Source organism: Candidatus Poriferisodalis sp. (assembly GCF_965204195.1).
GTDB lineage: Bacteria > Actinomycetota > Acidimicrobiia > Acidimicrobiales > Poriferisodalaceae > Poriferisodalis.
Genome location: NZ_OZ241975.1, coordinates 1,684,674 through 1,800,016, shown reverse-complemented (window position 1 = coordinate 1,800,016; position 115,343 = coordinate 1,684,674). Strand labels below are relative to the sequence as shown.

General features: G+C 67.7%; 92 protein-coding genes and 1 pseudogene (2 of these 93 cut by a window edge). 50 read left to right on the top strand and 43 right to left on the bottom strand.

Going from position 1 to position 115,343, the window contains the following annotated elements:
- Both ung and ACOGI8_RS07915 read right to left on the bottom strand, forming a co-directional pair.
- Positions 1-233: the 5' end (the start) of a uracil-DNA glycosylase gene (gene ung / locus ACOGI8_RS07920; protein ID WP_419856326.1), read on the bottom strand. 433 nt of this gene lie to the left of the window's left edge; only the first 233 of its 666 coding nucleotides appear in the window; its start codon is at positions 231-233; the stop codon falls past the left edge of the window.
- Between the two features lie 6 nt (positions 234-239).
- Positions 240-1,310 carry a phosphotransferase family protein gene (locus ACOGI8_RS07915; RefSeq protein WP_419856325.1) on the bottom strand — a complete coding sequence of 357 codons (1,071 nt, stop codon included), beginning with the start codon at positions 1,308-1,310 and terminating at the stop codon, positions 240-242.
- Positions 1,311-1,396: 86 nt separating this feature from the next.
- Here ACOGI8_RS07915 and ACOGI8_RS07910 point away from each other — a divergent pair, with 86 nt between their 5' ends.
- A complete protein-coding gene (locus ACOGI8_RS07910) occupies positions 1,397-2,869 on the top strand; it encodes a pyridoxal-dependent decarboxylase (protein ID WP_419856324.1) in 1,473 nt (490 codons plus the stop codon).
- 26 nt (positions 2,870-2,895) lie between these two features.
- On the opposite strand, the gene hisC is transcribed toward ACOGI8_RS07910, so the two are convergent.
- Together hisC and ACOGI8_RS07900 are read right to left on the bottom strand one after the other, a co-directional pair.
- Positions 2,896-3,987: a histidinol-phosphate transaminase gene (gene hisC, locus ACOGI8_RS07905; protein WP_419856323.1), complete on the bottom strand. Its 1,092-nt coding sequence runs from the start codon at positions 3,985-3,987 to the stop codon at positions 2,896-2,898.
- A 154-nt stretch (positions 3,988-4,141) separates the two neighbouring features.
- A complete protein-coding gene (locus tag ACOGI8_RS07900; RefSeq protein WP_419856322.1) occupies positions 4,142-5,029 on the bottom strand; it encodes a polysaccharide deacetylase family protein in 888 nt (295 codons plus the stop codon).
- Between the two features lie 101 nt (positions 5,030-5,130).
- On the opposite strand from ACOGI8_RS07900, the gene ACOGI8_RS07895 reads away from it, so the two are divergent.
- From ACOGI8_RS07895 to ACOGI8_RS07880, 4 genes are all read left to right on the top strand, one after another.
- Positions 5,131-7,506 (top strand): CoA transferase, encoded by a 2,376-nt coding sequence (locus tag ACOGI8_RS07895; protein WP_419856321.1) that lies wholly within the window; start codon positions 5,131-5,133, stop codon positions 7,504-7,506.
- Positions 7,507-7,567: 61 nt separating this feature from the next.
- Positions 7,568-8,698: an epoxide hydrolase family protein gene (locus ACOGI8_RS07890; RefSeq protein WP_419856320.1), complete on the top strand. Its 1,131-nt coding sequence runs from the start codon at positions 7,568-7,570 to the stop codon at positions 8,696-8,698.
- 37 nt (positions 8,699-8,735) lie between these two features.
- A complete protein-coding gene (locus ACOGI8_RS07885) occupies positions 8,736-10,409 on the top strand; it encodes a long-chain fatty acid--CoA ligase (protein ID WP_419856319.1) in 1,674 nt (557 codons plus the stop codon).
- A 71-nt stretch (positions 10,410-10,480) separates the two neighbouring features.
- Positions 10,481-10,783, top strand: coding sequence for a hypothetical protein (locus ACOGI8_RS07880; protein WP_323672729.1), 303 nt, complete (start codon positions 10,481-10,483; stop codon positions 10,781-10,783).
- Between the two features lie 3 nt (positions 10,784-10,786).
- On the opposite strand, the gene ACOGI8_RS07875 is transcribed toward ACOGI8_RS07880, so the two are convergent.
- Both ACOGI8_RS07875 and ACOGI8_RS07870 read right to left on the bottom strand, forming a co-directional pair.
- On the bottom strand, positions 10,787-11,401 hold the full coding sequence (locus tag ACOGI8_RS07875) for a class I SAM-dependent methyltransferase (RefSeq protein WP_419856381.1): 615 nt from the start codon (positions 11,399-11,401) through the stop codon (positions 10,787-10,789).
- A complete protein-coding gene (locus ACOGI8_RS07870; protein ID WP_419856318.1) occupies positions 11,398-12,180 on the bottom strand; it encodes a crotonase/enoyl-CoA hydratase family protein in 783 nt (260 codons plus the stop codon). Before ACOGI8_RS07870 ends, ACOGI8_RS07875 begins: the two co-directional genes overlap by 4 nt.
- 137 nt (positions 12,181-12,317) lie before the next feature.
- On the opposite strand from ACOGI8_RS07870, the gene ACOGI8_RS07865 reads away from it, so the two are divergent.
- Positions 12,318-13,874 (top strand): alpha/beta hydrolase, encoded by a 1,557-nt coding sequence (locus ACOGI8_RS07865; protein ID WP_419856317.1) that lies wholly within the window; start codon positions 12,318-12,320, stop codon positions 13,872-13,874.
- Positions 13,875-13,978: 104 nt separating this feature from the next.
- Here ACOGI8_RS07865 and ACOGI8_RS07860 read toward each other — a convergent pair whose 3' ends face one another.
- Positions 13,979-15,475, bottom strand: coding sequence for a benzoate-CoA ligase family protein (locus ACOGI8_RS07860; protein WP_419856316.1), 1,497 nt, complete (start codon positions 15,473-15,475; stop codon positions 13,979-13,981).
- 61 nt (positions 15,476-15,536) lie between these two features.
- Between ACOGI8_RS07860 and ACOGI8_RS07855 the strand changes: the two genes are divergently transcribed.
- Genes ACOGI8_RS07855 through ACOGI8_RS07845 form a run of 3 tightly spaced genes read left to right on the top strand, consistent with a single transcriptional unit; the run spans position 15,537 to position 19,573 of the window.
- A complete protein-coding gene (locus ACOGI8_RS07855) occupies positions 15,537-17,264 on the top strand; it encodes an enoyl-CoA hydratase-related protein (RefSeq protein WP_419856315.1) in 1,728 nt (575 codons plus the stop codon).
- A 33-nt stretch (positions 17,265-17,297) separates the two neighbouring features.
- On the top strand, positions 17,298-18,713 hold the full coding sequence (gene boxB, locus ACOGI8_RS07850) for a benzoyl-CoA 2,3-epoxidase subunit BoxB (protein WP_419856314.1): 1,416 nt from the start codon (positions 17,298-17,300) through the stop codon (positions 18,711-18,713).
- 5 nt (positions 18,714-18,718) lie between these two features.
- Positions 18,719-19,573, top strand: coding sequence for an alpha/beta fold hydrolase (locus ACOGI8_RS07845; RefSeq protein ID WP_419856313.1), 855 nt, complete (start codon positions 18,719-18,721; stop codon positions 19,571-19,573).
- Here ACOGI8_RS07845 and ACOGI8_RS07840 read toward each other — a convergent pair.
- Entirely contained in the window at positions 19,528-20,427 is a 900-nt protein-coding gene (locus ACOGI8_RS07840; RefSeq protein ID WP_419856312.1) for an alpha/beta fold hydrolase, read from the bottom strand. The genes ACOGI8_RS07845 and ACOGI8_RS07840 overlap by 46 nt on opposite strands.
- Before the next feature lie 32 nt (positions 20,428-20,459).
- Between ACOGI8_RS07840 and ACOGI8_RS07835 the strand changes: the two genes are divergently transcribed.
- Positions 20,460-21,212, top strand: a complete 753-nt coding sequence (locus tag ACOGI8_RS07835; RefSeq protein ID WP_419856311.1) for a hypothetical protein — start codon at positions 20,460-20,462, stop codon at positions 21,210-21,212.
- Positions 21,213-21,220: 8 nt separating this feature from the next.
- Here ACOGI8_RS07835 and ACOGI8_RS07830 read toward each other — a convergent pair whose 3' ends face one another.
- Together ACOGI8_RS07830 and ACOGI8_RS07825 are read right to left on the bottom strand one after the other, a co-directional pair.
- On the bottom strand, positions 21,221-24,097 hold the full coding sequence (locus ACOGI8_RS07830) for a molybdopterin-dependent oxidoreductase (protein ID WP_419856310.1): 2,877 nt from the start codon (positions 24,095-24,097) through the stop codon (positions 21,221-21,223).
- Entirely contained in the window at positions 24,094-25,398 is a 1,305-nt protein-coding gene (locus ACOGI8_RS07825) for a 4Fe-4S dicluster domain-containing protein (protein ID WP_419856309.1), read from the bottom strand. Before ACOGI8_RS07825 ends, ACOGI8_RS07830 begins: the two co-directional genes overlap by 4 nt.
- Before the next feature lie 143 nt (positions 25,399-25,541).
- Between ACOGI8_RS07825 and ACOGI8_RS07820 the strand changes: the two genes are divergently transcribed.
- The 3 genes from ACOGI8_RS07820 (at position 25,542) to ACOGI8_RS07810 (ending at position 30,837) form a co-directional block, all read left to right on the top strand.
- Positions 25,542-26,798, top strand: a complete 1,257-nt coding sequence (locus tag ACOGI8_RS07820; RefSeq protein ID WP_419856308.1) for a quaternary amine ABC transporter ATP-binding protein — start codon at positions 25,542-25,544, stop codon at positions 26,796-26,798.
- Complete coding sequence (locus ACOGI8_RS07815) at positions 26,795-29,437, top strand: ABC transporter permease (RefSeq protein ID WP_419856307.1); 2,643 nt, start codon at positions 26,795-26,797, stop codon at positions 29,435-29,437. The genes ACOGI8_RS07820 and ACOGI8_RS07815 overlap by 4 nt, the downstream gene beginning before the upstream one ends.
- A gap of 191 nt (positions 29,438-29,628) precedes the next feature.
- Positions 29,629-30,837 carry a glycine betaine ABC transporter substrate-binding protein gene (locus ACOGI8_RS07810; RefSeq protein ID WP_419856306.1) on the top strand — a complete coding sequence of 403 codons (1,209 nt, stop codon included), beginning with the start codon at positions 29,629-29,631 and terminating at the stop codon, positions 30,835-30,837.
- A gap of 100 nt (positions 30,838-30,937) precedes the next feature.
- Here ACOGI8_RS07810 and ACOGI8_RS07805 read toward each other — a convergent pair whose 3' ends face one another.
- Entirely contained in the window at positions 30,938-31,765 is an 828-nt protein-coding gene (locus tag ACOGI8_RS07805) for an SDR family NAD(P)-dependent oxidoreductase (protein WP_419856305.1), read from the bottom strand.
- A 428-nt stretch (positions 31,766-32,193) separates the two neighbouring features.
- The gene (locus ACOGI8_RS07800; protein WP_419856304.1) at positions 32,194-32,916 is read right to left on the bottom strand and encodes an alpha/beta fold hydrolase; all 723 of its coding nucleotides are present in this window, start codon (positions 32,914-32,916) and stop codon (positions 32,194-32,196) included.
- Positions 32,917-32,946: 30 nt separating this feature from the next.
- On the opposite strand from ACOGI8_RS07800, the gene ACOGI8_RS07795 reads away from it, so the two are divergent.
- On the top strand, positions 32,947-33,798 hold the full coding sequence (locus ACOGI8_RS07795; protein WP_419856303.1) for an alpha/beta fold hydrolase: 852 nt from the start codon (positions 32,947-32,949) through the stop codon (positions 33,796-33,798).
- A 75-nt stretch (positions 33,799-33,873) separates the two neighbouring features.
- On the opposite strand, the gene ACOGI8_RS07790 is transcribed toward ACOGI8_RS07795, so the two are convergent.
- The gene (locus ACOGI8_RS07790; protein WP_419856302.1) at positions 33,874-35,016 is read right to left on the bottom strand and encodes an amidohydrolase family protein; all 1,143 of its coding nucleotides are present in this window, start codon (positions 35,014-35,016) and stop codon (positions 33,874-33,876) included.
- Positions 35,017-35,189: 173 nt separating this feature from the next.
- Between ACOGI8_RS07790 and ACOGI8_RS07785 the strand changes: the two genes are divergently transcribed.
- Positions 35,190-36,179, top strand: a complete 990-nt coding sequence (locus ACOGI8_RS07785) for an NADPH:quinone oxidoreductase family protein (RefSeq protein ID WP_419856301.1) — start codon at positions 35,190-35,192, stop codon at positions 36,177-36,179.
- Here ACOGI8_RS07785 and ribH read toward each other — a convergent pair.
- Positions 36,176-36,661 (bottom strand): 6,7-dimethyl-8-ribityllumazine synthase, encoded by a 486-nt coding sequence (ribH, locus tag ACOGI8_RS07780; RefSeq protein ID WP_419856300.1) that lies wholly within the window; start codon positions 36,659-36,661, stop codon positions 36,176-36,178. The two genes, ACOGI8_RS07785 and ribH, sit on opposite strands and share 4 nt — an antisense overlap.
- A gap of 52 nt (positions 36,662-36,713) precedes the next feature.
- Here ribH and ACOGI8_RS07775 point away from each other — a divergent pair, with 52 nt between their 5' ends.
- The 4 genes from ACOGI8_RS07775 to ACOGI8_RS07760 all read left to right on the top strand — a co-directional run bounded on the left by ACOGI8_RS07775 (position 36,714) and on the right by ACOGI8_RS07760 (position 42,510).
- Positions 36,714-40,556 carry a hydantoinase B/oxoprolinase family protein gene (locus ACOGI8_RS07775; RefSeq protein WP_419856299.1) on the top strand — a complete coding sequence of 1,281 codons (3,843 nt, stop codon included), beginning with the start codon at positions 36,714-36,716 and terminating at the stop codon, positions 40,554-40,556.
- A gap of 62 nt (positions 40,557-40,618) precedes the next feature.
- Positions 40,619-41,221 (top strand): MOSC domain-containing protein, encoded by a 603-nt coding sequence (locus ACOGI8_RS07770; protein ID WP_419856298.1) that lies wholly within the window; start codon positions 40,619-40,621, stop codon positions 41,219-41,221.
- A 660-nt stretch (positions 41,222-41,881) separates the two neighbouring features.
- Positions 41,882-42,124: a type II toxin-antitoxin system Phd/YefM family antitoxin gene (locus ACOGI8_RS07765; RefSeq protein ID WP_419856297.1), complete on the top strand. Its 243-nt coding sequence runs from the start codon at positions 41,882-41,884 to the stop codon at positions 42,122-42,124.
- Positions 42,121-42,510: a type II toxin-antitoxin system VapC family toxin gene (locus ACOGI8_RS07760; protein WP_419856296.1), complete on the top strand. Its 390-nt coding sequence runs from the start codon at positions 42,121-42,123 to the stop codon at positions 42,508-42,510. The genes ACOGI8_RS07765 and ACOGI8_RS07760 overlap by 4 nt, the downstream gene beginning before the upstream one ends.
- Positions 42,511-42,542: 32 nt before the next feature.
- Here ACOGI8_RS07760 and ACOGI8_RS07755 read toward each other — a convergent pair whose 3' ends face one another.
- Positions 42,543-43,136: an HD domain-containing protein gene (locus ACOGI8_RS07755; protein ID WP_419856295.1), complete on the bottom strand. Its 594-nt coding sequence runs from the start codon at positions 43,134-43,136 to the stop codon at positions 42,543-42,545.
- Between the two features lie 14 nt (positions 43,137-43,150).
- Positions 43,151-44,176: a branched-chain amino acid aminotransferase gene (locus tag ACOGI8_RS07750; protein WP_419856294.1), complete on the bottom strand. Its 1,026-nt coding sequence runs from the start codon at positions 44,174-44,176 to the stop codon at positions 43,151-43,153.
- Between the two features lie 156 nt (positions 44,177-44,332).
- On the opposite strand from ACOGI8_RS07750, the gene ACOGI8_RS07745 reads away from it, so the two are divergent.
- On the top strand, positions 44,333-46,447 hold the full coding sequence (locus tag ACOGI8_RS07745) for a 3-hydroxyacyl-CoA dehydrogenase NAD-binding domain-containing protein (protein WP_419856293.1): 2,115 nt from the start codon (positions 44,333-44,335) through the stop codon (positions 46,445-46,447).
- A gap of 70 nt (positions 46,448-46,517) precedes the next feature.
- Positions 46,518-47,375, top strand: coding sequence for a TauD/TfdA dioxygenase family protein (locus ACOGI8_RS07740; RefSeq protein WP_419856292.1), 858 nt, complete (start codon positions 46,518-46,520; stop codon positions 47,373-47,375).
- 72 nt (positions 47,376-47,447) lie between these two features.
- On the opposite strand, the gene ACOGI8_RS07735 is transcribed toward ACOGI8_RS07740, so the two are convergent.
- The 3 genes from ACOGI8_RS07735 to ACOGI8_RS07725 all read right to left on the bottom strand — a co-directional run bounded on the left by ACOGI8_RS07735 (position 47,448) and on the right by ACOGI8_RS07725 (position 49,202).
- On the bottom strand, positions 47,448-47,735 hold the full coding sequence (locus tag ACOGI8_RS07735) for a ribbon-helix-helix protein, CopG family (RefSeq protein WP_419856291.1): 288 nt from the start codon (positions 47,733-47,735) through the stop codon (positions 47,448-47,450).
- Complete coding sequence (locus ACOGI8_RS07730; RefSeq protein WP_419856290.1) at positions 47,732-47,983, bottom strand: hypothetical protein; 252 nt, start codon at positions 47,981-47,983, stop codon at positions 47,732-47,734. The genes ACOGI8_RS07735 and ACOGI8_RS07730 overlap by 4 nt, the downstream gene beginning before the upstream one ends.
- A 76-nt stretch (positions 47,984-48,059) precedes the next feature.
- Positions 48,060-49,202 carry an Ldh family oxidoreductase gene (locus ACOGI8_RS07725; protein WP_419856289.1) on the bottom strand — a complete coding sequence of 381 codons (1,143 nt, stop codon included), beginning with the start codon at positions 49,200-49,202 and terminating at the stop codon, positions 48,060-48,062.
- 151 nt (positions 49,203-49,353) lie between these two features.
- On the opposite strand from ACOGI8_RS07725, the gene tcuA reads away from it, so the two are divergent.
- Together tcuA and ACOGI8_RS07715 are read left to right on the top strand one after the other, a co-directional pair.
- Complete coding sequence (gene tcuA / locus ACOGI8_RS07720) at positions 49,354-50,871, top strand: FAD-dependent tricarballylate dehydrogenase TcuA (RefSeq protein WP_419856288.1); 1,518 nt, start codon at positions 49,354-49,356, stop codon at positions 50,869-50,871.
- A gap of 55 nt (positions 50,872-50,926) precedes the next feature.
- Positions 50,927-53,188, top strand: coding sequence for an NADP-dependent isocitrate dehydrogenase (locus ACOGI8_RS07715; RefSeq protein WP_419856287.1), 2,262 nt, complete (start codon positions 50,927-50,929; stop codon positions 53,186-53,188).
- Here the strand turns inward: ACOGI8_RS07715 and argG are convergent.
- Positions 53,185-54,552 carry an argininosuccinate synthase gene (gene argG, locus ACOGI8_RS07710; RefSeq protein WP_419856286.1) on the bottom strand — a complete coding sequence of 456 codons (1,368 nt, stop codon included), beginning with the start codon at positions 54,550-54,552 and terminating at the stop codon, positions 53,185-53,187. The genes ACOGI8_RS07715 and argG overlap by 4 nt on opposite strands.
- Positions 54,553-54,671: 119 nt before the next feature.
- Between argG and ACOGI8_RS07705 the strand changes: the two genes are divergently transcribed.
- Both ACOGI8_RS07705 and ACOGI8_RS07700 read left to right on the top strand, forming a co-directional pair.
- On the top strand, positions 54,672-55,856 hold the full coding sequence (locus ACOGI8_RS07705; protein ID WP_419856285.1) for a M20 family metallopeptidase: 1,185 nt from the start codon (positions 54,672-54,674) through the stop codon (positions 55,854-55,856).
- A 119-nt stretch (positions 55,857-55,975) separates the two neighbouring features.
- The gene (locus tag ACOGI8_RS07700; protein WP_419856284.1) at positions 55,976-56,311 is read left to right on the top strand and encodes a hypothetical protein; all 336 of its coding nucleotides are present in this window, start codon (positions 55,976-55,978) and stop codon (positions 56,309-56,311) included.
- A gap of 171 nt (positions 56,312-56,482) precedes the next feature.
- Here the strand turns inward: ACOGI8_RS07700 and ACOGI8_RS07695 are convergent, their stop codons facing one another.
- Positions 56,483-56,662 (bottom strand): hypothetical protein, encoded by a 180-nt coding sequence (locus ACOGI8_RS07695; protein ID WP_419856283.1) that lies wholly within the window; start codon positions 56,660-56,662, stop codon positions 56,483-56,485.
- A 177-nt stretch (positions 56,663-56,839) separates the two neighbouring features.
- Between ACOGI8_RS07695 and ACOGI8_RS07690 the strand changes: the two genes are divergently transcribed.
- The 4 genes from ACOGI8_RS07690 to ACOGI8_RS07675 all read left to right on the top strand — a co-directional run bounded on the left by ACOGI8_RS07690 (position 56,840) and on the right by ACOGI8_RS07675 (position 59,611).
- Positions 56,840-57,841 carry an IS1595 family transposase gene (locus ACOGI8_RS07690; protein WP_419856282.1) on the top strand — a complete coding sequence of 334 codons (1,002 nt, stop codon included), beginning with the start codon at positions 56,840-56,842 and terminating at the stop codon, positions 57,839-57,841.
- Positions 57,842-57,866: 25 nt separating this feature from the next.
- Entirely contained in the window at positions 57,867-58,019 is a 153-nt protein-coding gene (locus tag ACOGI8_RS07685) for a hypothetical protein (RefSeq protein ID WP_419856281.1), read from the top strand.
- 75 nt (positions 58,020-58,094) lie between these two features.
- On the top strand, positions 58,095-59,240 hold the full coding sequence (locus ACOGI8_RS07680) for a DNA methyltransferase (protein WP_419856280.1): 1,146 nt from the start codon (positions 58,095-58,097) through the stop codon (positions 59,238-59,240).
- Between the two features lie 143 nt (positions 59,241-59,383).
- Entirely contained in the window at positions 59,384-59,611 is a 228-nt protein-coding gene (locus ACOGI8_RS07675; RefSeq protein ID WP_419856279.1) for a hypothetical protein, read from the top strand.
- Positions 59,612-60,327: 716 nt separating this feature from the next.
- On the opposite strand, the gene ACOGI8_RS07670 is transcribed toward ACOGI8_RS07675, so the two are convergent.
- Together ACOGI8_RS07670 and ACOGI8_RS07665 are read right to left on the bottom strand one after the other, a co-directional pair.
- Complete coding sequence (locus ACOGI8_RS07670; RefSeq protein ID WP_419856278.1) at positions 60,328-61,065, bottom strand: hypothetical protein; 738 nt, start codon at positions 61,063-61,065, stop codon at positions 60,328-60,330.
- Positions 61,066-61,484: 419 nt separating this feature from the next.
- Positions 61,485-61,940, bottom strand: coding sequence for a nitroreductase family deazaflavin-dependent oxidoreductase (locus tag ACOGI8_RS07665; protein ID WP_419856277.1), 456 nt, complete (start codon positions 61,938-61,940; stop codon positions 61,485-61,487).
- Between the two features lie 96 nt (positions 61,941-62,036).
- Here ACOGI8_RS07665 and ACOGI8_RS07660 point away from each other — a divergent pair, with 96 nt between their 5' ends.
- From ACOGI8_RS07660 to ACOGI8_RS07625, 8 genes are all read left to right on the top strand, one after another.
- A complete protein-coding gene (locus tag ACOGI8_RS07660; protein ID WP_419856276.1) occupies positions 62,037-62,483 on the top strand; it encodes a hypothetical protein in 447 nt (148 codons plus the stop codon).
- Between the two features lie 15 nt (positions 62,484-62,498).
- Positions 62,499-63,671: an FIST signal transduction protein gene (locus ACOGI8_RS07655; protein ID WP_419856275.1), complete on the top strand. Its 1,173-nt coding sequence runs from the start codon at positions 62,499-62,501 to the stop codon at positions 63,669-63,671.
- 13 nt (positions 63,672-63,684) lie between these two features.
- A complete protein-coding gene (gene tkt, locus ACOGI8_RS07650; protein WP_419856274.1) occupies positions 63,685-65,634 on the top strand; it encodes a transketolase in 1,950 nt (649 codons plus the stop codon).
- A 114-nt stretch (positions 65,635-65,748) separates the two neighbouring features.
- Complete coding sequence (tal, locus tag ACOGI8_RS07645; RefSeq protein ID WP_419856273.1) at positions 65,749-66,882, top strand: transaldolase; 1,134 nt, start codon at positions 65,749-65,751, stop codon at positions 66,880-66,882.
- A 57-nt stretch (positions 66,883-66,939) separates the two neighbouring features.
- Positions 66,940-67,494 (top strand): winged helix-turn-helix transcriptional regulator, encoded by a 555-nt coding sequence (locus ACOGI8_RS07640; RefSeq protein ID WP_419856272.1) that lies wholly within the window; start codon positions 66,940-66,942, stop codon positions 67,492-67,494.
- Positions 67,491-70,013, top strand: coding sequence for a 5-amino-6-(D-ribitylamino)uracil--L-tyrosine 4-hydroxyphenyl transferase CofH (cofH, locus tag ACOGI8_RS07635; RefSeq protein WP_419856271.1), 2,523 nt, complete (start codon positions 67,491-67,493; stop codon positions 70,011-70,013). The genes ACOGI8_RS07640 and cofH overlap by 4 nt, the downstream gene beginning before the upstream one ends.
- 68 nt (positions 70,014-70,081) lie before the next feature.
- On the top strand, positions 70,082-70,813 hold the full coding sequence (locus ACOGI8_RS07630) for a redoxin domain-containing protein (RefSeq protein WP_419856270.1): 732 nt from the start codon (positions 70,082-70,084) through the stop codon (positions 70,811-70,813).
- A gap of 19 nt (positions 70,814-70,832) precedes the next feature.
- Entirely contained in the window at positions 70,833-71,444 is a 612-nt protein-coding gene (locus ACOGI8_RS07625; RefSeq protein ID WP_419856269.1) for a hypothetical protein, read from the top strand.
- Between the two features lie 34 nt (positions 71,445-71,478).
- Here ACOGI8_RS07625 and ACOGI8_RS07620 read toward each other — a convergent pair whose 3' ends face one another.
- From ACOGI8_RS07620 to ACOGI8_RS07605, 4 genes are read right to left on the bottom strand one after another with little or no spacing between them, the layout of a single operon-like run.
- Positions 71,479-71,700, bottom strand: coding sequence for a hypothetical protein (locus ACOGI8_RS07620; protein WP_419856268.1), 222 nt, complete (start codon positions 71,698-71,700; stop codon positions 71,479-71,481).
- Entirely contained in the window at positions 71,697-73,019 is a 1,323-nt protein-coding gene (locus ACOGI8_RS07615; RefSeq protein ID WP_419856267.1) for a (Fe-S)-binding protein, read from the bottom strand. Before ACOGI8_RS07615 ends, ACOGI8_RS07620 begins: the two co-directional genes overlap by 4 nt.
- A 35-nt stretch (positions 73,020-73,054) precedes the next feature.
- The gene (locus tag ACOGI8_RS07610; RefSeq protein WP_419856266.1) at positions 73,055-74,044 is read right to left on the bottom strand and encodes an FAD-binding oxidoreductase; all 990 of its coding nucleotides are present in this window, start codon (positions 74,042-74,044) and stop codon (positions 73,055-73,057) included.
- Positions 74,041-75,486 (bottom strand): FAD-binding oxidoreductase, encoded by a 1,446-nt coding sequence (locus tag ACOGI8_RS07605; protein ID WP_419856265.1) that lies wholly within the window; start codon positions 75,484-75,486, stop codon positions 74,041-74,043. Before ACOGI8_RS07605 ends, ACOGI8_RS07610 begins: the two co-directional genes overlap by 4 nt.
- A gap of 29 nt (positions 75,487-75,515) precedes the next feature.
- Here ACOGI8_RS07605 and ACOGI8_RS07600 point away from each other — a divergent pair, with 29 nt between their 5' ends.
- Positions 75,516-76,280, top strand: a complete 765-nt coding sequence (locus ACOGI8_RS07600; protein ID WP_419856264.1) for a hypothetical protein — start codon at positions 75,516-75,518, stop codon at positions 76,278-76,280.
- Here the strand turns inward: ACOGI8_RS07600 and ACOGI8_RS07595 are convergent, their stop codons facing one another.
- The 4 genes from ACOGI8_RS07595 to ACOGI8_RS07580 all read right to left on the bottom strand — a co-directional run bounded on the left by ACOGI8_RS07595 (position 76,281) and on the right by ACOGI8_RS07580 (position 79,040).
- A complete protein-coding gene (locus ACOGI8_RS07595) occupies positions 76,281-76,553 on the bottom strand; it encodes a hypothetical protein (protein WP_419856263.1) in 273 nt (90 codons plus the stop codon). It lies immediately after the preceding gene.
- Between the two features lie 146 nt (positions 76,554-76,699).
- A complete protein-coding gene (locus tag ACOGI8_RS07590; RefSeq protein ID WP_419856262.1) occupies positions 76,700-77,995 on the bottom strand; it encodes a ribonuclease D in 1,296 nt (431 codons plus the stop codon).
- A 5-nt stretch (positions 77,996-78,000) separates the two neighbouring features.
- Positions 78,001-78,579 carry a molybdenum cofactor guanylyltransferase gene (gene mobA / locus ACOGI8_RS07585; RefSeq protein ID WP_419856261.1) on the bottom strand — a complete coding sequence of 193 codons (579 nt, stop codon included), beginning with the start codon at positions 78,577-78,579 and terminating at the stop codon, positions 78,001-78,003.
- Entirely contained in the window at positions 78,576-79,040 is a 465-nt protein-coding gene (locus tag ACOGI8_RS07580; protein WP_419856260.1) for a DUF3151 family protein, read from the bottom strand. The genes mobA and ACOGI8_RS07580 overlap by 4 nt, the downstream gene beginning before the upstream one ends.
- A gap of 113 nt (positions 79,041-79,153) precedes the next feature.
- Between ACOGI8_RS07580 and ACOGI8_RS07575 the strand changes: the two genes are divergently transcribed.
- Entirely contained in the window at positions 79,154-79,465 is a 312-nt protein-coding gene (locus ACOGI8_RS07575; protein ID WP_419856259.1) for a hypothetical protein, read from the top strand.
- Positions 79,466-79,481: 16 nt separating this feature from the next.
- Here the strand turns inward: ACOGI8_RS07575 and pyk are convergent, their stop codons facing one another.
- Entirely contained in the window at positions 79,482-80,915 is a 1,434-nt protein-coding gene (gene pyk / locus ACOGI8_RS07570) for a pyruvate kinase (RefSeq protein ID WP_419856258.1), read from the bottom strand.
- Between the two features lie 79 nt (positions 80,916-80,994).
- Here pyk and ACOGI8_RS07565 point away from each other — a divergent pair, with 79 nt between their 5' ends.
- A complete protein-coding gene (locus tag ACOGI8_RS07565; protein WP_419856257.1) occupies positions 80,995-81,612 on the top strand; it encodes a histidine phosphatase family protein in 618 nt (205 codons plus the stop codon).
- Between the two features lie 96 nt (positions 81,613-81,708).
- Here the strand turns inward: ACOGI8_RS07565 and ACOGI8_RS07560 are convergent, their stop codons facing one another.
- The gene (locus ACOGI8_RS07560) at positions 81,709-92,565 is read right to left on the bottom strand and encodes a fibronectin type III domain-containing protein (protein ID WP_419856256.1); all 10,857 of its coding nucleotides are present in this window, start codon (positions 92,563-92,565) and stop codon (positions 81,709-81,711) included.
- Between the two features lie 210 nt (positions 92,566-92,775).
- On the opposite strand from ACOGI8_RS07560, the pseudogene ACOGI8_RS07555 reads away from it, so the two are divergent.
- Positions 92,776-93,027, top strand: a pseudogene (locus ACOGI8_RS07555) (transposase); the annotation flags it as partial.
- A 188-nt stretch (positions 93,028-93,215) separates the two neighbouring features.
- Positions 93,216-94,196, top strand: a complete 981-nt coding sequence (locus tag ACOGI8_RS07550; protein ID WP_419856255.1) for a nucleotidyltransferase domain-containing protein — start codon at positions 93,216-93,218, stop codon at positions 94,194-94,196.
- Positions 94,197-94,225: 29 nt separating this feature from the next.
- On the opposite strand, the gene ACOGI8_RS07545 is transcribed toward ACOGI8_RS07550, so the two are convergent.
- A complete protein-coding gene (locus ACOGI8_RS07545) occupies positions 94,226-94,492 on the bottom strand; it encodes an antitoxin HicB (RefSeq protein ID WP_419856254.1) in 267 nt (88 codons plus the stop codon).
- A 144-nt stretch (positions 94,493-94,636) separates the two neighbouring features.
- Between ACOGI8_RS07545 and ACOGI8_RS07540 the strand changes: the two genes are divergently transcribed.
- Both ACOGI8_RS07540 and ACOGI8_RS07535 read left to right on the top strand, forming a co-directional pair.
- Positions 94,637-97,432 (top strand): class I SAM-dependent DNA methyltransferase, encoded by a 2,796-nt coding sequence (locus ACOGI8_RS07540; protein WP_419856253.1) that lies wholly within the window; start codon positions 94,637-94,639, stop codon positions 97,430-97,432.
- Positions 97,433-97,820: 388 nt separating this feature from the next.
- On the top strand, positions 97,821-98,618 hold the full coding sequence (locus ACOGI8_RS07535; RefSeq protein WP_419856252.1) for a hypothetical protein: 798 nt from the start codon (positions 97,821-97,823) through the stop codon (positions 98,616-98,618).
- Positions 98,619-98,797: 179 nt separating this feature from the next.
- Here ACOGI8_RS07535 and ACOGI8_RS07530 read toward each other — a convergent pair whose 3' ends face one another.
- From ACOGI8_RS07530 to ACOGI8_RS07515, 4 genes are all read right to left on the bottom strand, one after another.
- Positions 98,798-99,949, bottom strand: a complete 1,152-nt coding sequence (locus ACOGI8_RS07530) for a PP_RS20740 family protein (RefSeq protein ID WP_419856251.1) — start codon at positions 99,947-99,949, stop codon at positions 98,798-98,800.
- Complete coding sequence (locus ACOGI8_RS07525; protein WP_419856250.1) at positions 99,949-101,904, bottom strand: ATP-binding protein; 1,956 nt, start codon at positions 101,902-101,904, stop codon at positions 99,949-99,951. The genes ACOGI8_RS07530 and ACOGI8_RS07525 overlap by 1 nt, the downstream gene beginning before the upstream one ends.
- Positions 101,901-103,406, bottom strand: coding sequence for a DNA (cytosine-5-)-methyltransferase (dcm, locus tag ACOGI8_RS07520; RefSeq protein WP_419856249.1), 1,506 nt, complete (start codon positions 103,404-103,406; stop codon positions 101,901-101,903). Before dcm ends, ACOGI8_RS07525 begins: the two co-directional genes overlap by 4 nt.
- Before the next feature lie 263 nt (positions 103,407-103,669).
- Positions 103,670-104,488 carry a transglutaminase family protein gene (locus ACOGI8_RS07515; protein WP_419856248.1) on the bottom strand — a complete coding sequence of 273 codons (819 nt, stop codon included), beginning with the start codon at positions 104,486-104,488 and terminating at the stop codon, positions 103,670-103,672.
- A gap of 96 nt (positions 104,489-104,584) precedes the next feature.
- Here ACOGI8_RS07515 and ACOGI8_RS07510 point away from each other — a divergent pair, with 96 nt between their 5' ends.
- From ACOGI8_RS07510 to ACOGI8_RS07500, 3 genes are read left to right on the top strand one after another with little or no spacing between them, the layout of a single operon-like run.
- Positions 104,585-105,415: a glycerophosphodiester phosphodiesterase gene (locus tag ACOGI8_RS07510; protein ID WP_419856247.1), complete on the top strand. Its 831-nt coding sequence runs from the start codon at positions 104,585-104,587 to the stop codon at positions 105,413-105,415.
- Positions 105,412-106,845, top strand: coding sequence for an FAD-binding oxidoreductase (locus ACOGI8_RS07505; protein WP_419856246.1), 1,434 nt, complete (start codon positions 105,412-105,414; stop codon positions 106,843-106,845). Before ACOGI8_RS07510 ends, ACOGI8_RS07505 begins: the two co-directional genes overlap by 4 nt.
- A gap of 35 nt (positions 106,846-106,880) precedes the next feature.
- Positions 106,881-108,479, top strand: a complete 1,599-nt coding sequence (locus ACOGI8_RS07500; protein ID WP_419856245.1) for a gamma-glutamyltransferase family protein — start codon at positions 106,881-106,883, stop codon at positions 108,477-108,479.
- Here ACOGI8_RS07500 and ACOGI8_RS07495 read toward each other — a convergent pair.
- Positions 108,473-108,994, bottom strand: coding sequence for a GGDEF domain-containing protein (locus ACOGI8_RS07495; RefSeq protein ID WP_419856244.1), 522 nt, complete (start codon positions 108,992-108,994; stop codon positions 108,473-108,475). The genes ACOGI8_RS07500 and ACOGI8_RS07495 overlap by 7 nt on opposite strands.
- 134 nt (positions 108,995-109,128) lie before the next feature.
- On the opposite strand from ACOGI8_RS07495, the gene ACOGI8_RS07490 reads away from it, so the two are divergent.
- Both ACOGI8_RS07490 and ACOGI8_RS07485 read left to right on the top strand, forming a co-directional pair.
- Positions 109,129-109,977, top strand: coding sequence for a fumarylacetoacetate hydrolase family protein (locus ACOGI8_RS07490; RefSeq protein ID WP_419856243.1), 849 nt, complete (start codon positions 109,129-109,131; stop codon positions 109,975-109,977).
- Positions 109,978-109,988: 11 nt separating this feature from the next.
- The gene (locus ACOGI8_RS07485) at positions 109,989-110,936 is read left to right on the top strand and encodes a DNA-3-methyladenine glycosylase family protein (protein ID WP_419856242.1); all 948 of its coding nucleotides are present in this window, start codon (positions 109,989-109,991) and stop codon (positions 110,934-110,936) included.
- 13 nt (positions 110,937-110,949) lie between these two features.
- Here the strand turns inward: ACOGI8_RS07485 and ACOGI8_RS07480 are convergent, their stop codons facing one another.
- Complete coding sequence (locus ACOGI8_RS07480) at positions 110,950-112,725, bottom strand: acyclic terpene utilization AtuA family protein (RefSeq protein WP_419856241.1); 1,776 nt, start codon at positions 112,723-112,725, stop codon at positions 110,950-110,952.
- Positions 112,726-112,819: 94 nt separating this feature from the next.
- Here ACOGI8_RS07480 and ACOGI8_RS07475 point away from each other — a divergent pair, with 94 nt between their 5' ends.
- Entirely contained in the window at positions 112,820-113,509 is a 690-nt protein-coding gene (locus ACOGI8_RS07475) for an alpha/beta fold hydrolase (RefSeq protein WP_419856240.1), read from the top strand.
- Here the strand turns inward: ACOGI8_RS07475 and ACOGI8_RS07470 are convergent.
- The 3 genes in view from ACOGI8_RS07470 to ACOGI8_RS07460 are tightly spaced (each overlapping or abutting the next) and all read right to left on the bottom strand, a layout consistent with a single transcriptional unit that may run on beyond the window.
- Complete coding sequence (locus ACOGI8_RS07470) at positions 113,472-113,747, bottom strand: DUF4031 domain-containing protein (RefSeq protein WP_419856239.1); 276 nt, start codon at positions 113,745-113,747, stop codon at positions 113,472-113,474. The two genes, ACOGI8_RS07475 and ACOGI8_RS07470, sit on opposite strands and share 38 nt — an antisense overlap.
- On the bottom strand, positions 113,731-114,924 hold the full coding sequence (locus ACOGI8_RS07465; protein WP_419856238.1) for an AI-2E family transporter: 1,194 nt from the start codon (positions 114,922-114,924) through the stop codon (positions 113,731-113,733). The genes ACOGI8_RS07470 and ACOGI8_RS07465 overlap by 17 nt, the downstream gene beginning before the upstream one ends.
- A protein-coding gene (locus ACOGI8_RS07460; RefSeq protein WP_419856237.1) for an inositol monophosphatase family protein crosses the window boundary here: on the bottom strand, positions 114,914-115,343 show its 3' portion. It continues 392 nt past the right edge of the window; only the last 430 of its 822 coding nucleotides appear in the window; its start codon lies off the right edge, out of view; the stop codon is at positions 114,914-114,916. The genes ACOGI8_RS07465 and ACOGI8_RS07460 overlap by 11 nt, the downstream gene beginning before the upstream one ends.

The following is a 115,343-nucleotide window of genomic DNA, read 5'->3' as shown; positions in this document are numbered from 1 at the left end:
GGCACCGAGAAGCACAGCCCGTGCGCCTGGCGGGGGCCGTGGTAGGGGTCCTGGCCGAGGATCAGCACCTTCACATCGGCGTAGGGCGTCAAGTGCAGCGCGGCGAAGACTTGGTCGTGCGGCGGGTACACCGCGCCTTGGGCACGCTCGTCGGCCACGAACTGCTGCAGGATCGGCCAGTACGGCTTGTCGAATTCCCCCCGGAGGATCGGGTTCCAGTCGGTGCGCGGCATGCCCCGCTAGGAGATCGTCTCGGCGGCGGCGGCCGACAGCTCGATGCCCCGCCCGATGCGTGCCCGGTACAGGTCCAAGTCGACATCGTCGGCAGGCTTCTGGCCGCGCATGTAGCGGGCATACACGCCGTGGATGATGCAGGCCGACTTCCAGTGATTGAAGCTGACGTAGTACGCCAGGTCTGACAAGTCGGCGCCGGTTTGCTGCTCGTAGCGCTCGATGAGGTCGGCGCGGCCGACGAAGCCGTCAACCAGCGTCGGAGGGTCGGAGCCTTCCAGGATGTCGTCGCTCGGCTCGGTCCAGCTGTTCAGCGCATAGGCGAAGTCGGCAAGCGGATCGCCGAGGGTGGAGATCTCCCAGTCGAGCACCGCCTGCAGCTCGCCGGCGGGATTGAACAGGCAGTTGTGCAGTCCGTAGTCGCCGTGCACCACCCGGGCGGGGCCCTGGATGGGCTTGCGCTCCTGCAGGAAATCGTGCAGTTCGTGCACGACCGGCGTGTCGTAGGAGGCCGACTCGGCCGAGGCGGTCCACGAGCGGTACCACGTGCGGATCTGCCGCCCGACGTAGTCCTCCTTCTTGCCCAGCTCGCCCAGCCCGACGTCGTCGGGATCCACCGAGTGCAGCGCCGCCAGCACGTCCATGAACGACATGCCCACATGGGCCCGGCCCTCGGCAGTCAGGTGCTCGCGGGCATCGGCAGACTCGAAGAGCGGCTTGCCCTCGACGTAGCTCATGACGTAGAAGTGCGCCCCGGTCACGTCGGGGCTCTCGCAGTAGCCGTACGCGATGGCCACCGGCACATCCGTGGGCCCCAGACCGCTGATGATCGTGAACTCCCGCCCCATGTCGTGCGCCTTGGGCAGCAGCTCGCCCATGGGCGGGCGGCGCACCACCGCCGTGATGCCGTCGGCGGCGGTCAGCTTGTAGGTGAGGTTGCTGTGGCCGCCTTCGAGCTGCGTCCAGTCGAACGGCGGCTCGAGACCGTCGACGTTCTCGCTGATCCACGCTTCGACGGCGGGAACGTCGTACCCGACGACACCCGAAGTCGCAGCTGCGCCTGCCGCCCCGTCGGTCATCGCGCCCCTCCTTCTCGCTCAGCCCGCACACACTACGGCAACGACCGGCGGCGGCTCAGAGATGGGCCACAAGTAGCGTCGGCACCATGGACGCGACCGAGCCCAATGGGTCCGCGGGGCCGACCTCGCCTCCGCCGCACATGACGCCGGAGGAGTTCCGTGAGCACGGACGGGCGGTCATCGACTGGATCGCCGACTACTGGGAGCGCATCGAGTCGCTGCCGGTGGCCTCGAGCGTGCAGCCGGGTGACATCAGGGAGCTGCTGCCCCAGTCCGCGCCCGAAGAACCCGAGCCGTTCGACGACCTGCTTGCCGATCTGGATCGGGTGGTCGTGCCAGGTGTCACCCACTGGCAGCACCCAGGCTGGTTCGCCTACTTCCCCGCCAACAACTCGCCGCCCTCGGTGCTGGCAGACACGGTGTCGGCCGGTCTCGGGCTGATCGGTCTGCTGTGGGCGGCCTCGCCGGCGCTGACCGAGGTCGAGAGCCACATGCTGGATTGGCTCGTCGACCTGCTCGACTTGCCTGAGCACTGGAAGACGACGGCCAGCGGCGGCGGCGTGCTGCAGGGCAGCGCGTCGGACGCCACCCACGTCGCGCTGGTGGCGGCCCGCCACCGCGCTGCCGAGCGCAGCGGCCAGCCCGCGACGCAGATGGTGGCCTACACCTCGGCGCAAGCGCACAGCTCTGTGGAGAAGGGCGCCAACGTGGCCGGCTTCGGCACCGTGCGCCTCATCGACACCGACGAGAGCCTGGCGATGCGCCCCGATGCCCTGGCGTCAGCGATCGAAGCCGACCTCGCCGCGGGGCTAGTGCCGGCCTTCGTTGGCTCGACGATCGGCACCACCGGCACCACCGCGGTCGACCCCGTGCAAGCCATCGCTGACGTCGCGATCAAGCACAGCCTGTGGCACCACGTCGACGCGGCGTACGCGGGCACAGCGATGATCTGTCCCGAGTTCCGCCATCATCAGGACGGCGTCGAGCTCGTCGACAGCTACGTGTTCAACCCGCACAAGTGGATGATGGTGAACTTCGACTGCTCGGCCTTCTTCGTCGCCGACAAGGCGGCGCTGACTGACGCTCTGTCGATCGACCCGCCCTACCTGCGCAACACCCAGAGCGATGCCGGCAACGTGATCGACTACCGCAACTGGCAAGTGCCGCTGGGCCGGCGCTTCCGGGCCCTCAAGCTGTGGTGGGTGCTGCGCAGCTACGGCGCAACGGGGATCCGCCAGATGGTGCGCCATCACGTGACCATGGCCCAGGAGTTTGCGCAGCGGCTTCGCGAAGACGACCGGTTCGAGATCGTGGCCCCGCACCCGTTCTCGCTGGTGTGCTTCCGCTGCCGCGCTGCGGCCGACGGCGATGCGGCGGCCGAGGCTGCCGACCGCGCCACCGACGCCGTCGCGGCAGCGGTGAACGACAGCAGCGTGGCCTACCTGACCCCGTCGAAGCTCGACGGGCGCAGCATCATCCGGGTGGCAGTTGGCCAGTCGCGCACCGACCGCACCCAGATGGACCTGCTGTGGAAGGCGATCAGCGAGGCCGCCGTCTAGCCGCGGCCTGACTCGACCGGCGCGGCTCAGCTGGTCCGGTCGAACGGTCCGAGCGCTGCCAGCAGCCGGTCGTTCTGGGCCGGAGTGCCCAGGCTGATGCGCACGCCCTCGCCCTCGAAGGGGCGAGTCACCAAACCCTGCTTCTCCAGCCGGACGAACAGTTCCATCGCCCCATCGCCGACCGGCAGGTACACGAAGTTGGCTTGGCTGGGCACCACCGGCCAGCCCAGATCGGACATCGCAGCGCTGACGCGGTCGCGCTCGGCCAGGATGCCGGCGACACGCTCCTCCAGCTCGGTGCCGGCCTGCGGCTCAAGCGAGGCCAGCGCCGCTACCTGAGCGATACCGCTCACGATGAACGGCAGCGCCACCTTGTCGAGCGCACCGATGACATCGGGGTGCCCGACGCCGTAGCCGACGCGCAGGTTGGCCAAGCCGTACGCCTTGGAGAACGTGCGCAGCACCAAGGCGTTGGGGTGGTCCGGCAGCACCGTCTGGATCGGGTCGGCCACGGCGAGATCGGTGACGAATTCCCGGTAGGCCTCGTCGATCACCACGATCACATCGGGCGGCACCGCTGCCAGCAGGCGCTGCAGCTCCGCGGTGCTGCAAACCGTGCCGGTGGGGTTGTTCGGCGTGGAGAGCACAACGAGCTTGGTGCGGTCGGTCACCGCGGCAGCGACGCCGTCAAGATCGAACGCGTGGTCGACCAGCGGCACCGTCATCGCCTGAGCGCCCGAGATGGCGCAGAACACCGGGTGCACCTCGAAGGAACGCCACGGATACACCACCTCGTCACCGGGATCGATGTAGGCGGCGAACAGCTGCTGCAGCACCCCCACCGAGCCGGAGCCCACCGTGACCTCATCCAGCCCGACGCCGTGCCGGTCGGCCAGCGCCTCGCGCACCTCCATGCAGCGATGGTCGGGATAGCGATTCATGCCCAAGGCGGCCTCGGACACTGCCTTGGCCACCGACGGGAGCGGATCGTTGGCGTTCTCGTTGGATGCCAGCTTGATCGCCTCAACCAGGTTGTGCTCGGCTTCGGCCTGCGCCGCGGAGCGGCCGGGCTTGTACTGCGGAAGGCCCTCCACCGCCGCTCTCGGTCGTCCGATCATGCGCTCGCCTTCCCGCTCCCGTGATGCGCCAGCATCAGCATTGCCTCGTGATGCGCCAGCATCAGCATTCCCCCATGCGCCAGCCGCACCAGCATGTCGCCGTGTCGGCGGCAAGCTACCCGCTGGCTGCTGGCTGTGGTCCGCAGACCGCCGGCTACAGGCGACGACCGGCGCGGTCCCCCGGCGTGGCAGCAGCCCGGAAGTCGTCGGCGACCTGGGCCATGGTGGCGAACGTCACGCCCGGCTGCGCCGCCATGTGATCGATGAGCCGCTCGAGCATCAGCATCCGGCTGCCCCGCCCGATGCACTGAGGGTGCATGGTGAGCACGAACACCCCGCTGCCGACCCGGTCGTTCAGGTAGTCGAACTCGGCCGACCACACGTCATAGACGTGATCGGGCGTGCGCAGCCCCTGCACGGTCGGCCCGTCGTAGCTGAAGTACGGCCAGTCGTCGAGGATCCAGTCGAACGGCAGCTGCACCAAGTCGACCTCGTCGCCGAACTGGTGCGGGCCGTCGGTGGTGGGCACGTCGCCCAGCCGGCACCACGTGGCCGCGTAGTCGTTGCGGGCCATGGAGGAGTCATAGGAGAAGCCGTGCTCGATGAGCAGGCTGATCCAGCGGTCGCCGCAGTTGCCGCCTGGCACCCGGTGCCCGACCGGCGGCCCGCCAGCGAGCCGTTCCAGGCAGTCCATCGACCGGGTCAGGATGGCCCGCTCGTCGGCTTCGTCCCGCTTCGACGAGGGCGCTTCGTGGCAGTAGCCGTGGTAGCCCACCTCGTGCCCGTCGGAGGCCACCCGGGCGCACACGTCGCCGAAGGTGTCGATGGTGTGGCCGGGGATGAACCAGGTGGACGGGAGGCTGCGTTCGTCGAGCAGGTCGAGCAGACGGTGCGCGCCAATGGTGGCGAACTCGCCGCGGGCGGTCAGGTTGGGCGATCGTGACCCTCGGGGGCCGGTCCAGATCGAGACCGCATCGAAGTCGAAGCTCAGACAGACAGTGACGCCGTTGTGCTGACCGTTGGACGGTTGTTCGGAGCTCATCTTCGGACCCTACTGAACCCCCGTCTGAGCCCGCCACAGCAAGCACGGCAGCCCCGATGTCGGCCCGGTGTGCCGGGGCCGCCGGGCGGTACCGTGATCCGATGCCTGCCCCGGCCGATGGAGCCGCCGAGACTGTGCCGCCGCCGCTCGCGGGGATGCGTGTGCTGGAGCTGGCCACCGGCATCGCAGGGCCGTATGCCGGACGGCTGCTGGCGGGTGCGGGGGCCACCGTGGTCAAGGTGGAGCCGCCGGGCGGGGACCTTGCACGGAGTCAACCGGTTGACGATGTCCCGCTGGGGCCCGATGAGATCAGCCCGCTGTATGTGCATCTGAATGCGGCGAAGCTGAACTGCGCCGCCGACAGCGTGGAGGGGTCGTGGCCGGACGTGGTGATCGCCAACGACACGCTGGCCGGGCTTGCCGGCGGGCCGTGGGATCCCGAGCGTTTGGCGGCCCGTGCGGCAGAGGGCGAACGCGTGCCCAAGCTCGTGACAGTCACGGCCTGGGGTGCTGATGCCGACGACCCTGGCGTCATCGCCGACGAGCTGCTGGTGCAGACCGCCACCGGTTTCCTGGGCTTCAACGGCGACGAGGGTGCCGAACCGCTGCGCCTTCCAGGCTGGCAGGCCCAGTACTGCGCAGGCGGTCTTGCCGCCTGGGCCGCGCACCTCATCCGGCGACGGCCCGAGACGCACATGGACGTGTCGTGGCTGGGGGCGCTGCTGACCGCCGTCGAGCTCTGCTATTGCGATTCGCTGCACTGCCAACGGCGCCGGCCGCTGGTGGGGCCGCACCCGCCCACGGCGTATCCGTCGGGTGCAATCCGCTGCGCCGACGGCTACGTGTGCCCGGGCTCGATCCGGCGGGACGACTGGGAGATGCAGTGCCTGCATCTCGGCATGCCCGAGTGGATCGACGATCCCGAGTTGAGCCACCGCCACCGCCGGGCCCGCCACATCGACAAGATTCGCGAAGTCATCGAGCCCTGGTATGCCGCCCGCACCAAGCGGGAGCTGTTCCAGTTCGCGCTCGAGACGCCCTGGGCAGTCGGCATGGTGATGACGCCGCTCGACGCGCTGGCAGACGAACATCTCGCCGACCGCGGCTTCCTCGGCGAAGTCGAGACACCAGCAGCAACCGCCTTGGCGCCCATCCAGCCCTTCGCCGCACCAGGCCTGCCCGTGCCGATGCAACGAGTGAGCGATCGGGGTGCCGACGCATGCCCGGCTGCCGATACGCCCACGGCGGCACTGCGACCCGCGCGTGCGCTGCGGGTGATCGAGATGACCATTGCGTGGGCCGGGCCGTACATCGGCAACCTGCTCACACCGCTCGGCATCGACGTCATCAAGATCGAGGCGCAGAACCCCTTCGACGGCTTCCGCACCCAGCGGCCCTACGACCACGGCATGGCGCCCGGCCTCGAGCATCTCGTCCACGACAATCGCTTCTACGAGGCAGGCGGGCATTTCAACGCCGTCAACAAGGGCAAGCGCGACTGCGTCGTCACGCTCGCCACGCCCGAGGGCCGCGCCGCCTTCATGGAGCTGGTGCGCAACTGCGACGCTCTGGTCGCCAACTTCTCGGCCCACGTGCTGCCCCAGCTCGGGCTCGACTTCGAGACGCTGGCCGAGGTCAACCCACGCATCGTGCTGGTGCGCATGCCCGCGTTCGGCGTCGACGGCCCCTATGCGGGCGCTGTGGGATTCGGCTCGATCATCGAGGCCATGGGCGGGATGGGTCACCGGCAGGGCTACGAGCACGAAGGCGCCCGCATCTCCAACATCTACTTCCCCGACCCGATCGCCGGCATCACCGCCGGTTTCGCCCTGCTGAGCGGACTGCACCACGCCGAGCACACCGGTCGAGGCATAGAAATCGACGTCTCCCAGCAAGAAGGAACCTGGCAGCACAGCGGCGAAGCACTCGTACTCGCCTCCACAACCGGCCGAGACATCGGCCGCATGGGAAACCGGGAACCCAACACCGCCTGGAGCGGCTTCATAAGAGGCACCGACGGATACCTAGCCGTAATCGCCGACGGATCGGCCGACGATCCTGCCCGTGGCCACAACGCCGTCAACGTGATCGAGGGCCTGCTCGAAGAGATCAAGAACAACGGCGGCCAACCGGCCCGGACCCGCGCTGACCTGCAAACGGCGCTGCACGCCGCCAGCGCCCGCACCGAGTTCTGCTGGGACCCATGGACCGCACCCGACCACCAACCAGTCGCCAACCGCATAGAGCTAGTCGATCACCCAGTAACAGGCCCCATGCGCCACATCGCGTCACCGTTCACTCTGGATGGAGTCCGCCCGAACCAAGCGGGCCCTTCCCCCCGCTTCGATCAACACACAGACGAGGTCTTCGCCGAGGTAGCCCGCTTTTCCCCCGCCGAGATCAAGAGCCTCCGGGCCGACGGCCACATAGGAGGCGAGCTCCCCGCGCCCGCCGAACTCGGCTTCATCTACGACTGACAGCTGCGCCTGCCCTGGCACACCCCGGGAGCCGACGACACCAGCCGACTACCGTGCTCGGATGCAGATCGAACCGTTCCAGATCAACGTCCCAGACGAGCAGCTGGCAGACCTCAAAGACCGCCTGGCAAGAACCCGCTGGCCAGACGCCGAACCGGTGGAGGACTGGTCCCAAGGCATCCCCCTCGCCTACGTCCAGGAAGTCTGCGACTACTGGGCCAACACCTACGACTGGCGAGCCAGCGAAGCCGCGCTCAACCGGTTCGACCAGTACATGGCCGACGTCGACGGCATGGACGTGCACTTCATCCACGTCCGCTCCCCCGAGCCCGACGCGATGCCGATCGTCATCACTCACGGCTGGCCCGGCTCGGTGGTGGAGTTCCACAAGGTCATCGAGCCGCTCGCCGATCCGGTCGCACACGGCGGCAATGCGTCCGATGCCTTCCATGTGATCTGCCCATCGCTGCCCGGGTACGGCTTCAGCGCCAAGCCGACCGAGCCCGGCTGGGGCATCGAGAAGATCGCCGACTGCTGGGCCGAGCTCATGACCGGCTTGGGCTACGACCGCTTCGGCGCGCAAGGCGGCGACTGGGGATCAGCGGTCACCAGCGCGCTCGGCAGCCGTCACCCCGACCGCTGCATCGGCATCCACCTGAACATGGTGATGCGCGGCAGCCGCCCCAAGGATCGTGAGCCCAACGACGAGGAGATTGCGGCCCTCACCAAGGCCAAGCACTACAACGATTGGGACTCCGGCTATTCGAAGCAGCAGTCCACCCGCCCCCAGACGCTGGGCTACGGCCTCACCGATTCGCCTGCCGGGCAGGCAGCGTGGATCCTGGAGAAGTTCTGGGCCTGGACCGACTGCGACGGGCATCCAGAGAACACGCTGGGCCGCGACGAGATGCTCGACAACATCATGCTGTACTGGCTGAACGCCAACGCAGCCTCGTCGGGCCGCCTGTACTGGGAGAGCTTCCGGCAGCTCCCCCGCATGACAGTGGACGTTCCGACCGGCGTTGCCAAGTTCCCGGCCGAGATCATCCCCCCGGTGCGCTCATGGTCTGAGCCGATCTACTCCGACATCCGTCACTGGACCGACATGCCCGCGGGCGGCCACTTCGCAGCCTTCGAGCAGCCCGAGCTGTTCGTCGACGACGTGCGCGCCTTCTTCAGCCTGCTCCGATGAGCGGAGGCCCACGGCGGCTGGCATCGAGTCGTCGCCGATGACGACAGGGCCCGCCGAGCCCATGCTGCTCGGCGACACCATGGATCGGCCGCTGCTGGTCTCGAGCCTCATTTCCTATGCGGCCCGCAGCCATGCCGGCACCGATGTGGTGTCTGTGGACTCGGCGGGGGTCACCACGCGCAGTACTTGGCGGGAGGTGGCCGAGCGGGCCCGGCTGGTGTCCGGAGCGCTGGTCGCCGACGGCATCGGGCCAGGCGAACGCGTCGCGACCATTGCGTGCAACGACCACCGCCACCTGGAGGCCTACTACGGCATCACCGGCATCGGCGCCGTGCTGCACACCGTCAACCCCCGGCTGCATGACGACCAACTCGCCTTCATCCTCAATGACGCCGCCGACAGCGTGGTGCTGGTCGACCAGTCGTTTGTCGAGATCGCTGTGCGCCTCGCCCCGCGCACGCCGACGGTTCGCCGCTGGGTGGTGCTCGGCCGGCTCGATGCGCCTGCGGGCCTTCCCGGCGAGATCGCGTACGAGGACTGGATCGCAGCCGCACCGGGCCCTGCGGCGTGGCCCGACTTCGACGAGCGTGCGGCCGCAACGCTCTGCTACACGTCGGGCACCACCGGCAACCCCAAGGGCGTGCTGCAGAGCCACCGGTCGATCGTGCTGCAGACCTGGGCCACCTGCACCGGTGACGGCCACGACGTCCACTCGGGCCACGCCGTGCTCGGCACCGTGCCGATGTTCCACGTCAACGGCTGGGCACTGCCGTTCGCCACCGCGATGAGCGGCGCAAAGCTCGTGCTGCCAGGCCCCGACCTCAGCCCCGAGGCCCTCGTGAATCTCATCGAAGCCGAGGACATCACGTTCTCGGCGGGAGTGCCCACGATCTGGCTCGGCGTCGTGCAGTACCTGCAGGACACGGGTCGAAGCGTGCCCTCCTTGCAGAAAGTGGCTGTCGGAGGTTCAGCCGCGCCACGGGTGCTCATCGACACGCTCGAGGACGATTACGGCGTCACGGTCAGCCACGTCTGGGGAATGACCGAGATGACCCAGGGCACGTCGGGTCGGTTCACGCACCGGGTCGAGCGCAGCGATCGTGACGCCCAGCGCGACCGCCAAGCCAAAGCCGGCCGCGAGCTGTATGGCATCGAGCTGCGCGTGGTCGACGCCCAAGGCAACGTCTTGCCCCATGACGGTCGCAGCGTCGGCGAGATACAGGCACGGGGTCCGTGGATGTGCGGCGCGTACTACCTCGGCGAACTCGCCGACCCCGGCGCGTTCGCCGACTCGCACCTGTCGCCCGCCGAGGGCGGGTGGCTGCGCACGGGCGACGTGGGTGCTCTCGACGCCGAGGGCTACCTGACCCTGACCGACCGATCGAAGGATGTCATCAAGAGCGGCGGCGAGTGGATCAGCTCGATCGAGCTGGAGAACGCTGCGCTCATTGCGCCCGGTGTGGCGGCCGCTGCGGTCATCGGCCTGCCGCACGAGCGCTGGGGCGAACGACCGCTGCTCATCGTCGAGCTCGCCGCCGGTGCCACCCTCGATGCCGGCGCCGTGCTCGACGCGATCAGGCCCCGGGTGGCGTCGTGGTGGCTTCCCGACGACATCGTCGTCGCAGACGAGATCCCGCTGACGGGCACAGGAAAGATCGACAAGAAACTCCTGCGCACCCACTATGCCGACCACGCCTGGCCCTCCGGCTGACCTCTCGCCTGCATTCGGATTGGGGCAGGTCGCCAGTAGCATGGTCCGCTGGACAGACGCGAGGTATTGACATGGCTGCCGGTCGCACAACGTTCGAGAAACTGCAGAGGGACCGGGCCAAGAAGGCGAAGGCCGAGGCCAAGCGCGCCAAGCGCATGGGCAAGATTCCCCAGAGCGGTCCGCTGGTCAACGAGACGCCCGAGCCCGAGGGCACGGGCGCAGTGCTCGACGGCAACCTCGACGAGGAGCTGTCTGCGGCAGATCTGATCCGCCTTGTCGAAGAGGTGCAGACCCAATTCGACAACGACGAGATCAGCTTCGACGAGTACGAGGAGCGCAAGATCGAGCTCCTCGCCCGCCTGCCTACCGACTGAGCGTCAGCCTGTGAGGCGGTGGACCGACACCGCGTAGTCGCCGCCGTCGAACGGGGCGCCTTCCCACGTTGAGTAGCGGGCCTCAAGCTCCAACCCATTGCGTTCGGCAAGTGCGTCGTACACGTGCAGCGCCAGGTAGCCGTCGCTGAGCTGGAAGCCCGCCACGAGCACACCCCCGGGTCGCAGGTGCGAAGCGATGTTGGTCACCACCGCGGCCTCGGTGCCGCGTTCGAGGAAGATCATCACGTTGCCCGCGGCCACCGCAGCGTCGAACAGCCGCCGCTCGCCGGTGTCGCCCGAAATGCCGGAATCCCTCGATATGACGGTGCTGGCCAGGTCGCCCTGGATCCACGCAAGTTCGGGCGCCTTGTTGCGTGCGAGGTCGAGCATGGCGGGGTCCAAGTCGACGCCAACGACGTGGTGGCCGCGCCGGGCCAGCTCGATGGCGACCCGGCCGGTGCCGCACCCTGCATCAAGCACGCTGCCGCCTCGCGGCAGCAGCGAATCGACCAAGTCGGCTTCGCCGTGAATCGATTCGCCACGCGCCGCCTTGCGGGCCCAGCGGTCGTCGTAGTCGGCGCCGCGGGGTATGTCGCCTCGTTCAGCCCAACGGCTCAGCGGTCCTCCCAGTTCGGGTCGCGCCGCTCGGCAAAGGCGGTCGCGCCCTCGATGGCATCCGACGACGCAAAGACATCCTCGAGTGCGGGCTGCTGGAATGCCCAGAAGTCGTCTTCGGACACGCCCAGCACATTGCGGATCAGCGCCTTGGAGGCACGCACGCCCTTCGGCGCATTGCGGGCGATGCGCTCGCCGAGCTCGACAGCCACGTTCACTGCCTCGCCCTTCGGGCACACCCGGTTCACCATGCCGTGCTGCTGCGCCACTTCGGCGGTGATCGGCTCGGCGGTCAGCGCCATCTCCATGGCCAGGCTGTAGGGAAGCTGGCGCGGCAGGCGCAGCAGCGCGCCGGCACCTGCGAACAGCCCGACACCTACCTCGGGAATGCCGAGCATGGTGCCTTCCGACGCCACGATCAGATCGCACGACAGCGCCACTTCCAGCCCTCCCGCCAGGGCGAAGCGCTCTACCGCGGCAATGAGCGGCTTGGCCGCGCTGCGTTCGGCGATGCCCCCGAAGCCGCGGCCGGCCGGGTTCGGCATCGCATCGATCCCGCCGCCGCTGACGAATGCCTTGAGATCCATGCCTGCGCTGAATCCCCGCCCGGCGCCGGTGATCACGCCGACACGCACATCGGGATTGGCATCGAGCTCGTCAAGTGCCTCGCCGAGCGCTTCTGAGAGCGCCATGTTGAAAGCGTTCATCGCATCCGGGCGGTTCAGCGTGAGGATCTGCACGTAGCCGCGCTGTTCGACCAAAACCAGGGGTTCTTCGCTCACCGGGATTCCTCTGTCTCAGGCGGGTACACCGGAGTGCACCCGCGTATGGCGCCGGTGCCGGCGGCCCCGGCAGCGGTTCAGGCGCCGACAGTAGCCTCGCAGCGCGATCAGGCACGATACGGAACTCGGAGCGCGGAATGAACAGCAGCGGCGACGAAGTGGGCGACCTGCTGGCCCGCATCGAGATGGCCGAGCCAGCCGAGGTGCCCATGCTCGTGCAGCTCCTGGCCCGCACACCGGAACTGCAGCAGGCCCAAGGAGCGAATGCCCTTCGAGCTGCCCGGGCGCTGAGCGTCCACGGCGGCCCGCAGATGTTCTCCATCGCCGGTGAGCTGGCTGCCCGCGCCCACCGCGACGGCGTGCCGGGCGCCGGCGCCGTCTTCGCCGAATGCGCCGACAAGATGAGCCTGCTGAGCGGCAGGCCCCAGCAATTCGGGACCGTGGTCACGACCCACCTGGGCGACTTGGTGCTGGCACCGGTCGACGGCAGCGTCGACGACGACTCCCGAGAGCGGATGGGGCTGCCCACCCTCGACCAACGGCGTACCGAGATCGACCGGCGCAACCGGGAGCTCGCCCGCGAACGTGCCGCTGACGGCGGCCTGCCGCCGGGTCAGCGCATGTGCCGTGTGTGGCGCGACCCCTCTCCCGAATTCCTGACTGCACAGCTCGCCGCCCACCCCGAAGGCTGCTGGGCCGACGGCGACGAGCTGACCTTCGCATGCCGCAGTGACGATGTCGGCCTGCTGCCCGGTCCCGTTATCGAATTGCCCATGTGGCGAGTCGGTGCCGGAGACGGCAATGGCAGCAGCAACGCTGGCGTCGGCGACGGCGATCTGTGGGCGCTCAGCGTGCGCATCGAGCGGCTCAGCGAGGCCGTCATCGGCTACGGCTTCTGGCCGCTCGACGCCGGCGGAGGCCTGCTGGGCGGCCAGCGAGGCCCGGTCCCGCACCGTTTCCGGGGCCCGGATGCGCCTGCCGAGCTCCCGTCTCACCCCGACGACGAGCTGCGCGGTGTTACCCAGGCGCACACGCTCGACAGCACCTCGCTGCGCACCAAGCGCACGATCACCGTGTACCTGCCGCCCAATCACTCCCCCGCCGAGCGATTGCCGGTGCTGTATGCCACCGACGGCGGCATGATCGGCCCTTACATCCGGCGACTCGACGCCGGTATCACCAACGAGACGGTTCCCCGCTTCGTGCTGGTCGCAGCCCACTCCGCGCCGATGGGCGGCTACGGGAACGAGCGGGCCATGGAATACCTGCCGGGCTTCGACAACGATCGCTTCGACCGTCACCAGCGTTTCTTCGTGGAAGAGCTGTCGGCCTGGGCTGAGCAGTCATTCGGTGTCTCCGACGACCGCAGCCAGCGGGGCGTGTTCGGCGCATCCGACGGCGGCGGCCACGCCTTGGCGGTCGGACACATGCACCGCGACAAGTACGGGCACGCCATGGCGTACTCCACCGGCATGCCGCCGAACGAGCAGATGAACTGGAATGCCGCCGAGGCGCCGTTCGTGCATCTCTGTGCTGGCACGCTCGAGGGCGGCTTCCATCAGGCCACCGAGGCGTGGGCGGCGTGGCTGCACTTCGCCAAATCGCCGCACGACTGGACCGAGCGTGTCTGCGGCCACGACCTCATCCAGTGGATCGAAGAACTCCCCCGCGCTGTCACACGCGCTTGGGGCTGAACGGATGCCCTAGCCGCGGAGGCGGCAGGGGACTCTGCCACGTTGCAACCTGCTGGATCGCTGGTCGCAGAGGGTCCTGCCGCCTTCGCAGCGGGCGCACCTAGCTAGTCGCGGAGCAGGTAGCGCTTGACCTTGCCGGTGGCGGTCAGCGGCAGCTCCTCCACCACATCCACCCACCGCGGGTACTTGTACGCCGCAAGCCGCTCCCGCACGTGGGCTTGCACGCGCTCGGGCAGCGTGTCGCGATCCGCGCCCTCGGTGGGAACCACGAACGCGTGCGGCTTGGTCAGCCCGGCGTCATCAACGCCGCCGACCACAGCAGCGAGCACCACATCATCCAGCTCCAGAATGCAGCCTTCGACCTCGATCGGCGACACCCAGATGCCTCCCACCTTCAGCATGTCGTCGGAACGCCCCATGTAGGTATAGGTGCCGTCGGGGTTGCGCATGTAGGTGTCGCCGGTGGCCAGGAAGCGTCCTTGCAGCGCCGCGCGGGTGCGCTCCGTGCGATTCCAGTAGCCGGTCATCACCGAGCCGCCCGCTACGTGCAGCGCGCCCGGATCGCCATCGGCCACCTCGTTGCCGTGCTCATCGCGCAGCGACACCTCATAGCCATCCAGCGGCGTGCCCGTCGTGCCGGGCACCGACGCGCCCGGCCGGTTGGAGATGGCGATGTGGGCCAGCTCGGTGGTGCCGATGCCGTCGAGAATCTCCACTCCGAATCGCTCGGCGAAGCGCCGGTGAATCTCCGGAGGCAGCGGCTCGCCGCCCGAGATGCCTTGCCGCACCGACGAGAACGTGTCGTCGGGAAGATCCGCGGCCAGCAGCTGCGCGTAGTTCGTGGGCACGCTGAAGAACAGCGTGGGCCGGTGGGTGCGAACGTGCTCGGCGACCGCCGCCGGCTCGGGCCGGTCGGCGTTCAGCACGGCTGTCGCACCGGTGCCTGACGAGAAATAGCCAGAGTTGCCCAGCCCGTAGGCGAAGAACAGCTTGGGCACCGAATAGACGACGTCGTCGGGCCCCATGTCAAGGACGCCACGGGCGTAGCTGTCGGTGCAGACCGACATGTCGATGTGGCGGTGCATGGCGCCCTTGGGCTGCCCGGTGGTGCCCGAGGTGTAGAGCCAGAACGCGACGTCATCGTCGACGGCAGCGAAGGGCTCCGGAGCCGCACTGGGGTCGCCCAGCAGTCCCTCGTCGGAATCGTCGAGCGTCCAGCGCAGGAACGGCTGGCCGTCGGCTGCAGGCAACACCTCAGGGGCGAACGGGGGCGAATACACCAGTCCGACAGCGCGGCTGTCGTGCAGCAGGAACTCGTAATCGTGCCGGCGGACCATGGTGGAGACCGGCACCGGGACAGCGCCGATCCACATCGCGCCCCAGAACCACCACAGGAACGCGGGCGTGTCGGCCGCGCACATCATCACCCGCTGCTCGGGCTGCACGCCGCGCTCGGCGAGCCCTGCCGCAGCCGCCTTCGCACCCGCCACCATCTCGGCCCTGCTCGTGTGCTGCCCGCTTGCAGCATCGACGATCGCTGTGGCGTCAGGACTTGCCTCTGCCGGTTCGATGACGAATCGGTGCACGGCATTCGCGCTCACGCTGTCCTCCTCGTCTGGTCGGCGCATTCTCGACACGTGGGTGTCGAAGCGAACACTAACGATGCACACTCATCGTGTGAGCACCGCACAGACGCGGCCGGCAGACACCGGGGTGTACCTCGACTTCTTCGGCGATCTCCGTCCGTGGAAGCACTGGACGCTGCACGTCGACGGCCCCATCGCCACGCTGCTGATGCACGTGCAGCCCGACGGTGGCATCTTCGACGGCGCCGAGCTGAAGCTGAACAGTTACGACATGGGCGTCGAGCTGGAGTTCGCCGACGCCGTCCGCCGCATCCGCTTCGAGCACCCCGAGGTGGGCTGCGTGGTGATCGGCAGCGGCTACGAGGGGGTGTTCTGCGCGGGAGCCAATATCCGGGCGCTGGCCGCTGCAACCCATGCCCACAAGGTGAACCTGTGCAAGTTCACCAACGAGACCCGTCTGGAACTCGAAGAGGCATCGGCCGGCAGCGGGCTGCGATTCCTCGCTGCGGTGGGAGGCGCATGCTCGGGAGGCGGGTACGAACTGGCGCTGGCGACCGATCACATCTTGCTGGTGGATGACCGGAACACCGCCGTATCGCTGCCCGAGGTGCCACTGCTGGGTGTTTTGCCGGGAACGGGCGGGCTGACCCGGCTGACCGACAAGCGTCACGTGCGACGCGACCGCGCCGATGTGTTCGCCACCAGAGCCGAGGGCCTGCGGGGCGAGGTGGCGCTGGAGTGGGGCCTGGTGGATGAGCTGGCACCGCGTACGTCGTTCGACGAAGCCGTCAGCGTCAGAGCCGCTGCACTGGCCGAGGACAGCCGCGCCGCCCAAACCGGCGCCGACGGCGAGCCGGTGGAGCTGGAACCGCTGGGCATCTCGCCCACCCCGGACGGCAGCGTGATCGGCGAGTTCGTCGCTATGGCACCGGACCGCGATCGGGCCTGTGCCGAGGTGCTGATCAGCGCAAGCCCCGATCCCCGTTGGCCGCTGCGAGCGGCACGGGAGCTCGATGCGCTGCTGTGCCATCTGCGCTTCAACGAACCCGAGCTGGGCACGCTGGTGCTGCTGACCGAGGGCAGCCGCGCAAGCGTCACCGCCCACGACCGGGCGCTGTGCGAGCCCGCCAACCATGCCGAGCGGGAAACCGCCCTGCTCTGGCGTCGCACCCTGTCGCGGCTTGATCTCACCGCTCGCACGCTCATCGCCGGGATCGAGCCCGGCTCGTGCTTCGCGGGCGTGCTCGCCGAGGTGGCACTGGCGGCCGACCGCACCTACATCTTGGAGGGCGAATTCGTCGACGAGCGGCCCGACGATGCCGTGGGCATGGCCGTGCGAGCACTGCGCGGACCCCCGAGCCCAGAGGCCGACCTGCCGGCGCTGTCCATGACCGAGATCAGCCTCGGATCGATGCCCATGGCCAACGGCCTCACCCGGCTGCAGTCTCGACTCTGGGGAGATGACGAAGCCATTGCCGCCGCCCGCGACACCGTCGGTTCCGCCCTCGATGCACAGGCTGCGGCCGAGGTCGGGCTGGCGACCGCGACTCCCGACGACCTCGATTGGGACGACGATCTGAGACTGGCGATCGAGGAGCGCGCCGCCTTCTCGCCCGACGCGCTGACCGCCATGGAGGCCAACCACCGCTTCTGCGGCCCCGAGACGATGGCCACCAAGATCTTCGGCCGGCTGTCGGCCTGGCAGAACTGGATCTTCATCCGCCCGAACGCCACCGGCCCGAACGGCGCGCTGACCCGCTACGGCACCGGCACTCGCCCGAACTACGCCACAGACCGTGTGTAAATTCGGCCTCCGCGGCGACGAGGGGAAGCGCCCGTGAGCAAAATCGATTACAGCGAGCGCATCCCCAACAACGTCGGACTCGCAGACGACCGCCGTCTGCAGCGGGCACTCGAAGGGTGGCAGCCCAAGTTCGCCCGCTGGTGGGACGAGCTGGGCCCCGCCGGTTTCTCGGGAAACGACGTCTACCTGCGCACGGCCACCGACACCAGCGCCGAGGGCTGGGCCCATTTCGACTACGTCAAGATGCCCGACTACCGCTGGGGCATCTTCCTGTCGGCTCCCAAGCCCGACCGCCGCATCGGCTTCGGCGAATCTGCGGGCCAGCCGGTGTGGCAGGAGGTGCCGGGCGAGTTCCGCAGCGACCTGCGCCGCCTGATCGTGGTGCAGGGAGACACCGAGCCGGCGTCGGTGGAGCAGCAACGACATCTCGGCCACACAGCCCCGTCGCTGTACGACCTGCGCAACCTGTTCCAGATCAACGTCGAGGAGGGCCGCCACCTGTGGGCGATGGTGTACCTGCTTCACGCGCATTTCGGCCGCGACGGCCGTGAGGAGGCCGAGGCGCTGCTGGAGCGGCACTCGGGTGACCCCGACAATCCCCGCATCCTGAACGCTTTCAACGAGAAGACCTCCGACTGGCTCTCGTTCCTGGCGTTCACCTACTTCACCGACCGTGACGGCAAGTACCAGCTCGGTGCGCTGGCCGAATCGGCGTTCGATCCGCTCAGCCGCACCTGCGAGTTCATGCTGCGCGAGGAGGCGCACCACATGTTCGTGGGCGCGACCGGCATGGGACGCGTTGCCCAGCGCACCTGCGAGGTGATGGTCGAGCATGACACCGACGATGTCCGGCCCTTCGGCGTCGTCGACTTGCCGACGCTGCAGAAATACATCAACTTCCACTACGCGGTCTCGCTCGACCTGTTCGGAGCGGAAGCCTCAACGAACGGCGCCAACTTCTACACCGCCGGCCTCAAAGGAAGGTTCGACGAGTCGAGCTACCACGACGATCACGTGCTCACCTCCACCACGTTCGCCTGCACCGAGGTGGTCGACGGCGCATTGGCGACCGTGGACCGACCCTCGCTGCAGGTGGTGAACCTGCAGCTGCGCGATTCGTATTCCGACGACTGCGAGAAAGGGCTGCGGCGCTGGAACCGCCTGATCGCCGAGGCCGGCGTCGACTTCGAGCTCAAGCTGCCGCACCCGGGCTTCAACCGAGCCGTGGGCGTGTTCGCCCCGCACGACATCACGCCCGACGGCAGGGTGGTCGGCAGGGCCGAATGGGAAGCGTCGTGCGGCGACTGGCTCCCCACCGACGACGACCGCGACTACATCACGTCGCTCATGTCGCCCGTCTACGAGCCGGGACGCATGGCTGGCTGGATCGCTCCCCCGGCTCGCGGCATCAACACCAGGCCGGTCGAATACGACTACGTGCGCCTGTAGTCGCCATGGGCTCTGCACCAGGCGATAGCGGCGCAAGCGCCATCGAATCAGGCAACACAGTCACCGTGGACGGCCGCCTGCAGGTTGACTCGGTCGGCATCGCATACCGCCGGATCTCTCCCGGAGGCACCGACAGCCGGCACATCAGCACCGGGAACAGCCCGGTAATCGTGATGCTGCACGAAGGCCTCGGCAGCATCACGCAGTGGCGGGACCTGCCCGAGGTATTGGCGCGCCGGTGCGGGCTCGAGGTTGTCGCCTACGACCGCGGCGGCTACGGCCGTTCAGACCCGCTGCCCGAGGCCTACAGCGACGGGTTCATGGAACGCGAGGCCACCGAGGTGCTGCCTGCCGTGCTCGACGAGCTCGGCGCCCGCCGGCCGATTCTCGTCGGTCACAGCGACGGGGCATCCATCTCGCTGATCGCAGCGGGCTTGGCATCAGTGGTGCCGCTCGGCGTTGCCGTCATCGCGCCGCACTCGTTCATCGAGGACATCTGCATCGACGGCATACGCGCCATCGACGGCCAGCGCGAGCAGGTGATCTCGGGACTCGCCCGCCACCACGACCACCCCCGTCTCGCCTTCGAGCGCTGGCGAGACGTCTGGCTGACACCGCGATTTCGCCACTGGGACATCCGACCGCTGCTGGAACGCATCGACTGCCCGGTCCTGGTGCTGCAGGGCGACGGCGATCAGTACGGCACCGAATCGCAGGTGTCGACGATCGTCCAGTCAGCGCCGAACGCGACCGGCCACCTGCTTGCCGACTGCGGCCACGTCGCCCATCGCGACCAGCCTGAGCGCATCGCCGGCTACTTGGCCGACTTCGTCTCCGGCTGCGCGGCCGCCGGTTCCTGACCCAGCAGGGTCGCCAATGCGTCTGACGCGATCACGTCGGGCGCCTCGAACGGCCCGAAGTGCCCCAGTCCGTGGTAGGTGATGAGCCGCGAGTTTCCCAATGCCTCATGTGCGGGAACCCCGATGTCCTCGAAGGTCATCTCGAGTCCCTTGCCGATGACCACCGGCGTCTGGCCGCCCTCGAGACGAGCCGTCGTGGAGACCCACTCGCCGTCGTAGGTTGCCGCCTCGTCTGCGGCACGGCAGCGCAACCGCACGGAGCCGTCAGGCAGATCCTCGAACCCGTTGGCGAGGTAGCTCGCCAGCGCATCGGCCCGCACCCCGCTGAACGGCGGCCGCGATGCGAAGCGCTCGAAGGCCTCGCCGCGTGAGGCGAATTCTTCCCGGCGCTTCGTGGTGAGCGCGATCAACGGGTTCTCGCCCGGCCCGAATTGGTCTTCGATGCGCCACACCACCGGCTCGTAGCCATACATGCGCCGGATGGTGCCGGGCCGCTGCGCATCGGCCAGCAGCAGCGTCGCGGCGCCGATCGAATGCCCGACGCAGTCCAACTCGCTGTGAGCGATGCCCAGATGATCGACGATGCCCAGCAGATCATTCGCCAGCGTTGTCCACAGGAAGTCGCGTTCGGCGGGCGGCGGACTCCAGCCGTGGGCGCGGAGATCAGGTGCCCACACAGTGAAGTGCTCGGTCAGGCGGCTGGTGAGCGGACCGTAGGTTCGGCCGTTGAAGCCGGTGGCATGCACGAACAGCAACGGCGGCCCGTCGCCGCCCAGCCGATGCAGCGCGAGCTCGACGCCTTCGGCTACTTCGACCATCTCCGGCGCCGGCGTGACACCGTCAGGACCACTCATGTCTGGACAGCCCATGTGCTAGCCATGCGCGCATGAGTACTACACGGGGAGCCGAGGGCGCTGAGGCACCTCCCGATCTTGAGTTCTTCTGGGATCCGGTGTGCCCCTTTGCCTGGATCACGTCGCGCTGGGTCGAGAAGGTGGTTGCCCAGACGGGCTACTCGGTGGACTGGCGTTTCATCTCGCTGCGCATCCTGAACAAGCACCGCGACTACGCCACTGAGTTTCCGGCCGGCTACGAGCAGGGCCATACCGCTGGACTGCGCATGCTGCGGGTGGCTGCCAAGGTGCGAGCCGAGCTGGGCCGTGACGTGATGGGCCCGCTGTATGACGCGATGGGCCAGCATTACTGGGAGATGCCCAAGGGCTCGGGCCTGCGGGATCGCATCGGCACCGCAGCGCACACCGCTGAGGCGTTGGCTACTGCCGGTCTGCCGACGGACTTCGCTGCAACGGTCGACGACGAGTCGTGGGATGCCGAGATCGAAGCCGAAACGGAGCTTGCCCTGAGCCGCACCGGGCGAGACGTCGGCACGCCGATCATCACGTTCGAGCCGCCCGACGGCCTGTCGTTCTTCGGACCGGTGATCTCGCGGGTTCCCTCCGACGAACAGGCCGTGCCGCTGTGGAATGCCGTCATCGAGCTCGCGCGCTTCCCGGGCTTTGCAGAGCTGAAGCGTTCGTTGCGCGAAGCCCCGCAGCTGAATGTGCTGGGCACCATCACGGAAGCACCCGAGATGGAGGACTGGGAAGCAGGTTCCCGCAAGGCGCACAAACCGAGCTGACGCCCGGCTCAGGAATCGAGGCGGTAGGCCTCGGAGGTGGGCTTGAGGGGGCGTGCCAGCCACGTCGGGCGGCGCAGACCGCCTGGACCGGGAGCCGGTCGGGTCATCGCCAGCCACTCCTCATAGGCGGCCCGGGCGCGCTCGGTATCGACCATCACATCGCCGTAGCGGTCGCCGGGTTCGGCCGGCCCCACGCGCACCCGCTGGTGCCAGCACTGCATGCCCGAGACCGGGTCAGGCTGCACCGAGAACGTGAGGTTCTGGTGGACGCCGGTGTCGTTCCACCAGACCCGCTCAGAATCGGGGTCGTCGGAGGCGAACGGCGCCATCGACCCGGTGCGCCGGAGCAGCCACACGGTGCCGTCGCGCTGGATCTCGGCAGGACCGCCAGCCCAGGACCTCGGTCGCTCGTCTGGGGGCTCAGTCTGTGATTGAGCGGCGGGGTCGAGGCGCCAGCGGCCCATGTGGTGCGAGGCCGCCACCACGCCGGGGCGGATGCCTTCGGTGCGCCAGGCCGAGATGACGAAGTGGCCGATGCGGGTGCTGATCCGCACGAGGCCGCCCACATCGATGCCGAGAGCCTCGGCGTCTGAAGGGTGGATCCACAGCGGATGGCGGTGGCTGATCTCCGCCAGCCACTTGGCGTTCGCCGACCTGGTGTGGATGAGCGTCGGGATGCGGAACGTCGGCACCAAAATACGCTCGTTGCCGGCCAGATCCAGATGCTGCCAATGAACGTGGCTGGGTATCCAGCCGGGTGTCGCATGCTCGGGCCAGCCCCACTCGGCCAGCGTCGTCGAGTACAGCTCCAGCTTGCGCGACGGCGTCGGGAACCCGGCACGGGCCGCTCCTGCCACCTGCACCGCCACGGAGCCGTCGCCGAGCGGGGGCAGCGACGTGGTGGCGCCTCCGACGGTGTCGCGCGACGGCCGGTGGACGTCGTCGTCGCCCAAGACGGTGCCAGCCAGTTGCGCGGGCTCAACGACTCGCTCGTGGTGACCGTAGGGATCGCCGCGCACTGCGTAAGCGCCCCGGTCGCGCATGAACTCGAGCGGCGTCTGCCCCGCTGCCGCGGCGTCGTCGGCGAGGCCAGGCACCTCGTCGGTGAAGATGGCCTCGTAGTACTCGTCGATGCTGATGGGCTCGCCGGGGCGGGACGGGCTTTCGAACCACTGGCGGATGCCGAGCGAGCCATCGGGGTCGATCCGCCACGACAGGTCGATCCAGAACTCGTTCTCCTCCCAAACCTCGCCTGGGTTGAATTCGTGGGTCCGGCTCTCGGGGCCGAGCTCGGCTCCCTTCAGTTCGGCATACCGGCGCATCACCGGCTGGCGGAAGCCCAGCCATTGGCCTGCGTGCGTCTCGAACGACGCCAGGTCATGACGCTCCGAGCCCACGCCCATCGGAAGCACGTAGTCGGCGAACCACGCCGTCTCCGACCACGTCGGCGTGAGCGCAACATGGCAGCCCACCCGCTCGGGATCGCTCAGCGTCTCCAGCCAGCTGAACCCATCGGGGTTCGTCCACACCGGGTTATAGACGCGGGTGAAGTACGTGTCGAGCTTGCCCCTGCCCTCGCGCAGGAAGTGCGGCAGCAGGATCGACATCTCGTGATGGCTGAGCGGGTACTCGCGCGGCCACGACAGCTCGTTCCAGTGCTCCACCGGCGGCGGCCGCAGCGGCGGCGCCGGCTTCATCTTGTGCCAGCCCGCTCCAGTGGTGCCCCCCACCGTGCCGACCGACCCGGTGAGCACGTTGAGCAGGAACAGGCACCGTGCGGTCTGCCAGCCGCCCAGGTTGCCCGCGCCAGCGGCGCGCCAGTTGTGAGAGGCGAACCGGCCTAGCGCTCCGCCGATCGCATGCGCGATCTCACGCAGATCGCCCGCGTCCACCCCGCACAGCTCTGCGGCCCGCTCAGGCGTGTACTCCGCGTAGGCGTCACGCAGCGCCACCTCGACCGACTCGAACGTCGGCGGCAGATCGGGCCGGGTCTCGGCCAGGTAGGTCTGCCAGTTCGTCCAGCGGTGCACGAATGCTCGGTCCCACGTGCCTGCCTCAAGCAGCAGGTGGGCCAGGCTCAGCAGCAGGACCGGTTCAGTGCCGGGCCACGCAGGCAGCCAGTGATCGGCCTTGGCCCCCGTGTTCGACAGCCTCGGATCGACGCAGATCACCGTCGCTCCCCGCTGCTGGGCCTCGATGATGCGCTGGGCGTGCGGGTTGAAGTAGTGCCCGGCCTCGAGGTGGCTCGAGATCAGGAAGATGACCTCAGCGTTGGCGAAGTCCGACGAGGGCCGGTCGTGGCCCATCCACGTCGCGTAGCCGACCCGGGCGCTGGAGGAGCAGACGTTGGTGTGGCTGTTGTGCCCGTCGATGCCCCACGCCGTGAGCACGCGCTCGGTGTAGCCGTCTTCGCCCGGCCGGCCGACGTGGTACATGACTTCGTTGCGGCGGCCTTCGACGATGGCCGTACGGATGCGTGCTGCGATCTCGGTCAGCGCTTCGTCCCAGCTGACGCGTTCCCATCCGCCACTGCCGCGCTCACCCGTCCGGCGCAGCGGGTACAGGATGCGCTCGGTGTCGTGCACCTGGTTGATCGTGGCGGGGCCCTTGGCGCAGTTGCGACCCCGGGAAGCGGGGTGCTCGGGGTTGCCTTCGAACCGAACGACCTCGTCGGTGTCGCGGTCGATATAGGCCACCAGCCCGCACGCCGCCTCGCAGTTGAAACAGGTGGTGGGCACCAGGGTGTAGTTGCGCTCGACACGCTCCGGCCACGCTGCGGCGTCGAGCTCCGACCAGTCATGCCATTGGTCGTGCGGAGCCGCCGAACCGAGCTGCACTGCTGGCCTTGGCGGGGAGTCCTGTTCGCTCGAGCGGTGCTCGCTCATGACAGGGGCACCGCCTGGGCCGCACGCAGGTAGGCACGGTCGTGCCGGTAGAGCCATGCCAAGACCGCGGCAGCAACGACCGGAGCCCAGGCAAACGCTGCGCCGCTCGCTCGGAGGGCCACAAAGGCCCCCCACACCGCACCGCCCCCCAGCAGGGCTTCACCCACCAGCCGGCCGATGAGCAACAGCGCCGGCCGGTCGGCCCACAGCACCCGGCCTCGGCACTGGCGCAGCAGCAACGCCGTGTATGCAGCGGTCAGCAACGAGAACACGGCCGTCGGGCCGATCAGCACCACGAACCAGGTCGAACCGCCCCACAAGCCCGCGATGCCCCACAGCATCACCAGCGTCGCGTCGATCATGATCACCCACGCCCCCGCGGTGATCCAGCTGCGGAGCCGGCCCTTGGCGAACAGGTACCAGAAGCGCTCGGGCCGTTTCAGATCGGCGATGAGCAGCACGCCCGTCACTGCCAGCGCCACCAGGGCGATCACCGCCGGTCCCGTGGCGACGGCGGCACGGTCGTCCCAGCCCAGCAGCGCCGCGGCAGCGGCCCACAGCATCACCCCGGCCGCCACCCCTTTGGTGACCATGTAGCCGGCCACCTTGGCTCCCCACGGCTCGTCATGGGACACGGTGTAGGCCGTGCGTGCCGCCGGCGCTGTCGACGCTGCCGGCCAGGAGGCGCTTCCGGTCCAGTCGGCCCAGATCAGCCCGTCGTCAGCCACCGGGCGCGCCAGCGGATCCAACGCCTCGGGCACGGTGCCCGCGTAGTGCACTTTGGGCAGGGTGCGGCGCTCGGGCGCCCGCACCAGCAGGTCCTCGGAGCGGATGCGGTCTGCGACCGGATCCGCCGGGTCGTCGTGATCGACCACGGTGATAGCCCGTGTCGGGCAGACCGACACGCACGAGGGCTCGAGCCCGACTTCCAGCTTGTGCTGGCAGAAATTGCACTTGTGCGCGGTGCCGGTTTCCGGCGAGATGTACAGCGCGTCGTACGGGCACGCGTTCATGCAGCCCTTGCAGCCGATGCAGCGGGAATCGTCGAAATCCACCACGCCGTTGGATGCCCGGAACAGCGCACCAGTCGGGCAGATCGCGATGCAGGGTGCGTCGTCGCAGTGGTTGCAGCGCATCACTGCGAAGTGCCGCTGCGTCTGCGGGAACTCGCCGGTCTCGACGTAGTTGACCCACGTCCGGTTGACGCCGAGCGGCACGTCGTGCTCGCTCTTGCAGGCCACCGTGCACGCGTGGCAACCGATGCACGCGCCGCTGTCCAGCAGGAACCCCAAGCGCGTCACGGCCAACAGGATCGCACACGTCCGGGCGCTTTCTGTCCTTTCACGACTGCAATCTGTTTCGATCCCTCCGGACGGTTGCGAACGGATTACCGACCGGTACTTGCGGCGCGCCTAACGTGGCACGGGATCGGCAAGGGGGGCACATGAGCGACGACGCAGGCAACAGCCCGACCAACGGCGCTGCCGAGGGCGACGAGATCATCCGACTCAGCGAGGTCTACAAGATCTTCGGGCCGCAGCCGAGAGGCCGCGCCTTCGAGCTGGCTCGTTCCGGCGTGCCCAAGAACGATGTTCAGCGGCTCTCGGGCCATGTCGTCGGCCTCACCGATGTGAACTTCTCGGTCAACCGGGGCGAGATCTTCGTGGTGATGGGCCTGTCAGGTTCCGGCAAGTCGACCGCCATCCGGATGGTCAACAAGCTGCACGATGTCACCCACGGCGAAGTGCTGGTGGATGGCGTCGACGTGCAGAAGCTGTACGGGACCGACCTGCAGGAGTTCCGGCGGGAGAAGATGGGGATGGTCTTCCAGCACTTCGCCCTCTTCCCGCATCGCAAAGTGATCGACAACGTCGGCTACGGGCTCAAGGTGCAGAAGGTCGACCGCTCTGAGCGAAATGAAGCCTCCATGCGGGCACTGTCGCTGGTCGGACTGGCCGCGTTCGCCGATCACCGGCCCGCCCAGCTCTCCGGCGGCATGCAGCAGCGTGTCGGTCTCGCTCGTGCGCTGGCCTCGGATCCGGACATCCTCCTCATGGACGAGGCGTTCAGCGCACTCGACCCGCTCATCCGGCGTCAGATGCAAGACGAGATGATGGAGATCCAAGCCGAGGTCCACAAGACGATTCTGTTCATCACCCACGACCTCAACGAGGCGCTGCGCATCGGCGACCGGGTCTGCATCATGAAGGACGGCGCAGTCGTACAGATCGGCACACCCGAAGAGATCCTGACTGAGCCAGCCACTGGCTATGTGGCCGAATTCGTCCAGGACGTCGATCAGGGACGGGTGATCAAGGTCCACGAGGTCATGTCGGAGCCCAGGCCGATCCCGGCCGACATCTCGCTCAGTGATGCGCTGACCCTCTGCCAGGACATTGCGGGCCGATTCTGTTGCGACTCCTCGGGCAAGCCGGTCTCGCTGTTGACAGCGGCCGACGGTTTGCGGGCCCGTGGCATGGGAAGCAACGACCTCAAGAAGGCGCTGCGCTCCGATTTCGACAGGTGCAGCCCGGACGCCACATTGAACGAGCTCTACGCAGCGGCCGGGCGCGGCCTCTCGATTGCCGTGGTCGACGATGACGGCACGCTCGTCGGGAATCTGGATCCCCGTCTCATCATGGAGGAGATGGGCAGAGTCGAACAGCTGATAGACGACTTCGAGCGGGAGGTGTTCATGTGAGCGCCGCCATGCTCCTCGCCCAGGCCAACGGCGAAGAAACAAGCGAGTCGGGCCATTTCATTGACCAAGTCGTCGACGTCGTCACTGCACCTGAGGCTGGTGATCGCTTGGCCGACTGGGCAACGACCGGCGTCGAATGGGCACTGTTGCTGGCGCTCTTCATCGTCCCGGCGCTCCTGCTCTTCGGCGGAGCGATCGGTCGCCGTTACGGCATGGCGGCCGGCGGTCTCATCGGGCTCGTCGCTGTGTGGTGGTACCGCTTCAGGTCTGAAGAGATCATCTCGTCCGGCACCCATGCCTACCGCGTCGACGGCGAAACGATCTACTGCCGAGACGCACTCGTCGATGCCGAGGGCGATCTCTTGGAGTGCACGTCGGGCGTCGTAGCGCAAGCACGGCAGAACACCGTGCTCGACAACTGGCAGATCCCAGTCGGCGACTGGGTGGAACAGACCGTGTTCTGGGTGGACAACAACCTGCAGGCCACCATCGGAGTCATCAAGTGGCCGTTCGACACGCTGATCAACATCATCGTGAATGAGTGGCTGCTGCAAATGTCGTGGCTGACGGTGTGCATAGCGGTTTTCCTGATCGGCTGGCTGATCCGGAACTTCCAAGTCGGCTTCATGGCTTTCATCGGCCTGCTGGTCTGCGGTCTGCTCGGCGAAGCCTTCTGGCGAGAAACAGCGTTGACCATCGGCTTCATCGGCGTGGCCGTTCTCGTGTGCGTGATCGTCGGCATACCCATCGGGGTCTTGTGCGGGCGCGTCGATGGCGCATGGAAGGTGGTCCGCCCAATCCTGGATGCGATGCAGGTCGTTCACTCGTTTGTGTACATGCTGCCGTTCGTCTTCTTCTTCAAGATCGGCTTCGTCGCAGCCACCATGGTCACGATGACGTTCGCTTTGCCGCCGCTGATCCGCCTCACGAACCTCGGCATCCGGCAGGTTCCCGAAGACGTCGTCGAAGCATCACGCGCCTACGGCGCTCCTGAATGGCGTGTCCTCACCGACGTCCAGCTGCCGCTGGCACGACCGGCGATCATGACCGGTCTCAACCAGACTCTGCTGCTCGCCATATCGATGCTCGGCATCGCCGCCATCATGGGCGCAGGCGGCTTGGGCAGTCTGCTGTTCCGTGCCATCAACAATCTCGACATCGCACTGGCTGGGTCTGCGGGCTTGGCCTTCTTCCTGGTGGCTGTTGTCCTGGATCGACTCAGCCAGCCCGAGGCAGGCGATTCGGGCAATCTCCTCAGCCGGATTACCCAGGCTTGGAAGCACCGGCGGACCCCCGAGGAGCTGCTCGTCGATACCGAGGCTGCCGAGACGACTGCCAGAGATGCCGAACCTCCCGTACCCGACGAGGCATTCGAGACTGTGGGCCCCCGGGAACGTGGCGCTGTCATCGCCACAGCCATCGGTGCGGTCATCACGCTCGTCGCGTTGCTGCTGCCCTGGAACGCGAATGCCGGTCTCGTCTCCGCCTACGCACGCAGCGCCGATACCGATCTTCGCTCTATGGACTGTTCCGGGGAGTGGGTAGAGGAGCAGTCCCTCAACCCGCTCGCCGAGGGCGGCACGGAGCTCGTTTGTGTCGGCGACCTCAGTTTCATTTCTCAGAACTTCAATGGCCTCTCGGCTTCCGGCGGCTCGTGGTTCGGGATCTTCATCGGGGTGATGGCTGCGGTGTCGCTATTCGCAGCCGTCAACACATTGTTCCGACCCGGCAGAGGTTCGCGCTGGATGTCGGCGCACGGGGCCGCGGTCTTCTCGTTGGCAACGCTCATCGCGACAGTCGCCTACCTGTTCGCCCGACCACCCGACAAGGTGGAGGAACTCGGCATCTTCAGCGTCGGCATCGGCATCTACTTGGCGGTCATCGGCGCAATCGTGGCGAGCGCGGCCGCGTGCCTCTGGCTCTGGCGGGCACCGATGACCGCACGACGACCACTGCCGGCGAACATCGGCTGGGGACGCCTGCTGGGCGGGTCGTTCGCCGTGCTGCTGCTCGTCATGGGCGGCTATGCCGGCTGGAGTTTCGACACGCGCGCCGAATCGGTGATCGACGACGAACTGCAGGCCGAGCTTGACCAGATCGCCGCCGACGGAGCAGCGGCCTTGGCGGCAGCGCGTGCTGCGGCAGTGGGCGCCGACGAAGCCGAAGCAGCTGGCGACGACATCCGAGCGCAGGAACTGCGGCGCGAAGAGAATCGGCAGCTGGCCCTTGAAGGGGTGAAGGCAGCCGACATCGCATCCAAGATCGCTCAAGCCAAACGACAAGGCGACATCATCCACGACGGATTCGAATCCGAAGGCGCCGGCATAGGCATCTGGACGCTGATTGGCGGGCTCGTCGGACTCGTCATGATCGTGCCTGCGATCGGATTGACCGGGATTGATGAGGCGCGCCGCTATCGCTGGAGCGCCCTGGTAGGCGGCATCGGCATGGGCGTTGCGATCTTGCCCCTGGCATGGATCCTGACGATCGTCCGCGTCGCCGACGAGAATCTCGTTTCTGGCGTTGGATCCGTGCTGGTGCTGGCGGCGGGATTCACGATGTTCGCAACCTCCCGCGGCACCCTCTCGGAATTCGAGCGGAACAAGATCTACGGCGATATTCCCGCCAACACGGGCTGACCATCGATTCACGCTGCCCAAAGCACTCCGAACATGTATGCGCGGTCTAGGGTGTTAGGCGCGCATATGGCCCGACTACGCTGCTGCGCAAGGAGCCCTCGTCGAGCCGGGCGAATGGCGCCGCACATGCGTGGTCGCAACTAGGAGCGCCGCGTGACGCAATCTGTCGCAGATCAGGGAGGATCTCCGCAATGAAATCGAAACGATGGACCAAGCTGCTGTTGCTACTAGCAGCATTCGCATTATTCGCTGCTGCGTGCGGCGACGATGGCGATGACGACGCCACCGAGACCGCCGAAACAGAGGCTCCCGCCGCCACGACCGAAGCCATGGTCGAAGAAGAGCCGATGGAAGAAGAGATGTCGATGACCCCCGGTGAGGGTGTCAGCGTCACCATGGGCCGCGCCAACTGGAGCACCGGCTACTTCCAGGCAGAGCTCTACAAGCAGCTGCTTGAGGAGCTGGGCTACACGGTGAGCGACCCGGCCGAACTCGAGCTCGGGCCCAACCTCGGCTACATCGCCATGGCTGAGGGTCAGATGGACTTCTGGGCCAACAGCTGGTATCCGGGGCACTTGGCATGGCTCGCAGGCGAGCTGCCTGACGGCTCACTCGTCGGCGACCACCTGACGGTGCTGGGCGAGGAGATGATCGCCGGCGGCCTGCAAGGCTTCCTGGTGACCAAGTCGTTCGCGGACGAGTTCGGCGTGTACACCATGGATGCGCTGAACAGCAACGCCGACGCACTGGCCGCATTCGACGAGACTGACCCGGTGCCGGGCAACGGCATCGCCGACATCTTCGGCTGCCCCGAGTCGTGGACCTGCGACAACATCATCACCAACCAGATCCTGTTCTCGGGCTGGGACAACATCAACCAGACGATCGCCGGCTATGACGCCATGTTCGCCCAAGCCGTCGACTCGGCTAACGAGGGCGTCCCGATGGTGGCCTACACCTGGACACCGTCGGCGTACATCACGCAGCTGCGTCCGGGCGACAACGTGTACTGGATGGGTGTTGACGAGATCCTCGACGACTCCAACCCCTCTGGCACCGAGGGCGGCGAGGAGCACTCGCAGCGTGGCGAGGACGGCACTGGCGGCTATGCAGCCATCGGCCCGGACCAGTGCCCGTCAGCGGCCGACAATGCTGACGGGCTGTGCCCGATCGGCTGGATTGCGGCTGACATCCTGGTCACCGCCAACAACGACTTCCTCGCTGCCAACCCGGCAGCGGCGGCATTGCTCGAAGCAGTGAAGCTGTCGGTGATCGAGGTGTCGCTGGCCAATGTGGAGCAGGGCGAAGGCGCTGCCCCGGGTGATCTGGCTACTGACTGGATCGCCAACAACCGGGCCACGGTTGACGCCTGGCTCGACGCAGCACGCGCCGCTGCGTAAACCTCTGAACGCAGCCGCAGCCCAGCAGGGCTGACGGCTCAGGCGCACAACGGAGGGCGCCGGACTGCGGTCCGGCGCCCTTCGCGCGCTAGGGCGCTGCTCAGTCCTCGAGTTCTGGGAGGGCCGGCGGAGCGTTCGAGGCCGTGACACGGGCCAACCCGCCGTCCACCACCAGCGTCTCGCCAGTGACATAGCGGGAGGCATCCGATGCGAAGAACAGCACCACGTCGGCGATGTCATCGCCGAAGCCCCAGCGCTTGAGCGCAATCTGCCCGGCGAGATCGTCGATGAGGCCTGGCACGTTGTTGCGTGCTTCCTCCCAGATGGCGGTCGCTATCAGACCGGGCGCGATCGAGTTCACCCGGATGCCGTCGGGGCCCCAGTCCGCTGCAAGTGCTCGAGTCATGGCGTCTACGGCACCCTTCGTACCGGAATAGGCGACGCGGCCGAGCGGTCCGTGCACACTGGCCACAGAGCTGATGTTGATCACCGAGCCGCCGCCGCGGGCGATCATCGACGGTGCGAGCCCGATGCTCAGCATCGCCAACGAGCGCACGTTGATCGAGAAGACCAGGTCAAAGTCGGCCTCGGTGAGCTGAGCCGGTGTGCGCCGCATCGGAATGCCCGCGTTGTTGACCAGCACGTCGACGCCGTCGACCTCGTTGAGAATTCGCCGAGCCAAGTCGGTGCCCGCTCCGGCTGGAGCGAGATCGGCAGTCAGAACCACCGGATCGTGCAGCAGCTCATCCGCGATGCGTTCCAGATCTGCCGTGGTGCGACCGGTCAGCACCACCCGGGCACCCGCGCCGTCCAGTGCTCGCGCGCTGGCTTCGCCGATGCCCCGGCTTGCCCCGGTGACCACTGCCACCTTGCCGTCCAGCCGCGCACTAGCCGGCCCGGGTACGTACGAATCGCTGCTGTTCGCCATAGGCGGCAACGTAGCGTTCGCCGCCTTCGCCGACAGATCTCGACGCGGCCCGACGGCAGCTCCGTTTGCAGATGTCTCGAGCCGCGCCCTCCGGCTCAGCCGCGGTGCGAACCCTCGTCGAGCTTGTAACCCTCAGCAGCGACCTGCTCGATGCCCTTGTCGACCGGGCTCGTGCGATGGGCAGGACCCGTTCCTGTCCCCCGAGCGACGTGTGAGGATTCTTTGATCGTCCGGGCGGCCTTCTCGAAAGGATGTGGTTGGCGCCGTGAGCTTTTGCGAGATATGCCCGACAAGAACGAGCCGATTTCAGACCGGAAACGACTGATTCGAGATTGCTTTCGACGACCCACGTCATTCCCTTTCCGGCCTCAGAGCCACCACTGGCGAGCCTACAATGCCGGTTTCACCGACTCCCCGCGGGGCCCGGCTCAGGGGGTGTGTGCGGCGAGGAATGCGGCGAATTGGTCCATCGCCTCGGTCCGCCCGCTGCCGTCCATCCAGTCCTCGATCAACGTGGAGTTGGGTGCAGCCTCATGGACGATCCGCGACGACGATTCGGGGTGATACAGGTCGCTGCCGAGCAGCACCAGCAGCGGCGTCTGGACGGTTGCAACAAAATCGCGGTCCACGTTGAACAGGAAATTGTCACCGTCGTACATGTTCGAGCGGAACTGGTCCCAGGCCGCGTCGTCGGCCTCAGGATGGTCATCGCGGATCACCTGTGCCCAGTCGTCGAACATGTCGTAGAAGGCGTGACGGTTCTCGTCGAGCCCGATGGTCTGGAACAGCGTGGCGCTCGCGACCCGCTCGGGCGCCGCCTGGATCAGCCCCATGATGTAGGGGCCGCCGATGCACATGCCCGCCAGGTGAAACTGCTCGCAGCCGAGATGATCCATGAGCGCAAGCTGGTCGGCCGTGTAGGTGGCCCAACCGTCGTCGGCCGAGACCGGCGCTGTCGAACGGCCCGCGTTGCGCTGGTCCATCGCTATCACCCGGTACCGGTCGGACAGCTGAGTGATCGGGTTCCAGGGGGTCTGCTCCCAGAACGACGCCGCCGAGCGCATGCCGCCCGGAGCGATCAGCAGCAGGGGAAAGCCCGAGCCGTAGTCGTCGTAATGGATGTCCACGGAGCCACGTGTGAAATTCGCCATGGCGAGAGTCTGCACTATCGTGCGGCGGCGATGATGCGCTTGACCACCTCTGACGGTGAACACGCAGTGCTCCATGATCTCGGCGGGCGCGGAACGCCCCTGCTCCTGACGCATGGCAACGGCCTCAACGCCGGCATGTGGGCCACCGTGGTGCCTCACCTGCAGGACACGTTCCGCTGCTGGGGACTGGACTTCCGGGGGCACGGTGCCTCGCGTCCGCAGCACGACGACATGTCGGTGGAGCGGGCGCGCTTCGTGGAAGAGGTACTGACCGCAGTGAACGCCCTTGGCGGCGAGCCCATGCTGGCCGCCGGCCACTCGCTGGGGGCCGCCAGCCTGCTGCTCGCCGAGCTGCAGCATCCGGGCAGCTACCGGGGCTTGTACCTGTACGAGCCGGTGCTGGTGCCCGACGGCTTCCCGATGCCCGATTCCGACCACGAGCTCGTGGTGGCGTCGCGGCGTCGACGGATCCGCTTCGCCACGATCGACGAGGCGTACGACCGCTTCGTCTCCAAGCCGCCGTTTTCTGGCTGCGAGCCCGAGGCAGTGCGGGCCTATGTCGAGATCGGCACCTACCCATCAGGCGACGACGCTGTGCGGCTGTCGTGCTCGGGCGATACCGAGGCGCGCATCTACGAGTCGGGCGAGCCGGTCGACTACAGCGCCTTCAACGCGGTGATGTGCCCCACGGTTGTCGCCCGCGGCGACTCCCCCGCCATGTGGAACACCATCCCGCCCCAGGTCGCGCAGCCCATCGCCGAGTCGCTCGGCAACGGCCGGCTCGAGGCTTTCGCCGAGCTGAGCCATTTCGGCCCCATGGAGAACGGCGAGCGCGTAGCCAAATCCATCCGCGCCCACCTGGGACCTCTCGTCGCCGCCTAAGCGGCGAGCAACAAGCCCAGGCCGCCTAAGCGGCGAGCAACAAGCACTGCGCGGCGTAGCCGCGAGCCGCGCCGCCTAAGCGGCTGCTGGGAGCGAATCGGGATCGAGGTTGTAGAGCTCGAGGACGTTGCTCCAGACCATCTGTTCCTTCTCGTCATCAGGAACGCCCGAGAGAATCTCATCCAGGATCGGTCGCGAGTTCGGCCAGATCGAATCGTGGTGCGGGTAGTCATTGCCCCACAGCAGGTTGCTGACACCGATTGAGTGCCGTGTCGCTACGCCCTCCACGTCATCCTCGAAGGTGACCCAGAAGTTCCGGTCGAAGTACTCCGACGGCTTCATGGTGAGCTCGTCGGACACCTCCCACGGCGTGCGGTACGCCGCGTGGTCGAGGCGCTGCTTGAAGTGGCCGACCCAGCCGGTCTCGTACTCGGCGCAGACGAAGCGCAGGTCCGGGAAACGCTCCACGACCCCGCCGCAGATGAGGTCGATGATCGTGTTGGCGATGGTGGTGTGGGCCAGCGTGTAGCCCTTCAGGTGGCCACCCGGCGTGCCCCAATGCTCGGGCATGCCGCCCTCGAGGCTGGACCCGGTGAAGATGTGCATGGTGAGCGGCACGCCGAATTCCTGGGCGCGGGCCCAGAACGGGTCGAAGTCGGTATGGCAGTACGGCTTGGCTGGGTCGACGTGGGCCGGGATGGCGAATCCGCGCACGCCGAGCTGCGCTGAGCGGTCGATTTCGGCGATGGCCCGCTCCACGTCGGGCAGCGGCAGGCAGCCGACGCCGATGAGCCGGTTGCGATCCACCGAGCAGTAGTCGAGCACCCAGTCGTTGTGATTGCGGAAAGCGGCGTCGCGCACCTCGTCGTCGGGAATAGCGAACGTGAACATCGACAGGCTCGGGTACATAACCTCGCCGACAATGCCGTCCTGGGCCTGCTCGTCGAGCCGGGCGGTCGGATCCATCACGCCGGGGTTGAAGCCGTCGTATCCCTGCTCGATGCGAGCGTGGGTGGCCGGGTCGGACAGGCTGGCGCCGGCGATGCCCAGCCGGCCGACCGGCACCGGGCGGATGCCGCCGGGGAGCACGAGCCAGGTGCCCGGCTTGTCGTTGTAGTCCTTGCTGATGAACGGTGCCCGATCGCCGAACCTGTCCGTCAGTCCCGCATAGATCTCGGCTGCCTCGACCACGTGCGAGTCACACGAGTAGTACCGCATGGTTCTCCCCTGCTTCTGCTTGAGCGTCCGCATGCCCGGTGGCCCCCGGTGCAGACGGACCGCGCGGCCAACAGTACCAGCGGCCTCACTTGCACTCCCAAGGCACGACGCCACTGCACAGGTGCTCTCGCGTTCGCTGTGCCCGTCTGCGCCTCTTGTGAAACAGTGTCGCCATGCGTGCATTGGAAGTGCAGTCCCTCACAGGCCCGGCCGGCGTCGCCGTCGTGGACGCTCCCGAACCGGTGGCCGATGCAGACGGCGCATCGGTGATCGTCGACATCGTCTGCGGCGGCGTGTCGTTCCCCGACCTGCTCCAGAGCCAAGGTCTCTACCAGTACCGCCCCGACCCGCCCTTCCGACCGGGGATCGAGGCCGCAGGCGTGGTGCGCTCGGCAGCCGCCGATTCGGGCTACTCACCCGGCGACCGCGTGTGCGTGTGGTCGAACGGCTGCCTGAGCGAAGTGGTGGCAGCCAAACCCCGCGACCTGTTCACGCTGCCCGAGGAACTCTCCTTCGAAGAAGGTGCCGCGCTGGTCATGAACTACCAGACGGCCGTGTTCTGCATGATCGACCGGGCGGGCCTGCGCGAGGGCGAGTCGGTGCTGGTGCTGGGCGCATCGGGCGGCGTGGGCACCTCAGGCATCCAAGTGGCCAAGGGGGTCGGCGCCGGGCCGGTGATCGGCTTGGTCTCCACCGAGGCAAAGGGCGAGATCGCCCGGGCGGCCGGCGCCGATCACATCGTGCTCATCAGTGACACCTGGAAGGACGAAGTGCGCGAGCTCACCGGCGGCCGAGGCGTCGACATGACCTACGACCCGGTGGGCGGGGATCGCTTCCTCGACGGGATCCGGGCGCTGGCACGATTCGGGCGGCTCGTCGTGGTGGGGTTCGCGGCGGGCGAGATCCCGACCGTGAAGGTGAACCGGCTGCTGCTGCGCAACGTGAGCCTCGTCGGTGCCGCCTGGGGCGAAGCCGTGGCTGCTGACCCGACGATCCCCGCCCGCATTCACGAACGCCTGCTCGGCATGATCGAATCGGGTGCCGTGAAGCCGCCCATCGGGCAGGTGCTGCCCTTCGAGCAGAGCGCCGAGGCCTACCGGCTGCTCGACGAACGCGAAGCCGTCGGCAAAGTGCTCGTGCGGATGCGGCCCGACCCCGCTTAGCCAGCAGGGAAGTCGCGGGCCAGCAGGGCCATCGACACCGCCACACAGGCCGCGTCCTCACCGACGTTGTGGCCTCCGGCGCCCTCGCTGCGGGCTACGGCCTGTTCGGTGTTCTCCACCGTGACCAGGCCAAAGCCGACCGGAATGCCCGTCTCCAGCTGAACGGCCATCACGCCTTGCGCGGCGCCCTCGCTGACCAGCTCGTAGTGGGTTGTCTCCCCACGGATCACGGCCCCGATGACGACGACCGCATCGACCTGCCCGCTGCGAGCGAGCACCTGTGTCGCGAAAGGGATCTCGAAACAACCGGGCACCGTCACCTCGGTTGTCTCAGCGACGCCGAGCTCATCGAGGCCTCGCCGGGCACCGGCTGCCAACCGGTCCACGATCTCGGCGTTCCAGGTCGCCCGCACGATGCCGACGCGCAGCCCCGCACCGGCTCCCGCCGGCGGCCTGCCGCCACGCTGGTCGCCACTCGCCACGCCTGCACGGTAGCCCCGCAGCCTTCCGCGACGACGCGCCTACGCTGGGCCGATGGCAGGCGCACGCGCCCGGCTGGCGGCCGACATCGGCGGCACGTTCACCGACATCGCGCTGGAGGTCGACGACGTCAGCGGCGGCGGACCGGTGCTGCACACCGCCAAAGTGCTGACGACGCCTGACGCGCCGGCCGACGCTGTGCTCGACGGCGTCGAGCGTGTGCTGCGTGAGGCAGGCGTTATGCCCGCGGAGGTTGGCGTGTTCATCCACGGCACCACCCTCGCCACGAATGCCCTCATCGAACGCCGGGGCGCACGCACGGCACTGCTGACCACGCAGGGCATCCGCGACTCGGTCGAGATGGCGCACGAGAACCGGTTCGAGCAGTACGACCTGTACATGCGCCGGCCCGAGCCGCTGGTGCCGCGCAACCGCCGCATCGGCATACCCGAGCGGCTCGCCGCCGACGGCGCGGTGCTGCTGCCGCTGGATGAGCAGGCGGTGCGGGCCGCAGCGGCATCATTGGCAGCCGACGGCGTGACCAGCGTGGCCGTCGGCTACCTGCACTCGTACCTCGACGCCCGCCACGAGGAGCGCACCGCCGAGATACTGGCCGAGTGCTGGCCCGAGGCGACCGTCACTCTCTCCAGCGAGGTCTGCCCCGAGATCCGAGAGTACGAGCGCTTTTCCACTGCGTGCGCCAACGCCTACATCGCACCGCTGGTGAGGCAGTACCTGGCCGATCTCGATGCACGGCTCGCAGCGCTGGGATTGGGCTGCGAGGTGTTCCTCATGACCTCCGGCGGCGGGCTGGGGACGCTCGCTGAGGCGCTGCGCTTCCCGGTGCGACTGATCGAGAGCGGACCCGCAGGCGGCGCACTGCTGGCCTCGGAGATCGCCCGCGGCCTCGACTGCGAACGAGCCCTCAGCTTCGACATGGGCGGCACCACGGCGAAGCTGTGCATCGTCGAGGGCGGTCATCCCCGCACAAGCCGGGAATTCGAGGTCGGCCGCGAGTACCGCTTCCTGGCCGGCAGCGGGCTGCCCCTGCGCCTGCCGGTGATCGAGATGGTCGAGATCGGGGCCGGCGGCGGATCCATCGCCAGCCTCGACGCGCTCGGGCGCATCACCGTCGGTCCGGCCAGCGCAGGTTCCGAGCCGGGTCCCGCGGCCTACGGGCGCGGCGGAACAGAGCCGACGGTGACCGATGCCGATGCGGTGCTGGGCCGGCTGGCACCGGAGCGGTTTGCTGGTGGCACGCTGACGTTCGACGTCGACGCCGCTGCCAAGGCCGTCGGGACTGCGCTGGCGGAGCCGTCGGGTCTACAGACGACGATCTCTGCCATCGGCATCTCCGAGGTCGTCGACGAGAACATGGCCAATGCCGGTCGTGTTCACGCAGCGGATCAAGGCTGCGATATCAGCCGCGGGACGCTCATCGCATTCGGCGGAGCGGCGCCGCTGCACGCGGCGCGGGTAGCCGCCAAGCTGGGCATCGACGACATCGTGGTGCCTGCGGGTGCAGGCGTGGGTTCGGCCATCGGCTTTCTGGCCGCGCCGGTAGCGCACGAGTCGGTGCGGACCCGCCATGCCCGCGTAAGCGAGCTGACAGTAGCCAACCTGGCAGGGCTGCTCCGGGAGATGGCCGACGAGTCGAATGCGATCGTGCACGCTGCTGCGCCCGGTGCCGAGACGGCCACGCACGTGCGAGCCCTGATGCGCTACCGCGGTCAAGGCCATGAGATCACCGTCGATGTCGACGCTGCAGCGCTGCTCGCCGACGACATCGACAGCCCGAGCGACGCCGAGGTGCGCAACCAGCTGCGCACCTCGTTCACGAAGGCCTACCAGCAGCTCTACACGCGCCACATCGGCAACCTTGAGATCGAGATCCTGAGCTGGCTGCTGGAAGTCCGTACCCCGCAGGCCCCCGCCGTCTCGCTGCATCCGACCGTCGCCGACGAACCGGTTGTCTCCGACGCGACTGCGCTCGTCACCGACACCACAACTGGCCGAGCCGTCCCCCATGCAGTCTTCGAGCGCGACACCCTCACCGAGGGCGCGTGGCTGGCCGGGCCTGCATTGATCACCGAGGACCAGACCACGACCTTGCTGCCCGCTGGAGCAGTGGCAACAGTCACGGCGGGTGGGCACTTGCGGCTCACCGGTGTCTCGGCGCCGCATACGGCCGCCGATGCCACTGCAGACCTCGACGCGGTACGGCTGGGCGTGCAGTGGAACCGCCTCATCTCGGTGACCGAGGAACAGGCACGGGCGCTCGTGCGTGCTGCCTTCAGCACCTCGACCCGGGAGGCCGGCGACCTGTCGGCAGGCATCTTCGACCCCCAGGGGCGGATGCTCGCCCAGTCGGTCACGGGCACGCCGGGCCATGTGAACTCCATGGCTTACTCGGTGCTGCATTTCCTGGATCGCTACCCGGCGTCGGAGATGCGCCCGGGCGACATCTTCCTCACCAACGACCCGTGGAAGGGCACCGGCCACCTGTTCGACATCGTGGTGGTCACGCCGGCGTTCCTGCGCGGCGAGTTGGTGGCGCTGTTCGCCTGCACGAGCCACGTGGTGGACATCGGCGGCGCCGGATTCACCACCGACTCGAAGGAGGTGTACCACGAGGGCCTGTACCTGCCGATCCTGAAGTTCGCCACCGACGGCGTGTTCGACCCGAACGTGGTGGCGATCATCGAGGCCAACGTCCGCGACCCGGTGCAGGTCATCGGCGACATCCACTCGCTGGCTGCCTGCAACGAAACCGGTGCCGCCCGCCTCATCTCGATGATGGACGAGTACGCCATAGCCGACTTGGATGAGCTGGCGGAGCACATCATCACGTCGTCGCACCGGGCCATGCTCGATGCGATCGGCGAGCTGCCGAGCGGCACGTGGAACTCCACCATGCGCGTCGACGGCATGGAGCATCCCATCGACATCGTGTGCTCGCTGACCGCCGGGCCCGACGGAATCGACGTGGACTTCGACGACACCGGCCCGCAGTCGAGCTGGGGCATCAACGTGCCGATGGCCTACACCGACGCCTACACCTCATTCGGCGTGCGCTGCATCATCGGCCCCGACATCCCCAACAACACGGGTTCACTCGATGCCGTGCGGGTGCGAGCGCCCGAGGGCTGCATTCTCAATGCGCCCCACCCCGCAGCGGTGAATGTTCGTCACGTCATGGGCCAACTGCTCCCTGATGCCGTGTTCGGCTGCCTGAGCCAAATAGTGCCCGAGCGGGTGCCGGCGGAGGGCACGTCGTCGTTGTGGAACCTGCTCGGCACGGGCATGTGGGAGCCCGACACCGGCGTCGGCGCGACGAATCGCTCCCGCACAACGGTTGGGCAATCGGGCGACGAATCCGACCGGCGCAAGCTGGAGCGGTACATCCTGATGAGCTTCCATTCGGGCGGTGCCGGCGCCCGCCCGCAGGCCGACGGCCTGTCGGCAACGGCCTTCCCGAGCGGCGTGCGCAACATGCCGGTGGAGGTGAATGAGATCGGCTCGCCGCTCGTGTTCTGGCGCAAGGAGTTCCGCACCGATTCCGGCGGGCAGGGCAAGTACCGGGGCGGGCTCGGCCAAGTCATCGAGCTGGAGAACCGCCAAGCGCGTGATTTCTCCATCAGCGCGACCTACGAGCGAACCGTGTACCCGGCGCGCGGCCGGCACGGCGGCGGACCCGGCGCGCTGGGCCGCCTGTCGCTCGACGACGGCACGGAAGTGCGCTCCAAAGGCCGCTCGGTGATTTCCGGCGACCGTCGCCTGATCGTGGAATTCCCGGGTGGCGGCGGCTTCGGCGACCCCGCTGAGCGAAGTCCCGAGGCCGTGGCGCGTGACCGTCAGCTCGAATTCACTTCGGCAGGTGACGCGCCGGTGCGATAATCCTGCGTTGGAGCTGGCCGTCAGCTCCTGAGTCTGCCGACGAACTTTTGGGACGCATCTCGATGAACGCATCAGCAGAGACCACCGCCGTCGCCGAGGCTGCGAGCAGCGACCCGGTGCGCCACCGCAGCACCGCCGAGCTGGAAGCGGCGCTGCCGCACATTCGCGGGGCGCCCCGCAGCGCCGGCACGATCCATCTCATTGTTCGCCGCCCTGGCGAAGATGCCCGCGAAGTGCTCGACGTGGCCGAGATCAACGATGCCGAGGGCGTCGCGGGCGACACGTGGAACCAGCGAAGCTCGCCGACATCAGCCGATGGCGGGCCGCACCCGGATGCACAGATCACCATCATGAGCACCCGTGCGGCGGCCGCCGTCATCGGACCGGTCGAACGCTGGCCGCTCGCCGGCGACCAGATCTACGCAGACCTCGACATCAGCCATGAGACGCTGCCCGCCGGCGCCCAACTGAGGCTCGGTGATGCGATCCTGGAGGTCACGGCCAAACCGCACCGAGGCTGCGCCAAGTTCGCAGCCCGCTTCGGCCGCGACGCCCTGCGGTTCGTGAACACCGGCGAAGGCCGCGACCTGCGCATGCGGGGCGTCAACTGCCGAGTCGTCCAGCCCGGCACCGTCCGCACCGGCGACCCCATCACCCGCCTCTGACCCGTCTCCGTGTCTAGGCGGTGAGGCCCAGCCGAGATTTAGCCAAGCGTGGCTCGACGCCGCAGTCAGCGCAGCCGCAGACGCGCTGCGGAAGCTGGAGACAGCTAGGGCACAGCTTCCTGATTCAGTGCTCGGTGAGCGTGTCACCGATGGAGCGATCCGGCTCGCTTGGAGCGTATGGGCGCTGCCATCTCGAGCGCTGGTGACGACTGCCAAGTGATCATCCTCACCTGCACTCCGGGCCGCTACGAACATGTCGGCAACGCAACGGTGGTCAGCCTGCCGAAATTGTCGCAATCGGAGCGAAGCTGAGACGTGCCCTGCGTTCCAGGAATGATCCATGGCGCGTTTGGGGAATGTCCTACAGCGCGTTCTGGGAATACTCTGCTGCCCGTCTTGGATCGTCTCCGGCGAGAGCAGGGGCAGGAGGCGACTGTGAACGGCCTGCTGCCGGCCGACTGCGAAGTTCTACTTTGTAGAAGTTCGCAGTCGGCGCTTGAGCGGAAGTGCGGCGATTGGCCCCGCTGCACCCGTACTCGGAATGCCACGTGAAGGTTCCCGCCTGCAGCTGACGCCGCTGCTACAACTACTTAGTCTAGTCGCTAGACTAAGTTCATAAGCGTCGTTGCAGCGAAAATAACTTGAAAAGGCTGAGAAAGCATGACATCGTCATCAATGGTGAACGTGCACGAGGCGAAGACACACCTGTCGAAGCTGCTCAGCCGAGTCGAGGCCGGTGAGGAGATCGTGATTGCGCGGGCGGGCAAGCCGTGTGCCCGTCTCGTTCCGTATGTGCCAGCCGCGACTCGACGGATGCCGGGCAGATTCCGCGGGCTGAAGATCCCGCCGGAGTTCTTCGACCCCTTGCCCGACGATGAACTCGCTGCGTGGGAAGGCGAATGAACGACCTCTTGCTCGACACCCATGCGCTGTTGTGGTGGTGGGCTGATCATCCATCGCTTTCACCAGTCGCCCGCGAAGCGATTTCCGATTCAGATGCTCTGGTGTTCGCGAGCGCGGTGAGCGCATGGGAGATGGCCACGAAGTCAAGAATGGGCCGACTCGGCGATTTCATTGAGCTCGTTCCGCATTTCGGCGCATCAGTAACCGCCGACGGTTTTCTACACCTGCCCGTCATACATGAGCAGGCACTCCGGGCAGGCAGCTACGAGGCCGCGCACAAGGATCCATTCGACCGGATGCTGGCGGCGCAGGCCGAGATCGAATCGTTGACGCTCGTCACGAGGGACCCGGCATTTGAGGAATTTCCCGTCGCCACTCTCTGGTGAGGCGGACAGCAGCGTCCCGGCGGTGTGGCGAGTTAGGTGAGCGGGGCGGTAGCAGGGACCTGTGAGGGGCGGCTGAAGACCTCGTCGAGCAGGGGGCGGAAGTCTTCGGCAGCCAGGTTGGGGTACTTCGGGTCGAAGCAGTTCTGGTCGTAGTTCTCGCAGAAGTCCACGCAAGCGTCGTAGTGGGGCGAGGTCTGATACTGCTCGCGGGCGTCTCGGTCGCCACCGAGGTGGTGGAAGTAGTAGTAGCCCTGAAACAGGCCGTGATGGGCGATCACCCAGTGCGTGCGCTCGTCGACATAGGGCTGCAGGACGGCAGCACCGGCGGCGCTGTGATTCTCGGGCGCGAATGCGTCACCGATGTCATGCAGGAGGGCCGCCGCCACGAGGTCGGTCGATTCGCCGTTTCGCAATGCCCGGGTTGCCGATTGCAGGGAATGGTCGTAGCGGTCGATCGGGTACCCCAGCGTGGGTCCCCGCAGGCATTGCAGGATGTTCAGCAGGTTGTCGACCAGTCCCGTTCGGACGTGCGCGTAGTGCTGACTGTCCAGGAACGCGTAGTCGTCAGCGGTGCCGTGCTCCATTGCCGTCCAGGACACGATGCGGCCGGTGTCCCGATTGCTCATGGCAACCCGATCCGTCAGCCCTTCACAGGTGTGCGCCAGCCGAAGGGATCGGGCGCAGCACCGACCTGGATGTCGACGAGTGCCTGGCGCAGCCGCATCGTGTTGCGGCCCGGTTGGCCGTCGCCCACAGTGAGCGTCTTGCCTTCGAACAGGATGGTGCCGACGGGGGCGAGCACCGCGGCCGTTCCCGACAGGAACGCTTCGCCGCGCTCGGCCCACTCGACCAGCTCCTCGGGGTCGATCGAGCGCTCCTCGACCTCGTAGCCCAACGACGCGGCCAGCTCGATCACCGACGACCGGGTGACACCGTGCAGGAACGACTCGTCGAGATGACGGGTCACGACCCGCTGGTCGTCGGCCAGGAAGAAGTTGGATGCCCCGGTCTCGGTGATGTCTCCGCCGGTGGCGAACAGCATCTGGTCGATGGCCTCGTTGCCGGCCATGGCATCCAGCGTGGGCGCCAGCGCCATGGCGTAGTTCCCGCCGCACTTCACCATGCCGAACTGCGGGACGGTACGGGGAATGTCGGTCTCCACCAGCAAGGTCAGCGGCCGGACGCCGCCCTTGAAGTAGTCGCCCACTGGGCAGTTGACGACGTACAGCAGCGCGCTGCGCGTCGGGCGGGCCGCGGCACCGATGTCGGGCTCCGTGCCGATGAGCGTCGGGCGAATGTAGAGCGAGCCGGGCGGGTCGGGAACCTCACCCGCGTTCGCCTCCACTGCGTCCACGCACATCTGATGCAGCACACCGCCGTCGATGGCCGGCAGCCGCAGCCGCTGCGCGCTGGACACCATGCGTTCCACATGCCGGTCCAGCCGGAAGATCGCCAGCGAGCCGTCCACCTGCCGGTGTGCCTTCAGCCCTTCGAAGATCGCGCTGCCGTAGTGCAGTACGTGCGCCGCCGGGCTGATGGAGAAATCGCCGAACGGCTCAGCTCCCCCGCCGTAGACGTACGGGCCGTCGTCGGCGCGGGCTGTGGTCATCCAGTCACAGAAGATGGTCCCGAAGGGGACCGTAAACGGGTCGGGCTTGTCAGTCACCGGCGCTCCATGGGGATGGCTTGGGCGTTGCAGTCGTCCAAGACATCCGCAGCGTATCGCCGGGCCCTGTCCGCATCGGGGAGAATTCGGTGCCGATTCGTCTGGTCGGACGCACCAGCCCGGTCCGGCAGGGCCGTCGTTGCGTACGCTGCGGCCATGACAACCCAGGACCAGAGCCAGATCACCGAGTCGGTCCGACTCGAGCGCCGCGACGACGTGGCGTTGCTCTTCGTGAACAACCCGCCCGTCAACGCTCTGAGCTATCACGTGCGCCAAGGCCTCATCGACGGCATGGCAGCCGCCGAGGCCAGCGACGCAGCGGCCATCGTGCTCATCTGCGACGGGCGAACCTTCATCGCCGGCGCCGACATCACCGAGTTCTCCCAGCCGCCCAAGCCCCCCGCCCTCGTGCCCGGCCAGGAAGCCATGGAGAACTGCAGCAAGCCAGTGGTGGCTGCGATCCACGGCACCGCGCTCGGCGGCGGGCTGGAGGTCGCACTGTGCGCGCACTTCCGGGTCGCCATCAGCACAGCCCAGTTCGGCCTGCCCGAGGTGAAGCTGGGCCTGCTGCCCGGCGGCGGCGGCACGCAGCGCCTGCCGCGCATCACCGGCCCGCAGCGGGCGCTCGAGATCATGGTCAGCGGCGATCCCATCGGCGCCTCTGAGGCCCTGGAATGCGGCCTGATCAACGAGATCGTGGGCGACTCGCTGGCCGATCTCGAGGCGGGAGCGGTGGCATTCGCCCGCCGAGCCGTGGCAGAAGGCATGCCCCGCCCGCGTATCCGCGATCGCAACGATCGCCTCGAAGGCTTCGGCGCCGAGCAGTTCGCCGCCTTCCGGGCCTCGATCGCCCGGCGGACGCGAGGTTTCGAAGCGGCCGACTGCATTGTTCGCTGCGTGGAGGCGGCAGTCGAGACCGGGGCCAGCGGCGACTTCGAGGCCGGGCTCGCCGCCGAGCAGCGCATCTTCGGCGAGCTGATGGGCAGTTCGCAGGCCAACGCTCAGCAGTACTACTTCTTTGCCGAGCGAGCGGCCCAGAAGGTGCCCGATGTGCCCTGCGACACGCCGCCCGTGGACATCGCGCGGGTCGGCATTCTGGGCGCAGGAACGATGGGCGGCGGCATCGCCATGAACTTCGCCAACATCGGCATCCCGGTCACCCTCGTGGAACGAGACGAGGCCAGCCTCGAGCGAGGCCTCGGAGTAGTGCGACGCAACTACGAGCGCACCGCGGCGCGGGGCGGCATCTCGTCAGACGATGTGCAGACCCGCATGGACCTGCTCCAAGGCTCCACCGACATGGGCGACTTCGCCGACTGCGACCTGATGATCGAGGCCCTGTTCGAGAACATGGCGCTCAAGAAGGACGTGTTCTCCCAGCTCGACGGCATCTGCAAGCCGGGCGCGGTGCTCGCCACCAACACGTCCGCGCTGGATGTGAACGAGATCGCCTCGGCCACGTCACGGCCTGAGGCCGTCGTCGGCATGCACTTCTTCTCCCCCGCCAACGTCATGCGGATGCTCGAGGTGGTGCGCGGCGATGCCACGTCGCACACGGCCATCACCACTGCCATGTCGATCGGCAAGCGCATCGGCAAGACACCGGTGCTGTGCGGTGTCTGCTACGGCTTCATCGGCAACCGGATGCTGTTCATGCGCGGCATCGAGGCCGAGAAGATGCTGCTGGAGGGTGCCACACCGGCCCAGATCGACAAGGTCGTGTACGACTTCGGCTTCCCCATGGGGCCCTTCGCCATGAGCGATCTGGCCGGGCTCGACGTGGGCTGGAGCGAGGACACGTCGTCGAGCTCGACGGTGCGCGAGGTGCTGTGCGAGTCGGGCCGGCGGGGCCAGAAGAACGGCCGCGGCTACTACATCTACGACCCCGACACCCGGGCCTCGACGCCCGACCCGGAGGTCGAGCAGATGATCCGCGACTTCGCCGCTGAGCGGGGAGCCGTGCTGCGTGATGTCACCGATCAGGAGATCCTCGAACGCTGCCTGTACCCGATGGTCAACGAGGGCGCCAAGATCCGCGACGAGGGCATCGCGCTGCGGGGCAGCGACGTCGACGTCACCTGGATCAACGGCTACGGCTGGCCCATCTACACCGGCGGGCCGATGTACTGGGCCGACGAGATCGGGCTCGGCGAGGTGCTGGGCCGCATCCGCCACTACGACGAGACCCTGGGCGGTGACCACTGGACGCCGAGCCCGCTGCTGGAGCGGTTGGCAGCCGCGGGCGGCTCGCTGGCCCGCCACGAGAGCTGACCGCGAGAGGCTGGCGGACAGAATTGCCTGCGGCCAGAATCAATGGCGGGGCCGACCGAGGGAGAAGCCAGTGCTGACGTTCGAGCCCATCCATCCTGACTTCGGCGCCCAGGTCAGCGGCATCGACCTGTCGAAGCCGCTCGACGGCGCGGCGGTTGCGGAGCTGCACGACGCCGTCGACACCTACTCGCTGCTGCATTTCCCGGACCAGCAGATGTCCGACGAAGCGCAGCTTGCGCTTACCCGCACCCTCGGCGAACCCGAGCCGAACCATGTGGTGTTCGGCAAGACGGGCAAGGTCGAGTACTTCGGCACGATCGGCAACGTCATCGACGCCGACACCAAGCGGGACGAATCACACCCGCTGACCCACAACCAGAAGGGCAACAACCTCTGGCACTCGGATTCGTCATTCCGGCTCGTGCCGTCGTACGTGTCGATCCTGTGCGCCTACGAGGTGCCCGGCGAGGGCGGCGAGACGCTGTATGCGAGCCAGCGGGCCGCGTACGCCAGGCTCAGCCCCGAGCGCCAGTCCGAGATCGACGACCTGGTGGTGCTGCACGATTACGTGTTCAGCCGGACCAGGGTCGCCCCGGTCGATCCGAATCACGCCGCATCACTCCCGCCGATCCCCCAGCGGCTCGTGCGCACCAACCCCGGCAACGGCCTGAGGAACTACTACGCCGGCTCGCATGCCCGGTCGATCGTCGGCTGGCACGGCATCGACAGCCGCCGGCTCATCGACGAGCTGAACGAGGCCGCCACCCGTCCCGGAGACGAGTACGCGCATCGCTGGAGCCCGGGCGACACGGTCATCTACGACAATCGCTGCCTGCTGCACCGCGGCGCCGGCTACGACGCCGACCGCTGGCGCCGTTACATGCGCCAGACCCGCGTGCAGGGCACCGGCCCCACCCTCGACGAGTAGGACTACGAAGGTCTACGTGCGAGCAGCTCTGAGAGCTGCGGCCACCTCAACGGATCGATATTGCGAACTGGGCTACGACGCCGAGAGGTACGCGTCAAGCGCATCCCGGATGACTTGGCTCTCAGTCACGTCCTGGGCTGCGGCCTGCTCTTGGATGCGACGCTTGTAGCTCGGCGGGGCTCGGAATGTGTACACCTCTGCCCTCGCCTCGCCAAGCCGCGGAGAGCGTCGGCGGGTCTTGCGGATGGCGGTCAGCTCAGCGGGTTCGAATTCCCGGTTCTCAAAATCGGTGGCGATGGCGTTGATCTCGTCATCGGTCAAGCTGTTGCGCACGTTGCTGGGGTCGGTTTCGTCACTCATAGATGTTCTTTGGTGGGATAGGCACGGAATGCCCGTCGTAGCGGCATTGCGTGGATGATGAGGTCGGCGTCTTCGGCTTGCAGATACAGAACTTCGAGCAGATTTCCCGCGCGGTCGGGCCCGATACAGAGGCTCTTGATCGGCTCATGCTCGATGTCGATGTCGTAGAAGCCCATAGCGTTGTTCCAAGCGTGACGGATCTCGTCGTCGGCCACGCCATGGCGGTAGGCCGACTCATGGATCCACACTCCTTAAACGTAACACGTTTAAGGAGTTCTCGGTCAAGCTCCGTGTCACCAGCCGGGATGGCCCGCGTACGTCGGGTCAGTTGCCAGCTGCGGTGGCGATCGTTGACTCTGGTACGCCGGCGGCTCGGGCGCCGCCGCAGATGCTCTCCCACGTCTCGGCGGGCAGCGTGATGCCATTGGCCATGCGGTGCTGGCGCCGTTCGTGCTCGACGTCGCCGGGCAGCTTCACGGGCTCGGTGGGATCGATGGCGTCGGCGTCGTAGAACCAGTCGAGATAGTCGGCCGCGATGCCGTTATAGCCGTCATCGGTCTCGCCGACTGCCGCGTCCACTTGGGCCGGGTCGACGTACACCGACAGCATGCCGTTGGCGAAGCGAACTCGGCGCGGCCCGGCGGTGCCGGTGCCGGTAAGCGCTCCGGCCAGCAACTCGCACATCACCGAGATGCCCGAGCCCTTGTGCTCCCCCATCGCCCGCAGCGCGCCCGGCCCGTCCATCGAGTTGGGGCGCTCTCCCTCTTCGAACGTGTAGAGCACCCGCGGGTCGCCGGTGATCTCGCCGTCGCCGGACACCAGGGCGTTGCTAGGGACGGCCGGGCCGCCATGCAAGGCGACCATAGCCTTGCCCTCGGCCACCACCGACGTGGCGAAGTCGTGGATGACGGGGCGGCGACCGGCCACGGGCGCGCCATAGGCGCACGGGTTGGTGCCCATCCGTCGGGCCTTGGCGCCGAACGGGGCCACCAGGCGGCTGTTGGCCACGTTCACGAAGTGCACCGAGACCAGGCCTTCGGCCGCAGCCATCTCGGCATACTCGCCGATGCGGCCGAGATGGCCCGCATTGCGCAGCCCCACCACCGCGACGCCCAGTTCCTTGCAACGTTCGATGCCGAGCTGCACTGCGGCAGGCCCGACCGTCTGTCCCATGCCGTACTGGCCGTCCACCAGCAGCAGCGCGCCCGAGTCGATCAGCACCTTGAGCTCCTGGTCGGCGAGCTGGACGCCGTTGGCCAGCAAGTCCACATACAGCGCCGAGCGGATCACGCCGTGGCTGTCATGACCCGCCAGGTTGGCCCCGACAAGGCTGCGACCGATGCGCTCCGCCTCGGCATCGGAGCACGCCGTATGGCGGAAGATCTCGGCGATGAACTCTGCGAGGCGGTCATGGTCGATCACCACGTCGCTGTTCGCAGCGTCGTCGGTTGTGCTGGATTCGCTCATCGCCGCAGCGTACGCCGCCAGCTTGGACCGTTCTGCTGCGAATCGCTGCCGACCCGGATGCTTCACGCGTCTACACCGGCACAGGACCCGAGCGCCGCTGGCATGACGCGGTTCGGGCGCGGACCAAGCACCGCACATAGGCTCGCCCGGCGTGAGCGAGACCGGCGCGGCTGTGCAGGAGCAACCGCAGCGCTACGACGTGGTGGTGGTGGGCGCGGGCAACGCGGCGATGTGCGCGGCGCTCGCGGCCCACGAGGGCGGCGCCGAAGTGCTGGTGCTGGAACGGGCGCCCGAGGCCGAAGCCGGAGGCAACAGCCGCTTCACCGCCGGCGCAATCCGCTTTGCCTACGACGGCGTCGACGACCTGCGAGCGCTGGTGCCCGATCTCACCGACGCCGAGGTGGAGATGACCGACTTCGGCACCTACACCGAAGAGCAGTTCTACGCCGATCTCGGCCGCATCACCGACTACCGGTGCGATCCCGAACTGGCAGACACGCTCGTCACTCGCAGCAAGAGCACGCTGATGTGGATGGCGAGCCACGGCGTGCGGTTCGCGCCGATCTGGGGACGCCAAGCCTTCAAGGTGGACGGGCACTTCACGTTCTGGGGCGGCCTCACGGTGGAGTCGGTGGGCGGTGGCGAAGGACTCGTGGAATCGCTGCGGGCGGCGCTGGCTCGCAACCAGATCGACCTGTGGCACGAAGCCGCAGCACGCTCGCTGCTGACCGACGACAGCGGCGCTGTGCGGGGCGTTCGCGTGCGGCGCGGCGGCCGCCTGATCGACGTCGAATGCAGTGCCGTCGTACTGGCAGCCGGCGGGTTCCAAGCCAACGCCGAATGGCGCACCCGCTACCTAGGTCCCGGATGGGACCTGGCCAAGGTGCGCGGCACGCGCTTCAACACCGGCGACGGCATCGCAATGGCGCTCGACATCGGCGCAATGCCGTACGGCAACTGGAGTGGCGCACACGCCGTGGCGTGGGACTACAACGCCCCGGAGTTCGGCGACCTCGCCGTCGGCGACGGCTTCCAAAAGCACAGCTACCCGTTCTCGATCGTGCTGAACCAGGACGGCCAGCGCTTCGTGGACGAGGGCGCCGACTTCCGCAACTACACCTACGCCCGCTACGGACGCGAGATCCTGGCCCAACCAGGGCACTCGGCTTGGCAGGTCTTCGACGCCAACACCGAGCACCTGCTGCGCGACGAGTACCGCATCCGCCAGGTCACCAAAGTGACCGCCGACAGCATCGAAGAGCTCTGCGCGCGCATGGAGGACGTGCACACCGAGCGAGCGCTGGCGACCATCAGCGAGTTCAACGCAGCGGTCGACCGCAGCGTCCCGTTCGACCCCAACGTGCTCGACGGCCGCCGCACCCAGGGCCTCGGCCCCGACAAGACGAACTGGGCGATGCCGATCGAAACGCCGCCGTTCTCCGCATTCCACGTGACGTGCGGCCTGACCTTCACGTTCGGCGGCCTGCGCATCGACGAGACCGGCTGCGTGATCGACACCGACCTGCGGCCGATCAGTGGCCTGTATGCCGCAGGCGAGCTGGTGGGCGGCCTGTTCTACGGCAACTATCCCGGCGGTTCGGGCCTCTCCGCGGGTGCGGTGTTCGGCCGGCTGGCGGGCAGCTCCGCCGCCACGCACGCCACCGGCTGAGCAGTTTCTGCTCAACGGGCGGCGACTCCCCGGCGGGCGGTAGCGTCCAATCGCTATGTCCTCCTCGCCCGACAGCACCGGCTCGAAGATCGTCTACACCCACACCGACGAAGCGCCTGCGCTGGCGACCTACTCGCTGTTGCCGATCATCACGGCGTTCACCGATGCTGCAGGTGTCGATGTAGAGACACGTGACATCTCGCTGGCAGGGCGGATCATCGCGGCCTTCGGCGACATGCTCGAGCCGCATCAGCGAATCGGCGATGCGCTGAGTGAACTCGGCGAGTGGACCCAGGACCGCGGCGCCAACATCATCAAGCTGCCGAACATCTCTGCCTCGGTCCCCCAGCTCAAGGACGCCGTCGCCGAGCTGCAATCGAAGGGCTACGCAGTCCCCGACTATCCCGACGATCCCGCAGACGCCTCCGAGCGCGAGATTCGCGAGCGCTTCGACCGTGTCAAGGGATCGGCGGTGAACCCGGTGCTGCGCGAGGGCAACTCCGACCGCCGCGCCCCCCGCGCCGTCAAGGAATACGCGCGCCAGTACCCCCACTCGATGGGCGCCTGGTCACAGCAGAGCCAGAGCCACGTGTCGACGATGTCCGGCGGCGACTTCCGCTCGAATGAGCAGTCGGTCACGGCGGGCGGCGCCAGCTCGCTGAGCATCGAGCATGTGGACAACGACGGGAACGTTCGCCTGATGCGCAAGGTCCCCGTCGGTGCCGGCGATGTCGTCGACTCCACGTTCATGTCGGTCACCGCGCTGCGCGAGTTCCTCGATGATCAGATCGCCGACGCCCGCGCGGGTGGCGTGCTGTTCTCGCTGCACCTCAAGGCCACGATGATGAAGGTCGCCGATCCGATTGTCTTCGGACATGCAGTGCGAGCGTTCTTCGCACCGGTGTTCGACCGGCACGCCGAAGCGCTCGCGGCCGCCGGTGCAGACCCCAATGACGGCTGGGCCAACGTGCTGGCCGCCGTCGAGTCGCTGCCTGCAGCGCAGCGCGAAGTCATCGAGGCCGATATTGCTGCCACGCTGGCGGAGCGCCCGGGCATGGCCATGGTCGACTCCGATCGCGGCATCACCAACCTGCACGTGCCGAGCGATGTCATCGTGGACGCGTCCATGCCGGCCATGATCCGGTCGTCGGGCCAGATGTGGAACGCCGAGGGCAACCAGCACGACACGAAGGCCGTCATCCCTGATTCCAGCTACGCGGGCATCTACCAGGCGGTGATCGACGACTGCCGCGCCAACGGCGCGTACGACCCGACGACCATGGGCTCGGTGCCCAACGTGGGCCTCATGGCCCAGAAGGCCGAGGAGTACGGCAGTCACGACAAGACCTACGAGGTGGATGCTGCCGGGACCATGCGGGTCGCCACTGAGTCCGGCGAGGTGCTGATGAGCCACCAGGTCGCCGAGGGCGACATCTGGCGCATGTGCACCACGAACGACGCAGCCATCGCCAACTGGGTCGACCTGGCCGTCGAGCGCGGGCAGCTCACCGGTGCTGCGGTCGTGTTCTGGCTGGATGCCGACCGGCCCCACGATGCGCAGCTCATCGCCAAGGTCGATGCCCGGCTGGCGGAACGGCAGGCCGACGACGCCTCGATCGGCGAGCTCGACATCACGACCTTGGCCCCGGCCGATGCCTGCCGCTTCTCGCTGGAGCGCATCCGGCGCGGGGAAGACACCATCTCGGTCACCGGCAACGTGCTGCGCGACTACAACACCGACCTGTTCCCAATCCTCGAGCTGGGCACGTCGGCCAAGATGCTCTCGGTCGTGCCGCTCATGGCCGGCGGCGGACTCTTCGAGACCGGCGCCGGCGGCTCAGCGCCCAAGCATGTCCAGCAGATGGTGGCCGAGAACCACCTCCGCTGGGACAGCCTGGGCGAATTCCTGGCCCTGGCGGTGTCGCTCGAACATCTGGCCCGTGTGGCCGGCAACCCCGTCGCGCAGCTGCTCGCTGACACCCTCGACGCTGCGATCGGCACGTGGCTCGCAGAAGGCCGCGCTCCCAGCCGCCGGGTGAACGAGCCCGACAATCGCGCCAGCCACTTCCATCTAGCGAAGCACTGGGCCGACGAGATGGCCCGCCAAGGCACAGACGCCGACCTCGCCGAACGATTCGCCCCGCTGGCGGCGGCATTGGCCGCGAACGAGGGCCAGATCATCACCGAGCTCGTGGAATGCCAAGGCGTGCCGGTTGACCTCGGCGGCTACTACCTGCCCGACCCCGCGCTCGCCGAAGCCGCCATGCGGCCGAGCGCCACCTTCAACGACATCCTCGACGGCTTCCGCAGCGGTTAGGTGTCGAGCTCGGCCAGGCCGCCGGGGCCGAGCCGGCCGGTGTCGCGATAAGCCGCCAGCTTGTCCCGGCTGTCGGCGATGTCCAGGTTCGCCATGGTGAGCTGCCCGATGCGGTCGCCTGGGCCGAACGCTGCGTCTTCGACTCGTTCCATCGACAACCGATCTGCTGCGTAGGTAAGCGCTGGGCCGGTGGTGTCAAGCACCGAGTAGTCGTCGCCACGGCGCAGCCTCAGCGTGACTTCGCCCGAAACCGACGAACCCAACCAGCGCAGCAGCGAGTCGCGCAGCATCAGCGCCTGGGGGTCGAACCAGCGGCCCTCGTACAGCAATCGGCCCAGCCGGCGGCCCATCGTGCGGTAGTTGTCGAGCGTGGCCTCGTTGTGGATCGCCGACAGCAGCCGCTCATACGCGATGTGCAGCAGCGCCATCCCTGGCGCTTCGTAGATGCCGCGCGATTTGGCCTCGATGACGCGGTTCTCGATCTGGTCGCTCATGCCGAGGCCGTGGCGCCCGCCGACGGCATTCGCTTCCAGCACCAGCGCGACGTGATCGCTGCCCTCATCGCCTGAGGCCGAAAATTCCCGCCCACCGATTGCGACCGGCCAACCGGCCTCGAAGCGGATCGTGACGTCCTCAGTGTCGATTCCGACCGCCGGGTCCCAGTGGGCGACGCCCATGATCGGCTCCACGATCTCCATCGACGTGCCCAGGTCCTCCAGTTGCTTGGCCTCGTGCGTGGCGCCCCAGATGTTTGCGTCGGTGGAATAGGCCTTCTCGGTGGGGTCCCGGTACGGCAACCCGCGCGAGACCAAGAACTCGCTCATGCCGGCCCGCCCGCCCAGCTCGTCCACGAACGCCGAGTCCAGCCAGGGCTTGTAGATGCGCAGCCCGGCGTTGACCAGCAGGCCGTAGCGGTAGAAGCGCTCGATGTCATTGCCCTTGTACGTCGAGCCGTCGCCCCAGATGTCCACGCCGTCCTCGGCCATGGCCGCCACCAGCATCGTGCCGGTCACCGCTCGGCCGAGCGGCGTGGTGTTGAAGTACGTGCGGCCGGCCGTCGAGATGTGGAACGCGCCGCACTGCAGCGCCATCAGGCCCTCTCGCACGAGTTCGGCCCGGCAGTCCACCAGGCGTGCGGCGTGGGCGCCGTAGTCGAGCGCCCGCTGCGGCACCCCCGACAGGTCCGGCTCGTCGTACTGGCCCAGGTCGGCCGTGTAGGCACACACGAGCGCGCCGCGCTCGTTCATCCACGCCACTGCTGCTGAGGTGTCGAGCCCGCCGGAGAACGCAATGCCCACCCGCTCCCCCACGGGAAGCTCGGCCAGCACACGCGAACCGCCAGCAGACGCAGAACCAGTCGACATAGGCCACCACGGTACGGCGTCGGGCTGCCGGATCGACTGTGCTTTTCGGCCGACCCCACGCCGTCGTTCACCGCGTGGTGATCGGGCTGCGCGTACGCTCCGCCACGAAGAGGTGACTCATGAGCAACGGCGAGGCGACAGACACCACGAACGACACCGCCACCGGCCATTCCATTGCCGAGCTGCTGAGCGAGATGGTGCGCATCCCCAGCGTCAACCCGCTGCATCACGGACCGCGTTCGGGCACCGTCGCCGAAGCCGACATGGCCAACTGGGTGGCCGAACGAGCGGCAGCGCTGGGCGCCGAGGTCGAGCTTGACGAGATCGAGCCGGGGCGCCCCAACGTGTATGCCCGCTTCGCCGGCCGCACCGAGCGGATGCTCGCCGTCGATGTGCATCTCGACACCGTCGGCGTCGAGCACATGGAAGGCGACCCGTTTGAGGGTCGCATCAGCGAAGGACGAGTGTGGGGGCGGGGCTCGGTCGACACCAAGGCGACCATGGCCGTCGTGCTCGCCGTGCTGGCCGAGATGACCGCTGCTGGTCAGCAGCCGATGTGCACCGTCGAGCTGGTGGGCACGATCTCCGAGGAAGGCGGCGGCCTGGCCGGCGCATCCGCGTACCGGGACCGGCTGCTCGAACGCAACGAGCGCCGCGAACAGATCGTCGTGGCCGAGCCCACGATGTGCGCACCGGTGTACGGCCACAAGGGCGGGCTCGGTCTCGAAGTCTTGGTGGAGGGCCGTGCAGCGCACTCGTCCAAGCCCCATCTCGGCATCAACGCGCTGTCAGCCGGGGCCCGCATCGTTGCCGCCATCGACGCCGAGCAAGAGCGCTTGGCGAGCCAGCGCGAGGTCGGCGCGCTCGGCGCCGGCACCGTGTCGGTCAACGAGATGGGCGGCGGGCGGGCCCGCAACATCATCCCCGACCACTGCGAGCTGTACGTCGGCAGGCGCATCGCCAACGGCGAGGACTACGAGAAAGAAACCGCCCGTCTCACCGAGTTGATACGCGCCGCCGCCCTTCCGGCCCGCGTCAAGGTGCAGCTGGCGAACGGATTCGGCAGCAATGCGTTCTTCCAGGCACCTGGCAGCGATCTGGTCACCGCAATGGCGGAGATGTCAGGCCACAGCCCCGCCGTGGCCGATTTCGGCACGAATGCGCTGCGCTACAGCGAGGTGGCCGACCAGATCGTGGTGTTCGGCCCGGGTTCCATCGATCAGGCCCACCAGGCGATCGAATGGGTCGAGATCGCCGAACTTGAACGAGCGGCCGACGTCTACCGCCAGCTGCTCCGGCGCTAGCCATACACGCCCGACCTAGCTCCAACGGCCATTAACCCACTCTGACCGGTCTGTTTCTCGAGGTCACCCGGCAGCGGCGCAGGAGAACCGCAGCAGCACACTCTGCGAACCGTGTCACAATGCAAGTCACGGCAGAACACCACCGAATCTTGGGCGACAACCGGGCGACCGACGAAGCTGAGGGCGAACAGGCAGCGAACCACTGCGCTGATGAACTGCTCGCCCTCCAAAGTGAGATGGCCGCTGCGGGATTCGCCCGAGGGAAAGCGAACCGGCGCATCCGGCGGCGACACAAAACGCTAAGGCAAGAGCCCAAGGCTTCGACCGCGTGCGGCTACTGGTACGACGAGCACAACTTCGACAACGACTGCTGGGAAGCATGGAACGGCGCTGACACGGAAGAGCGGGTGCGGCACCTCGAAGCGGTCCTTGCGGGTCACGACGCGCGGTGCTAGCGCGAGGCGCCACCGAGAACCCGCGCTCCGCCGTTTGTCTGCGTGTCTTGTGCGCTTAACCCTCGCCCCGCGTACGGCGCTTGGAGCGCGGATCCGAGGTCACCGCGGGCAGAGCGATCAGATCTGATTCACCCCCTGCCTGAGACCCCCGGTGTCGGAGGGCAACAGGGCCTATTCGCCGTTGTCCTGCGCTGACCGCCGCGCATGGATCCACTGCGACAGAACCCCCAAGCCGATGAACACCGCGCCAGTGATGCTGCCGATAGCACCGAGGGTTTCGGCGCCCGCATCGATGAGCGCCAACGAGACGACAAGCACCACCGCCGCAACTATGCCGACGATTGTCACCACGGACCAAGTGATGTGCCTCGCTGTCCGGTTGCTGTCGAGTTGAGCTTCGTGAGAACGCCGAGAGCTGTTGTCAGCGAGTTCCAAGATCGACTTACCCGCGCCCGGCGAGGCCGCTTCGTAGGGGGGTTATATCGGGTGTTAGCCATTGATGTCACACCCCCCTTCTACGTTGGGGACATGAGCAAAGGCAAGGCCCCCGGACAGCATCAGCGCAAGGGCATGACGCTGATGGAGTTCTTCGACCGCTTCCCCGACGATGCCGCCGCCGAGCGGTATCTGGCTGAGGCACGCTGGCCTGACGGGCCGCGCTGCCCGCACGACGGCTGCGACTCTGCGAACGTGCAGATCGTCAAGAACCGCAAGCCGCAGCCGTTCCGCTGCCGGACGTGTCGCAAGCATTTCAGCGTGCGCACGAACACCCCCATGCACGCCAGCAATCTCGGGTTTCGGGTGTGGCTGCTGGCGATGTACCTGATGGTCACGGGGATCAAGGGCACAAGCTCGATGAAGCTGCACCGCGACTTGGGGGTGACGTACCGCACCGCGTGGCACTTGAGCCACCGGATTCGTGAGGCGTGGGCCGATCAGCAGTCGCTCAGCTTCTTCGACGGTCCCGTAGAGATTGACGAGACCTACATCGGCGGCAAAGCCAAGAACATGCACGCCAAGGATCGGGAGCGTCGGATCAGCGGCAGGGGTGGCGTGGACAAGGCCGCAGTCGTGGGCGCGAAGGACCGGGCGACTGGCAAGGTCTCAGCGGAAGTCGTGAAGGCTGTCGATGCGCCCACGCTGCGGGAGTTCGTGGACTCCCACGCGGCACCCGCTACGACCGTGTTCACCGATGGCGCTACCGCCTATCGAGGCCGTCAGAATCACCACGCGGTGCTGCACTCGCTGGGCGAATACGTCCGCGGCGAAGTCCACACCAACGGCATCGAGTCCCTGTGGTCAATGCTCAAACGGGGCTACGTCGGGACGTACCACAAGATGTCCGACAAGCACCTGCACCGGTACGTATCGGAGTTCGCCGGTCGCCACAATCACCGCCCGCTCGACACCGCGGACCAACTGACGCTGACCGTCAACAGCATGAACGGCAAGCGGCTGCCGTATGCCGAGCTTGTAGCGAACGCTCCCGCAGGGACAGCGGTTGAGCGTGATTACTGCGAGCCGTGGTAGCTCACGGGAGTACGGTAGGGAGCGTATGGCACACACACCGGACACCCCCGAAACTGACGCGCCCGAACGCACGGACCGCGAACTCGCTGAGCCGATCCCCGACAGCTTCGAGAATGTCGTGGCCGCGGTGATGCGCGCCCCCGCGAAGAAGAACTGGCGCTATGAACGGGACCGCTAGCAGTGACCCCCCCCCCCCCGCAACTTCGCTAGCCAGACGATTTGGACCGGTGACTGCCTCGACGTGATGCGAGGCATGAACAGCAACAGCGTCGATCTGATCTACCTCGATCCCCCGTTCAACTCCAACGCCGACTACGCCGCCCCAATCGGCTCACAAGCAGCCGGGGCAGCGTTCAAGGACACATGGGGATTAGACGACATCAACCTCGCGTGGCATGGCGAGATCAAGCACGAACAGCCCGGTCTCTACGACCTGCTGAACGCCACCCGGCGCATTCACGGCGACAGCATGATGTCGTACCTGATCTACATGGCGATCCGCGTCATGGAAATGCGGCGGCTGATGTCACCGACCGGCAGCCTGTACCTGCACTGCGACCCGACCGCGAGCCACTACTTGAAGCTGATGCTCGATGACGTGTTCGGCAGCCAGCAGTTCCAGAATGAGTTCATCTGGCATTACGGCGGCGGTGGCGCATCCAAGAAGCGATGGGCGCGCAAGCACGACGTGATCCTGTTCTACACGGCAGGCAGTTCGTGGACCTTCAACGCCGACGATGTGCGGACACCGCACAAGTGGACAGACGGCCAACGTCGCGCCGATGGCTCGCAACGTGACGAACGCGGCAAGCTGGGCGAAGACGTGTGGCAACACCACGGAGTGATGCCGTGGGCGAAAGAACGGGTCGGCTACCCGACGCAGAAGCCGCTCGCGCTGTTGGAGCGCATCGTCAAGGCATCGAGCAAGCCCGGTGACGTGGTGCTAGACCCGTTCTGCGGCTGCGCTACCGCGTGCATCGCTGCCACACTGAGCGGACGCCAATGGGTCGGGATCGACATATCCCCGAAAGCTGCCGAGCTAGTGGCTATGCGGATGCACGACGAAGTAGGGGTGCTGTACGACGGCCTGCACCGCACCGATATACCCGAGCGCACCGACTTGGGGAAGCTGCCCGCCTACAACTGCACCAAGAACAAGAAGTGGCTGTACGGCGAGCAAGGCGGCTACTGCAACGGCTGCTCAACGCACTTCAAGATTCAGAACCTCACCGTCGATCACATCATCGCCCGAGCCAAGGGCGGCACCGATCACCTGAGCAACCTGCAACTGCTGTGCGGGCACTGCAACAGCGTGAAAGGCGATAAGCCGATGGAGTACCTGCTGGCGTGCCTTACGGACAAGGGCTGGATCAAACGCCAGTTCGCGGAAGCGGTCTGAGCGGTCCACTACGGTCGCGCTTGTCGTGAACACCGCCCTTCGGGGTGCAGTCGAGAAACCAGAGGGTCCTTCACGGGTCCCTTCGGCTCGGCTGCGTTGGTGTTCACGACAGACCCCGACCCTCTGACCGAAGGGACCCACCTGTGAACGACGAAGCTCAGTCGGAGCCGCGTAAGCGGTTCTGGACGAAGCCGAAGATCATCATTGCCAGCATCCTCGTCGTGCTGATCGTGTACGGCTACGCGTGCGGTCCTGAGACGCTGTGTCTGGTGCAGGGCGGCGAGCCGGTCGGCAACGCGTTAGGTGCCGAGTGGTGCGAACTGGACGGCAACAACGTCCCGAGCGATGGGGATTTCCGGCTGAACTGGTGACGCTTTGGCTAACACCCGATATAACCTCCCTTCGTAGCGTTCGAACTCGGACGCCGGCGGTAGCGGACCGGCGTAGCTGAGGCTCGTCGTTCGTTCGTAGTGCTCGACCTCTTCGTCAGATTGGTTGTCTTGTTTCGAGACTTCCTCTCCGGTCACGGCTTCGCTGATCCCGCTTCGGCCAAGTCATCCATGGCACGTTGAATATGCGTGCCAGCGAGTGTCCAGCTTATGAACGATTGTCCTGTGGCTGCTTTCCAGTTGTCCTGTGCCGACTCATCGACGCGTTGACGATCGCCGAGGCTGAGGACGGTGGAGACATACACATTCCATGGCCCCCGCGGGTTCAAGTGCGCGAGTGACGAACGCAACCTCGGCGCTGTGAGGCTGAGAAACAGGTCCGTCTCGGAACGATCAATGCCGACCGGAGTGCGCAGACGCGAGTGGGGCATGTCCGCAGCGTAACGCTCCTAGAACCACACATCTCTGCGCCGCGGCCAAGTGATCGCGCAGACGCTCCGCTGCCTTCGGGGCACTTCATTCGATTCGGGAATCGCTCGGGCAAGGCTTCGGTGCACAGCACCGGTCCCGCGGCACTCACTCCGAGTGCGTCTAGCAAGTCCGCGACTGGCCGCGCGCGCTCTATGACGTACCGCTCGCATCACCCACCCGGTGACGTGACCTGTGCGACCGTGCGCTCGCAATAGCAGCTACACCCCTCACGCTTCACAGGCATCGTCTACCTCGGCCCGAGCGCGCTGTAGATTGGCGTTCGCGTCATCAATTGCATCGGCGAGTGGCGAGTTCTCGATGGCTACGAGGCGTTGCACATGCTCGGCGGCGATCTCGACGAGCGGACCCGGCGAGTTATGAACGGCTCTGCCGACGACGCGAGCCGCATCGAAGATCGCTTGGGCTTCCGCATCCCGGTAGTGCTCGGGGACCGTGGAACGTGCACGCATCGCCGCCCAGATCTCGCGCGCGCTGGTCTCTGCAGAATCTGCGATCGCGGATGCCTCATACGGCTGTCCCTCAAGGATGTGTTGGCTCAACTCCCGCTCTGTGATCGCAGCTACTTGCCAGAGCACATCGCCGACGAACGCGCCCGCTGTTGTGTACGCGCTAATGGACTGCGTCCATTCCTCAAGAAATCGGTCATGTTGGGCATCGAAACGATCGGAGTCAAAGCCCCGCTGACGTAGTTGCTGTCGCCAACGCGTATAGCTCTCGACATCCTCGATTGCCCGCTGGTGCGCCTCGTAATCCGCTACGTCTGAGAACGCGGACACATGACGAATCGCCAGTTCAGCCTCTTGCTCATCGCGCTCCCTGTCGATTCGCTCCGAAGCGATGACTCTCGCTTCCATGAGCTCCGATGCGGCCTCGGTAGAGACGCTCATGGCAAGAGAGACCAGCGACCCCGCGTACTCCCCGTCAGGGTCGCGCGGATCGGCCACCGCCCTTGCGCGGTCCCTCGCATCCGCTACGGCGGCCGCAACGTTGCCCCTGAACTCTTCCGCCGCGGCCTCGCTGTCCCGATGGGCTAGTGCGACCTGCTCATCCATCTCGCCGTTGAGTGCAGCGACATCAACGGAAGCCCGGCGTTCGGCTTCGCGCGCCGTAGCACACGCGTCAATGGATACCGAAGTAGATGGCGTGTCTCGTGTGGAGGTATCGGGAGCGGCCAATCTCTCGCCGGTTGCGGGCTCTTCGCCCGTGAGAGTCAACCACAGCGCGACGCTTAGCAGGCTGACGGCAACCAATCCGACGGTCCAGACAGCCTCGGTATGTGATCCCGCCCACTCCCTGACTGCAACCAGCGCACGACGTGAACGCATGTGTCTGTTCCGACAAACCCCGGACTGGAGCGGTTAGGTCAGTCGCGGCGGGCGGAGATGAAGACCGGGATCTCGCGGTCTGTCTTGGCCTGATACTCCGCGTAGGGCGGGAAAGCGTCCACGCACCGTTCCCACCACGCCGCGCGCTCGGCTCCGCTGACGAGGCGCACCGTGGTCTCGAACGGCTCAGGCCCGTCCTGGATCAACACCGTCGAATCGGCCATCAGGTTGTGGTACCAGCCCGGATGCGCCGGGGCGCCGCCCTTGGAGCCGACGATCGCGTACTCGCCCTCGTGCTCCACGCGCATCAGCGGCACCTTGCGCACGAGGCCGGTGCGGTGCCCGACGGTGGTCATGACGATGATCGGCAGCCCGGTATCGCGCAGCGTGTTGGCCTCGCTGCCGTTCGACGCCTCGTAAGCATCGGCCTGCTCCTTCACCCAGCCCCAGGTGCTGGGCCCGTATTCGCCATCGAACTTCTCGCTGTGTGCCATGCCGAGCAATCTAGGAGGCTGAGCCTCTCGGCAGCACGCCGAAATGCGTTCGCCTGACAGGTGCGCAGCACGCCTACGATCCACAGCGTGCAGATCATGTCCGCTCTGTTCATCGAGCACTTCGACATGCGCCAGGCCGCGGGCGGCGCGGCCCGCATCGATCTGGGCGGCGTTCACTTCTCGACGGCGGCCCCGGGACCGTTCCCGGTGACGATCACGCCGCACATGCTCGTGCTCGTGCGCTGTCCCGCCTCGCACACCGGATTGGCGGCGCTGGAAGTGAGATTCATGCGCGGCGATGAGCAGGTGGCGCGCAATGTGCAGCCGCTCAGCGTCGAGCCCGGGAAGTTCGGCTACAACCTCGTCCAAGCCGAGCTGACCTTCGATGAACCGTCGACGATCGAGGCCCACTGCCGCGTCGACCAGGGCGACGTGCTGATCGTTCCCCTCACCATGAACCCGCCCGCCGACGAGCCTGCGCCGCCGGCTGCAGAGCCGGCCACGGGCGGCTGGACCGGCACGCCCGCGCAGCAGGACGGCTAGGCGGGCCAGGCACGCATGCCGTTCACCGTCGGACTGTCCCAGCACGCCGATCCCGGCATCGCTACCGGCGAGATCGTGGGACGGGTGCTCGAGACGCTGGGAGTCCAACCCGATGTCGCCGTGCTGTTCACCTCGGGCGAGCACATGGGCAACACCGACGAGATCGCAGCGGCAGTGCTCGAGCTGCTCAACCCCGGTGCATTCATCGGCACCACGGCGGTCTCGGTGGCTGCGGGCGAGCGTGAGATCGAGGAAGAAACCGCCGCGGTGCTGTGGGTGGGAAGCCTGGGCGGCGGCAACGCGCCGCGGGCGCGCGCTGTCCGGCTGGGCGGGGTGCCCGATCCGGCTGCCGACGACGAGGCGCTCGCGGCCGCGCTCGACGAAGTACACGCCGCCGGCGATCTCTCGATGATCGTGCTGGCCGATCCGTACTCCTACCCCGTCGATGCCGCCCTCGGGCACTGGGCCGAGCGCTGGCCCGACGTGAGCGTGTTGGGCGGGCTGTCGTCTGGGGCACCCATGCCGGGCGGCAACCGCATCGTCGTGGACGGCGGCGTGCACCGCGACGGCGCTGCGGCCCTGATCGTGGGTGGCAGCGCCACCGTGACACACCTGGTCTCGCAGGGATGCCGACCCATCGGCCAGCCCTACATCATCACCGAGGCCGAGGGCAACGTGGTGAAGTCGCTCGGGGGCATGCCGCCGTTTGAGCGGCTGCAGCAGGTGTTCTCCAAGCTCGACCCCGCTGACCAGCGCCTGGTGCAGCGGGGGCTGCATGTCGGCCGGGTGACCGACGAGCGCAAGATCGACTTCGAGCGCGGCGATTTCCTGATCCGCGGCGTGCTCGGCGCAGACCGTGACAGCGGCGCCATTGCCATCGGCGACGAGGCGCCGATCGGCGCGACCGTGCAGTTTCATGTGCGCGACGCCGAAACCGCCGACGAAGACCTGCGCGCCGCGCTCGCGCACTCGCTGCAGACCGAGGGCGCCCTGCTGTTCACGTGCAACGGCCGGGGCACCCACCTGTTCGACGCTCCCCATCACGACGCGTCGGCGCTCGTGGACCAGACGTCGGCCGAGGTGGCCGGCATGTTCTGCGCTGGCGAAATCGGCCCGGTCGGAGCGCGCTCGTACGTGCACGGTTTCACCGCCTCGATGGCGCTGTTCTCTGACGCCGATGGGCAATGATGAGCCGAGCGACATGAACACCACTCTCGAAGCCCGGCAGATCAACACCATCCGGGCGCTGGCGATGGACGCCGTGATGCGGGCCAACAGCGGCCACACCGGCACGGCGATGGCACTGGCGCCCCTAGCGCATGTGCTGTTCACCCGCATCCTGCGCTACGACGCCGCAGCGCCAGATTGGCTCGACCGCGACCGGTTCATCCTGTCGGCCGGCCACGCCTCGATGCTCGTCTACGCCATGGCGCACCTAGTGGGCTACGGCGTCACGCTCGACGACATCCGAGACTTCCGCCAGCTCGGATCGATCACGCCCGGCCACCCCGAATACGGCCTCACGCCAGGAGTGGAGGTCACCACCGGCCCATTGGGGCAGGGCTTTGCCAACGCCGTCGGCATGGCGATGGCCGAGCGCGGCCTGCGCTCCCGCCTGGGTGCGGACTTGGTGGACCATCGCACGTTCGTGATCGTCAGCGACGGCGATCTGATGGAGGGCATCAGCCACGAGGCGGCGTCGCTCGCCGGCCACCAGCAGCTCGGCCGCCTGGTTGCCGTGTACGACGACAACCACATCACGATCGACGGCAGCACCGACCTGGCGCTCAGCGACGACGCCGCTCGTCGCTTCGAGGCGTACGGCTGGCACGTTGCCGACCTCGGCGAGGCCGCCGAAGACACCGACGCTCTCGAGCGCGCGATCCGCGAGGCCACGCTGGTCAGCGATCGTCCCTCGATGATCATCGTCCGCAGCCACATCGGCTACCCGATGCCCTCGGCGGCCGACACGTCGGCAGCGCATGGCGCGATCACCGACGCCGAGGAGATCGCTGCAGCCAAGCGGGCCATGGGCATGGACCCCGAAGCGACGTTCGTAGTCGACGACGACGTGGTGCAGGCCTACAGGTCAGCCGGCGCACATGGCGCAACCGAGCGCGTCGAATGGGAGGCTCGGCTCGCGGCCAGCGGCCACGATCGCGGCTGGCTCGAAGCGCTCTGGTCGGCCGGCGCAGTGAACGGCGAACTGTCCGATCTTCCGACCTTCGAGGCCGGTACCCAGATGGCCACCCGGGTCGCCGCCAATCGCGTGCTCGACGCATCGCTCGACACCGTGCCCGCCCTCATCAGCGGCGGCGCCGACCTCACCGGCAACACCGGCACCAACGTGACCGCCGAGGTGCTGTCGGCCGCCAATCCGAGCGGGCGCAAGCTCTACTTCGGTGTCCGCGAGCACGCCATGGGCGCGGTCGCCAACGGCATGGCGTTGCACGGCGGCGTGCTGCCGGTGGTCGGCACGTTCCTGGTCTTCAGCGACTACATGCGGCCCGCTGTACGGCTGGCGGCCCTGAGCGGTGCCAAGACCGTTTTCGTTTGGACGCATGACTCGATCGGCGTGGGCGAGGACGGGCCCACGCACCAGCCGGTTGAGCACGTCGCATCGCTGCGCGCTATCCCGGGCCTGTGCGTGATCAGGCCGGCCGACGCCAACGAAACGTCTCAGGCGTGGCAGATCGCAGTCGAGCGAGACGGCCCTACCGCGCTGGTGCTGACACGCCAGAACGTCCCAGTGCTCGACGGCACCGACCGCCCATCGCAGGTCGCCTCGGGCGCCTACGTGCTGATCGACACACCAGCGCCAGCGGTGATCCTGGCGGGCACCGGCAGCGAGGTGCAGTGCTGCACAGCTGCGGCCGCGCTGCTCGCCGCGGACGGCATCGCCAGCTCGGTGGTGTCGATGCCGAGCTGGGATCTCTTCGAGTCCCAAGACGCTGAGTATCGAGCCGCGGTATTCCCCCCGGGGGTGCCCGTGCTGGGCGTCGAGGCGGGCTCGGCGATGGGCTGGGACCGCTACGCAGATGCCACCGTCACGATGAACCGGTTCGGCGCGAGCGCGCCGGGTGACCACCTCATGGACCATTTCGGTTTCACCGCACCGGCCATCGCCGACGCAGCCCGCGCACTGCTGTAGGCCCGTGCTCACGGCACCACCGCCACGCGATGGCCGGCAAGCTGACACTGCATCGCCGACGCAGCCCGCGCGCTGCTGTAGAACCTGAGCAGGGACGCGCACAGGAAGGCTTCCATGACCGACGGTGGCAACGGCAGCACTACGAACGGGCGCTTACAAGGGCTGTATTCCCAGTGCGGGCAGAGCCCGTGGCTCGACAATCTTCGCCGGGGCTGGATCACCGGTGGCGAGCTGGACGCCTGGGTCGAACAAGGCATCCGCGGCCTCACGTCGAACCCGTCAATCTTCCAGAAGGCCATCGAATCGTCGCCCGACTACGACGAGCAGTTCGGCGACCTCGTGTGCGGCGGCACTTCGGTTGACGACGCCTACTGGCAACTGGTCACCAGCGACATCCGGGGCGCCCTGGGGGCGCTCGAAGGGGTCCACGAGACGTCGGGCGGCGCCGACGGGTTCGTGTCGGTCGAGGTGGACCCATCGCTTGCGCACGACGAGACGGCCACCACCAAGGCTGCCCGAGAGCTGCACGAGACCATCGCACGACCGAACCTGATGGTGAAGATCCCCGGCACCCTCGAGGGTCTCGGCGCCATTCGCCAGATGATCGCCGAGGGCCGCAGTATCAACGTGACGCTCATCTTCTCGGTAGCTCGCTACGAGCAGGTGGCCGAGGCCTACCTGAGCGGGCTCGAGGATCGAGTCGCCTCCGGCGTCGCGGACCTGTCGGGTGTGGCCAGCGTGGCCTCGTTCTTCGTGAGCCGCACCGACACCGAGGTCGATCGCCGGCTCGACGCTGTGGGCACTCCCAGCGCGCTGGGCCTGCGGGGGCGCACCGCCGTGGCGCAGGCCCAAGCCGCCTACGGTCGCTTCGGCGAGATCTTCAGCGGGCCCCGCTGGGAGCGGCTCGCTGCGCTCGGGGCCCAGGTGCAGCGTCCGCTGTGGGCATCGACCAGCACGAAGAACCCGGCCTATCCCGACACGCTGTATGTCGACGAGCTCATCGGCCCGCACACCGTCAACACCATGCCTGACGACACCCTGGCGGCCTTCTGCGATCACGGCAAGCTGCGTCGCACCGTCGATGCCGACCAGTCCGCGGCCAGCTACGTGCTCGATGCCGTTCAGGAGCACGGCATCGACCTCGACGGCGTCGCCGACACGCTCGAGGCGCAAGGCGTCGCCGCTTTCACGAAGAGCTTCGACGAGCTGCTGGTATCGCTGCAGACGAAGGCTGATTCGCTCGCCTGAGATTTCGCTGGGCGGGTCGGTTGCAAACCGAAACTGACTGCCGTAGTGTGCGCGGCCGTGAAGACCGCCACAACGGGCCAGCCGAGCTGTTCCATCCAGGCAACCCTCGACATCGTGGGCGACCGCTGGACGCTGCTCATCCTGCGTGATCTGTTCCGCGGGGTGCGCCGCTTCAGCGCCATGCAGCACGACCTCGGCATCGCTCGCAACATGCTGGCCGACCGGCTCGGCCGTCTCGTCGACGCAGGCGTTGTCGCCAAGGAGCCCTACCAGCACCGACCGGTCCGGTACGACTACGTCCTGACTGCCAAGGGCCTCGACCTGTCGAACAGCCTGCTCGCGCTGATGGCCTGGGGCGACCGCTGGTGCCACGACGGCGATGCGCCCACCGTGCTGGTGCACGCCGACTGCGGGACACCGCTGGAGATCGCTACCCGGTGCCCCGCCTGCGACGAGCCGGTCAGCCCCACTCGCATCCGCAGCCGGTCCAGCCGCAGCGACACGTCGCTTCGCGACCAAGCGCCCAGGGAGGGACTGAGCGGCCACGAGGTCGCCGCTGCCGCCACCGCCACAGCCTTTCAACAGCAGCCCACGAACGGAGGGGCCCTGTGACCATCATCGAACCGTCGCACAGCGTGGACGATCCGGCAGCCAACGGCGCTTCATCCAATGGCGCTGCCGTAGCCCCGCAGCCCTCGGCGGCGTCGCTGGCACTCGCAGCGCTGCCGCTCACTGAGCTTGCCGAGCGGGCAGCAGCCGTGCGCGACCAGGCATTCGGCACACGGGTGACCTACAGCCCGAAGGTGTTTATCCCGCTCACCATGCTGTGCCGCGACAAGTGCGGCTACTGCACGTTCGCTCAGCCCCCGGCGCGACTCGACACGCCGTACCTGACGCCCGAGCAGGTGCTGGAGATCGCCGCCAGCGGCGCCCGGGCGGGCTGCCACGAGGCGCTGTTCACCCTCGGCGAGCGCCCCGAGCTGCGCTACCCCGCAGCGGCGGACTGGCTTGCCGAGCACGGCTGGGACTCTACCGTCCACTACCTGGTCGAGATGTGCCGCCTCGTGCGCGACGAGACCGGGCTGCTCCCCCATGCCAACCTAGGTGCCATGACCGCGAACGAGCTGGCGGTGCTGCGCGAGGTGTCGCCCAGCCAGGGGATGATGCTGGAGTCGCTGAACCCCCACCTCGACTGCCACCGGGGATCGCCCGACAAGGAGCCGGCTCGGCGGCTTGCCACGCTCGAAGCCGCCGGCGAGGGGGCCATTCCGTACACCACCGGGATCCTCGTGGGCATCGGCGAGTCGCTCGCCGACCGGCTGGCGGCGCTGGAGGCCATCGCGGCGAGCCACGCCCGCTGGGGCCACATCCAGGAAGTGATCGTGCAGAACTTCCTGCCCAAGGCGGGCACATCGATGCACAACATGCCCGCCTGCCCGCCCGACGAGTACGCGCAGGCCATCGCGCTGGCACGGCTGATCCTGCCCGCCGACATCCACCTGCAGGCCCCGCCCAATCTCTCCGACGACTTCGGCGGGCTGCTCGACGTCGGCATCGACGACTGGGGCGGCGTCTCACCGATCACCGCCGACCACGTCAATCCCGAGCGCCCGTGGCCGGCGCTCGATCGCCTGCGGGAGGTCACCGAAGCACGCGAATTCACGCTCGCTCCCCGGCTCACCATCTACCCAGAGTTCGCGCTGCGGCCCGAGCGCTGGCTGGCCGAGACGAACCGGTTCCCGGTGATGGACCGCTCCGACGCCGAAGGCCTCGGCCGTGACGACCCCGGCGGCCAGATGCCCGAACGCACCATGGAGAACCTCAACGCCGGCTCCGGCGCAGACGTGCTGGTGGCCGACGAGAACTCCACCCAGTGGTACTCAGGCGGCGCCGGTCACCTGCCCACGAACATCATGGGCGGCCCCTCGCATGCCCGCGGGGCTGTGCGCGAGGTGCTCGACGGGGTGATGGCCGGTCAGCAAGTCGGGCACGAAGAGATTGTCACCCTGTTCTCCGCGCGCGGACCCGAGGTGGTCGCGATCGGCGAGGTGGCCGACGAGCTGCGTCGCGAAGCAGTGGGCGACATCGTGACCTGGGTGCACAACCGCAACATCAACTACACGAACGTCTGCACGTTCAAGTGCAAGTTCTGCGGCTTCTCCAAGGGACCCCTGTCGTTGAACCTGCGGGGCACGCCGTACATGCTGACGCTGGCCGACATCCAGGAACGGGTGATCGAGGCCGCCGAGCTGGGCGCCACCGAGGTGACCCTGCAGGGCGGCATCCACCCCAGCTTCGACGGCGACTACTACATCGACGTCTGCCGGGCAATCCACGATGTGGTGCCCGACATGCACCTGCACGGGTTCACGGCCCTTGAGGTCATCGAGGGGGCCAAGCGGCTCGGCGAGTCGCTCGTCGACTACCTCATGCGGCTCAAGGAGGCGGGGCTGAAGTCGCTGCCGGGCACTGCTGCAGAGATCCTCGACGATTCGGTGCGGGCAGTGCTGTGCCCCGACAAGATCAACACCGCTGAGTGGCTCGAATGCCATGAGGCGGCGCACGCGGTGGGCCTGCACTCGAACATCACGATCATGTTCGGATCGATCGAGCATCCGGAGAGCTGGGCGAACCACATCGTGGCCACCCGCGAGCTGCAGAAGCGCACGGGCGGGTTCACCGAGTGGGTGCCCCTGCCGTTCGTGCACATGGCCAGCCCGATCTACCTGCGCAAGGGCGCCCGTCGGGGTCCGACCTTCCGGGAGACCCTGCTGATGCACGCCGTGCCGCGCATTGCCTACCGGGGGCTCATCGACAACATCCAGGTGTCGTGGGTGAAGATCGGCCCACCCGGGGCCCAGCAGATCTTGCGGGCGGGTGCCAACGACATGGGCGGAACGCTCATGGATGAGAACATCTCGCGTGCTGCGGGAGCGCAGCATGGCCAGGGGCTGACCGAGCAGGACTTCCGGGATATCGCGGAGCCCCTCGGGCGCCGCACTCGCCAGCGTCTCACCGGCTACCAGAACGCCGACGGTGCCCCCGAGGTGCGCAGCCGCATCTTGCGGCCCACCGACAACGCCACCGACCGCAAGCTCATCCCGCTCGAATCGCTCGGCAGTCGCGTCTAGCGACTGCGCATCGGACACAGCAGTCGCGTCTAAGCAGCGAGTCGGGTGGGGCGTACGCTGCGCCTGAGATGAAGTCTTCTGTCTCGCGCTCTGTCGCAACGGGTGTTCTGCTCGTCGGCGTTGCGCTCATCGTGTGGACTGCCGTCGACGAACCCGACGATGGCCTAGGCGTCACTGAGGCTGCCAACGCGCCGACCACGACGCCGCAGGCGGAACCGATCGAGGCATCGCCGACGACGGCTGCAGTTGAGGCCACGACGCTAGAGACGGCAACCACGACGACTGCTACACCGGTGCCGACGACAACGACGGAGGCACCCGAGCCGATTCCGGTGCTTGGCACCGCGTTCACACTCAGCAAGCTCGACGGCTGGCTGAACACCGGGGCCACGTCTCTCGAGGAGATCCGGGCAGACAACGAGATCACGGTGGTGCAGTTCTGGACGTTCGGCTGCCGGAACTGCAAGAAGACGCTCGACGCTTTGGCCCAGCTACACGCTGACTTCCGGGATCGAGGCGTGGAGGTCGTGGGCGTCCACTCCCCCGAGTTCGGCTACGAGGCCAACGTCGACAACATCATCGAGGCCGCTGCCGAACTCGGCGTGGTCTGGCCGATCGCTCTCGACACCACCAAGTACAACTTCCACGTCTGGCAGGAAGGCCCGACGGGCTACTGGCCCCGCGTCTACATCATCGACAGCGACAACCAGATCCGCTTCGACCGCCGCGGCGACGGCGCGCACACCTACCGCGAGCTCTACGCCACCGTCGAGCGACTTCTCGCCCAAGAGAGCGCTTAGGCAGCCCGGGCCGGCGGCCGTGAGCACCATCTTCGACACCCTCACCGAGGGAATCAGCGTCATCACGTGGGCCTGCACACTCACGGCGCTGGTGCCGGGGCTGGCACTGGTGCTGGTGGCTCGCAGGGCGCGGCTGACGGCGGCGCTGTACTACATCGCAGGTGCTGCGTTCCTGGCGTGGGCACAGGCAGCCGGGCACTGGTGGGTCTCGGCGCGAGGTGCGGCCGTGGTGATCGCCAGCATCGTCGCCGCCGGCACCTACGTGGCGGCGTGGCGGGCGTCTGGCCATTCGTCGCCGCTCGCCACCGGCGCAGGCCTCGTGGGCGGCGCGTTGGCGGGCTGGCTGTGGCGGCCCTGCGTCGGCGAACTCCTCGGCGACATCCTCAATGATGCCTCCACCGCCGGCCCACGCACGCTCGGGCTCATGTTCGTCTACATGGTCGGCGTTCTGCTGCCGCTGCTGCTCATTGCTGTCGCTCCCTACGCCCTACCCGCCGTCGGCAGGCTGCTGGATCGGCTGCCGTTCGCTATTGCCGGCGCCACGGTCGGCGCGGCCTACGCCGTGGCCTTGGCCATCGGCCAGTACGACGATCTCATCGGCGAGCTCTACCGCATCTCGAGCGGCTATTGAACGGTCTGCCCGGGTAAGGACCGCTCGTCGGCTTCTAGTCGTCGAACGGCTCTGACGCTCCCATCGACTCCCGCAGGATCGAGGCTGCCTTGTGCGTGGCCCGCCGCGCACGGGTCACGCTGCGCTCCAGCCGGGCGCGCTGGTCGCTGGTGTCGGCATCGGCGAGAGCGCCCTGCAGCAGCTCGATGCTGAGCTCGGCGAGCCGCTCGGCCGTGTCGTCGAGACGGTCTGCCAGCTCGGCGATCTCGTCATTCATGCCTGCGTGCCGCCGTCCAGGTGCTCGGCCACGATCTCGAGCGGGTGACGGACATCAAGGCCTGCGGACTGCAGGTGCAACGTGCATCCGGGGTTTGCGCTGGCCACGACGCCTGCACGGGTGCGTTCGATGGCGGCCACCTTGCGCTCCCGCACTGCTCCGGCGATCTCCGGATGTTGCTGGGAGTACGCCCCACCAGCGCCGCAGCACAGCCCGTCATCGTCCAGCTCGACGATGTCGAAGAACCGGCTGAGCACCGCTCGCACCGGCAGGTGCGCCTGTTGCACATGACGCAGGTGGCACGGGTCTTGAACCGCGATCCGCAGGCGTTGCGCTCCACTGCCGACGCCTGGACTGCTGGCCTCGGCGCCGCTGGCATCCGGCGAGGTCGCCGCGCCAGCGGGCAGGTCGTCGATCCGCGCTGCCAGCCATTCGTGCACATCCTGCACGCGTCCAGCGAACTGGTGGGCCTCTTCGGTGCCCAGCAGGTGGCCGTATTCCTTCATCGTGGCGCCGCAGCCCGCCGAGTCGATCAGGATCGGGGCCTCGCCGGGCAACGCCGCCATCACCTTGCGCGCGAGCCGCCGGGTGTCGGAGGCCAGTCCCGCGTGGAGGTGCAGCGAGCCGCAGCAGGCAGCTCCGGCCGGTGGCAGCGCAACGCCGGCACCGGTGGCCTCAATCACAGCCTGCACCGCCCGGTGGGTGTCACGCATCCACGCGTCCATGACGCATCCGGTGAACAGCCAGACATCGTCGCCGCTGGGTCGCAGCGGTCGCTGCCGCAGCGGGATTCGCGGCACGGCACCGACCGCGGCCCCCAGCGCATGAAACGGCCGCATCCGACCGATCAGCCGTGCGGCACGTAGCACGCCAAGCCGTTGAGCGAGCGCCAGCAGGCGCGACCCGAAGCCGAGCAGTCGGGGCATGCCCACCGCGCGGTAGGCGAGCCGTCGCAGGCGAGGCTGGTAGCGGGTCTGGGTTGTCAACGCCTCGCGGGTGGCTTCCATCATGTGGCCGTAGTGGACGCCCGCCGGACAGGCTGTCTCGCAGCCGCGGCACTGGATGCAGGCGTCCATGAACTCCACGAAGGCGGCATCGGCCTCGCCGCGCTCGGCAACGTCGCGCATCAGCGCGATGCGACCGCGCGGCGATGCCGACTCCTCGCCGGTCACCCGGTACGTCGGGCAGTGCGGCAGGCACATGCCGCATGCCACACACGAGGCGAGCGTGTCGCTGTCGATGTCGAGCTTTAGCGGGAAGGTACCCACTGTGCCCGACTGTTCGCCCACCGGGCTCACTGTGCCCGATCGTTCGCCCACGGGGCTCACTGTGCCCGATCGTTCGCCCACGGGGCTCACCAGGCCCTCCGGCCGGGGTTGAGGCGATTGTCAGGATCCAGCCGCAGCTTGAGCTGAGACATCAGCGCGGCATTCGCCGACGAGACCAGAGCAGCCTGCACTGGTTCGTCACGATGCACCAGACCGACACCGACTTCTGCAATCCACCCGCCAGGTGTGCCGGCCAGCTCGTGCAGTCCCGACGGCGTGCGCGATTCGCGGCCGGGTCCAGGGATCACCGGCGGGCCGTCGCAAGGACCGAATCCCGCTGACGTCAGCTTGCTCGCCTCCGAAGCCACGTCGGCTGGGTCGCCCTCCAGCAGGATCCAGGTGTGCGAACCGTTCCACAGGATGCTGCTCGGCCGGTACAGCACTTGGAATGCCGCGAACGGGTCGCCGTCGCCCTCCAGCCATTGCGCGGCGGGAGGCACCGGCAAGGTCCGCAGTATCACCTCTGCCAGCAGTCCGAGCGTTCCCAGCGAGCCCACCAGCAGGCGGCCCAAGTCGTATCCGGAGACGTTTTTCACCGTGGGACCGCCCGCGGTGACGACCTTGCCGGCGGCGTCGACATGGCGTGTCTGCAGTACGAGATCGCGCACGTGCCCGTAACGGAGCCTCCGGTGCCCGCTGAAGCCGCACGCCAGCACCCCGCCCACGGTCGCCGCGTCATCGGCAGGGTCGAGCGGCACCATTTGGCCGGTTCGAGCAAGATGCGTCGCCAGTTCAGCCACCGTCGTGCCGGCACCGCAGCGAACCGTCATCTCCGACGGTTCGTGTTCCCACACACCCGCAGGTGCTCGGACCTTACGCGTCCCCGCAAGCGGGGCGCCGCCGGCGTCCCAATGAGTTTGGGCGCCCACCACCGTGACCGGATCGCTGATGCCGACTTCGCCGGCAAACGCAGTCACCTCCGCTGCAATGTTCGCAGCCAGGCTGGCCCCGGCATCGGCCGATCCGCTGGTCGCTGCTGCCGGCGGCGAGCCGGCGCTGCTGGGCTGCGAACTCACACCCAGGCACCTTCGGGCACGTGCTGGTGAAACGAATCGCTGCAACGCGAGCCCGTCGGGATGATCTTGAGCGGGTTGGCGAGGCCGTCGGGATCGAACGTCTCACGCACCCGGTCCTGGGTGTACATGTCGTGGGCGCTGAACATCATCCCCATGTAGTCCCGCTTCTCCAGGCCGATCCCATGCTCGCCGGTGAGCACGCCGCCGGCTTCGATGGACGCAGCAACGATGTCACGGCCCGCTGCCTTCACGCGCTCGTCCACGCCGGGCTCGCGCCGGTCAAACGCCAGGATCGGATGCAGGTTCCCGTCGCCAGCGTGGAAAACGTTGACGGCGATCAAACCGTAGGCATCAGCGATCCGGTACACCTTCTCGAGCACTTCGGTGAGCTTCGAGCGGGGCACGACCGTGTCGTGGAGATAGTAGTCGGGCTTGATCCGCGCCACTGCTCCGAAGGCGTTCTTGCGACCCTTCCACAGCAGCGCCCGCTCGGCGTCGTCTGCCGCGACTCGCACGTGGCCGACGTGGTGTTTCAGCGCCACCTCTCGCACGATCTCCACGCCCGCCTCGACCCCGCCCGGCAAGCCGTCCAACTCCACCAGCAGCACCGCAGCGGCCCCGGTCGGGTAGCCGGCGTGGGCAAATGCCTCCACGATCTCGATGGCGCGCTGGTCCATCATCTCCAGCGCCGAGGGCACCAGCCCAGCCGCGATGATGGCGCTGACTGCCGCGGAGCCCTCGCTGACATCGTCGAAGTCCAGCAGCAGGGTCCGCACCGCTGGCGCATTCGGCGTCAGCCGCACCGCGGCCTTGGTGGCAATGCCCATGGTGCCTTCAGACCCGACGAAGAGCCCGCGCAGGTCGAATCCCGGCGGCTCAGCGTCCACCCCGCCGAAGACGGTCGTCTCGCCGGACGGCAGCACCACTTCGAGCGCCGAGATGTGCGCTGTTGTCACGCCGTACGCCAGGCAGTGCGGCCCGCCGGAGTTGTTTGCGATGTTCCCGCCGATCGAGCAGACCTGCTGGCTGGAGGGATCCGGTGCGAAGTGGAAGCCGTGCGGGGCCAGCGCGCGGGACAGGTCGAGGTTCAGCACTCCCGGTTCGACCCAGGCAATCCGGTTGGCGGTGTCGATCTCGACGATGCGGTCCATCTTCGAGGTAGCCACCACGACCGGGCGACCGACGGGCACCGCTCCCCCGGTCAAGCCCGTTCCCGAGCCACGAGCCAAAAACGGCCGGCTGTGGTGCCGGCAGACGCGCACGATCTCGGCAACTTCGGCGGCAGACTCCGGCAGGCACACGATCGCCGGCGGGCTGCCCTCGATCGAGCCATCCCGGCTGTACAAGCCTCGTTCGAAGTCGTTGTCGCGGGCCCGGTCGCCGAGCACCCCACGCAGGTCAGCAAGCAGGGCCCCATCGGCCGCGTTGTCCTCGGAAGTCACGCCCCGACCGTACCGTAGGCTCGGGGCGGATGGCTTCTGATATCGGTGTGGGTTCCGATGGCTGGAGCCTGGGCGACGACACCCGGGAGTGGCTGTCGCTGGAAGATCCGCTCGAACATCGCACCTGGCTGTTCGATGTGACGTTTCTCGCCAGCGACTGGACGTGCATCTACGGCGCCGGCTGCCCCGGCATCGACATCGAACCGGCACCCGAGCTGGCGCTGGGCTGCTGCAGCCACGGCGCCTATCTCAACGGCCACGACGACCTTGCGCACGTCCGGGAGATGATCGCCGAACTCGACGCGGAGATCTGGCAGCACCGCCGCGATCCCGCAGAGGCGCTCTGGCAGGACAGTGAAGGTTGGTGGCGCACCCAAGTGGTCGACGGGGCGTGCGTGTTCGCAAACCGAGCCAATTACCCCGCAGGCGCCGGCTGCGCGTTCCACCTGCTGGCTGAGCGCGCCGGCCGGCGGCCGATGGACACCAAGCCCGAGATCTGCTGGCAGGCGCCGCTGCGCCGCGAGGACCACGAGACCGTCACCGGCCACGTCTACACGATGGTGCGGGAATGGGAACTGCGCGACTGGGGCGGCCCCGATACCGATGTCGCCTGGTGGTGCACGTCCGCCGAGATCGCCCACATCGGCACCCAGCCCGTGTTCAGGGCCCTCCGCGACGAGCTGACAGCGATCTGCGGACCGACGATCTACGCCGAGCTGCGTACCCAACTCGACCAGCGCGTCGCCTCAGCCCAGCTACTCCCCCACCCTGCAGTCCGCCGCCCCGGCGGCTAGTCAGGCGCTCTCGCGCTGGGGGGCCTCTTCGTCAGCGTCGGCATCGAAGTCGGCGTATTTGGCTTCGAGATCCGAATAGTCGTCGTACTTGTCGGCAAGATGGCCGTACTGGTCGTCGGGAGCCGATTCCTCGTCGACCATGTCACGATCTCCGGGCTCCACCCCGAAACGGTCGGAGTTGTCGAAGTCGTAGTCCTCGATGGTGAAACGCTCCGCCGTGGCCCGCTGGAACTTGCGAGCCTCTTCATAGCGGCGATGTCGACCCTTCTTCACCGGCTGGCTCCTCGTGCTCGACTGCGAGGCTTCGTTTGCCTGCGTCCGGATGTGCCCCTATCCGCGGCGGATAGGGCATCTGTGTTCTACGAAGTGCCCTGCCACCCTACCGTTTGGGGCGCGGCGCTGCGTGTCATTCGCACTGTTCACCGCACCCCGCCGGGCCGCGGCTCAAGCTGCAGGCCAGCCGACGGATCAAACGCAAGTGCGGCCTCGCCCGCCAGCAGCGACCTGATGCCGTCGCCCACCACTTCGGCCCGCCAGCCCAAGCTCAGCTTCGATGCCGGATCGCCGGCGAGCAGCGCGGCGATGTCGGAGCGGGTTGCCAGCAGGCTGCGATCGATGCCCTCCGAGCGTGCCACTTCGTCGACCCAGGCGCCCACGAGAGGGACTGCCGGTTGCAGCGCAGCATCCACGTTGGGTCCCGCCGGCAGCGCACTGGCTGGGATGTCGCCCGGCGCCATGTCGAGACCGCGCTGCACCTCGGCCATGATCCGATCGCCGGCCGCGCCGCGGAATTGACCGCCGTCCACCCCCCGCAAGCCGCCGAGATCATCGATGCTGCGGGGGCGGCGCTGCGCGATCGACAGCAGCGCCATATCCGACAGCACGAAGCGCACCGGGATGTCCCGTTCGCTGGCCGTGCGCTCGCGCCAGGCAGCCAGCCGGTACGCCACCGCTCGCTGAGGCCCGCGCAGCTGGCGTGCTCCCTTGATCCGGGTCCACGCTTGGGCAGGATCGGGCGGCGGACCGGGAGGTCGTCTCCACTGCTCGCACTCGTCGAGCGCCCACTGCCAGCGATCCCGCGCCGTCAGCCGGGAGCGCAGCTCGTCAAGCAGGGGGATCAAGTACGCCACATCGTCGGCCGCGTAGCGCTGCTGGGCCGGTCGCAGCGGCCGCTCGAACCAGTCGGTCAGCCGGTTGCCTTTGGCCAGCCGCACGCCGAGCAGGCGATCGGCGAGCGCCGCCAGCGACGGTGTACTCATGCCCAGAAAGCCGGCAGCTACTTGAGTGTCGAAGAGCCTCGACGGGATGGCGTCGCACTCTTGGGAAAGCACCTCGATGTCCTGCGCGCACGCGTGCATGACCACGAGCGCATCAGCCGCCAGCACATCGCCCAGCACCGTGACATCGGTGGTGGTGGGATCGATGAGCGCGACCCGTTCGTCGAAGGCAACCTGCACCAGCGCCAACTGCGGTCGGTAGCTGCGCTCACGGTGGAACTCGGTGTCGATGGCCATGCAGTCAGTGGCGAGCAGATCGGCGACCAGTGCCTCGAGGCCCGCTTGCGTGTCGACCCATTCGTGCTGCGATGCATCCCGGCGAGATGAGCCGCTGCGGCGCCGGTGGTTGCGAGACGAGTCCTGGCGAGACGAGTCGCTGCGAGGCGAGGCCTGGCGAGACGAGTCGCTGTGGCGGCGCCGGTCGTTGCGACGTGCCATGTGCGTCAGCCCGCTTCCGACTGGGCCGCTTCACGAGCCGCCAAGACCGCTTCGGCGGCGACGAGATCGGCGGGCGTGTTCACGTTCAGAACATCGGACGGGTTCACCGGCACGGTCGGGACGCTCTCGATGTCGAAGGCCTCCCTCGGCCCGCGCGCACCGGCCTGCAGGCCCGCTCGCAGCATCGAGAGCGATTCGTGGGCGTAGTGGCCGATGAGTGGCTCCGGGCGGTCACTGCGAGCCAACACCACCGGCGCGCGCGTGCTGTGGGCGCGTTCAACCAGGGTGGCAAGCAGCTCGGCCGGCACTGTCGGCACATCGGTCGGGCAGACGAGCACATCGCGGTGGCGCTCCAGCGCATCGATCAGGGCCGAGAGCGGTCCGGCTCGTGGCGAGCTGTCGGGTTCGGCCACGAGCGGCGGCGGAGGATTGCCGCCTTGCGCCACGACAGGGTCCGCGCCCGCGGCCGAAAGGGCACCGGCGACCCACAAGGCCAGGGGTTGGCCCGCCAGTTCAAGGCCGGCCTTGTCGTTGCCCATGCGCGTGGAAGCGCCGCCGCACAGCACGACGCCGGCAGGCTTCACGCCTGCGGCCACTCGCCTGTCGGGGGCTCGCCTCCGGGGTCGAGCTGCATCAGGAAACCGGCGCACCGGTCGGCCTCGTCGTGCTCGCCGATGGCAGCAGCGCAGCGCCCCAGGCCGAGCAGCGACCACAAGAAGCCGCTGTTGGTGGGCTCCGCCCAGCGGACGTAGCCGCTCCCCCGCCATCCGGCGGCGCGCAGCGCGTCGAGCCCCCGGTGGTACCCCACCCGGCAGTAGGCGTAGGCCTCGATGTGGCGGCCCTCGCTCGCCGCCTTGCGCCCCAGCTCCGCCCATGCCTCCAGCAGCCGCGGCCAGCGGGCTGCCACCCCCGACAGCGCAGCGCCCCGCTCGGCCACCGGCTGTGCCATCGCCGCTTCGAATGCCGCAATGGCGTCCGGAGGCGCCGGGTCCAGCACCGTCTCGGGCAGGCCGCCCGGACGAAGGTCTATGGGTGTGGCCGCCATGTGTGAAACCTCGTGGAGCGTCGTAAGAGCCACTTCGACTCTACTGAGCGCCTTGGCGCCGGCCCGGGAGCGGTCCACGGGCACTGCAGCGACGCTGCGTACTCTCTGATGGAGTGCTGCCCGAATGGCTCGACGCCGACCGCCTGAGCATCGCTCTGGTCAGCGGGATCGCTGCTCTGGCTGCAGCGGCCTTTGTTGCGCTTCGGTTGATACGCCGGCTGATGGTGGCCGTGCTTGTCTCGGTGGTGCTGGTGGGCGGCGCAGTAGTGCTGGCCGTGCAATGGTCCGGCTTGCGCGACTGCCAGGACACCTGCTCGTGCGAGGTTTTCGGCCGCCAGGTGGAGGTGCCACAGAATCCACTGTGCGGGCCCGACCGCATCGACCCCTCCCGCATCGACGTCGATATCGACATCGACACCGGTTAGGGGGGCTCAGCCTCCGTCAGGGCACTCGCATGGCGCGCAGGTTGTCGGTGGCGTGCGACTCGGGGCTCGACCCCGACACCACCACCACCATGTCGCCGCTTCGCACTACTCCGGTACGCGTCGCCGCATGCACTGCCTCAAGTGCCGACTCGGCCGGGGTCAGGCGTTCGCCGAAGACAAGCGGGCGCGTCCCCCACGACAGCGAGAGCTGCATCGCGGTGCGAGGCTCGGGCGTCAGGCCCAGCAGCGGCATCGACGGGCGGAACCTGGCCATGCTGCGGGCAGTGAACCCCGAGCGGCTCAGGCAGATGATGGCTTGTGCGCCCAGCTCGGTGGCCAGTCTCGACGCCGATTGCGTGATGCCGTCGGTCACCCGCAGGTAGTCAGCCGCGCGTTCGTCCAGCCTGCGCACCGACAGCAGACGGTTCCACCACGCCTCGTAGTCGAAACGTTCGTCGGCTCGCTCGGTGATGCGAGCCATGGTGCGCACGGCATTCACGGGATCGTGGCCGATGGCCGTCTCGCCGCTCAGCATCACAGCGGACGTGCCGTCGAACACCGCGTTCGCTATATCGGAGGCCTCCGCCCGTGTCGGCACCGGCGAGTGCAGCAGCGACTCCAGCATCTGTGTCGCGGTGATAGCCGGTCGGCCGTGTGCGACACAGGCCTCGATAATCCGCTTCTGCAAGTGAGGCAATTCCTCGATATCGCACTCAGCGCCAAGGTCGCCACGCGCCACCATGACTGCCGAGGACGACTCGATGATCCCGTCAAGGTTCTCTACAGCGGCGTTGGTCTCGATCTTGGCCACCAGCAGCGGGCCGCGGGGGTGAGGCTCGACGCCCAAGCGCCGCATGTCATGCGCCGAGCGGACGAACGACAGAGCAACCATGTCGGTGCCCAAGTCGATGAACGTGTCAGCCAGCTTCAGATCCTGAGGCGTCGGCGTGCTGATGCGCAGTTTGGACGAGTCGACATGCAGGCCCGGCCGGCCTTCGAGATGGCCCCCGTGCAGGACACGCGTCTTGAGTGCATTGGAGGCGCGGTCCTCCACCACCAGCACGACGTTGCCGTCGCCGAACGACAGCTGGTCGCCAGGGCCCACGTCGGTCAGCAGGCCCTCGTAGTCGACCACGATCCGATCCGCCGTGCTGGCGTCTCCGTCGATGGCAAGCGAAAGCACGGCCTCCTCAGTGACGTCGCAGCCGCCTTCGGGGAACGGTTTGCAGCGCACCTTGGGACCCGGCAGGTCTACGAGAATCCCGATGTGCCGCCCGGATTCTGCCGATACGGCACGCAGCCGCCGGAACGTCTCGACCTGCTCGTCGAGCGTGCCGTGGGCCAGCCCGAGACGCCAGACGTCGACGCCCGCTCCGATCATGGCCGTCATGGTCGCCTCGTCGTTGCAGGCTGGCCCGACGCTGGCGATGATCTTGGTCCGTCTTGCCATGTGCTACCACGGTACCGCTCCCGTCAAGGCGCTCAGCCATCGATTGGGGCGACGCGTTCGCCCTCTAGGGTCACCCGCCGTGGAACTCGTCTTCGTCCGCCACGGCCAGCCCGAACGAGTCGTGCGACACGACGGGCAGCCCGCGGACCCGCCCCTGTCGGAGATCGGCCAGCAGCAGGCTGCGGCGATCGCGGGATGGCTCGCCGAGATGGGCGTCGATGCCCTGTACAGCAGCCCGATGCGGCGGGCACTGCAGACCGCCGAGGCCATCGGTGAGGTGACCGGCCTGCAGCCGACGGTGCGCGAGGGGCTGAGCGAATTCGACCGTGACTCCCCCGCCTACGTGCCGATGGAGGTGCTGAAGGAGACTGATCGGGAACGGTGGGACGAGCTGGCGACCGGATCGTTCGGCGACGCCGAACGCACGGCCCAGTTCATCGCGACGGTCAACGAGGCGGTCGACCGGATAGTCGCCGACCACCGCAGCCAGCGGGTCGCGCTGGCGTGCCACGGCGGCGTCGTGAATGCGTATCTGGCTCGCTGCCTCGGCTTCGATCCGGACGCTTTCTTGAAGTTCGACGTGGACTACACGTCGGTCACCCGAGTCTTCGCATCAAGCCACGGTCACCGCAGCGTGCTCTCAGTCAACGAGCGCACCCACCTGCGAGGCCGCCCAGACCTTGCCATCGGCCTCTAGCCCGCTCGCTCAGCATTCGACAACCTGCGGTGCGCATCATCGCGATACACATCGGCACTCGCCAGCAGACGCACTCCATTCGTGCCGGTCGGGTGCCTATGCGGCTGGCGGCACGGTGAACTCCTCGGTCCAGGTTCGCTCGCCCTTGTCCGAGGTTTCCGTGCCGACGGCTCGCACGCTGATCTTGTAGGTCGCGCCGGGGACCAGGTTCCCGAACGTCTCCGACATCTGCTCGCCCGCAGCCTGGGGTCGCCTGAGCCTTTCGTTCGCTTCGACTGCGCTGCCGTCGGCGGGCATGACCTTGACGTAGTAACGGCTGACCTGGTCGGGGGTGTCGGGCGCGGTCCAAGTCACCGTGACGCTGGTTCCCTCGACCGAGAACTGCAGGTTGTTCACGGCGTCAGGAAGGTCGAGCACGTTCGCAATCGTCACGGCCACCGGGTCGATGGCGATGCGGTCGTAGCTGGGGTCGTCGCTGACGGCGGTGTGGCTGATGGTGACGCCGGCGTCGCCGACCGGCTTGGCGCGGACGGTCAAGGTCTGGGCCTTGTTCCAGTTCTCGGGGGTGAAGGTGCGCGTCTTGGCCGGTTCGCGTCCCAGCAATGCCTGCTCGGGGTCGCTGCTGGTCGCGGTGATCGTCACATTGTGAGTGGGCTTGGTGGCCAGCTTCAGCTTGTAGGTGACCGTCTCCTTCTCATCCACGGTCAGCGCGGTCTGGCGCACCACAACCCCGGCGATGTCGTCGTCGACGATCTTGACCACGAGGGAGTCGCCCACGGCGTAACCGCTCGTGGATGTGGTCAGCGTCACCGTGAACGTCTCGGTGTCCTCGGCGACCTTGTCGTTGACGATCGGCATCAGCACATCCCGGTGCCGCTTGCCGCCCGCGATCGTCACCGTGCGCCGGCTGCCCTCGTAGGCCCTGTAGTCGTCCGGGGAGGCGGCCGTGCCGCTGGTGAAGGTGAGGGTCACCTCCACCGGCCTGGTGACGTCGCCAGTGCGCGTGATCCTGACCGTGTGGTTGGGCCCGTCGCGGGTCTCGTCCATCTTGACCTTGGTGCGCTTGAACCTCACCGTCTCGGTCGTGTCGGTGATGGTCACCGTCGCCGTCCCGGCGCCGACGGAGCTCTCGGCCCATTCGGACGCGCCGGTTCCGGCGGGAGCGAAGGCGACGGTGAACGTCTCGTCGTCCTCCTCGCCGGTGTCTCGCGCGATGGGAATCGACACCGTGGCGCTGGTCTCGCCGCTCCCGACGGTCACGGTGGCCCCAGGCGGGGTCACGTCGCCCGAGTCGGCGCCGTCCGCGTCGCTGCCGTAGGTCACTGTCACATCGAACTCGACGCCTCCGGTGGGAGCGGCCTCGCTCAGCGTGATGGAAAGCTCAGCCTCCTCGCCCTCCGCAGCCGTCACTGCGGAAGTGACCGAGAAGGTCTTGGGCTCGGCCGCCTCGCCCGCGGTGCCCTGCGCGATGGGACTCCACGGCGTGGGCGAGCCGATGCTCCTCCAAGCAACCCCATTCACCTGCACCTCATAGGTCTCGCCCTCGGCGAGGCCGGTAAGCGTCACTCCCCGCGTCCTGAAGCTCCCCTCTCCCTGGGCGCTGGGAAGCCACGGACCCTGAGGGGACTTGACCCTCCAACGCCAGTGGTAGCCCGTGTCCACGCCGGGACCCCTCGACCACTTGACCACGAGCTCGCCGGGGCCGCCCGCGACGGCCTCGGTGATCCAGATCGGCGGCGAGGACGGCGTGCCCGAGGCGGTGGCCCAGGCCCCGCCCGGGGCGACGCCGTTGGTGGCCCGCACCCGGACGTCGTAGGAGGTGCCGTTGGCGAGCCCGGAGACGGTGGCGGCAGTGGCCGTGCCGCTGTGGCCGGCGTCCACCCAGCCGGTGGAGGGATCGCCGGCCGTGGCAGCGGTCTGGTCGGCGGCGGCGGTGGTCTTGTACTGCACGTCGTAGCCGTCGATGGCGTTGGCGCCGACGTCGGCGGGCGGCTGCCACGACACGTTCAGTGCGGTGACAGCGGCTCGGGCGCTCAGCCCGGCCGGGGCGCCGGGCACACCGGTGCCGCCCCTGGTGACCGTGACCGCGTAGGTCTCGGTGCTGCCGTCCTCGGCGGTCACCTCCACCTCGACGGTGTTGGCGCCGGCGCTCAGGCTGATCGCGCTGGTGGCCTGGCCGCTCACCGCAGCGGCAAGCGATCCTTGCAAGCCGGCCTTGAGCGTGGCCTTGCCGGTGGCGGCCACCGTCGCGGTCACTGTGGTGGAGGCGGTGCTGTTGGGCACGCTGAGGGTGTAGGAGGTGATCCCGGCACCGAAGTCCGGGGCGATGGCGCCCGCCGACAGCAGCAGCGCGCTCAGGGTGGCGTCGGTGGACTTGCCCTCGGCCGCGGTCACTGCGAGTGACGCGGTCTCGCCGTCGTAGCGGGGGTCCACGCTGCTGGAGCGGTGGGCGATGGTGATGCTCTGGTCGGACGCCTTGATGCCGTAGACGGTGACGGTCTTGGGGACATTCCACTGCGACGGGAGGAAGGTCACCGGGCCGCTGACTCGCACGGACTGCGGGTCGGAGCTTGTGGGCGTGATGGTCACGGCCCGGCGGGGCTCGGCGTCGAGCACGATGGTGTAGGTGACACTGGCGCCTGAGGGCACCTCCAAGGCGGACTGGTCGAACGTCATGCCGGCTGTCCAGTCGGCGATGGTGACGGTGGCCGCGTCGGGACTGCCGACGCTGTGGCCGTCGGAGACTCCGGTGATGGTCACCGTGAAGGTCTCGTCGTCCTCCCTGTCGGTGTCGCCGATGATCGGGATGGACAACTCCGCTGTGTCGCCCTTCAGCCCTGCGGGCACGACGACCGTGACCGTGCTGCTGCCGCGATAGTCCGATCCCCGGGCGGCGGTGCCGTCGGCCAACGTCAGGGTGACCTCGGCGGCAGTGGGGTTGTGACTGGGCACCTGCACGGTCAGCGACACGTGGCCCGCGTCCTCGCGGACTTCGACCGCGGTGACGGTCAGCGAGGCAGCGGGCACCGTGGTCGGGCCGTCGACGATGGTCACCGTGGCGGAGCCGGCGCCCGGCGAGGCGGCCGTCCAGCCGGGGACCTGGGCGGTGACGGTGACGGCGAAGGTCTCATCGCCCTCGCTGCTCTGATCGCGCCCGATGGGGACGGCGAACGTGGCACGGCGGGCACCCGCGGGCACCGTCACGCTGACCGGAATGTTGCCGACATCGTCCTCAGAGGCCGTTGCTGCGAAGTCGGGCACAATGCTGAAGGCGACCCCGCCGGAGGGCGCGGCCTCGCTCAGGGCCACTGCCAGCACGGTGTCGCCGCCCTCGCGCACCTTGGCGCCGCTGAGGGAGTAGGTCTTGGCCCCGGCCGCGGGCGTGCCGCTCACCGCCACCCACGACGAGCCTGCGCTGGAGGGGCCCTTGTACTCGCCGTGGCCCGCGGAGGGACGCGCCTTGACCTCGACGGTGTACTGCTGGGCGTTGGTCAGCCCGGTGATGGTGTAGGAGGTCGCGCCCGGCTCGACCAGCACGCCGTTGCCTTGGTCGCCCAGGATGCTGTCGGCGAGCGGGTTCAGGCACGAGGCGTCCTGGCGGTCGGTGCACCGCCAGCGCACGGCGTGGTACACGTCGTCGGGCGGAGCGTCCCACGCGATGCTCAATTCGCCGTCGCCGGGGGTCACCGTCACGCCGGTGGGCGCATCGAGCGTGTCGGGAGTGCCGAACACCTTCACCCACGGTCTAGTGCTGGCCGACTGCTGCCCCTCGGTGCTGTCCATGGCCTGAATCTGGACCGCGTACTCGGTGCCGTTGGAGAGGCCGGAGATGGTGTACTCGGTCCGCTCGTTGTGCGGATGACCGTCGCCTAGTGGCCCCTTGGGGTTCAGCCACCGGCCCGAGCCGGGCACGCTCCAGCGCAGGTTGTACCGGTCGAGGGGGTCGGAGCTGGGCGCCCTGGTCGGGTCGGCGTGGTCCCAGACCACGGTCAGCCTGCCGTCGCCCGGTATCAGGCGCACGTTGCGCGCAGCGGCCTCGCCGGCCTCTTCCCGGGTCACCACGGCGACATAGGTCTTCTCGGTGCCGTCCGGTGCCGACACCACCACGTCGATGAAGTTCTGGCCGGGGCTGAGGGGTATGGGACCGCTGGCGACGCCGTTGGCCAGCGCTTGAGCCGTCCCGCCCCGCAGTCCTGCGGTCATCGTCGCGCCGAGCCGGCGGGCTGTGGCCGTGACCGTGGTGGACGAGAAGCTGTGATGCGCGCTGACCGAGTAGACGGGCACGGCAGCGGCGAAGCCGATGCTGCCCGGAGCGGCGGACAGCTCCAACGAGACGAGGGCCGCATCGCCGGCGGCGGCGTCCTCCACGACGGCGCTCAGCGGATCAGAGGCCAACCCGGCGTACTTGGGGTCGTCGCTGGTGACGGTATGGGTGATGGAGACGGCGGCGTCAGCAGCCTTCACGCCGGTGACGGTCACCGGCTGGGGCGTCTTCCAGTTCTGCGCGTCGAAGGTCAGGGCGCCGCTCACGGTGACGACGGCCGGGTCCGCGCTGACCGGCGTGACGGTGACGGCGGCAGCGGGCTCGCTGCCCAGCGCGACGTGGTAGGCGGCCGTGCCGCCCTCGGTCGCCCGCAGCAGCGACGGCGCGGCAATCACCAGCGCCGCAGTGTCGTTGTCGGTGATCTCCACGGTGACGCCGGTGACCGCGATGCCGGCCGCGGTGGCAGCGCCGAGCACCATCGACTCGTCGTCCTCTTCGACGGCGTCGTCGACGACCTTGACCTCGGCGGTGGCGACCGTCCTGCCCGCCGCGATGGTGAACTGGCCGGGCAGGGTGAAGTCCTCGCCGGCGGTTGCCGAGCTCCCGCTCGCCGCGGTCAGCGCGACCGCCACGCCGCTCGAGCCCGCCGGGTTGTCCAGCGTGGCGGTGACCGTCACGGTGCCGACGCCCTCGCTCTCCGAAGCATTGGCCGCGGTCAGCGTCAGCTTGGACGGCGCTGCATGCCGGGTCACCGTCACCGTGTAGGTGACGGCGGTGCCGTCTTGGGCCGTCACCACCACCTCGATGGCGTTGGCGCCCGGACTCAGGGTGAGCGCGCCGCTCGCCTCGCCGCTGGCGACCGCGGTGCCGTCCACCGTCACCCGGGCGTGCGCGTGGGCGGTCACCGGCGTCACGGTCAGGCTGGTGGTGTCGAACTTCACTGCCCAGGCGAGGTCGGTGGCGCCGCCGAACTGGGTGATGTCGCGGGTGGCGCCGCCGGCCGACAGCGACAGCGACGCCAAAGATGCGTCGGCCGACTTCGGCTCGTCGTCGGCGACCTCGACGGCAACGGAGTCGACGGCCAGGGTGGTCCAGCCGACAGAGCCGCGGGCGACGTGGCTGATGGTGACCTGCTCGTCGAGGTTGTCGTCGTCCTGCAGGGCGTAGACGGTGATGGTCTTGGGCTTGTCCCACTCCGACGGCTGGAAGGTCACCGTGCCGCTGGTTCGCACGGCCTGCGGGTCGGAGCTCGTGGGAATGATCCTCAAAGCCCTCGCGGGCCGGGCCTTGAGGACGACCGTGTAGGTGCTGCTGCCGCCCTCGGTCAGGTTCACGGGATCCTGCGCGGTGACGACCACGCCGGGCTCGTCGTCGGCAACTTCGACGTTGACGGAGTCGACGGCCAGGGTGGTCCAGCCGACAGAGCCGGAGGCGGCGTGGTTGATGGTGACTTGCTCATCGAGGTTGTCGTCGTCTTGTACGGCGTAGACGGTGATGGTCTTGGGCTTGTCCCACTCCGACGGCTGGAAGGTCACCGCGCCGCTGCTTCGCACGGCCTGCGGGTCGGAGCTCGTGGGCGTGATGGTCACGCTGCTGACGGGTTCGGCGTCGAGCACGACGGTGTAGGTGCTGCTGCTGCCGCCCTCGCGCAGGCTCATGGGATCCTGCGCTGTGACGGTCACACCTGCCTCGTCGTCGTCGGCAATGGTCACCGTGGCGATGGCTGCGCCGTTCCCCTTCTTCCACCAGCCCGGCGCGCTGGTGGACACGGTCACCCTGAAGGTCTCGCTGTTCTCCACGAAGTCGTCGTCGGCGATGGGCACGGTGATCCGCGCCGTGGTCTCGCCGTCGGCGACGGTCGCGGTGCTCGGCAGCGGCGTGCCCAGATCCTGCGCCGACGCGGGGTTCGTGCCGGGGTAGGTCACGGCGACGCCGAAGGTCACGCCGCCGGGGGGCGCGGGGTCGCTGAGGGTGATGACCAGCTCCGCGTGCTCGCTCTCGTCTGTCGCCACATCGTCGATGGAGAAGGTGCGGACCTTCACCGTGGCGGAGACAGAGTCCACCGTGATGCCCGAGTACGCGCTGTCCCTGCTGCTGACCCGATGGGTGATGGTGAAGCTCTGGTCGGTCTTCTTGAGGCCCTCAACGGTGACGGTCTGGGGGATGTCCCAACTCGACGGGTAGAAGAACAGGGCACCGCTGAGTCGCACGGCCTGCGGGTTGGAGCTCGTGGGGTAGATGGTCACGACATCGGCGGGCTTGGTGTCGAGCGCGACCGTGTAGGTCGCCTGGTGACCGCGCAGCACCGCCAGGGTGGTCGGGTCGACGGTCACACCCGGTGGCTCGTCGTTGGCGGCGATGGTGACAGTGGCCGTTTTGGGGCTGCCGATGCTGTGACCGTCGGAGACCCCGGTGATGGTCACGGTGAATGTCTCGTCGTCCTCTTCGTCGGCATCGTCGGCGATCGGGATGCCCAGTGCCGCGGTGGCGCCGTTCACACCGGCGGGCACGAAGACCGTGATGGTCGAGTCACCGCCGTAGTCCGATCCCCGGGTGGCGGTGCCGTCGGCCACCGTCAGGGTGACCTCGGCAGCGCGGGGATTGCTGCCGGCGACCTGCACGGTCACGGTCGCAGAGCCTGCGCCCTCGTCGACCTCGATGGCGGCATCGGCCAGCGAGACCTGGGGCGCGGCAGCCGGGGCGTCGACAATGGTAACCGTGGCGGAGGCCGCGCCCGGCGAGGCAGCCGTCCAGCCCTCCGCCTCGGTGGCGACGGCGACGGTGAAGGCTTCGCTGCTCTCGGCCTCGGCGTCGGCGAGGGCAGCGATGACGAAGGCGGCGCGGCGGGTGCCCGCGGGCACCGTCACGCTGAGCGGAACGTTGCCGGCGTCGCCGACGGAGGCAGTGCCGGAGAAGTCGGCCGCGATGCTGAAGGGGAGGCCGCCGGACGGCGCGGCCTCGCTCAGGGTGACCGCCAGCACGGCGTCGCTGCCCTCGCGGGCTGTCGCTCCGCTGAGGGAGTAGGCCTTGGTCCCGGCGGCGGGAGCGCCGCGCACTTCCGCCCACGCCGTACCCACGCTGGATGCGCGGCCGAGGGCCTCGCCTTGGCCCGCGGAGGGACGCGCCTTGACGAAGACGACGTATTGCCGGGCGTTGACCAGCCCCGTGATGGTGTAGGAGGTTGCGCCCGGCTCGACCGGCACACCGTTGTCCGGAGTGCCCAAGATGCTCTTTGAGGATTGGTTCCGGCACCCGGGCACATCTATGTCCGCGCACCGCCATTGCACGGCGTGGTACACGTCATCGGGCGGAGCGTCCCAGGCGATGGTCAACTCGCCGTCGCCGGGCGTCAGCGTCACGCCCGTGGGCTTGTCGAGCGTGCCGGGGACTCCGAACACCTCCACCCACGGGCTGTACGCACTCTCCCTGATCTGGACCGCGTACATCCTGCCGTTCGACAGGCCGGATATCGCGTACTCCGCCGGGCTGGAGGCGACCACACTGAAGGTCACCCCAGCGACGCCGCGCGGGTTCAGCCACCCGCCCGAGTCGGCTCTGCGCCAGCGGATGGCATACAAGGGGTCTGGGGCAGAGCCGGAGGGCCGGTCCCACACCAGCGTGAGCCGCTCCGAACCCGATATCAGCCGCGCGTTGCGGGGGTAGGACTGGGCGCTGCGCTCCCTGAACACCTCCACCGTGTAGGTCTTGGCGGCACCGTTGGGTGCGGCGACCGCAACCTCGATGATGTTGCTGCCGGGACTCAGCGCGATGGGGTCGCCGGCCGCGCCGTCGGCCAGCGGCGCGGGGGTTCCTCCCCGCAGGCTCACCGTCATGGTCGCCGCCGGGTGGTGGGCCGTGGCCGTCACCGTCGTCGAGGTGACGCTCTGGTGGACTCGCGTGGTGTAGAGGGTGGTCGCGGAAGCGAAACCGATGCCCCCGCTTGCGGCCGACAGCTCGAGGGCGCCCAGGGTGGCGTCTGCGGCCAGATTCGCCTTGTCTGTCACGGCCACGCTCACCGTCGGTGCCGTCAAGCTGCTGTAGGCGGTGTCGTCGCTGGTGATGGTGTGGGTGACGGTGACGCTCTCGTCGTCGCTGTCGGTGTCCTCGACGCCGGTGACGGTCACCGGCTGCGGCGTCTGCCAGGTGCTGGCGGTGAAGGTCAACGCGCCGCTCACGGTGGCAGCGGCCGCGTCGCCGCTGACCGGGGTGACGACCACGTCGTGGGCGGGCGCGCTGGTGAGCGCGATGGTGTAGGTGGCGGTGGCGCCCTCATCCAGCGCGAGCGAGGTCAGGTCGGCCACCACCGCCACGCCGGCGTCGGCGACGGTCACCGAGACCGATGCCGGCGTCAGGCTGCTGTAGGCGGTGTCGTCGCTGGTGACGGTGTGGGTGACCGACACGCTCTCGTCGTCGCTGTCGGTGTCCTTGGCGCCGCTGACGGTCACCGGCTGCGCCGTGTGCCAGTCCGAAGGCGTGAAGGTCAGCGACGCTGGGCTGACTGTTACGGCGTCGGCGTCGCCGCTGGCGGGGGTGACGACCACGTCGTGGGTGGGCGCGCTGGTGAGCGCGATGGTGTAGGTGGCGGTGGCGCCCTCATCCACGGCGAGCGAGGTCGGGGTCACCGTGGCGTCGGGCCCGACGATGGTCACGGTCGCGGTGTCGGCGCGCCGCCCTTTCGCGGCTGAAGCCGCGGCCGTCCAGCCCGCGGCGTAGGGGACCACGGTGACGCTGAAGGTCTCCGCCGCTTCGACCTCTGAGTCGGCGATGACGGGGATGATGAACGAGACGCTGCGGAGGCCCTCGGCCACGGTCACCGCGAGCGGCGCGATGCCGGCATCGGACGCGGAGGCCGAGCCGCTGAAATCGGCAGCGACGCTGAAGACCACCCCGCCGGTAGGAGCCGGACGGCTCAGAGTGACGGTGAGGGTCGCGTCGTCGCCTTCCCGGACGACCGTGTCGGCGATGGAGTACGTCTTCGCCGAGGAGGCCGGCGTGGCCGATGCCATTGCCCACTCCGATCCCGCAGTGGACACGCTGCCCGACTGCTCGTCGCGCCCGGAGTCGGGCCGGGCCTTGAGCTGAACCTCGTACTCCGTGTCGTTGGCGAGGCCCGTGATCCTGTACACGGCCGTGCCCGGCTCGATCAACACGCCGTTGGCCTGGGCGCCTGCGATGCTGGTGCCCGCGGGGTTGAGCCACGAGCCCGATCCGGCCTCGCGCCAGCGCACGACATGAAACGGATCGTCGTCTGGCCGCTCCCAGGTGAGCGTCAGCTCCCCGTCGCCTGGCGTCAGGGTCATTCCGTCCGGGGCCGGCCGGGGCGCGGGCACCGCGAACACCTTCGTCCACGAACTGCTGCCCACCGATGCGATGTGGACTGCGTACCTCGTGCGGTCGGTGAGGCCCCGAATCGTGTATTCCGTCGGTTCGCTGTGCCGCAACCTCTCGCCGTGCTCGCCCGTCGGGTTCGACCACTGTCCGGAACCGGCAGCGCTCCAGCGGATCTTGTACCCGTTCAACTCGTCGCCCGCATCCTGCGGGTCGGGCGTGATGGTCGGGTCGGCGTGGTCCCAGAGCAGCGTCAGCTGCCCGGTGCCCGATATCAGCCGCGGGTTGCGGGGACCGGCCTCGTTGGACGCCTCCCGTCTCACCGTCACCGTGTAGGTGGTCGCGGCGCCGCTCTCCGCGGTCACCACCACCTTGATCACGTTGCTGCCGACGCTCAGCGGAATGGCGCGGCTGGCCGCGCCGCTGGTCGCCGGCGCCGTCGCGCCCGCCAGTCCTGCCTGAATCGTCGCTCCCCCGTGGCGGGCCGTGGCCGTCACGGTGGTGGAGGCGACGCTGTTGTGGACGCTCACGGCGTAGTCGGTCGTGGCAGAGGCGAAGCCGATCCCCCGGCCGGCGGCGGACAGCTCCAGCCCGCTGAGGACGGCGTCGCCGGACGGCTCGTCGTCGTCCACCGACACGGTCGCCGTGCCCGGCACCAGGCCGGAGTAGTCGCTGTCGTCGCTGGTGAAGGTGTGGCTGATGTTGACGACTTCGTCATCGTTGTCGCTGTCGGCCACGCCGGTGACGGTCACCGGCTGGGCGATGCCCCAGTCGACAGAGGTGAAGACCAGCGACGAGGGGGCGACGGTCACGGCCCCCTCGTCGGCGCTCGCCAGCGTGACGGTGACGTCGTGGGAGGGCGCGCTGGTCAGGGCGAGCCTGTACTGGCCGCCGGCGCCCTCGGCGACGGTCAGCCCGGCCGGAGTCGCGACCACGCCGGGTGACTGCTCCGCCGCGGGAGTGCCGAATACACGCGTGAATTCGCTGGCCACGATCAGCGACGCACCGGCCGAAGCCCGCACATGCACGGCGTACATCTGCCCGTTGGTCAGCCCGGTTATCCGGTACGACGAGGCACCCTGGGCGGCCAGCACGCCCCTCTGCTGCACCCCGCCGCTGCTCAAGCTCACCGGGTTCGACCAGACACCCGACCCCGGCACGCTCCATCGCACGAAGTGGCGCAGCCCAGGCTGGGGATTCCAGCTGACTGTCAACGCTCCGTCGCCCGGCACCAGGGCCAGACCGGAGGGAGTATCAGGCTGCTGCTGGGCCGCCGCGGGTTGAGCCAAGAGCGGCAGAAGCAGGGCCACCACCAGTGCGGCGAGGACTGCCGAGCGGACGGGCTTTACCCCCCCCGGCATTGGTCCAGGTGCCGCGGCCGTGGTTGGGACGCGAGAAGCGAAAGTCATGGTCGAGGAGGATACGAGAGACTCGCTCCGGTGGTCCAGCAATAGCAATGGAGCACCCCGATCAGTTCAGGTTGTGGGCTTCCCCCGGAATCTAGGAGGCATGCTCTTGGATGAGGGGGAGACACGCCTGAGACACGAAGAGGGTCCTAGCCGGAGTTCCGCGCAGGCGCGGTGAGGATCGTTGCCGAGACCGGCGAGCCGATCGCTGTGGTCGCGAGGAATCTTGGAATTCATGCGGAGACACTGGGCGACTGGGCAAACGTAGCGCGACAGCAGACCGACGAGGAGACACTCGACGCTGACGAGCGCGCCGAGCTGGTTCGTCTTCGGCGCCGCTGCGCTGGGCTGGAGATGGAGCGCGACTTGCACATACGATCCGTGGTCGGGACTGTCCGACGCTCCCTTGGCACGTGAGGTTGTCAGGCGGCCTGTTTTCGGGTGTGTTGTCGGCGTTCTTCGTCACGCCACATTCTGCAGATGACTCGGTTGGTGAGGTGGCGTTTGCGGGCTCGGGGGCCTTCGCGTCAGGTCGTGCATGCTTTGGCTTTGCGGGCGAGGTAGGCGGCGGCGGTGCCGCACCAGCGGACGAATACAGTGGGGTCATGGCATCGTCCACGGCTGTGGAGGCATCGTTGGCGACCGTCGCGCCTAGCGCACCGGGCATGAGCGACGCGCGGCGGGCGGCTGATGCCTTGGTGGCTGCGGGCGTGGGTCGGGTGCTGCTGTACGGGTCGGTGGCCCGTGGCCAGGGCTGCGAGCACAGCGACATCGATCTAGTGGCGATCTACGACGACCTTGGCGACTACAGGGGGCGCCGCGGGCGTCGCTGCGACCTTGAACGCCGCGCCGGGGACGCAGCGGGCCACCGCGTCGATGTGATGGTCACCGACGCGCCGGAGTGGGCAGTGCGAACCACCAAAGTGCCCTGCTCCGTCGAGGCGCGCATCGCCAGCTACGCAGTCGAGCTCGCCGAAGCGGGCCACCGCCAAGACATCGATTGGGACAAGGAGATCGGCTTGCCCGCGGACCCCACAGCAGAGCTGCAGCACCGCCTCACCGACATGACCAACGCGGTCGCTGCCCTCACCGACTGGCTGCGACCGACGGCCCGAGAGTCCGCCGCTGCCGAGGACGGCGACCGCGACGAACTGGCATTTCACGAGGACCGCCGATGGATGCGGGCCATGGGCGAGGTCCACATGGTGATCGAGTGCGCCGCCAAAGCCACGCATGTCGCCGCGCTCGGCAAAGCAGCGCCCTACGACCACCGCATCGACGTGCTCATCGACTCACAACCCATAGCCGTCCGAGGCGCGTTTCGCGACGCCGCCCAAGACAGCGGCATCGACCTCGGCGCACTGCATGTCTGGCGCTCGGCGGCTGCCTACTCAGCCGATCTGCCGGAGGAGCACTTCGACGAGGAGTCCCTGCGGGCGCACGCCACGGCAGCCCTCCAGATTGCCGCACACGCTGCGGACCACTGTCGCGGCCATGATCTACCCGAAGTGGCCCTCGATCGTCATGGCCGTGAGATCACTGCGCTCCGAGCTGCGCTCGACCAACCCATCCGCTGCCCGCGCTGACGACTTCAACCCTGGCGCTGCCCGCCGGCCTATGAGCGGACTGGTGAGTTCGTCAAGCCCACTGCCGTGTCAACGAGCGGAGCATCGAAGTCATCCCAGGGCAGCGGCTGGGGCAGCGTTTCATCGTTGCTGAGTAGGTCTGCCACGATGTCGTCCACCAACGCACGAATGCCGCGGAGACAGTCCGCCTCGGTCGCAGCGACGTGGCTCACCAGCAGGAACCCATTGCACACGCCGATCCAGGCGCCGTCTTCTTCGGACCACGACGCTCGATACTGATATCGAGGTTCATTCATTGCCTGTCTCCATCAAGTCGATGGCACGCAAGACCTGGCGAACTTGGTAGGGCTTCGCTTCTCCGCATTGGCCCTGCGCTGCCCGAAACTCTCGCCATCTTGCCCCATCCACTTGGGATTCACGCAGTCCGTTAGGTTGCCGTGATGCTCTCGTGGAACGAGATCAGGGTGCGCGCTGCCCAGTTCGCTGCGGATTGGGCGGATGCTTCTTACGAGAAGGGCGAGACCCAGACGTTCTACAACGAGTTCTTCGAGGTGTTCGGCAAGCGGCGGCGCGATGTGGCCCGCTACGAGGAGCATGTCAAGAAGCTGGACAATCGCAGCGGCTTCATCGACCTGTTCTGGCCCGGTGTGCTGCTGGTGGAGCAGAAGAGCGCCGGGCGCAGCTTGGTAGCGGCTGCGGAGCAGGCGGGTGACTATTTCGACGCCCTCGCGGAGCGCGAGCGGCCCCGTTACCAGCTGCTGTGCGACTTCAAGACGTTCGAACTGCTCGACCGCGATACGCGCGAGGAAATCCGGTTCCCGCTCGCCGAGTTGGCCGATCAGGTGGAGAACTTCGCGTTCATCGTCGGTCAGCGGCGGCGGGCGCTCCGAGAGGAGGACCCGGTCAACATCGAGGCGTCAGAGCTCATGGGCCGCCTGCACGACGCGCTCGACGAATCTGGCTACCGGGGCGATGATCTCGAGCGGTTCTTGGTGCGGATGGTGTTTTGCATGTTCGCCGACGACTCAGGGATCTTCCCTCGCCAGGACATGTTCCTGCACCTCATCGAGGACCGCACCTCAGTCGACGGCGCTGATCTTGGCTTGTGGCTGACGCAGTTGTTCCAGGTACTGGACACGCCGACGGAGCAGCGGCAAGCCAAGCTGGACGAGGACTTGGCCAAGTTCCCCTATGTGAACGGTGAGCTGTTCGCGGAGCGTCTGTCGATCGCCGCCTTCGACAGCGAGATGCGCGCGGCGCTGCTCGACGCGTGCCGGTTCGACTGGTCCAAGACGTCGCCTGCGATTTTCGGTGCGCTGTTCCAGTCGGTGATGGAGCCGATCGAGCGCCGGTCCCAAGGCGCCCACTACACCACCGAGCAGAACATCCTTCGCGTCATCGAGCCGCTGTTCCTCGACGGCCTGCGCGCCGAGTACGACGCACTGTGCGCAAAGCACAGCGGCGATGTCGTCGCCGAGCTGTACCGCCTCAGGGACCGCCTCGGAGAGTTGCGCTTTTTCGATCCCGCGTGCGGTTGCGGCAACTTTCTGATCATCGCCTACCGAGAGTTGCGCTTGTTGGAGATCGACATTCTCGACGAGATCGCAGCCCGCGCCCGCGCGACGGCGCAGCAGGTCATGCCGTTCGAGGTGAAGTCGGTCATCGACGTCGATCAGTTCTACGGCATCGAGATCAGCGAATTCCCCGCCCGCATCGCAGCCACGTCGCTGTGGATGATGGACCACCTCATGAACCGCGAGCTCGCCGGCACCTTCGGCGAGCCCTACGTGCGCATCCCGCTCAAGAAGTCACCCCACATCAAGGTCGGCGACGCGCTCGAACTCGACTGGGCAGCTTTTCTGCCGCCCAACCAGTGCTCGTTCGTGTTCGGCAATCCGCCCTTCATCGGCGCCAAGTTCCAAAGCTCCGAGCAGCGAGCACAGGTGCACCGCATCGCCCAGCTCGGCGGCAGCGGCGGCACGCTCGACTACGTCACCGCCTGGTTCATCCGCGCCGCCGAGTACCTCCGCCAAACCGACACCGCAGCCGGCCTCGGACAACGCCCGCCGCGGATCGGGTTCGTCGCGACCAACTCGATCACCCAAGGCGAACAGGTCGCACAGTTCTGGCCGGTCATCTTCGAACGGCACGACCTCGACATCTCATACGCTCACCGGACCTTCGCGTGGGGCTCCGACGCACGCGGCAAAGCACATGTGCACGTCATCATCCTCGGCCTCGACCCAGCCGAGCACGCCCCCACTGACCGGCCGCTGTACACCTACCCCGACATCAACGGCGAACCCCTCGTCGGCACCTGCAAGATCATCACCCCCTACCTGCTCGATGGCACCAGGCTGAAGAACCCGCGCCAAGTTGTGAGTGAGGTGGGCCGACCGATCAACGGGATGCGACGACTGCTCACCGGCTCCCAGCCCATCGACGGCGGCCACTACATCTTCAGCCGCGGCGAGCGCGATGTTTTCCTGACGCAGGAACCCGATGCGGCACCATTCATGCGTCCCTATGTCGGGGCTCGCGAGTACCTCCAAGGCGGCGAACGCTGGATCCTCACCCTCCACGAAGCTTCGCCCGCCGTGTTGGCAAGCCTGCCGCTCGTTCAAGAGCGAGTCAAGGCCGCACGCGAGTACCGGCAAGCCAGCCAGCGAGCATCCACTCGGCAACTGGCGCAAACACCCCGAGCGTGGCAGGTCAACGTACTTCCCGAGCATCCTTTCTTGGTGCTCCCAGAAGTGAGCTCGGAACGACGCGAGTACGTGCCATTCGGCTGGCTCGGGCCACCCTCGGTGCCAAGCAACAAGCTCAGAATCCTGCTCGACGCAACCCTCGCCGAATTCGCGCTCCTGAGCTCCGCGATGCACATGGCATGGATACGCGCCGTCACCGGCCGCATGAAGAGCGACTTCCAGTACTCGGTCGGGATCGTTTACAACACCTTCCCCGTACCCCAAGGCTTCACCGACGGCAGCACGTCAGCCAAACTCGACACTCCCGCTCAGGCCGTGCTCGACGCCCGCTCCGCGCATCCCGATGCCACGCTCGCCGAGCTCTACGACCCCGATCTCATGCCGACAGACCTGCGCAAGGCCCACCGCGACCTCGACCGCGCCGTTGACCGCCTCTACCGCTCCCGTCCCGCCTTCAAATCAGAATCCGAGCGCCTGCAACACCTCTTCGGCCTCTACGAACAAATGACCGGCACCCTCCGCCCCTGACCGCAGAAGCAACGCCGCTCCACTCGCAGACTCAGCAGGCATGACGGGGCCTGGCTCTCCGGGCCATCCCCCGATCCGACGAGGACGGGATCCCAAGAGCCAGCACATTCGCTGGCAATAATCGGCCAATGCGTGTGCAGCCGGTCAACAGCGGAGCGGCGGCGTCAGGGGCGGACATGATCGGAGTGAGGTGAGAAGGCGCATCCATTGGCCGCTGGCAGTCGTCCTTGCCGTTTCTGCATTGGTGCTCCTGCTCATCGGAGTCGCAGGTGACGGATGGACCCTTCAGTCTTGGTCGAACGCATTGTTGGCATTCGCCTCCGGGTTGATAGTTCTACTTGTGGGAGTCGTCTTGGAACCGCGCCTCGTCCGTCGAGTTGAGGCCGCCGTGAGCGACGCTGTCCAAGTGGAGACGGCCCCACTGGCCCAGCGTTTGATGGACTTGGAGACACTGGCAACCAGTCAGGCCGAACAACGCGGGGCAGTAAGTGACGAGATAGCGGCGGCGGTGACGGAGCTTCGTTCCGCTGCCTCTCGCGAGACCGTCGCTAACGCGTTGAGGCTGGGCGAGGAGTTGCGGCTGTTCAACCCTCACATGTTCCGGCTGCGCACCTCGGCGGACGTGCAAGGGCCGGACTTGTTTGCATTCCTGATGGAGTACGGCAGCGTCTCAGAACTGTGGCTGAATTTCGGCCCAGTGCTATTCGGTTCGCTCGATCCGACAAAGTGGGACCCCCGCTACGGTCCTGATGAGGAGAACCCGGTCGGGGTGCTCTGGCAGCCTGAGCAGTCCGCCACGGACATCGTCGGGACTCTTGAACGCCATCTGCTCGCCGACGACATTGACGGAAGGGGCGAGTTTGACTTCGCCAAAGCACTCGACGCGCTCGCGCTCAGTCTCCAGATCGCGTTCGCCGCACGCTCCGGAGACGACAAATCGGCAGGTCCCCGTGGACCGCTGATCTGCCTGGTCAATGACGAATGGGCCATCACAGCGGAGGGTCTTCAATCGCTACTCGCGGACTGCCACTACCCGATCGGCGACGATCTGCCCACGGACACGCTGTGCCCTTCTCGTCACTCGTCTCATCTCTGGGACGACGCAATCAGGTACTTCAATACACGCCGACAAGCCATCACAGCTCTGAGCGAGGCCATAGTCGCGTACGACCTCGCCAACTCCTAGCCGACAGATGCCTCCCCAGCCTTGACGGCGTGAGCGACTGACGCCGACCGGGTAACCAGGCGCACGGGTTCGCCGATCGGTGCGTCGCCGACAGGCCGCTCGTTCGTTGACGACGGAGAAGAAACGCCAGTCCGCTGGGGCTACTCCGACTCAGTTGTACCTGCGCCCAGTCACCCTCATCAAGCCCGTGAGTTGAGCCATGGTCGGTATCGCGGAGCACCGTAGCGAGCCGCCGTCAAGAGATCTTCCATTTCAACGACGAGCGTCTCATGCATGTCCGAGTCGGCTTCAAGCAGGGAGTCGACGTCCTTCCGATGAGCCGTGCGCCTCACAATTCTCTTGGCGGTCTTGCACTCGTCGAATGGCTGTGGCGGGGACGGAGACAGTGCGTCTTCGGGGCGGGCGATGATCGGGTCGCATCGCAGCGCGATCGAGACCAGATCTTCGCACGGAGCGCTCTCGACCACGCGATAGCCGAGCGTGCTTGCCAGCACGACCTGGCTAGTTCTTGAAGCCTGAACGAGTTTCGCGAGCCACTTGCCCAAAGCCACGATCATGAGCTTGAGATAGTCGGCGTCGGCGCACGCAGAGGCGTCGATGGTCTCCACATCGAGCCCCAGGAGTTGCTGGCACTCCTCGGCGAATCCGTCGCAGGTGCATACGTTGTCGTGGAAGCACTGCAGAATCGCCGCTTCGGCGTCGGGATCGAACGTATTCGGGCCGATTCGAGTCGTGATGAGCAGCAGCCAAGGTGTCAAGCTGTGCGCCTGCAAGGCCGTCACTTGGCTCAAGGCGTTATAGATCGACTGGTGAATCGTGGGCGAGTCGGATGCCAGTCCATTGCACAGATCGATATTGACAACATCGAACGGCCCGAGGGTTCTTGCACGCTTCCACGCAATCGAGGTCTCGTCGCTGATGCGCCGGAAGTCGTCCTGAATCACATCCGACTGCTGCTCGACGTTCGGAAGCCGGCGCACCTCGTAGAGCGAGATGTCCAGCTCGCGCCGGGCGGGGCTGCGGGGCTGCGCTTCTGAATTGAACCCGAGGAATATCAACGGCCTGCCGTCTGGCCGGCATATCTGCTCATACAGGTACCTAAGGTCGATGAGGTCGGTGCCCGGCAGACCCAGATAACGGAGAGGCTCCTCAATCGGTCGATCGGCATACAGCCGCTTAACCTGCTCGGCCCACTGCTCGCGTCGTACGAATTGCTTCCTCGGCCGATGCCATGGCTTGAACTCTCTCCGCTCTAGTTCGGTGGGGTCGTAATCGAGAGTGCCGAAAATGCCCGCGACAAGTTCATCGTTTTCGCCCGAGGTATCGCTCACTACGCAGATGCCTCGAGGATCTCGCGCATGCCAGCCAGAAGCCGCTCTTGCTGGCGCTCCGAGAGGTTGTCGAGCACGTCGAAGGCAGCGAGCAATTGCACCAGTGCTTCCATCTGTTTCTCGGCTGTCGTTTCCGCGGCTGTGGGCCGAGCGGTCTTTTCGCCGAGAATGGGCTCCCGCCGGAATCGGTAGGTGCCAGGTTCCTCGAATAGCGATTCGTCGCGTTCTTCGGCGAAGACGACGTGGGGCGGCTCTGCGCCGGGGTCGTCAGACTCCTCCCGCCATGCCTTCCGAGCGACGTTCGATAACGCAGCCTGTTGCTCTGCTTCGGCGACAGCCTTGCGGTCGGTCCGAATTTCGGCAGCGATTCGCTTTTGCTCGGTCGCGACGCGCCGAAGTGTGGCATGCAGCCACCGGGTGATGTACACGGCGTGCGGGTGCGCGAAGTTGAACGACTCCCGGTCGATGTTCAGTGCTGATTCGAAGCCTTGAGAGACAAATATCTCACAGGTGATCTGCCTGAGACGGGTCTGCTCGGATACCTGGTAGCGAATGAAGGTTGGATCAAACAACGTTCCGCTGGAGCCGTGCACTCGAGCCAGGACGCCTTGATGTTCAGTGGGCGCAACCTTCGGTGCCCAGATCAGGTATGCCTCGAACTCGAGCGGTCCTGCCGACAGCTCATGAGGGATGCCCTCGAACTCCTCGCGGCAACGGCCAACGAACAGGATCGGCTTGCGAACGGCGTGGGCGGTCATCGGCAGGTCCGTGAACTTGACGGGCCGAGCGAGACGCAGGTCGTCGATGTAGACGGCGAAGTCATCGCCGACACTGGCGCCATGTCCGATCGAACGCGTCTCAAGGATCGTCTCACCTTCGGCCAACTCGAACCTCTGGGCCGCCGTTCTCGTCGCCTTCGGGATCTCGTAGAGGTACATCCCGTCGCCTATGGCCAGTTCGAAGGGGCTTCCGAGCACGTAGGGCGCAGGTATGGACAGGCTGAGCTGCCACACCATTTGCAGGTAGTAGTCGAAGATGTCACGGAGCCGCGGATTTGTCGACTTCCCCTCGACCTGCCCCCAGACGGCGTCAACCAGTTTTCTGAAAGCGGCATCGGGGTCATCGCCGGGTGACCAAGGCAGGCAGTCGTAGGGGTCTGCATCGCCCTCAAGACGTGATGGGTCGTCGCGCTTGACCCGCCCGATGTGAAACGTCGGGGGCTCGACCGCTCGCGATTCCTCTGTTTCCAGCGACGGGTCCGCGTCGATGGCTGCCCACACTTGGTTGCTGCGAAGCGTGTCACTGGTTTGAGGCCGGATGCCGGTCAGCGTGATCGTTGTGCCGTGGGCCTCTGGTTCCGAAGCTGGCTCGCGCCAGATCTGCACGAGACCTGCTTCGTATTTGCCTTCATCGTCAGTCTCAGGCGGGCCGTCATCTGAATACTGACGAAGCACCACCGACGCGACAGTGAGCCAATCGTCTCCTTGTGTCTTGGTGACAAGGTGAAACCGGTTGGTGAGCTGGCTCACTGAGAACAGGCCGATCCCGATCTTGCCGATCAGCCGCCGACCGCTCGGGCTGTGCATCGGGTCGCCTCTGCCTGTGATGCCCAGGTCGCCGCCGTCCGGTGATCTCTTCGCGCTGCCCCCGATGTGATGGAGCAGGTAGGCGAGCGCATCAGGCGTCATGCCGTTGCCGTCGTCTTCAATCGTCAAGGTCTCGAATCGTGGCCGATCGGTCTTGATGACCACTTGGGTCGCGTCAGCGTCGTACGAGTTGGACACCAATTCTCGAATAGCTGACCCCGGTTGCCGGTAGATCCCGTCAGTGACGCGGGCCAACACGCGCTCATCTGTGGTCAGGCGAGCACTGGCTGGCTCGTCCCGAGTGCTGGCCCTGATCTCCGCAGTCAGCTTGGCGTCAGCGGCCGCCTGAGCATCGGGCTCGAGACTCACGCTGCGTCCAATGACTTAAGAAGCTGCCGAGCAATCGCTTCCGAGAGCGCCGGCGGTACTGCGTTCGCGACCTGCAACGGTTGCGTGGAGCGCGGACCACAGAAGAAATACTCATCAGGAAAGCCTTGGATGCGTGCCGCCTCGCGAACCGTGATCGTACGGTGCTGCTCAGGATGCACCGGCAACGCACGATGCCCCGCCACCAAAGTACGGGCTGAGTCGCTCTCGAGCCGCCGATACGAGATCGGACCTCCGCCGGCCGGAATCGCTCTGATTTTCGCGACCACTCTCGGAGAGTGTGCCATCGCTTGGGAATTCAACACGACCCGTCCGTTCGGGAGCCGCAGCCGTTCTGCCCCCGCGCCGGGCTCAAGACGTGGCAGGTCTTCCAGACGCTCTGCCAGAGAGGGCGTCTGTGGCAGCGACAAATCTGACGCACTGTCGTCGGGTCGCGTGTGCGTGGGTGGCGGCGCCTCAGGTAAGTCGATCCCCGGCTTTACCCCGATGAAGAAGAGCCGCTGGCGATTCTGCGGCACGCCGAAGTCGGATGCTCGGAGAGCGACGGGCTGCTTCCAAGTCCGGTACCCGCAGCGCCGCAGCGAGAAAGTGATCTTGTCGGTGTATGTGACGCCATTGACGCGGCGCAAACCGGGAACGTTCTCGACCACGACCGATCGTGCACCAAGTTGGCGAGCGATGCGTCCGACGTGTCGGAAGAGCAGGTTTCGCTCATCGTCGACGTCGCGCGCGCCAGCCGCCGAATAACCCTGGCAGGGAGGCCCGGCGATGACTGCCGCCGGAGCCGCTAAGTTCGGCAACCAAGTTCGCAGCCGGTCCGCCGTGATCTTCTCGACCGTTGCCTCGAGTACGGGCACACCCGGATGGTTCAAGCGATAGGTCTGCGCGGCATTCCGCTCGACCTCAATAGCCGCCACGATGCTGAAGCCAGCCCGCCTGAACCCCAACCCGAGCGCACCGGCGCCACCGAAGAGATCAACCGCAGTGTGGACCACTCGCTGAGACGTGACGCGACTACGGCCGGTGTCACAAAACGACACGAGAGGGCAATTCGCGCAGCGCGGTTCAAGGTCGGTACATGCAACGCGGCTGTGGATCATCAGATGCCGCGCCATGTCCGGACGATCCTTCTTCGGAACCATGCGTACGAATGCGCTGACTTCTGTGACGGTCGGGCGGTGGCTGGCCGAATCGATGCGCTCAAGTAGACGACCGACATGCCTGTCAGTGGCGACTTCGTGCTCGCACGCGGATGCGCATGGCACCCGGCCGTCTTCTTCGGGGTCGGCATCGAGCGACTCCGAAGGTGTGCCTTGCGCCCGGTGTCCCGGGCGATCCGTACGTCGGCGGGATCGGCAGGGGCATTCGGCTCGGTGCCTGTTCTCCCAATCTGCATACGTCGCCTTCAGGAGTTCGGCCACCCGGTCAGCGACGGCAAACAGAGGCATCGCATCGAGTTCGTGCGGCTTCGTCCGGGCAGTCACTGGCATGTCGCCCCGCGGCATGAGATGTCGATCTGATGACGCATCCCGATCTCCATGACACCACCGCCCGTCACCTTATTGGCGTTCAGGCTTGTCGGCAGTTTCGTATGCCGATGATTGTTCATGTTCGCAGGGGGGTGTAACCGAGGCGGGGCTTCTAGCCCTCCGGCAGGGGATAGAGGTGGCGGGCAGGCGCACCGGCGCGGCCCCGAATTCTGGTGTGATTCACCGTGCGCGAGCGTGAACGCAATAGCGAATCAGGGCTAGTTGAGTTGGGCCCACAGGCGCAGCGCCGCACCGTTGAGCTGATCCGCCGCAGAACCGCCGAACCTCTCTGCTGCGGACTCGAGCCGGCGTGCGCCTTCATCGGGGCGTCCCAGGGCTGACAGCGCCTGTCCGAGCCGGATGAACTCCTCCGGCGGGCAGTCACCCAGCCGCGTGAGCAGCTCCAGCACGGCCAGCATCGGGGGCGAGTCGGATCGTCGCATGTGCAAGGTGCGCAGGTTGTTGAGCATCCGCAGCAGGATCGTCTCTGCCGGGGTCGGCTGCAGGAACGAATCATCGAACGCCTGCCGCGACTCGAAGCGGGCAAAGATCCCTGCCGCACCCGCCCGGTCGATGAGGTAGCCGTCGAAGGCGTCGATAAACACGTCTGGATCGGGTGTGCCGACCAGGAAATGGCCTGGCATGCCCACCCCATGCAGCACGACGCCGGCGCGGCGGGCCACCTCGATGGTGACGACGGCCAACGTGATGGGGATGCCGAGCCGACGAGAAACCACGAGGTCCAAGTAGCTGTTGGCAGGGTCGGCGAAGCCGCCACGGTTCGGGCCGAAGCCCTCCTGGCCGAAGAGCAGATCGACTACTGCGTCCGGCGTGGGTTCGCGCACCGCAGCACCGAGTCGGTCCAGCTCAGCCAGCGCCGCGGCCTCGTCGACCGGGTCTGTGCGGCAGTGGGCCGCTATGGCCAAGGCCGCCCGGTCGAGCGGCACCGGTTCGCTGGCCGCCAGGCTGGCGAAGGCATCCGCCGGCGACGGGTGATCGTCAGAGGGGTCCTGTGCGGTCGCGTCGCCGTCTGACATCGACGTGACGGTACCGGTGGCAGCGCCGGGCCCCATCTGGCGGCCGTCGTGCCCTGTTCTGGCGGCAGAAAGCAGGCGAGCGGCGATACTTGCGCTGTGACGTCTGTGCACCCGTTCCTGGACGAGCCTGGGCCGGTGCCGATTGCCCATCGAGGCGGCAGCGCCGTGTGGCCGCAGAACACGATGGCCGCATTCGAGGGCGCCGTGGGGCTCGGCTACCGCTATCTCGAAACTGATGTGCAAGCGACATCCGACGGTGTCCTCGCGGTCTTTCACGACGACGAGCTCGCGCCCACTTCCGACCGTGGCGGGCGCATCTCGGAGATGAGCTGGGCAGAAGTGTCTCAAGCACGTGTTGAGGGCGAGCCGATCCCTCGGCTAGAGGAGCTGCTCGACGCCTTCGACGACGTACGCATCAGCATTGACCCCAAGACCGATGCCGCTGTCGAGCCGCTCATCGAGGCACTGCGGCGGCCGGGCGTGCTTGAGCGGGTGTGCATCGGCTCGTTCTCCGACGAACGCCTCGAACGTGTCGACGAAGCGCATGGCGACGCGGCATGTCTCAGCTTCAGCCCACGGGAGATCGCCCGACTGCGGATGCTGAGCCTCGCGGGGCTGCCTGCGCGGCCCCGTCGCTCGGCCCGATCAGGTTCACCAAGCCACAGGCGGCGCGAGCGGCCGTTCCGGGGTCGAATCGCGTCGATCCCGCTGCGGCGGGGACCGATCCCGCTCGCAACCCGCCGACTGGTCGACTATGCGCACCGGGCCGGGCTGGCCGTGCACGTGTGGACCATTGACGATCCCGTCGAGATGGATCGCCTGCTCGACATCGGCGTCGACGGCGTGATGACCGACGAGCCGAAGGTCCTGCTTGAGGTCATGACCGAGCGGGGAGCATGGCCCGCAGGCGGCGAGGCCGTCACATGAGCACGCAGGCGATCTCTCCCGCCGTCATGGACGAGCTCGCGGACATCGTGGGCCCAGCGCACGTGCTCAGCGATCCGGAGATCACCGCCGGCTACGCGGTCGACTGGACCCGCCGTTTCGCCGGCGCGACACCGCTGGTGATTCGACCCGGCGACACTGCCGAGACTGCCGCCGTGATGGGCGTGCTGGCAGGCGCCCACATCGCCGTCGTGCCCCAGGGGGGCAACACCGGCCTGGTCGGCGGCAGCGTGCCGCTCGAAGGTGAAGCGGTGCTGTCGATGCGTCGGTTGAACGTTTGCGAGCCGGTGGACGAGCTGGCCTCCCAGGTGACGCTGGGTGCGGGGGTGACGCTGGCCGATGCCCAAGCGCATGTTGCCGCGTCAGGCCTCAGCGTCGGGGTGGACCTTGCGGCGCGCGACTCGGCCACGATCGGCGGCATGGTTGCCACCAACGCGGGCGGCATCAACGTGCTGCGCTACGGCGCCATGCGAGCCCAGGTTGTGGGCATCGAAGCGGTGCTCGCCGACGGCACCGTGGTGAGCCACCTGGCAGGCCTGGAGAAGGACAACACCGGCTACGACCTCGGGGCTCTGCTGGCGGGCAGTGAGGGCACGCTGGGCGTCATCACGCGGGTGCGCTTGCGACTGCACCCCACCCAGCCCGAGCGCGCGACCGCCTTGCTGGCGTTCGAGACGGCGGCAGATGCCGTCAGCGCAGCCGCAGCGCTGCGCCGCAGCGTTGCTTCGCTGCACGCGCTTGAGGCCGTCTTCGAGGGGGCCATGGAGGTCGTGTCGGAGCACTTGGGCACCGCCCCGCCCGTCGGGCGCATCGGCGGCACGTCAAATGACACTCAGGTCGACGGCTCCCCAGGCGGCGGGGCGTGGCTGATCGCCGAAGCGGCAGCACGCACCGATCCCAGCGATGAGCTGGGCGCGGCCGTTGCCGAGCTGGAAGATCTCGTCACTGATGCAGCGGTCGCGCTCGAACCTGCTGCGCGCCAGCGCCTGTGGGCGTTCCGCGAGAGCGTCACCGAGGCGATCTCTGCGGCGGGCATCCCCCACAAGCTGGACGTGACGCTGCCGGCGGCTCGTCTCGCCGAATTCGTGGACGGGGTCCCCGCTGTGGTGCACGCAGCCGATCCCGACGCCCGACCGCTGCTGTTCGGCCATCTCGGCGACGGCAACGCGCACGTCAACGTGCTCGGCCCCGCAGGGGCGGAGCCGGCCGAGAGCGTGGACGACGCCGTGCTCCGCTACGTGGCCTCCCTCGGCGGTTCCATCTCGGCGGAGCACGGCATCGGCACGGCCAAGCTGTCGCAGCTGCACCTCAACCGCACCCCGGCGGAGCTGGCGGCCTTCAGCGCCATCAAGCGGGCCCTCGACCCCGACGGCGTCCTCAACCCCAACGTGCTGCTGCCGAAACCCGGTTGACGCACGGGCACGACTGCGGGTCTACCGTTCGATCCATGAGCCGCTCCCGACCGCAGGTTCCGTTCGCGACTCGCTACGCCCGCAGCGGCATGGTGTGCAGCGTCGATCACCTCGCCAGCGACGCCGGAGTGGCGCTGCTGCGCGCCGGCGGCTCAGCAGCAGACGCGGCAGTGGCAGCCTCGGCCGTGCTCGCGGTCACCACCCAGCACATGTGCGGCATGGGCGGCGACTTGTGGGCACTGGTCCACCACGCCGACGGCGAACCGCCCGCGGCGCTCAATGCCAGCGGCCGCGCCGGCAGCGGCGCAGACGCGTCCGGTCTGCGCTCCGAGGGCCGAACCCGCATGCGATTCCGTGCCGACATTCGCAGCGTCCCGATTCCGGGATGCGTCGACGGGTGGCTGGCATTGCACGAGCGGTTCGGGCGTGCGCCGCTGGCTGACGTGCTGGCCCCCGCCATCGATCTTGCCGAGGGCGGCTTCCCCCTCTCACCGCACGGGGCCGCCGCCACGACGCTGCTCGACGGGGCCGCCAACTCCGGGGACTACCCGGCGGGCAGCCAGCCAGGCGATCTCATCCGCCGGCCCGGAGTCGCCGCCGCATTGCGCGAGATCGTCGAAGGAGGGCGGGAGGCCTACTACGAAGGCGACTTCGGCAGCGACCTCATCGAACTGGGCCGAGGCGAGTACACGGGGGCCGATCTGGCACGCTCCCAAGCGGATTGGGTGACGCCGCTGTGCACCACCGCCTGGGATCACGCGATCTTCACGGTCCCCCCCAACTCGCAGGGCTACCTGACCTTGGCCGGAGCATGGATCGCCGACGGTCTGGACCTGCCGTCCGATCCCGACGATCCGCTGTTCGCCCACCTGCTGGCCGAGGCCGCGAAGCAGGCAGGGTGGGACCGGCCTGAGGTCCTCTCCGACAGCGCCGACGGCGATGTGCTGATCTCGCCCGACCGGCTCGCCCCGCGCCGGTCGGCAATCTCGCCAGACATCGCTTCGCCGCTCGGTGCGGGCACGGGCACCGGCGACACGATGTACCTCGCGGCGGTCGACGCCGACCGCATGGGCGTGTCGCTCATCCAATCGAACGCGTCGGGCTGGGGCGTGGGGCTGTGGACCCCCACACACCGGATCAGCCTGCACAATCGCGGCATCGGGTTCAGCCTCGACGAGGGTCACCCGGCCGAGTACGGACCTGGGCGCCGGCCGCCTCACACGCTCGCACCGGCGCTCGTGCAGCGCACTGACCGCTCGTTGCGCGCAGTCGTGGGCACGATGGGCGGCGACGCCCAGCCGCAGGTGTTGCTGCAGGTGCTCGCGCGCTCGCTCGCCTGCGGCGAAGAGCCGGCACGCGCCATCGGTTCGGGGCGCTGGCGCTGGGGGGCGGCCGCCGGAACCGGTTTCGACACCTGGGCCGACGCCGACAACCTGGAACTCCGCATCGAGGGCCATGCCGCTTGGGCATCCGCGGGCGGGATTGCCGATCTGGGACAGCGAGGCCACCGCGTCGGCACCGATGCTGCGCACGACAACGCCTTCGGGCATGCGCACCTCATCGAGGTCCACGACGGCGTGCTCGCCGGAGCCGCCGATCCACGGGCGCTGACCGGCTCAGCAGCCGGCTACTGAGCGCCGGAGTCGGCTACCTCGAGCCGGGACGGTCCCAGCGACCGGGCCACGAACAGCGCTGCGTAGGCACGGTCGCGCAGCTCGGCGGCTTCCAGTGCGTGCGTGGGATAGCTCGCCACCCCCATCGAGAGCGTCACGCCGGTGTGATAGGAGCGCGCGGCTACCTCGCGACGCACCCGATCAGCCGCCCACACGGCACCGCTGTGCGGCGTGTCATCGAGAATGGCGGCGAGGACTCCGTCGGTGCAGTGGCAGACGCTGTCGGACTCACGCAGCGTGCCTCGCACCAGCCGCGCTGCAAGCCGCTGGGCAACGCGTGCCTGGGTGCCGCTGAGCTCGTCCCATCCGTCCACCTCGAAGAGGACGACCGAGAGGGGCTGCAGGGCCCGCCGCGCCAGCGACAGCTTGCGATCCAGCAGGACAGCAAAGACGCGCACGTCGGGCAGCCCCGTGACCGGGTCATGCACAGAGTCGAGTACGCCGGGGGTTTCGCCCCCGGCGCCATGGCGAGCCATGGAGCGCCAGAGTGCCACTGATGCGTGCTTTGCACAATGCCGAAGCGCGAACTTCCGAATCGGCGCTGCTGCGGGGCGAGCATCGCCAGCGCGTCCACCGCGTCCCGTGTGCGGCCTCGCACTAGCGTCGGCGCATGCGCATTGGGAGACATCTCGTAGACGGACAGCCCGCGCTGGGCATCGTGACTGACGAAGGCATTGCGACCCTGCAATGCGATCACACAGATCTGCCGTCGCTGCTCGAAGCGTGCGACGGTGACGTGGTGGCCGCCGTCGACGCGATGGCCACTGGCCCCACCACGGCGCTCGACGAAGCGAACCTGCTGTCGCCCGTCGGCCGCCCGCCGACCATCCTCGCCGTGGGGCTCAACTACCGGGCCCATGCGGCCGAAGGCGGCCGCGAGCCCCCATCGGTCCCGATCATCTTCAACAAGCACCACAACTGCATCATCGGGCCCCACGAGCCGATCCATATTCCGGCTGCGGCGCCGGACATGATCGACTACGAGGGCGAGCTGGCCGTCATCATCGGGCGCGCCGCTCGTGCCGTGTCAGCCTCCGAGGCGCCGGACTACATCGCGGGCTACACGATCATGAACGACGTCAGCGTGCGCGACTGGCAGCGAGCGAGCCCGACGATGATGATGGGCAAGTCGTGGGACACCCATGGGCCGTGCGGACCGTGGATGGTCACCAGTGACTCCATCGACCCGCACAATTGCCGCCTGGTCACCGAGGTGAGCGGCGAGCTTCGCCAGGACGCCAAAACCGACGATCTGATCTTCGACTGCTACGAGATCGTCGCGCACCTCTCAACGGCATTCACGCTCCAACCGGGCACGATCATCGCCACAGGCACTCCTGAGGGAGTCGGGGCCTTCTGGAAACCGCCGGCGTTCTTGAGCGACGGAGACGACGTGTCGATCACCATCGAGGGGATCGGGACGCTCACGAACCCGGTGATCGCGGAGCCGGCCTCCTAGGCGATGTCCTGATGCGATCCGGGCTCAGGCCGGGAGCGGCCGCGAGCACCCAGTCGCCCGATCTGCGGCAGCGCTTCGAATTCGACTACTCGCTGGACGCCGGCAGGTCGCTCGGACGGGTCGGCGGCAAGGGAACGCTGGGTCCCGTGCTGTACGCCGGCCCGCACATTTGGCGCGCCCAGGACACACCTGCAGGCGAGGCCACGCTGCGCATCACCCGCAGCGGGCATTGCGCCGAGGTGATCGGCTGGGGACCAGGCGCATCGGAGGCTGCTGCAAGCGTGCCGGCGCTGCTCGGCAGCCAAGACGAGCCCGCTGCGCTCGTGCCCCACGACCCAGTCGTGGCCGGGTGGGTGCGCCGCTGGGCTACGCGCAGGCTGACAGCCACCGGCACGATCTGGGAACACGTGGTCCCCACCGTCTGCGGCCAGAAGGTGCCCGGACTGAACGCCAAGAACTCGTGGCAGGGCATCCTGCGGCGCTGGGGTCGCAGGCCGCCTGGTCCCGCGCCCGAAACGCTCCGGCTGCCGCCGACGGCCGGGCTCATGGCCTCGCTGGCGTACCACGAGTTCCACCGCTTCGATGTCGAGCGCCGCCGCGCCGAGGCAATCATCGCGTTCGCTCACCGGGCAGCAACTCTGGAGCGCGTGGCCCGGCTCGCGCCGGAGGCGGCTCGCGAGCGCCTGCAGACTGTCCGGGGCATCGGCCCGTGGACCGCGTCGATCGTCGTGCTGCTCTGCCACGGCGATCCCGACTCGGTCATCATCGGCGACTACCAGATCCCCAACTACGTTGCCTGGCACTTGGCCCGCGAGCGGCGGGGGGACGACGACCGCATGCTGGAGCTGCTCGAGCCCTATCGCGGGCAGCGGGCCCGGGTGCAGGCACTGGCCAAGTCGGCTGGGGCGCCGCCCCGCCACGGCCCACGCATGCCCCTGCAGAACCTCCAGCACCGCTGACGAAACGCGCTCTCTACGGCAGCAGCGCCTCGGGCATCTCGACGATCTTGGCCCGCAGGTACTCCCCCAGGGCCTTGGCCTGGGGATCCTGACGAGTCGAAGCTGCCACGCCTTCCTCCAGCAGGCCGTGGAAGATGAAGTTGAGGCTCCAGATGTTGGGCAGGTCGTAGCGATCCACCGAGTGCTCGGCTGCCTCGGGCATCAGCTCCGCGAGGCGTTCCACTGTCAGGTAGTCGGACAGCCACCAGTAGGCCTCGGCTGACCGTGCGAAGATGCCGAGGTTCGCATTCGGGCCCTTGTCGCCCGAGCGGGTGCCGAACAGCGTGCCGAGCGGGGCGGCGCTGGTCGGTCCACCTGGTGGCTCGATCCGGTCGGGCGTCGCCACGTCGACGCTCTCGAAAGAGACCTCCGGCGGGGTGCTGTCGACCACCGTGCGCCGGCCGTCCACCACGGCGTTCATCGGCACGAGCCCGGAGTCGACGAGCGCCGGCCAGTACACGCCGAACGGCTGGCCGGGTCCCGGGCCGCCTCCGGTGCCAAACATGCCCGGAATGGAGCACAGGCCGATCTCTGTTCCAGCGTTGGAGAACGCCCGGCCGACCTTGCGCTCGTCGGGGTCCTTCACGATGATCTTGTACACCGCGACTGCCTCCTCGTTGGAGGCCGGATCCGTCTTGTGCGTCGGCAGGAACTTGCGCACCACGGTCTCGTAGTCGTCGGGGCCGTACGGGCAAGCGTGCCAGAACTGCCGCTCGATCAGCTCGGCCTTGGCCTCGATGTCAAGCCCCGTCAACCCGATCGAGATCTGGTTGCGGTACCCGCCCTGGTAGTTCATGGCCACCTTGAGCGTGGGCGGCGCCGGCTCGCCCCGGACGCCGCCGATGCGCACACGGTCAGGTCCGATCTGGGAGAGCTCGATGGTGTCGAAGCGGCTCACCACGTCGGGGTTGAAGTACCGCTCGCTCTGGATCTCGTACAGCAGCTGTGACGTGACGGTGCCGACCGAGACCTCGCCGCCGGTGCCGGCGTGCTTGCCGATCACGCTCGAACCGTCCGCCGCAACCTCGGCCCACGGGAATCCCGGGTAGGTCATGTCGGCAATCTCGGTAAAGAAGCTGTAGTTGCCGCCAGTGGCCTGACCTCCGCACTCGATGACATGCCCCGCCACGATGGCCCCAGCGAGGGCATCCCAGTCGTCGCGGGTCCAGCCGTGATGCCACGCTGCGGGACCTGCCACGACCGCTGCGTCGGTCGCGCGACCGGTGATGACGATGTCGGCGCCCTGGTTGAGCGCCTCGACGATCCCCCAGCAGCCGATGTAGGCATTCGCCGTCACGATGCGGTCGGCCAAGTCGCCGAGCGGCTGGCCGGTGTCGAGATGTGCAAAGTCGTTGCCCGACGCGATCAATTCGGCGAGCCGGTCGGTGAGGTCGTCGCCGTCCACATATGCGATCGACGGGCTCAGTCCCAGCCGATCCGCGACATCGGACACCGCATCGGCGCAGCCCTCCGGGTGCAGCCCCCCGGCATTGGAGACGACCTTGATTCCGCGGTCCAGGCATGTCCCCATCACCTCCTCCATCTGGGTGACGAAGGTGCGGGCGTAGCCGGCGCCGGGTCGTTTCGCGGCGATGCGCGACAGGATCAGCATCGTCAGCTCGGCGAGCCAGTCGCCCGTGAGGGCATCGATCGGCCCGTCGGAGACCATCTCGCGGGCAGCGGAGAGTCGGTCTCCGAAGAATCCGCTGCAGTTGGCGATCCGGATGGGCGGTGCAGTCGTCGTGCTCATGGTTCGCGTCTTACCTCTGGGGTGTCGTTCAGCGGGGCGCGGGTGCTCAGCGCCCCGATGCAGGGTATGTCACGGCTCTGCCAGACTTCCCGCCATGGCGAACCCTGTGCTCCTGCTCCACGGCTTCACCGGCTCGGTGGCGAGCACGTGGCAGCCGACCGGCATCTTGGACCTGCTGGCCGACGGCGGGCGCGAGGTCATCGCGTGGGACCTGCCAGGCCACGGCTCGGCCGAAAAGCACCGTGACCCGGCCGGCTACGCCGACATGGAGGCCAAGCTGGTGGAGCGGCTTGCGGCCGAAGTCGGCGAGCAGACCGTCGACGGCGTCGGCTTTTCCATGGGATCACGCACGCTGCTGGCCATGGCGGCCATGGCACCGGAGCGCTTCGACCGCCTCGTGGTGTCGGGCGTCGGACGGAATCTGTTCGAACGCGACGACGAGCAGGCTGAACGCATTGCACGCGGTGTCTCCGGGGACGCCGAGGCCGACGACGTGCACGCCCAGACCTTCGCCCGCTATGCCGCCGAGCCAGACCAAGACGGTCAGGCGCTGGCCGCTTTCATGCGCCGCAAGCACGCGCCGCTCGGCGACGACGAGTTCGCACGCATCACCCATCCGGTGCGGGTGGTGCTGGGTACCGAAGACTTCGCCGGCCCGGCAGACCCGCTGCTCGACGCCCTGGCAGATGCTTCGTTCACCGAGCTGCGTGGCTGCGACCACTTCGCCACGCCCAAGAACTTCGGCTTCATCGACGCGGTGATGGAACACCTCGAGGTCTTCTGAGCCCTGCCGCCCGCAGCCGGGCCACCAGTTCGCGGCTGTTGACCGCAACGGCGCCCGCAGCCAAGGCAAGCTCCCGTTCGGCTTCGTCGACGTCGTAATGGTCGCCCTGAAAGGCAGCCCGCCGCTTGCCGATGAGCTCTGCGAACCGGTGCAGCTCCTCGTAGCTCTCGTCGGAGGCGAGGTGCGCCCAGCGTCGCCCTCGCCACGGCCACAGGGCCTCGTCAACGAGGATCGTCATGACCGGCATCGGGGGACGGGCTGCCGGAGGCTTCAATAGTCTCCGGTTCATCGGCGACATCCGGCTCGTCCTCGTGGGTCTCGAACAGTTCTGATTCGATGAGCTCGTGCCGCTTGATGTAGGTGGACACGAAGGCCTGGATGGTCGCAGCAGCGGGAACTGCCAGCAGCGCTCCGGCTGAACCCAGCAGCGCTGCGCCCACGAGAACCGAGCCGAACGCGACAGCGGGATGGATGTTCATCGTGTGGGCGGTCACCCGGGGCGCGAGCAGGTAGTTCTCGATCTGCTGGTATGCGAGCACCACGATGGCGACCCACAAGGCGCTGATCGGCTCGTCGAGCAACGCGATGAGCAACGGCAGCAAGCCAGCCAAGTACGTGCCGACGACCGGAACGAACTGTGACAGCACGCCCACCCACATCGCCAGCGGCAGCGGGAACGGCACGCCGATGATGGCGAAGGCGGCCCAGTGCACCAAGAATGCCGCGATCGCGAGCAGCGTCCTGGAGTAGATGTAGCCGCCCGTCTTGTCGATGGCCAGTTCCCAGCCGCGCATCACCGCGGCCTGGCGCGACGGCACCAGCGCCGAACAGACCAGACGGCGCAGCCGCGGGCCATCTGCGACGAGATAGAAGGTGAACAGGGCAACGGTAAGCATCTGTATCGCCACGTTGACCACTGTCGAGCCGACCGAGACCAGGTTGCCAGCGACGTCACCCAGCAGCGATGCAGCGGTACCGCCTTCGGTGAACTGGGCTCGCAGATCGTCGGTGCTGATCTGGATGCCGAACTGGTCGTCGGCCCATCGCTCGATATCGGCCAGATAGCCGGGCGCAGCATCGATCAGCTTGGTGATCTGGTCGGCCAGGACCGATGCCATGGCAGCCAGAAACCCCAGCGTCGCCGCGGCGAAGACGCAGAAGACGACCGCTGTGCCGAGCCCGCGTTTCCATCCCCGGCGCGCCAGCCAGTTGACGGCCGGCTCCATCGCAAACGACAGGAACAGCGACACCAATAGCACCACCAAGAGGCCTCGCAGCCGGTCGAGCAGCCACGCCGCCGTGGCCAGACCCACGACGCCCAGCAGGGCCAGCCCGATCGCGCGCGGCACCCAGCGAGGCATTCGGTCGCGCTCGGGCAGCTGGAGTTCAGCCCTGCGGCGAGCTTCACTCGGCATGATTATTCCTCGGACGGGCGGCCATGGCATCGACGACTGCGTCGTGAATCAGACCATTGGTAGCGATGCCGTTGCGGTTGCGGTACTCGGGCCGGCCGTCGACGTCGGTGAAGATGCCGCCGGCCTCTGACATGATCACTGGCATCGGCGCGAGGTCCCATGTCTCGCATACCGGATCGATCATCGCCTCAGCCTGCCCGGTGGCGACCAGGAAGTAGCCGTATGCGTCGCCCCACGTGCGCATCATCGCGCCACGGGAGCGCAACGCCTCGAATTGGGTCGGTTCGAAGGTGTTGTAGTCCGAGGTGTTGACGAGCGCTCCGCTGAGCTCAGCGTGATGGCTCACCGAGCAGCGATGATCATCCAGCCAACAGCCGGTGCCTCTGCCAGCGGCAAGCGTCTGCCCGAGCACGGGCAGG

What these genes read in the sequence shown, in the direction of transcription:
- ACOGI8_RS07915 (WP_419856325.1), bottom strand. Translation starts at nt 1,310, where the DNA reads ATGACCGACGGGGCGGCAGGCGCAGCTGCGACTTCGGGTGTCGTCGGG.
- ACOGI8_RS07910 (WP_419856324.1), top strand. Translation starts at nt 1,397, where the DNA reads ATGGACGCGACCGAGCCCAATGGGTCCGCGGGGCCGACCTCGCCTCCG.
- hisC (WP_419856323.1), bottom strand. Translation starts at nt 3,987, where the DNA reads ATGATCGGACGACCGAGAGCGGCGGTGGAGGGCCTTCCGCAGTACAAG.
- ACOGI8_RS07900 (WP_419856322.1), bottom strand. Translation starts at nt 5,029, where the DNA reads ATGAGCTCCGAACAACCGTCCAACGGTCAGCACAACGGCGTCACTGTC.
- ACOGI8_RS07895 (WP_419856321.1), top strand. Translation starts at nt 5,131, where the DNA reads ATGCCTGCCCCGGCCGATGGAGCCGCCGAGACTGTGCCGCCGCCGCTC.
- ACOGI8_RS07890 (WP_419856320.1), top strand. Translation starts at nt 7,568, where the DNA reads ATGCAGATCGAACCGTTCCAGATCAACGTCCCAGACGAGCAGCTGGCA.
- ACOGI8_RS07885 (WP_419856319.1), top strand. Translation starts at nt 8,736, where the DNA reads ATGACGACAGGGCCCGCCGAGCCCATGCTGCTCGGCGACACCATGGAT.
- ACOGI8_RS07880 (WP_323672729.1), top strand. Translation starts at nt 10,481, where the DNA reads ATGGCTGCCGGTCGCACAACGTTCGAGAAACTGCAGAGGGACCGGGCC.
- ACOGI8_RS07865 (WP_419856317.1), top strand. Translation starts at nt 12,318, where the DNA reads ATGAACAGCAGCGGCGACGAAGTGGGCGACCTGCTGGCCCGCATCGAG.
- ACOGI8_RS07855 (WP_419856315.1), top strand. Translation starts at nt 15,537, where the DNA reads ATGCACACTCATCGTGTGAGCACCGCACAGACGCGGCCGGCAGACACC.
- ACOGI8_RS07845 (WP_419856313.1), top strand. Translation starts at nt 18,719, where the DNA reads ATGGGCTCTGCACCAGGCGATAGCGGCGCAAGCGCCATCGAATCAGGC.
- ACOGI8_RS07840 (WP_419856312.1), bottom strand. Translation starts at nt 20,427, where the DNA reads ATGAGTGGTCCTGACGGTGTCACGCCGGCGCCGGAGATGGTCGAAGTA.
- ACOGI8_RS07835 (WP_419856311.1), top strand. Translation starts at nt 20,460, where the DNA reads ATGAGTACTACACGGGGAGCCGAGGGCGCTGAGGCACCTCCCGATCTT.
- ACOGI8_RS07830 (WP_419856310.1), bottom strand. Translation starts at nt 24,097, where the DNA reads ATGAGCGAGCACCGCTCGAGCGAACAGGACTCCCCGCCAAGGCCAGCA.
- ACOGI8_RS07820 (WP_419856308.1), top strand. Translation starts at nt 25,542, where the DNA reads ATGAGCGACGACGCAGGCAACAGCCCGACCAACGGCGCTGCCGAGGGC.
- ACOGI8_RS07810 (WP_419856306.1), top strand. Translation starts at nt 29,629, where the DNA reads ATGAAATCGAAACGATGGACCAAGCTGCTGTTGCTACTAGCAGCATTC.
- ACOGI8_RS07805 (WP_419856305.1), bottom strand. Translation starts at nt 31,765, where the DNA reads ATGGCGAACAGCAGCGATTCGTACGTACCCGGGCCGGCTAGTGCGCGG.
- ACOGI8_RS07800 (WP_419856304.1), bottom strand. Translation starts at nt 32,916, where the DNA reads ATGGCGAATTTCACACGTGGCTCCGTGGACATCCATTACGACGACTAC.
- ACOGI8_RS07795 (WP_419856303.1), top strand. Translation starts at nt 32,947, where the DNA reads ATGATGCGCTTGACCACCTCTGACGGTGAACACGCAGTGCTCCATGAT.
- ACOGI8_RS07790 (WP_419856302.1), bottom strand. Translation starts at nt 35,016, where the DNA reads ATGCGGTACTACTCGTGTGACTCGCACGTGGTCGAGGCAGCCGAGATC.
- ACOGI8_RS07785 (WP_419856301.1), top strand. Translation starts at nt 35,190, where the DNA reads ATGCGTGCATTGGAAGTGCAGTCCCTCACAGGCCCGGCCGGCGTCGCC.
- ACOGI8_RS07775 (WP_419856299.1), top strand. Translation starts at nt 36,714, where the DNA reads ATGGCAGGCGCACGCGCCCGGCTGGCGGCCGACATCGGCGGCACGTTC.
- ACOGI8_RS07770 (WP_419856298.1), top strand. Translation starts at nt 40,619, where the DNA reads ATGAACGCATCAGCAGAGACCACCGCCGTCGCCGAGGCTGCGAGCAGC.
- ACOGI8_RS07765 (WP_419856297.1), top strand. Translation starts at nt 41,882, where the DNA reads ATGACATCGTCATCAATGGTGAACGTGCACGAGGCGAAGACACACCTG.
- ACOGI8_RS07760 (WP_419856296.1), top strand. Translation starts at nt 42,121, where the DNA reads ATGAACGACCTCTTGCTCGACACCCATGCGCTGTTGTGGTGGTGGGCT.
- ACOGI8_RS07755 (WP_419856295.1), bottom strand. Translation starts at nt 43,136, where the DNA reads ATGAGCAATCGGGACACCGGCCGCATCGTGTCCTGGACGGCAATGGAG.
- ACOGI8_RS07745 (WP_419856293.1), top strand. Translation starts at nt 44,333, where the DNA reads ATGACAACCCAGGACCAGAGCCAGATCACCGAGTCGGTCCGACTCGAG.
- ACOGI8_RS07735 (WP_419856291.1), bottom strand. Translation starts at nt 47,735, where the DNA reads ATGAGTGACGAAACCGACCCCAGCAACGTGCGCAACAGCTTGACCGAT.
- ACOGI8_RS07725 (WP_419856289.1), bottom strand. Translation starts at nt 49,202, where the DNA reads ATGAGCGAATCCAGCACAACCGACGACGCTGCGAACAGCGACGTGGTG.
- ACOGI8_RS07715 (WP_419856287.1), top strand. Translation starts at nt 50,927, where the DNA reads ATGTCCTCCTCGCCCGACAGCACCGGCTCGAAGATCGTCTACACCCAC.
- argG (WP_419856286.1), bottom strand. Translation starts at nt 54,552, where the DNA reads ATGTCGACTGGTTCTGCGTCTGCTGGCGGTTCGCGTGTGCTGGCCGAG.
- ACOGI8_RS07705 (WP_419856285.1), top strand. Translation starts at nt 54,672, where the DNA reads ATGAGCAACGGCGAGGCGACAGACACCACGAACGACACCGCCACCGGC.
- ACOGI8_RS07700 (WP_419856284.1), top strand. Translation starts at nt 55,976, where the DNA reads ATGCAAGTCACGGCAGAACACCACCGAATCTTGGGCGACAACCGGGCG.
- ACOGI8_RS07690 (WP_419856282.1), top strand. Translation starts at nt 56,840, where the DNA reads ATGAGCAAAGGCAAGGCCCCCGGACAGCATCAGCGCAAGGGCATGACG.
- ACOGI8_RS07685 (WP_419856281.1), top strand. Translation starts at nt 57,867, where the DNA reads ATGGCACACACACCGGACACCCCCGAAACTGACGCGCCCGAACGCACG.
- ACOGI8_RS07680 (WP_419856280.1), top strand. Translation starts at nt 58,095, where the DNA reads ATGAACAGCAACAGCGTCGATCTGATCTACCTCGATCCCCCGTTCAAC.
- ACOGI8_RS07665 (WP_419856277.1), bottom strand. Translation starts at nt 61,940, where the DNA reads ATGGCACACAGCGAGAAGTTCGATGGCGAATACGGGCCCAGCACCTGG.
- ACOGI8_RS07660 (WP_419856276.1), top strand. Translation starts at nt 62,037, where the DNA reads ATGTCCGCTCTGTTCATCGAGCACTTCGACATGCGCCAGGCCGCGGGC.
- ACOGI8_RS07655 (WP_419856275.1), top strand. Translation starts at nt 62,499, where the DNA reads ATGCCGTTCACCGTCGGACTGTCCCAGCACGCCGATCCCGGCATCGCT.
- tkt (WP_419856274.1), top strand. Translation starts at nt 63,685, where the DNA reads ATGAACACCACTCTCGAAGCCCGGCAGATCAACACCATCCGGGCGCTG.
- tal (WP_419856273.1), top strand. Translation starts at nt 65,749, where the DNA reads ATGACCGACGGTGGCAACGGCAGCACTACGAACGGGCGCTTACAAGGG.
- ACOGI8_RS07630 (WP_419856270.1), top strand. Translation starts at nt 70,082, where the DNA reads ATGAAGTCTTCTGTCTCGCGCTCTGTCGCAACGGGTGTTCTGCTCGTC.
- ACOGI8_RS07620 (WP_419856268.1), bottom strand. Translation starts at nt 71,700, where the DNA reads ATGAATGACGAGATCGCCGAGCTGGCAGACCGTCTCGACGACACGGCC.
- ACOGI8_RS07600 (WP_419856264.1), top strand. Translation starts at nt 75,516, where the DNA reads ATGGCTTCTGATATCGGTGTGGGTTCCGATGGCTGGAGCCTGGGCGAC.
- ACOGI8_RS07590 (WP_419856262.1), bottom strand. Translation starts at nt 77,995, where the DNA reads ATGGCACGTCGCAACGACCGGCGCCGCCACAGCGACTCGTCTCGCCAG.
- ACOGI8_RS07580 (WP_419856260.1), bottom strand. Translation starts at nt 79,040, where the DNA reads ATGGCGGCCACACCCATAGACCTTCGTCCGGGCGGCCTGCCCGAGACG.
- pyk (WP_419856258.1), bottom strand. Translation starts at nt 80,915, where the DNA reads ATGGCAAGACGGACCAAGATCATCGCCAGCGTCGGGCCAGCCTGCAAC.
- ACOGI8_RS07560 (WP_419856256.1), bottom strand. Translation starts at nt 92,565, where the DNA reads ATGCCGGGGGGGGTAAAGCCCGTCCGCTCGGCAGTCCTCGCCGCACTG.
- ACOGI8_RS07550 (WP_419856255.1), top strand. Translation starts at nt 93,216, where the DNA reads ATGGCATCGTCCACGGCTGTGGAGGCATCGTTGGCGACCGTCGCGCCT.
- ACOGI8_RS07545 (WP_419856254.1), bottom strand. Translation starts at nt 94,492, where the DNA reads ATGAATGAACCTCGATATCAGTATCGAGCGTCGTGGTCCGAAGAAGAC.
- ACOGI8_RS07540 (WP_419856253.1), top strand. Translation starts at nt 94,637, where the DNA reads ATGCTCTCGTGGAACGAGATCAGGGTGCGCGCTGCCCAGTTCGCTGCG.
- ACOGI8_RS07515 (WP_419856248.1), bottom strand. Translation starts at nt 104,488, where the DNA reads ATGTCAGACGGCGACGCGACCGCACAGGACCCCTCTGACGATCACCCG.
- ACOGI8_RS07505 (WP_419856246.1), top strand. Translation starts at nt 105,412, where the DNA reads ATGAGCACGCAGGCGATCTCTCCCGCCGTCATGGACGAGCTCGCGGAC.
- ACOGI8_RS07500 (WP_419856245.1), top strand. Translation starts at nt 106,881, where the DNA reads ATGAGCCGCTCCCGACCGCAGGTTCCGTTCGCGACTCGCTACGCCCGC.
- ACOGI8_RS07495 (WP_419856244.1), bottom strand. Translation starts at nt 108,994, where the DNA reads ATGGCTCGCCATGGCGCCGGGGGCGAAACCCCCGGCGTACTCGACTCT.
- ACOGI8_RS07490 (WP_419856243.1), top strand. Translation starts at nt 109,129, where the DNA reads ATGCGCATTGGGAGACATCTCGTAGACGGACAGCCCGCGCTGGGCATC.
- ACOGI8_RS07485 (WP_419856242.1), top strand. Translation starts at nt 109,989, where the DNA reads ATGCGATCCGGGCTCAGGCCGGGAGCGGCCGCGAGCACCCAGTCGCCC.
- ACOGI8_RS07480 (WP_419856241.1), bottom strand. Translation starts at nt 112,725, where the DNA reads ATGAGCACGACGACTGCACCGCCCATCCGGATCGCCAACTGCAGCGGA.
- ACOGI8_RS07475 (WP_419856240.1), top strand. Translation starts at nt 112,820, where the DNA reads ATGGCGAACCCTGTGCTCCTGCTCCACGGCTTCACCGGCTCGGTGGCG.
- ACOGI8_RS07470 (WP_419856239.1), bottom strand. Translation starts at nt 113,747, where the DNA reads ATGACGATCCTCGTTGACGAGGCCCTGTGGCCGTGGCGAGGGCGACGC.
- ACOGI8_RS07465 (WP_419856238.1), bottom strand. Translation starts at nt 114,924, where the DNA reads ATGCCGAGTGAAGCTCGCCGCAGGGCTGAACTCCAGCTGCCCGAGCGC.